Origin of the sequence: Psychroflexus curvus (genome assembly GCF_020164585.1) — a bacterium.
Lineage (GTDB): Bacteria > Bacteroidota > Bacteroidia > Flavobacteriales > Flavobacteriaceae > Psychroflexus > Psychroflexus curvus.
Map to the genome: position 1 here is coordinate 230,687 of NZ_JAIQZF010000003.1, position 115,343 is coordinate 346,029.

Annotated in this window: 112 protein-coding genes and 2 other RNA genes (2 of these 114 running past the window's edge); 61 read left to right on the plus strand and 53 right to left on the minus strand. The window is 37.3% G+C overall.

The annotated features are described in order from the left end of the window. Nucleotides 1-606: the 5' portion of an esterase-like activity of phytase family protein gene (locus LB450_RS05465; protein ID WP_224486850.1), read on the minus strand. The gene continues 426 nt to the left of window position 1, outside the view; the window shows 606 of its 1,032 coding nt (coding positions 1-606); the start codon lies at nt 604-606; its stop codon lies beyond the left edge, outside the window. A 134-nt stretch (nt 607-740) separates the two neighbouring features. Between LB450_RS05465 and LB450_RS05470 the strand changes: the two genes are divergently transcribed. Then, nucleotides 741-926, plus strand: coding sequence for a CsbD family protein (locus LB450_RS05470; protein WP_224486851.1), 186 nt, complete (start codon nt 741-743; stop codon nt 924-926). Between the two features lie 60 nt (nt 927-986). Here the strand turns inward: LB450_RS05470 and LB450_RS05475 are convergent, their stop codons facing one another. Genes LB450_RS05475 through LB450_RS05485 form a run of 3 tightly spaced genes read right to left on the minus strand, consistent with a single transcriptional unit; the run spans nt 987 to nt 3,603 of the window. Further along, a complete protein-coding gene (locus LB450_RS05475) occupies nt 987-2,036 on the minus strand; it encodes a peptidylprolyl isomerase (protein ID WP_224486852.1) in 1,050 nt (349 codons plus the stop codon). Nucleotides 2,037-2,047: 11 nt separating this feature from the next. Next, nucleotides 2,048-2,590 carry a gliding motility-associated peptidyl-prolyl isomerase GldI gene (gene gldI / locus LB450_RS05480; RefSeq protein WP_224486853.1) on the minus strand — a complete coding sequence of 181 codons (543 nt, stop codon included), beginning with the start codon at nt 2,588-2,590 and terminating at the stop codon, nt 2,048-2,050. Further along, nucleotides 2,587-3,603 (minus strand): DHH family phosphoesterase, encoded by a 1,017-nt coding sequence (locus LB450_RS05485; RefSeq protein ID WP_224486854.1) that lies wholly within the window; start codon nt 3,601-3,603, stop codon nt 2,587-2,589. Before LB450_RS05485 ends, gldI begins: the two co-directional genes overlap by 4 nt. Nucleotides 3,604-3,675: 72 nt before the next feature. On the opposite strand from LB450_RS05485, the gene LB450_RS05490 reads away from it, so the two are divergent. Both LB450_RS05490 and LB450_RS05495 read left to right on the plus strand, forming a co-directional pair. After that, a complete protein-coding gene (locus LB450_RS05490; protein ID WP_224486855.1) occupies nt 3,676-4,731 on the plus strand; it encodes an alkaline phosphatase D family protein in 1,056 nt (351 codons plus the stop codon). A gap of 65 nt (nt 4,732-4,796) precedes the next feature. Then, on the plus strand, nt 4,797-5,216 hold the full coding sequence (locus tag LB450_RS05495; protein ID WP_224486856.1) for a nucleoside-diphosphate kinase: 420 nt from the start codon (nt 4,797-4,799) through the stop codon (nt 5,214-5,216). A gap of 79 nt (nt 5,217-5,295) precedes the next feature. Here LB450_RS05495 and rny read toward each other — a convergent pair whose 3' ends face one another. From rny to LB450_RS05515, 4 genes are all read right to left on the minus strand, one after another. Continuing rightward, nucleotides 5,296-6,858, minus strand: coding sequence for a ribonuclease Y (rny, locus tag LB450_RS05500; protein ID WP_224486857.1), 1,563 nt, complete (start codon nt 6,856-6,858; stop codon nt 5,296-5,298). A 44-nt stretch (nt 6,859-6,902) separates the two neighbouring features. Next, a non-coding RNA gene (gene ssrS / locus LB450_RS05505) (6S RNA) lies at nt 6,903-7,016 on the minus strand. A 51-nt stretch (nt 7,017-7,067) separates the two neighbouring features. Further along, nucleotides 7,068-7,361, minus strand: a complete 294-nt coding sequence (locus tag LB450_RS05510) for a cell division protein ZapA (RefSeq protein ID WP_224486858.1) — start codon at nt 7,359-7,361, stop codon at nt 7,068-7,070. A gap of 1 nt (nt 7,362) precedes the next feature. Continuing rightward, nucleotides 7,363-7,653, minus strand: a complete 291-nt coding sequence (locus tag LB450_RS05515) for a hypothetical protein (protein ID WP_224486859.1) — start codon at nt 7,651-7,653, stop codon at nt 7,363-7,365. Nucleotides 7,654-7,798: 145 nt separating this feature from the next. Between LB450_RS05515 and LB450_RS05520 the strand changes: the two genes are divergently transcribed. From LB450_RS05520 to LB450_RS05535, 4 genes are read left to right on the plus strand one after another with little or no spacing between them, the layout of a single operon-like run. After that, nucleotides 7,799-9,037: a M48 family metallopeptidase gene (locus tag LB450_RS05520; RefSeq protein ID WP_224486860.1), complete on the plus strand. Its 1,239-nt coding sequence runs from the start codon at nt 7,799-7,801 to the stop codon at nt 9,035-9,037. Nucleotides 9,038-9,063: 26 nt separating this feature from the next. Then, entirely contained in the window at nt 9,064-11,283 is a 2,220-nt protein-coding gene (locus LB450_RS05525; RefSeq protein ID WP_224486861.1) for a RelA/SpoT family protein, read from the plus strand. Between the two features lie 18 nt (nt 11,284-11,301). Further along, nucleotides 11,302-11,763, plus strand: a complete 462-nt coding sequence (locus tag LB450_RS05530) for a Fur family transcriptional regulator (protein ID WP_224486862.1) — start codon at nt 11,302-11,304, stop codon at nt 11,761-11,763. Between the two features lie 3 nt (nt 11,764-11,766). Next, nucleotides 11,767-13,038 carry an adenylosuccinate synthase gene (locus LB450_RS05535; protein WP_224486863.1) on the plus strand — a complete coding sequence of 424 codons (1,272 nt, stop codon included), beginning with the start codon at nt 11,767-11,769 and terminating at the stop codon, nt 13,036-13,038. 106 nt (nt 13,039-13,144) lie between these two features. On the opposite strand, the gene LB450_RS05540 is transcribed toward LB450_RS05535, so the two are convergent. From LB450_RS05540 to LB450_RS05555, 4 genes are all read right to left on the minus strand, one after another. Beyond that, nucleotides 13,145-13,723, minus strand: coding sequence for a cytochrome b/b6 domain-containing protein (locus LB450_RS05540; protein ID WP_224486864.1), 579 nt, complete (start codon nt 13,721-13,723; stop codon nt 13,145-13,147). A gap of 403 nt (nt 13,724-14,126) precedes the next feature. After that, complete coding sequence (locus LB450_RS05545; RefSeq protein ID WP_224486865.1) at nt 14,127-15,257, minus strand: efflux RND transporter periplasmic adaptor subunit; 1,131 nt, start codon at nt 15,255-15,257, stop codon at nt 14,127-14,129. Nucleotides 15,258-15,261: 4 nt separating this feature from the next. Then, a complete protein-coding gene (locus LB450_RS05550; protein WP_224486866.1) occupies nt 15,262-19,587 on the minus strand; it encodes a CusA/CzcA family heavy metal efflux RND transporter in 4,326 nt (1,441 codons plus the stop codon). A 50-nt stretch (nt 19,588-19,637) separates the two neighbouring features. After that, nucleotides 19,638-20,018 (minus strand): hypothetical protein, encoded by a 381-nt coding sequence (locus LB450_RS05555; protein WP_224486867.1) that lies wholly within the window; start codon nt 20,016-20,018, stop codon nt 19,638-19,640. Nucleotides 20,019-20,188: 170 nt separating this feature from the next. Here LB450_RS05555 and LB450_RS05560 point away from each other — a divergent pair, with 170 nt between their 5' ends. The 4 genes from LB450_RS05560 to LB450_RS05575 all read left to right on the plus strand — a co-directional run bounded on the left by LB450_RS05560 (nt 20,189) and on the right by LB450_RS05575 (nt 26,211). Then, entirely contained in the window at nt 20,189-21,766 is a 1,578-nt protein-coding gene (locus LB450_RS05560) for an NADP-dependent glyceraldehyde-3-phosphate dehydrogenase (protein ID WP_224486868.1), read from the plus strand. 90 nt (nt 21,767-21,856) lie between these two features. Then, nucleotides 21,857-23,584: an OstA-like protein gene (locus LB450_RS05565; protein ID WP_224486869.1), complete on the plus strand. Its 1,728-nt coding sequence runs from the start codon at nt 21,857-21,859 to the stop codon at nt 23,582-23,584. Beyond that, the gene (locus tag LB450_RS05570) at nt 23,574-24,770 is read left to right on the plus strand and encodes an aspartate aminotransferase family protein (RefSeq protein WP_224486870.1); all 1,197 of its coding nucleotides are present in this window, start codon (nt 23,574-23,576) and stop codon (nt 24,768-24,770) included. The genes LB450_RS05565 and LB450_RS05570 overlap by 11 nt, the downstream gene beginning before the upstream one ends. Before the next feature lie 79 nt (nt 24,771-24,849). Then, nucleotides 24,850-26,211 (plus strand): tetratricopeptide repeat protein, encoded by a 1,362-nt coding sequence (locus LB450_RS05575; RefSeq protein ID WP_224486871.1) that lies wholly within the window; start codon nt 24,850-24,852, stop codon nt 26,209-26,211. 199 nt (nt 26,212-26,410) lie between these two features. Here the strand turns inward: LB450_RS05575 and LB450_RS13760 are convergent, their stop codons facing one another. Beyond that, nucleotides 26,411-27,079, minus strand: a complete 669-nt coding sequence (locus tag LB450_RS13760) for a class I SAM-dependent methyltransferase (protein WP_224486872.1) — start codon at nt 27,077-27,079, stop codon at nt 26,411-26,413. Further along, nucleotides 27,079-29,136: a DUF349 domain-containing protein gene (locus LB450_RS05585; protein ID WP_224486873.1), complete on the minus strand. Its 2,058-nt coding sequence runs from the start codon at nt 29,134-29,136 to the stop codon at nt 27,079-27,081. Before LB450_RS05585 ends, LB450_RS13760 begins: the two co-directional genes overlap by 1 nt. A 181-nt stretch (nt 29,137-29,317) precedes the next feature. On the opposite strand from LB450_RS05585, the gene LB450_RS05590 reads away from it, so the two are divergent. After that, a complete protein-coding gene (locus tag LB450_RS05590) occupies nt 29,318-31,762 on the plus strand; it encodes an outer membrane beta-barrel family protein (RefSeq protein WP_224486874.1) in 2,445 nt (814 codons plus the stop codon). A 75-nt stretch (nt 31,763-31,837) separates the two neighbouring features. On the opposite strand, the gene LB450_RS05595 is transcribed toward LB450_RS05590, so the two are convergent. Further along, entirely contained in the window at nt 31,838-32,008 is a 171-nt protein-coding gene (locus LB450_RS05595) for a hypothetical protein (RefSeq protein WP_224486875.1), read from the minus strand. Between the two features lie 140 nt (nt 32,009-32,148). Here LB450_RS05595 and fumC point away from each other — a divergent pair, with 140 nt between their 5' ends. Next, entirely contained in the window at nt 32,149-33,540 is a 1,392-nt protein-coding gene (gene fumC, locus LB450_RS05600; protein ID WP_224486876.1) for a class II fumarate hydratase, read from the plus strand. Between the two features lie 738 nt (nt 33,541-34,278). Here fumC and LB450_RS05605 read toward each other — a convergent pair. The 3 genes from LB450_RS05605 to prfB all read right to left on the minus strand — a co-directional run bounded on the left by LB450_RS05605 (nt 34,279) and on the right by prfB (nt 36,766). Beyond that, nucleotides 34,279-35,259 (minus strand): PCIF1 family methyltransferase, encoded by a 981-nt coding sequence (locus tag LB450_RS05605; protein WP_224486877.1) that lies wholly within the window; start codon nt 35,257-35,259, stop codon nt 34,279-34,281. A 61-nt stretch (nt 35,260-35,320) separates the two neighbouring features. Continuing rightward, on the minus strand, nt 35,321-35,662 hold the full coding sequence (arsC, locus tag LB450_RS05610) for an arsenate reductase (glutaredoxin) (RefSeq protein WP_224486878.1): 342 nt from the start codon (nt 35,660-35,662) through the stop codon (nt 35,321-35,323). After that, a protein-coding gene (prfB, locus tag LB450_RS05615; protein ID WP_224486879.1) for a peptide chain release factor 2 occupies nt 35,659-36,766 on the minus strand; the annotation gives its coding sequence in 2 pieces (ribosomal slippage) (nt 35,659-36,702 and nt 36,704-36,766; 1,107 coding nt in all). Before prfB ends, arsC begins: the two co-directional genes overlap by 4 nt. 211 nt (nt 36,767-36,977) lie before the next feature. Between prfB and LB450_RS05620 the strand changes: the two genes are divergently transcribed. Next, complete coding sequence (locus tag LB450_RS05620) at nt 36,978-37,997, plus strand: threonine aldolase family protein (protein ID WP_224486880.1); 1,020 nt, start codon at nt 36,978-36,980, stop codon at nt 37,995-37,997. Between the two features lie 200 nt (nt 37,998-38,197). On the opposite strand, the gene fsa is transcribed toward LB450_RS05620, so the two are convergent. The 3 genes from fsa to ffs all read right to left on the minus strand — a co-directional run bounded on the left by fsa (nt 38,198) and on the right by ffs (nt 39,852). Further along, complete coding sequence (fsa, locus tag LB450_RS05625) at nt 38,198-38,851, minus strand: fructose-6-phosphate aldolase (RefSeq protein WP_224486881.1); 654 nt, start codon at nt 38,849-38,851, stop codon at nt 38,198-38,200. Nucleotides 38,852-38,874: 23 nt separating this feature from the next. After that, a complete protein-coding gene (locus tag LB450_RS05630) occupies nt 38,875-39,678 on the minus strand; it encodes an SDR family oxidoreductase (RefSeq protein WP_224486882.1) in 804 nt (267 codons plus the stop codon). Nucleotides 39,679-39,753: 75 nt separating this feature from the next. Beyond that, an RNA gene (gene ffs, locus LB450_RS05635) (signal recognition particle sRNA small type) lies at nt 39,754-39,852 on the minus strand. An 88-nt stretch (nt 39,853-39,940) separates the two neighbouring features. Here ffs and LB450_RS05640 point away from each other — a divergent pair. Both LB450_RS05640 and LB450_RS05645 read left to right on the plus strand, forming a co-directional pair. Further along, nucleotides 39,941-40,984 (plus strand): glutaminyl-peptide cyclotransferase, encoded by a 1,044-nt coding sequence (locus tag LB450_RS05640; protein WP_224486883.1) that lies wholly within the window; start codon nt 39,941-39,943, stop codon nt 40,982-40,984. Between the two features lie 37 nt (nt 40,985-41,021). Continuing rightward, the gene (locus tag LB450_RS05645; RefSeq protein ID WP_224486884.1) at nt 41,022-42,569 is read left to right on the plus strand and encodes a hypothetical protein; all 1,548 of its coding nucleotides are present in this window, start codon (nt 41,022-41,024) and stop codon (nt 42,567-42,569) included. A 193-nt stretch (nt 42,570-42,762) separates the two neighbouring features. Here the strand turns inward: LB450_RS05645 and LB450_RS05650 are convergent, their stop codons facing one another. After that, nucleotides 42,763-44,046, minus strand: coding sequence for a serine hydroxymethyltransferase (locus LB450_RS05650; protein ID WP_224486885.1), 1,284 nt, complete (start codon nt 44,044-44,046; stop codon nt 42,763-42,765). 118 nt (nt 44,047-44,164) lie between these two features. On the opposite strand from LB450_RS05650, the gene fahA reads away from it, so the two are divergent. Then, the gene (fahA, locus tag LB450_RS05655) at nt 44,165-45,445 is read left to right on the plus strand and encodes a fumarylacetoacetase (RefSeq protein WP_224486886.1); all 1,281 of its coding nucleotides are present in this window, start codon (nt 44,165-44,167) and stop codon (nt 45,443-45,445) included. A gap of 93 nt (nt 45,446-45,538) precedes the next feature. Here the strand turns inward: fahA and LB450_RS05660 are convergent, their stop codons facing one another. Continuing rightward, on the minus strand, nt 45,539-45,955 hold the full coding sequence (locus LB450_RS05660; RefSeq protein ID WP_224486887.1) for a thiol-disulfide oxidoreductase DCC family protein: 417 nt from the start codon (nt 45,953-45,955) through the stop codon (nt 45,539-45,541). Then, nucleotides 45,955-48,129 carry an endonuclease MutS2 gene (locus LB450_RS05665; RefSeq protein WP_224486888.1) on the minus strand — a complete coding sequence of 725 codons (2,175 nt, stop codon included), beginning with the start codon at nt 48,127-48,129 and terminating at the stop codon, nt 45,955-45,957. Before LB450_RS05665 ends, LB450_RS05660 begins: the two co-directional genes overlap by 1 nt. A 44-nt stretch (nt 48,130-48,173) precedes the next feature. Here LB450_RS05665 and LB450_RS05670 point away from each other — a divergent pair, with 44 nt between their 5' ends. Then, nucleotides 48,174-48,839, plus strand: a complete 666-nt coding sequence (locus LB450_RS05670) for a uracil-DNA glycosylase (protein WP_224486889.1) — start codon at nt 48,174-48,176, stop codon at nt 48,837-48,839. A gap of 250 nt (nt 48,840-49,089) precedes the next feature. On the opposite strand, the gene LB450_RS05675 is transcribed toward LB450_RS05670, so the two are convergent. From LB450_RS05675 to LB450_RS05690, 4 genes are all read right to left on the minus strand, one after another. Then, nucleotides 49,090-49,935, minus strand: a complete 846-nt coding sequence (locus tag LB450_RS05675; protein ID WP_224486890.1) for a substrate-binding domain-containing protein — start codon at nt 49,933-49,935, stop codon at nt 49,090-49,092. Nucleotides 49,936-49,951: 16 nt separating this feature from the next. Continuing rightward, nucleotides 49,952-50,824, minus strand: a complete 873-nt coding sequence (locus LB450_RS05680) for a nucleoside phosphorylase (RefSeq protein WP_224486891.1) — start codon at nt 50,822-50,824, stop codon at nt 49,952-49,954. Between the two features lie 145 nt (nt 50,825-50,969). Further along, nucleotides 50,970-51,305: a translation initiation factor gene (locus tag LB450_RS05685; protein WP_224486892.1), complete on the minus strand. Its 336-nt coding sequence runs from the start codon at nt 51,303-51,305 to the stop codon at nt 50,970-50,972. 3 nt (nt 51,306-51,308) lie between these two features. Beyond that, nucleotides 51,309-52,259, minus strand: coding sequence for an isopenicillin N synthase family dioxygenase (locus LB450_RS05690; RefSeq protein ID WP_224487053.1), 951 nt, complete (start codon nt 52,257-52,259; stop codon nt 51,309-51,311). Between the two features lie 122 nt (nt 52,260-52,381). Between LB450_RS05690 and LB450_RS05695 the strand changes: the two genes are divergently transcribed. From LB450_RS05695 to LB450_RS05760, 14 genes are all read left to right on the plus strand, one after another. Continuing rightward, nucleotides 52,382-54,358 (plus strand): alpha-ketoacid dehydrogenase subunit alpha/beta, encoded by a 1,977-nt coding sequence (locus tag LB450_RS05695; RefSeq protein ID WP_224486893.1) that lies wholly within the window; start codon nt 52,382-52,384, stop codon nt 54,356-54,358. A gap of 59 nt (nt 54,359-54,417) precedes the next feature. Further along, nucleotides 54,418-54,579 carry a DUF1328 domain-containing protein gene (locus LB450_RS05700; RefSeq protein ID WP_224486894.1) on the plus strand — a complete coding sequence of 54 codons (162 nt, stop codon included), beginning with the start codon at nt 54,418-54,420 and terminating at the stop codon, nt 54,577-54,579. Between the two features lie 72 nt (nt 54,580-54,651). Then, nucleotides 54,652-55,125, plus strand: coding sequence for a lipocalin family protein (locus LB450_RS05705; RefSeq protein ID WP_224486895.1), 474 nt, complete (start codon nt 54,652-54,654; stop codon nt 55,123-55,125). A gap of 2 nt (nt 55,126-55,127) precedes the next feature. Next, entirely contained in the window at nt 55,128-55,823 is a 696-nt protein-coding gene (locus LB450_RS05710; RefSeq protein ID WP_224486896.1) for an OmpA family protein, read from the plus strand. Nucleotides 55,824-55,891: 68 nt separating this feature from the next. Further along, nucleotides 55,892-57,007, plus strand: a complete 1,116-nt coding sequence (locus tag LB450_RS05715; protein WP_224486897.1) for an NAD(P)/FAD-dependent oxidoreductase — start codon at nt 55,892-55,894, stop codon at nt 57,005-57,007. Next, nucleotides 57,004-57,714, plus strand: a complete 711-nt coding sequence (locus LB450_RS05720; RefSeq protein WP_224486898.1) for a methyltransferase domain-containing protein — start codon at nt 57,004-57,006, stop codon at nt 57,712-57,714. Before LB450_RS05715 ends, LB450_RS05720 begins: the two co-directional genes overlap by 4 nt. Next, the gene (locus tag LB450_RS05725; protein WP_224486899.1) at nt 57,711-58,763 is read left to right on the plus strand and encodes a type III polyketide synthase; all 1,053 of its coding nucleotides are present in this window, start codon (nt 57,711-57,713) and stop codon (nt 58,761-58,763) included. Before LB450_RS05720 ends, LB450_RS05725 begins: the two co-directional genes overlap by 4 nt. 79 nt (nt 58,764-58,842) lie before the next feature. Beyond that, nucleotides 58,843-59,625, plus strand: coding sequence for an SDR family oxidoreductase (locus tag LB450_RS05730; RefSeq protein WP_224486900.1), 783 nt, complete (start codon nt 58,843-58,845; stop codon nt 59,623-59,625). Between the two features lie 12 nt (nt 59,626-59,637). Continuing rightward, on the plus strand, nt 59,638-60,078 hold the full coding sequence (locus LB450_RS05735; protein ID WP_224486901.1) for a 3-hydroxyacyl-ACP dehydratase FabZ family protein: 441 nt from the start codon (nt 59,638-59,640) through the stop codon (nt 60,076-60,078). Between the two features lie 2 nt (nt 60,079-60,080). After that, nucleotides 60,081-61,355, plus strand: coding sequence for a beta-ketoacyl-[acyl-carrier-protein] synthase family protein (locus LB450_RS05740; protein WP_224486902.1), 1,275 nt, complete (start codon nt 60,081-60,083; stop codon nt 61,353-61,355). Continuing rightward, entirely contained in the window at nt 61,348-61,593 is a 246-nt protein-coding gene (locus tag LB450_RS05745; protein WP_224486903.1) for a hypothetical protein, read from the plus strand. The genes LB450_RS05740 and LB450_RS05745 overlap by 8 nt, the downstream gene beginning before the upstream one ends. 194 nt (nt 61,594-61,787) lie before the next feature. Beyond that, complete coding sequence (locus LB450_RS05750; RefSeq protein WP_224487054.1) at nt 61,788-62,042, plus strand: acyl carrier protein; 255 nt, start codon at nt 61,788-61,790, stop codon at nt 62,040-62,042. Then, nucleotides 62,039-62,560: a 4'-phosphopantetheinyl transferase family protein gene (locus tag LB450_RS05755; RefSeq protein WP_224486904.1), complete on the plus strand. Its 522-nt coding sequence runs from the start codon at nt 62,039-62,041 to the stop codon at nt 62,558-62,560. The genes LB450_RS05750 and LB450_RS05755 overlap by 4 nt, the downstream gene beginning before the upstream one ends. Before the next feature lie 62 nt (nt 62,561-62,622). Continuing rightward, nucleotides 62,623-63,270 carry a hypothetical protein gene (locus tag LB450_RS05760; protein WP_224486905.1) on the plus strand — a complete coding sequence of 216 codons (648 nt, stop codon included), beginning with the start codon at nt 62,623-62,625 and terminating at the stop codon, nt 63,268-63,270. Here the strand turns inward: LB450_RS05760 and recQ are convergent, their stop codons facing one another. After that, nucleotides 63,271-65,358 (minus strand): DNA helicase RecQ, encoded by a 2,088-nt coding sequence (gene recQ, locus LB450_RS05765; RefSeq protein ID WP_224486906.1) that lies wholly within the window; start codon nt 65,356-65,358, stop codon nt 63,271-63,273. 81 nt (nt 65,359-65,439) lie between these two features. Here recQ and LB450_RS05770 point away from each other — a divergent pair, with 81 nt between their 5' ends. Then, nucleotides 65,440-65,877 carry an RrF2 family transcriptional regulator gene (locus tag LB450_RS05770; RefSeq protein WP_224486907.1) on the plus strand — a complete coding sequence of 146 codons (438 nt, stop codon included), beginning with the start codon at nt 65,440-65,442 and terminating at the stop codon, nt 65,875-65,877. Nucleotides 65,878-65,964: 87 nt separating this feature from the next. Continuing rightward, the gene (locus LB450_RS05775; protein WP_224486908.1) at nt 65,965-67,761 is read left to right on the plus strand and encodes an SLC13 family permease; all 1,797 of its coding nucleotides are present in this window, start codon (nt 65,965-65,967) and stop codon (nt 67,759-67,761) included. Here LB450_RS05775 and LB450_RS05780 read toward each other — a convergent pair. The 6 genes from LB450_RS05780 to LB450_RS05805 form a co-directional block, all read right to left on the minus strand. Continuing rightward, nucleotides 67,758-68,117, minus strand: a complete 360-nt coding sequence (locus LB450_RS05780; protein ID WP_224486909.1) for a DoxX family protein — start codon at nt 68,115-68,117, stop codon at nt 67,758-67,760. The genes LB450_RS05775 and LB450_RS05780 overlap by 4 nt on opposite strands. Before the next feature lie 6 nt (nt 68,118-68,123). Next, nucleotides 68,124-68,531, minus strand: coding sequence for a DUF2752 domain-containing protein (locus tag LB450_RS13805; RefSeq protein WP_224487055.1), 408 nt, complete (start codon nt 68,529-68,531; stop codon nt 68,124-68,126). A 3-nt stretch (nt 68,532-68,534) separates the two neighbouring features. Further along, complete coding sequence (locus LB450_RS05790; protein ID WP_224486910.1) at nt 68,535-68,843, minus strand: CD225/dispanin family protein; 309 nt, start codon at nt 68,841-68,843, stop codon at nt 68,535-68,537. 68 nt (nt 68,844-68,911) lie between these two features. After that, a complete protein-coding gene (gene hemL, locus LB450_RS05795; protein ID WP_224486911.1) occupies nt 68,912-70,201 on the minus strand; it encodes a glutamate-1-semialdehyde 2,1-aminomutase in 1,290 nt (429 codons plus the stop codon). A 4-nt stretch (nt 70,202-70,205) separates the two neighbouring features. Beyond that, nucleotides 70,206-71,042 (minus strand): glucosaminidase domain-containing protein, encoded by an 837-nt coding sequence (locus LB450_RS05800; protein WP_224486912.1) that lies wholly within the window; start codon nt 71,040-71,042, stop codon nt 70,206-70,208. Beyond that, nucleotides 71,039-71,974, minus strand: a complete 936-nt coding sequence (locus LB450_RS05805; protein WP_224486913.1) for a 1-aminocyclopropane-1-carboxylate deaminase/D-cysteine desulfhydrase — start codon at nt 71,972-71,974, stop codon at nt 71,039-71,041. The genes LB450_RS05800 and LB450_RS05805 overlap by 4 nt, the downstream gene beginning before the upstream one ends. Nucleotides 71,975-72,049: 75 nt before the next feature. Here LB450_RS05805 and LB450_RS13810 point away from each other — a divergent pair, with 75 nt between their 5' ends. From LB450_RS13810 to LB450_RS05820, 3 genes are all read left to right on the plus strand, one after another. After that, nucleotides 72,050-72,217 (plus strand): DUF5522 domain-containing protein, encoded by a 168-nt coding sequence (locus LB450_RS13810; protein WP_224486914.1) that lies wholly within the window; start codon nt 72,050-72,052, stop codon nt 72,215-72,217. A gap of 129 nt (nt 72,218-72,346) precedes the next feature. Further along, nucleotides 72,347-72,883 (plus strand): DUF4136 domain-containing protein, encoded by a 537-nt coding sequence (locus tag LB450_RS05815; RefSeq protein ID WP_224486915.1) that lies wholly within the window; start codon nt 72,347-72,349, stop codon nt 72,881-72,883. 93 nt (nt 72,884-72,976) lie between these two features. Beyond that, nucleotides 72,977-73,471 carry a GreA/GreB family elongation factor gene (locus LB450_RS05820; RefSeq protein ID WP_224486916.1) on the plus strand — a complete coding sequence of 165 codons (495 nt, stop codon included), beginning with the start codon at nt 72,977-72,979 and terminating at the stop codon, nt 73,469-73,471. Between the two features lie 55 nt (nt 73,472-73,526). On the opposite strand, the gene LB450_RS05825 is transcribed toward LB450_RS05820, so the two are convergent. Then, nucleotides 73,527-74,174, minus strand: a complete 648-nt coding sequence (locus LB450_RS05825; protein ID WP_224486917.1) for an alpha/beta hydrolase — start codon at nt 74,172-74,174, stop codon at nt 73,527-73,529. A gap of 55 nt (nt 74,175-74,229) precedes the next feature. Here LB450_RS05825 and LB450_RS05830 point away from each other — a divergent pair, with 55 nt between their 5' ends. The 5 genes from LB450_RS05830 to LB450_RS05850 all read left to right on the plus strand — a co-directional run bounded on the left by LB450_RS05830 (nt 74,230) and on the right by LB450_RS05850 (nt 79,706). Then, nucleotides 74,230-75,264: a glycoside hydrolase family 113 gene (locus LB450_RS05830; RefSeq protein ID WP_224486918.1), complete on the plus strand. Its 1,035-nt coding sequence runs from the start codon at nt 74,230-74,232 to the stop codon at nt 75,262-75,264. A 222-nt stretch (nt 75,265-75,486) separates the two neighbouring features. Beyond that, complete coding sequence (locus LB450_RS05835) at nt 75,487-75,906, plus strand: PaaI family thioesterase (RefSeq protein ID WP_224486919.1); 420 nt, start codon at nt 75,487-75,489, stop codon at nt 75,904-75,906. Beyond that, nucleotides 75,906-77,006: a chorismate-binding protein gene (locus LB450_RS05840; RefSeq protein ID WP_224486920.1), complete on the plus strand. Its 1,101-nt coding sequence runs from the start codon at nt 75,906-75,908 to the stop codon at nt 77,004-77,006. Before LB450_RS05835 ends, LB450_RS05840 begins: the two co-directional genes overlap by 1 nt. Nucleotides 77,007-77,057: 51 nt before the next feature. Further along, a complete protein-coding gene (gene menD / locus LB450_RS05845; RefSeq protein WP_224486921.1) occupies nt 77,058-78,815 on the plus strand; it encodes a 2-succinyl-5-enolpyruvyl-6-hydroxy-3-cyclohexene-1-carboxylic-acid synthase in 1,758 nt (585 codons plus the stop codon). A gap of 51 nt (nt 78,816-78,866) precedes the next feature. Next, nucleotides 78,867-79,706: a CvfB family protein gene (locus LB450_RS05850; protein ID WP_224486922.1), complete on the plus strand. Its 840-nt coding sequence runs from the start codon at nt 78,867-78,869 to the stop codon at nt 79,704-79,706. A 1-nt stretch (nt 79,707) separates the two neighbouring features. On the opposite strand, the gene LB450_RS05855 is transcribed toward LB450_RS05850, so the two are convergent. Then, complete coding sequence (locus LB450_RS05855; RefSeq protein ID WP_224486923.1) at nt 79,708-80,214, minus strand: hypothetical protein; 507 nt, start codon at nt 80,212-80,214, stop codon at nt 79,708-79,710. A 19-nt stretch (nt 80,215-80,233) separates the two neighbouring features. Then, nucleotides 80,234-81,136: a tryptophan 2,3-dioxygenase family protein gene (locus LB450_RS05860; protein WP_224486924.1), complete on the minus strand. Its 903-nt coding sequence runs from the start codon at nt 81,134-81,136 to the stop codon at nt 80,234-80,236. A 207-nt stretch (nt 81,137-81,343) separates the two neighbouring features. Between LB450_RS05860 and trxB the strand changes: the two genes are divergently transcribed. Continuing rightward, complete coding sequence (gene trxB / locus LB450_RS05865; protein WP_224486925.1) at nt 81,344-82,327, plus strand: thioredoxin-disulfide reductase; 984 nt, start codon at nt 81,344-81,346, stop codon at nt 82,325-82,327. A 15-nt stretch (nt 82,328-82,342) separates the two neighbouring features. Here trxB and aroB read toward each other — a convergent pair whose 3' ends face one another. Beyond that, nucleotides 82,343-83,419 carry a 3-dehydroquinate synthase gene (gene aroB / locus LB450_RS05870; RefSeq protein ID WP_224486926.1) on the minus strand — a complete coding sequence of 359 codons (1,077 nt, stop codon included), beginning with the start codon at nt 83,417-83,419 and terminating at the stop codon, nt 82,343-82,345. Between the two features lie 93 nt (nt 83,420-83,512). Between aroB and LB450_RS05875 the strand changes: the two genes are divergently transcribed. Genes LB450_RS05875 through xseB form a run of 4 tightly spaced genes read left to right on the plus strand, consistent with a single transcriptional unit; the run spans nt 83,513 to nt 86,829 of the window. Next, the gene (locus LB450_RS05875; RefSeq protein ID WP_224486927.1) at nt 83,513-84,706 is read left to right on the plus strand and encodes a proline dehydrogenase family protein; all 1,194 of its coding nucleotides are present in this window, start codon (nt 83,513-83,515) and stop codon (nt 84,704-84,706) included. 4 nt (nt 84,707-84,710) lie between these two features. Then, nucleotides 84,711-85,226 carry a DinB family protein gene (locus LB450_RS05880; protein ID WP_224486928.1) on the plus strand — a complete coding sequence of 172 codons (516 nt, stop codon included), beginning with the start codon at nt 84,711-84,713 and terminating at the stop codon, nt 85,224-85,226. A gap of 9 nt (nt 85,227-85,235) precedes the next feature. After that, nucleotides 85,236-86,636 carry an exodeoxyribonuclease VII large subunit gene (gene xseA, locus LB450_RS05885; protein WP_224486929.1) on the plus strand — a complete coding sequence of 467 codons (1,401 nt, stop codon included), beginning with the start codon at nt 85,236-85,238 and terminating at the stop codon, nt 86,634-86,636. After that, nucleotides 86,623-86,829: an exodeoxyribonuclease VII small subunit gene (gene xseB, locus LB450_RS05890; RefSeq protein ID WP_224486930.1), complete on the plus strand. Its 207-nt coding sequence runs from the start codon at nt 86,623-86,625 to the stop codon at nt 86,827-86,829. Before xseA ends, xseB begins: the two co-directional genes overlap by 14 nt. A 55-nt stretch (nt 86,830-86,884) precedes the next feature. Here xseB and kdsA read toward each other — a convergent pair whose 3' ends face one another. Continuing rightward, a complete protein-coding gene (kdsA, locus tag LB450_RS05895) occupies nt 86,885-87,703 on the minus strand; it encodes a 3-deoxy-8-phosphooctulonate synthase (RefSeq protein WP_224486931.1) in 819 nt (272 codons plus the stop codon). Between the two features lie 129 nt (nt 87,704-87,832). Between kdsA and LB450_RS05900 the strand changes: the two genes are divergently transcribed. Beyond that, a complete protein-coding gene (locus LB450_RS05900; protein WP_224486932.1) occupies nt 87,833-88,675 on the plus strand; it encodes a DUF2911 domain-containing protein in 843 nt (280 codons plus the stop codon). A 24-nt stretch (nt 88,676-88,699) separates the two neighbouring features. On the opposite strand, the gene LB450_RS05905 is transcribed toward LB450_RS05900, so the two are convergent. The 8 genes from LB450_RS05905 to LB450_RS05940 form a co-directional block, all read right to left on the minus strand. After that, the gene (locus LB450_RS05905; protein ID WP_224486933.1) at nt 88,700-90,397 is read right to left on the minus strand and encodes a sodium:solute symporter; all 1,698 of its coding nucleotides are present in this window, start codon (nt 90,395-90,397) and stop codon (nt 88,700-88,702) included. 124 nt (nt 90,398-90,521) lie between these two features. Then, nucleotides 90,522-93,029 carry a PIG-L family deacetylase gene (locus LB450_RS05910; protein ID WP_224486934.1) on the minus strand — a complete coding sequence of 836 codons (2,508 nt, stop codon included), beginning with the start codon at nt 93,027-93,029 and terminating at the stop codon, nt 90,522-90,524. Between the two features lie 63 nt (nt 93,030-93,092). Further along, nucleotides 93,093-93,638, minus strand: a complete 546-nt coding sequence (locus tag LB450_RS05915; protein ID WP_224486935.1) for a mechanosensitive ion channel domain-containing protein — start codon at nt 93,636-93,638, stop codon at nt 93,093-93,095. Between the two features lie 3 nt (nt 93,639-93,641). Continuing rightward, a complete protein-coding gene (locus tag LB450_RS05920; RefSeq protein WP_224486936.1) occupies nt 93,642-94,529 on the minus strand; it encodes a septum formation inhibitor Maf in 888 nt (295 codons plus the stop codon). 5 nt (nt 94,530-94,534) lie between these two features. After that, nucleotides 94,535-95,116: a Maf family nucleotide pyrophosphatase gene (locus LB450_RS05925; protein ID WP_224486937.1), complete on the minus strand. Its 582-nt coding sequence runs from the start codon at nt 95,114-95,116 to the stop codon at nt 94,535-94,537. Then, a complete protein-coding gene (locus LB450_RS05930; protein WP_224486938.1) occupies nt 95,113-96,006 on the minus strand; it encodes a geranylgeranylglycerol-phosphate geranylgeranyltransferase in 894 nt (297 codons plus the stop codon). Before LB450_RS05930 ends, LB450_RS05925 begins: the two co-directional genes overlap by 4 nt. A 19-nt stretch (nt 96,007-96,025) precedes the next feature. Next, nucleotides 96,026-96,529 (minus strand): KdsC family phosphatase, encoded by a 504-nt coding sequence (locus tag LB450_RS05935; protein ID WP_224486939.1) that lies wholly within the window; start codon nt 96,527-96,529, stop codon nt 96,026-96,028. Beyond that, a complete protein-coding gene (locus LB450_RS05940) occupies nt 96,516-97,268 on the minus strand; it encodes a Rossmann-like and DUF2520 domain-containing protein (protein WP_224486940.1) in 753 nt (250 codons plus the stop codon). The genes LB450_RS05935 and LB450_RS05940 overlap by 14 nt, the downstream gene beginning before the upstream one ends. Before the next feature lie 275 nt (nt 97,269-97,543). Here LB450_RS05940 and ccsA point away from each other — a divergent pair, with 275 nt between their 5' ends. Continuing rightward, the gene (gene ccsA, locus LB450_RS05945; protein WP_224486941.1) at nt 97,544-100,762 is read left to right on the plus strand and encodes a cytochrome c biogenesis protein; all 3,219 of its coding nucleotides are present in this window, start codon (nt 97,544-97,546) and stop codon (nt 100,760-100,762) included. 286 nt (nt 100,763-101,048) lie between these two features. On the opposite strand, the gene LB450_RS05950 is transcribed toward ccsA, so the two are convergent. The 4 genes from LB450_RS05950 to gldA are packed head-to-tail and all read right to left on the minus strand — an operon-like array spanning nt 101,049 to nt 104,675. Further along, nucleotides 101,049-101,777 carry a shikimate dehydrogenase family protein gene (locus LB450_RS05950; protein ID WP_224486942.1) on the minus strand — a complete coding sequence of 243 codons (729 nt, stop codon included), beginning with the start codon at nt 101,775-101,777 and terminating at the stop codon, nt 101,049-101,051. After that, a complete protein-coding gene (locus LB450_RS05955; protein ID WP_224486943.1) occupies nt 101,774-102,796 on the minus strand; it encodes a DUF368 domain-containing protein in 1,023 nt (340 codons plus the stop codon). Before LB450_RS05955 ends, LB450_RS05950 begins: the two co-directional genes overlap by 4 nt. Next, a complete protein-coding gene (locus LB450_RS05960) occupies nt 102,783-103,718 on the minus strand; it encodes a DUF368 domain-containing protein (protein WP_224486944.1) in 936 nt (311 codons plus the stop codon). Before LB450_RS05960 ends, LB450_RS05955 begins: the two co-directional genes overlap by 14 nt. A gap of 57 nt (nt 103,719-103,775) precedes the next feature. Then, nucleotides 103,776-104,675 (minus strand): gliding motility-associated ABC transporter ATP-binding subunit GldA, encoded by a 900-nt coding sequence (gene gldA / locus LB450_RS05965; RefSeq protein ID WP_224486945.1) that lies wholly within the window; start codon nt 104,673-104,675, stop codon nt 103,776-103,778. A gap of 147 nt (nt 104,676-104,822) precedes the next feature. Here gldA and LB450_RS05970 point away from each other — a divergent pair, with 147 nt between their 5' ends. The 7 genes from LB450_RS05970 to queA all read left to right on the plus strand — a co-directional run bounded on the left by LB450_RS05970 (nt 104,823) and on the right by queA (nt 110,328). After that, nucleotides 104,823-105,902, plus strand: a complete 1,080-nt coding sequence (locus tag LB450_RS05970) for a bifunctional 3-deoxy-7-phosphoheptulonate synthase/chorismate mutase type II (RefSeq protein WP_224486946.1) — start codon at nt 104,823-104,825, stop codon at nt 105,900-105,902. Between the two features lie 31 nt (nt 105,903-105,933). Continuing rightward, nucleotides 105,934-106,890, plus strand: coding sequence for a ribosome small subunit-dependent GTPase A (gene rsgA, locus LB450_RS05975; RefSeq protein WP_224486947.1), 957 nt, complete (start codon nt 105,934-105,936; stop codon nt 106,888-106,890). A gap of 1 nt (nt 106,891) precedes the next feature. Continuing rightward, a complete protein-coding gene (gene dtd / locus LB450_RS05980; RefSeq protein WP_224486948.1) occupies nt 106,892-107,344 on the plus strand; it encodes a D-aminoacyl-tRNA deacylase in 453 nt (150 codons plus the stop codon). 23 nt (nt 107,345-107,367) lie between these two features. Next, nucleotides 107,368-107,694, plus strand: coding sequence for a nucleotide pyrophosphohydrolase (locus LB450_RS05985; RefSeq protein WP_224486949.1), 327 nt, complete (start codon nt 107,368-107,370; stop codon nt 107,692-107,694). Beyond that, a complete protein-coding gene (locus LB450_RS05990) occupies nt 107,695-107,952 on the plus strand; it encodes a hypothetical protein (RefSeq protein WP_224486950.1) in 258 nt (85 codons plus the stop codon). Next, entirely contained in the window at nt 107,949-109,169 is a 1,221-nt protein-coding gene (gene aroA, locus LB450_RS05995; RefSeq protein WP_224486951.1) for a 3-phosphoshikimate 1-carboxyvinyltransferase, read from the plus strand. Before LB450_RS05990 ends, aroA begins: the two co-directional genes overlap by 4 nt. 109 nt (nt 109,170-109,278) lie before the next feature. Then, nucleotides 109,279-110,328, plus strand: coding sequence for a tRNA preQ1(34) S-adenosylmethionine ribosyltransferase-isomerase QueA (queA, locus tag LB450_RS06000; RefSeq protein WP_224487056.1), 1,050 nt, complete (start codon nt 109,279-109,281; stop codon nt 110,326-110,328). Between the two features lie 56 nt (nt 110,329-110,384). On the opposite strand, the gene rlmH is transcribed toward queA, so the two are convergent. Continuing rightward, the gene (gene rlmH, locus LB450_RS06005; protein WP_224486952.1) at nt 110,385-110,858 is read right to left on the minus strand and encodes a 23S rRNA (pseudouridine(1915)-N(3))-methyltransferase RlmH; all 474 of its coding nucleotides are present in this window, start codon (nt 110,856-110,858) and stop codon (nt 110,385-110,387) included. A gap of 46 nt (nt 110,859-110,904) precedes the next feature. Here rlmH and nadC point away from each other — a divergent pair, with 46 nt between their 5' ends. The 5 genes in view from nadC to priA are tightly spaced (at most 19 nt apart) and all read left to right on the plus strand, a layout consistent with a single transcriptional unit that may run on beyond the window. Beyond that, the gene (gene nadC / locus LB450_RS06010; protein ID WP_224487057.1) at nt 110,905-111,762 is read left to right on the plus strand and encodes a carboxylating nicotinate-nucleotide diphosphorylase; all 858 of its coding nucleotides are present in this window, start codon (nt 110,905-110,907) and stop codon (nt 111,760-111,762) included. Between the two features lies 1 nt (nt 111,763). After that, entirely contained in the window at nt 111,764-112,699 is a 936-nt protein-coding gene (locus LB450_RS06015) for a YihY/virulence factor BrkB family protein (RefSeq protein WP_224486953.1), read from the plus strand. Between the two features lie 4 nt (nt 112,700-112,703). Beyond that, on the plus strand, nt 112,704-113,264 hold the full coding sequence (locus LB450_RS06020; RefSeq protein ID WP_224486954.1) for a chalcone isomerase family protein: 561 nt from the start codon (nt 112,704-112,706) through the stop codon (nt 113,262-113,264). Nucleotides 113,265-113,267: 3 nt separating this feature from the next. Beyond that, complete coding sequence (locus tag LB450_RS06025; RefSeq protein ID WP_224486955.1) at nt 113,268-113,693, plus strand: DUF2147 domain-containing protein; 426 nt, start codon at nt 113,268-113,270, stop codon at nt 113,691-113,693. Nucleotides 113,694-113,712: 19 nt separating this feature from the next. Beyond that, nucleotides 113,713-115,343, plus strand: partial view of a replication restart helicase PriA gene (gene priA, locus LB450_RS06030; protein ID WP_224486956.1) — the 5' portion only. The gene runs 832 nt beyond the window's last position; only the first 1,631 of its 2,463 coding nucleotides appear in the window; its start codon is at nt 113,713-113,715; its stop codon lies off the right edge, out of view.

The following is a 115,343-nucleotide window of genomic DNA, read 5'->3' on the forward strand; positions in this document are numbered from 1 at the left end:
CATCGCATATTGCCGGGTAATCTGATTTTGCCTTCTATCATAATGACTTATTCGAATGGGAGAATTGGTGTTGAAAAGTTTTGGAGTTTTGCCATCATTTTCCAGAGGAAGCTCGTTGGCAAACCAAAATCCATTTGAATTTAAATCCATGGAGAGTCCTTCAAAAACACCATTATGTCTGGGTTGGTTGTTTCCTTTTGGCAGGAAATAATCGGGTAGTGGATAACTAGCGAGGAACTCAGCCTTTCTATTGATTTTAAAAATTCTTGGCGCTAGGTCTTTATTGATGTTGCCTTCAGTAGAAATCAGATAGTCTTTACCGTCAAATCGAATTGACTCCATATCCAAAGCATTTTCTTGATAAAAAGCATCGGTTTTTAATTTTGTTACAGAGGTGAAAACAAGGGTATCCAGCTTGAAGTCATCGAGAATAAATTCAGCAGAAAAAAGCAAAGGATTAGAAGGAGAGTCATTGATCATGATGAGTTCTCCATTTTTGAAATCTATACCTGAAATTCCACCAAAGGTTTCATTTTGAAAATTAAAACCAGCGGGGAGTGTGCGCTCGTCAAGAAACTGAATCTCATAAGATGGATTCTTTGGCATTTTTGTGGTGCTGCATCCAAGCAGCAAGATGATAACAAAACTCAACTTTAAAAATTGAGTTAAATAGCAGCGTGTTAACATAAAAAAAGGAATTGTATAGTATCTTAGAATAATTAATTTTAAAACTAAATATTATGAACTTAGATCAATTAGAAGGAAAATTTAAAGAAGGTAAAGGAAAATTGAAGCAAAAATATGCTGAAATCACTGATGACGATTTACAATATTCTGAAGGTAAATTCGAAGAGATGATAGGTAAGCTTCAAGCCAAAACGGGTAAGACCAAAGAAGAGCTAACAGATGAAATCAGTAAATTATAACTGACTCTCATTTATATTAAAAAAGCCCCGCTGCATTTTAGCAACGGGGCTTTTTTGTGTTTACTTCTTCTCTATACTTATTAACTCTACGTCAAATTTCAGAATTGAATTAGCTGGAATAGGTCCAACTTGTCTGGGGCCATAAGCCAATTCTGAAGGAATGACAAGCTCAGCTTTTTCTCCGGTTTTCAACAGCATAATCCCTTCATCCCAACCTGGGATAACTCTGCCAGTTCCTACTGCAAATTCGATAGGTTGATTCCTTTCTATGGAAGAGTCGAATTTGGTTCCGTCTAGAAGGTACCCTGAATAATGTACCTTTACTTTATCACCAGCGGCAGGAGATGTCCCTGTAGGGTTTTCTGTTGTGATGTTGTAACGCAGACCGCTATTTGTCGATTCAAATCCTTCACTGGCTTCTTTTAGTCTTTTCTCTCTTAGAGCCTGAGCTTCTGCTTCTGCTTCTTCAGCTTTTTTTACACCTTCTTTAAAAGCCATAACAGCATCAAAATCTTTTGCATCACTGCCTTTTCTTAGAATATTGACTGTTTCAATGACCACATCTTCAACTGGTCTGTCTCCAGGTTTTTTGGTTTGTACTTTTCCAATGCTGTCAACAACAGCTTCTCCAACTACCAGTTTTCCAAAGACGGTATGCTTTCCATCCAAATGTGGTGTGGGTGCAAGGGTGATGAAAAATTGACTACCATTTGTATTTGGTCCTGCATTGGCCATGGAGAGAACTCCTTTTTCATGTCCCAATTTAGGTGTAACTTCATCTGCAAATTTATATCCAGGACCTCCTTGACCTGTTCCATCAGGATCTCCACCCTGTATCATGAAACCATCTATAACTCTATGAAAAATGATACTATCGTAAAATTTTTCATTTTGATATTTTTCGTCAACCTCAGGATGATTGCCTTCGGCTAGAGCTACAAAGTTGCCAACAGTCATAGGTACTTCCTTGTAATAGAGTTCAGTTACAAAATCTCCTTCCGAAGTTTCAAATTCAGCATAAAGACCGTCTTCTAAGTCTGGATATTGAGAGGAACAACTGAAGATAAGTAGTCCAGTTAAAGCAATAAAAGATAATTTAAGTGTTTTCATTTTGTTCATGTTTAATCGGTGTTAGATTTAATTTTATTTAATGTTACTGTTGATTTTAGGGCGACATGGGTTCCGATCTTATCGTTATCGCCATAATAACCATAAGCCTGATGAGAGGGAAAAAGAAAAGTAAGGGTTTCACCTTCCTTCATTAATTTTAGCCCCTGGCGCAAACCTGTAAAAATTTCTTCCTGATCAATGACGTAAGCTCTTTCGCCAATTTCCTTTCTGGAATAAATAGTGTCTCCCTGTAAGGTGAGCAGGTTATAATTAAACTCTACTTCATCACCAAAATGAGGTGTAAGCGTGTCCTTTTTGTTCTGATCATTATAATAGTACCAAAACCCATCAGCAGAAGTGATATAGGTGTTTGCTGAGTCTTTTTGAATAAGTTCCTGGATATAAGACTCTTCTTTTTTAACAATAGCCTTATTCATTTTTAAAGACTTATTTGTAAAACTCTTAGAAGCCCTACTTACCGGCTTCCGAGGTTCAGGAGACTTGCATCCCTGGAATAAAAAAAGGCAAAAAACTAAGTAAACTACTATTTTCATGAAAGCTTTTCTTTGTAAGTGGTCAACATATTTTCAAATTCTGCTAAAGTCGATTTGAGATCTAAATCACTTTTTCCACCAGCTGCATTTTTATGACCACCACCATTAAAATGAGATCTGGCAAAAGTATTGACGTCAAAATCACCAATAGACCTTAAGGATATTTTTATAATCTCTTCAGCTTTATTTTCAATAAAAATGACTGCAAATTTAATTCCCTTTAGAGATAAGGCATAATTTACAAAACCTTCTGTATCTCCTTTCTTGAACCCATGTGTATTGAGGTCTTCCTGAGATAAGTAAGTGTAAGCTGTGCTGAAGCCTTTCAATACTTTTAAGTTTTGAAGCGCCTTACCTAATAAATGAAGACGGCTTTCTGCATTATTATCATAAATATCCTGATGAATCTGACTGTTCTTTGCTCCTGCGTCAATTAAGTCTGCAATGATTCTATGCGTTTTACTTGTTGTGGAAGGGAATCTAAACGACCCCGTGTCTGTCATTATACCTGTGTATAAACAACTGGCAACTTCTGCGGTTAATTTTTGTTCTGAGTATTCTGTCGTTATAAATTCATATACAAGCTCACAGGTTGAAGCTATATGGGTGTCGACTAGCATGAATTCAGCATAATCTGAAGGTTCTTGATGATGATCTATCATCACAAAGCTCTTATCAAGTTTTGTGAGAAATTCACCAAGACCGCTACCTATCCTGTCTAAATGATTGAAGTCTAAAGTGAATACAAAATCAGAATCTAACAATTTCTTTTCACACTCGCTTTTATCTGTATCGTAGCAAAGAACAGTATTTATACCTGGAAGCCACTTGAGAAAATCAGGAAACCCGTTAGGCATAACGACTTGAGTAGCAATTCCAAACTGTTCCAGAAACAAAGAAAGCCCTAATGTTGATCCTAAAGCATCGCCATCGGGATTTTTATGACCTATAATAACTACTTTTGAATTCGTATTCAGTTCGCTTTTGAGCCTAGAAATTGTATTTTTTCTCATATGACCCAAATGTACGAATTCTTAATAATGCAATAACACTGGAAGTTCTAGTTTTGTCTAAAATAATTACTCATGAAAAATATACACCTGACTTTAGTTTTAGCATCCATTTTGTTTTTGTCGTGTAAGACAAATTCTGAAGAAGGAAATTCAGATAAAACTTCCAAAATTGAGCAACCAACAAATTTTAGAATTGCTCTGGGGAGTTGTAACCGCCAGGACATGCCCCAGGATTACTGGTCTGTGATTCAAAAAGATTCTGCAGATATTTTTATTTGGGGTGGAGATAATATTTATGCCGATACGCCAGATATGAATCTGATGGAGGCGAAGTACGTTAGTCTTAAGAATAACGCTTATTACCGGTCATTTGTCAATAAGCTTCCTTATGGCCCGATAGGCGTTTGGGATGATCACGATTATGGTAAAAATGATGCGGGTGCAGGCTGGGAATACAAAGATGAAGCAAAGTCACTCTTTATGGATTTTATGGACATAGATTCAACGCATGCCATGGCAAACCGAGGCGGAATTTATCATGCTGAGCTTATTAATGCCGGGGATAAACGCATTAAATTCTACATGCTGGATACACGTTACTTTAGAGAGGATTTGCTGGAAGCGGAAGCTTCTGGCAAGAGGTATCAACCACATACCTCTCAGGATTCTACCCTGCTTGGTAAGGCACAGTGGGAGTGGCTGGAGCAGGAGTTTAAAAATTCGGAAGCGGACTTCAATATCATTGTGAGCAGTATCCAGTTTCTATCCAGCGAGCACGGATTCGAAACCTGGGGTAATTTCCCTCATGAGGTAGAGAACATGCAGACGTTACTTCAAAAATATTCACTTGATAATATTTTATTTTTAAGCGGTGACAGGCATATTTCAGAATTTTCCCAAAAGAAAATCAAAGGCTTAGATTATCCTTTAACGGATTTCACTTCTAGTGGTTTAACCCATTCGTATTCATCTTATGACGGTGAGCCAAATCGATATAGAGTTGGTGAAGTTGTAGCAGAAACCAGCTATGGTATTATCGATTTGGATTTAGAAACTGAAAAAGCTTCGTTGAAAATTAAATCGACGAGAGATGGTCATGTGATCCAAAATTTAAAGCTAAGTTTCTAAAACTAAGAAGTAAGCAAAAGTCTTTAGAATTGCTTACTTTTGCCACTTAAATTAAAAATAAGATAATGGCAGGAAATAAAACATTTACCATGCTTAAGCCAGATGCAGTATCTAAAGGCTATACAGGAGAAATCCTTAAACAAATTACTGGCTCTGGTTTTAGAATTGTTGCGCTCAAGATGACGCAAATGACAGAAAATGACGCTAAAACGTTTTACGAAGTTCATAAAGAAAGACCATTTTATGGAGAGCTTGTGGAATATATGACAAGCGGACCTATCGTTGCAGCTGTTCTTGAAAAAGAAAATGCAGTAGATGATTTCAGAACTTTAATTGGTGCTACCAATCCTGAAGAGGCTGCTGAAGGTACCATTCGTAAAAAATACGCGGCTTCTATTAGTGAAAACGCTATTCATGGAAGTGACAGCGATGAAAATGCAACCATTGAAAGCAATTTTCATTTTTCAGGAAGAGAGCAGTTTTAAATTTAAAACTACTTATTAAAACTAAAAAGGGCTGTTTCGAAAGAAACAGCCCTTTTTGATTATTTAAATTTATATCAAACTACTTTGCAATATTAATCGCTCTGGTTTCTCGTATCACTGTGACTTTCACCTGACCTGGGTAAGTCATGTCTGTTTGAATTTTTTGAGAAATTTCAAAAGACAAGGCAGACGCTTTTTCATCGGTTACTTTTTCACTTTCCACGATCACCCTCAATTCTCTACCGGCCTGGATAGCATAAGCTTTTTTGACGCCTCCAAAACCAAAGGCGATTTCTTCAAGATCTTTTAGTCGTTTCACATAAGAATCAAGAACCTGTCTTCTAGCTCCTGGTCTGGCACCGCTTATGGCATCGCAAACCTGAACGAGTGGAGACAGGAGGGAAGTCATTTCTACTTCATCGTGGTGAGCCCCTATAGCATTGCAGATTTCGGGTTTTTCACCATATTTCTCTGCCCACTGCATACCTAAAATAGCATGTGGAAGTTCGGTTTCATTTTCTGGTACTTTACCGATGTCATGGAGAAGTCCAGCACGTTTGGCGAGTTTTGGATTTAAGCCAAGCTCCGAGGCCATAATACCACAAAGATTGGCGACTTCTCTGGAGTGTTGTAGAAGGTTTTGACCGTAAGAGGATCTGTATTTCATTCTGCCAACCATCTTCACCAATTCCGGGTTTAAACCATGAATTCCAAGATCAATAATGGTTCGTTTTCCAATATCTGCGATTTCTTCATCAATCGCTTTTCTGGTTTTCTTCACGACTTCTTCAATTCTTGCCGGGTGAATTCTACCGTCGGTTACCAGTTTGTGTAAGGATAATCTGGCCACTTCACGGCGTATAGAATCAAAACAAGATAAAATTATCGCTTCAGGTGTGTCATCTACAATAATTTCTACACCAGTTGCTGCTTCAATAGCCCTTATGTTTCTCCCTTCACGACCAATAATTCTGCCTTTTACATCATCGCTTTCCAGGTTGAATACAGATACACAGTTATCTATAGCTTCTTCAGTTCCAACTCTCTGGATGGTATTGATGACTATTTTTTTAGCTTCTTGCTGCGCTGTCAGCTTTGCGTCTTCTACAGTGTCCTGTATCATCTGCATAGCTTCAGCCTTAGCAGTTTCTTTTAGCGATTCCATCAGCTGAGCCTTGGCATCTTCTGCACTTAATCCGCTAAGCACTTCCAGCTGATTGATTTTACGCTGAAGAATTTTATCAATTTCTTCTTGCCTTTTCTCTAGATATTCGTTTCTATGAGAGTAATCTTTAAGTTTTTCTTCAAGTTCATTATTGAGTTTCTTGTTTTTAGAAAGCTCATTAGATACTTGAGACTCTTTGTCTTTTGTTCTTTTTTCTGCTTCGCTTATTTTTTGATCCCTGTTGAGAATGACCTTTTCATGCTCAGATTTAAGTTCAATAAACTTTTCTTTTGCCTGAAGGATTTTGTCTTTTTTGACGCTTTCTCCTTCTTTTTCAGCTTCCTTAATAATTTTCTGAGCTTCCTTCTCAGCACTTTTCAAAGTGCTTGTTGCGCTTTTGCTATCAATCGTTTTCGATATTAAAAAACCAATGACAAGTCCCGCAATTGCTGCTATTATAATGTATGTAATTTCCATAATTGTATATATAAAAAAAGCCTGTATTAGCCTAGTTTTGTATAAAACTCCGTGTAAACAGGTTTAGGGATACTCAATTGATCAAGGATCCGCTGCACCGAAGTGGCGGCTTGCTTTAGCAACTGAAACTCACCCTTTTTAAATAGTAAATGTTGAGTTTATCAAAAAGGTACGACTAATACAGGCAGTGTCGATTTATGTAATGAACGTTAGTTTAATTGGTTTTTGAGCATCTCATCCAACTCTTCAAGCTTCACTTCTACTTGCTTCAGTTCTGAAGACGAAGATAACTGATTTTGTTCGATTTCTGCAGCAAATTGTAAGGCACTCATGGCCAGTACATCTTGTTTATCTCTTACTGCATAATCCTGCTCAAATTTCTTAATCACTTCATTTATTCTTTTGGCGGCTTTTCTAAGGCCTTCTTCTTGTTCTGGTCTAATGGTTAGGGGATAAACCCTGTCTGCAATCGATAACTTTATTTTGAATTTATCTGTAGCCATTTTATTCTGCCAATTGAATAATACAAGTATCTATTTCTTTAATTAAACTATTTATTTTGAGTTTTGTTTCTCTTTTGTACTCGGTACTGCCAAGTAATGCGTTAGCTGTTTTGAGCGTTTTATTTTCATGTTGTAATCGTTCTATTTCCGAATTTAATTCTGAAACAGTTTTAGATGAAGAATCAAATTGGGACTTTAGATTTTTATGTTCAATCTTTAAAGTTTCATAATTTGAAATCAATTTTTTCAAATTGCCTTCTAAAGATTCAACGCTAATTACCAATTTACTCATTTACACCTTTCGCATTGCTTTAAAGCAAATTTAGCATCTATTAATGAATATGACAACCTACTTTTCATAAAATTCAAAATGAATAGGTATGAATATTGGTAAACAATTGAAAAACATGCTTTAGATTTGTCGAAAAAATTAAGGAATGACTTCAGAACTAGTTTTTTACCTTATCATTGGTCTTATTGCCTTCAACTTTCTTTTGGAAAGTTATTTGGATTATTTGAACTACACCAAATTCGATGCACAACCCCCTGCTCAGTTAGAAGATCTTTACGATGAATCTGAATATCAAAAGTCACAAGCTTATAAAAAGGACAAATTCAAATTTGGATTAGTCCAATCCCTCTTTTCAGTAACTTTAATTCTAGTTTTTCTCAGTTTTGATGGGTTTGAAATTGTAAACTCTATCGCCAGAGAATACGCAGAGCATTCCATTATGGTCTCTTTGCTTTTTTTCGGAATTTTGTTTTCAGGAAGTTTTTTACTCAGTTTACCATTCGATTATTACTTCACGTTTGTTATTGAAGAACGTTACGATTTTAACACGTCTTCAAAATCCTTGTTTTGGTTGGATAAATTTAAATCAATTTTATTGACGCTTGTTTTGGGGGGTGTTATTCTGGGTTTAATTTTGGTGTTTTACAGTTATGTTGGCACAGATTTTTGGTGGTATACCTGGATTTTGGTAGCTTTTATTTCTGTGTTGCTGAACATGTTTTATGCTAAACTTTTTGTCCCGTTATTCAATAAACAAACGCCGTTAAAAGAAGGTGAACTAAGGACCGAAATCGAAACGTATGCTTCCAAAATGAATTTCAATTTGAAAAATATTTTTGTAATTGATGGTTCTAAGAGAAGTAAAAAAGCCAATGCTTATTTTTCCGGGTTTGGAAGTGAGAAAAGGATTACTCTTTTTGATACATTGATCAAAGATTTAACCAACGAAGAAGTCGTTGCTGTCTTAGCCCATGAAGTAGGTCATTATAAAAAGAACCATATCCTTATCAATCTGGTGGTGTCCATCATTACGGTTGGTTTTACGTTATGGTTGCTGTCTTTATTTGTAAGTGAGCCTATGCTTGCTCAGGCTTTGGGAGTGGAGGAACCTAGCTTCCATATTGGTTTGGTTGCTTTCAGTTTTTTGTATGCTCCAATTTCTTTATTAACTGGCATTCTCACGAATATTCTTTCAAGAAAATTTGAATTTCAGGCAGATGATTTTGCGAAATCCACTTATACTGCTGAGCATTTGATTTCAGGATTAAAAAAATTAGCAAAGAATAGTTTAAGCAACTTAACCCCACATTCAGCTTATGTGTTTTTTCACTATTCTCATCCACCTTTATCAGAAAGGCTGAAAAATTTAGAAAATAATTCGTAATTTCAAATTAATAAGAGACAAGATTTATGGAGATTACAGATGCTTATTTAGAGCAAGAGAGCAAGGAGATTACCAAAGAATATAAGGAGCTTTTACGTATAAGTTACAGGACTTTAAGTGTTAAGGATAAAAAACTCATTCGCAAAGCTTTTGAAACTGCTGTAGAAGCTCATAAAGACCAACGACGCAAATCTGGAGAGGCCTACGTCTTTCATCCCATTGCAGTAGCCAAAATCGTGGCACATGAAATTGGGCTGGACGCCACATCTATAGCTTCTGCGCTTTTACACGATGTGGTAGAAGATACGCGTTACACGCTTACCGATATTGAGCAGATGTTTGGTGAAGTTGTTGCAAGAATTGTGGATGGACTTACTAAAATTTCTAGTTTAAAAAAAGACGGTGACATTTCTATGCAGGCAGAGAACTTCAGGAAAATGTTGCTCACCCTCAACGATGATATACGCGTGATTATCATCAAGATTGCAGACAGACTCCACAATATGCAAACTATGGACGCCATGCGTCCAGACAAACAAGTCAAAATCGCAAGTGAAACGCTTTATATTTATGCTCCTTTAGCTCATAGAATAGGGCTTTACAATATCAAAACAGAACTGGAAGATCTGAGTTTAAAATATACTGAGCCCGAAGTTTACAATGACATCTTAGGCAAGTTAAAGGAAAGTAAAGAAGAGCAGGATCAATATATTAAAGATTTCTCAAAAACAATTTCTGATGCGCTGGAGAAAGAAGACATCGACTTTGAAGTCAAAGGCCGGCCTAAATCTATTTACTCCATCAGAAAAAAAATTGTTAAGCAAAATATATCTTTCGATGAAATCTATGACAAGTTTGCTTTAAGGATCATTTATAAGTCCAATTCAGAAAATGAAAAATTCCTGGCCTGGAAAATCTATTCTATAGTCACCGATTATTACAGACCCAATCCTACGCGCCTTCGCGATTGGATTTCATCCCCTAAAACTACCGGGTACGAAGCTTTGCACATCACAGTGATGGGGCCGAAGGGGAAATGGGTAGAAGTGCAGATTCGCAGTGAACGCATGAATGAAATAGCAGAAAAGGGTTATGCGGCTCATTATAAATACAAGCATAAAGATGAAGCCCAGGACGAACAAGGCCTGGACTTGTGGCTGAACAGACTTCAGGAAGCTTTGGAAAATAATGAGATGAATGCTGTTGACTTTGTGGAGCAATTTAAACTGAACCTGTATTCCAAAGAGATTTTCGTGTTTACCCCACAAGGGGACTTAAAGTCTTTGCCCAAAGGCTCTACCGTCTTAGATTTTGCTTTCGCTATACATACCGATATTGGTTATCAAACCAGAGGGGCCAAAGTAAACGGAAAGATTGTGGCTTTGAGCCGGGTCCTGAAAAGTGGTGATCAGGTGGAAATTATCACCTCATCGACCGCGAAACCAACCAAAAACTGGCTGGATTATGCAACGACAGCAAGAGCTCGAACTAAAATAAAATCAGCCTTAAAAGAAAAAAGAAAACTCATAGCGGCCGAAGGAAAAGAGATTTTAAGACGTAAACTGAAATCTCAGCGCATAAGTTTGAATGAAAGAACAGTGAATGAAATGGTTGTGTTCTTCAAACTGAAAACAAGTTTGGATTTATTCTATAGAGTTGGAATTGGAAGTATAGATAACAAACAAATTAAAGATTATGCTTCTTCCAGGAGTAATGCGTTAGTTTCGTTTTTCAAAAATAAAATCAGACGTTCACCAGAAAAAGACAAAACACAGGAAGAAGAGGATGTTTCCAGTAACTACGACCAGCTTGTGTTTGGTGATGATGAACAAAAATTAGATTATAAATTAGCTCCCTGTTGTAATCCTATTCCTGGTGATGAGGTTTTTGGATTTACAACTATAAAGGATGGTATTAAGGTGCATAAAAAAAACTGTCCTAATGCGATCCAGCTTCAAAGTAACTATGCCTATAGAATTCTAAAAGCAAAGTGGATAGATTCTTCTCAGGAAGAATTTAGTGCAAGCATAGGTCTTACTGGTATTGATGATCTTGGCTTAGTAAGTGTTATCACCAATGAAATTTCCAAGAATCTTAATGTGAATATTTTAAGCATAGCCTTTTCCAGTAATGACGGTGTTTTTGAAGGGAAACTAGTTGTGAAGGTGAAAAATATATCGATATTGTCTAAACTTATGGAAAGATTGGGAAAAATCGATGGAATCGATAAGGTTAAGCGTGAATAAAAGTATATTTTTGTAACTATGGTAAATAAAGATAACGTAAAAAACGATTTAGCTGTTGTAAAAAATGTGTTTACTAAATTTTTGGAAAACAACGGGCACCGTAAAACTCCGGAAAGATTCGCTATACTTCAAGAAATTTACGAAAGTGATAATCACTTTGATATTGAGTCTTTGTACATCAAAATGAAGACCAAGAACTATAGAGTAAGTAGAGCTACTTTATACAATACTATTGACTTGCTGTTGGATTGTGGTTTAGTGAGAAAACATCAGTTTGGTAAAAACCAGGCTCAGTATGAAAAGTCTTACTTCGATAAACAACATGACCACGTCATCCTAACCGATACAGGTGAAGTTATAGAGTTTTGCGACCCTCGTATAGAATCCATCAAAAAAACAATAGAAGAGGTGTTCGATATTTCTATCGATCGCCACTCATTATATTTCTATGGAACAAAAAACCAACCAAAGACAGACTAAAACATGGCAGTAGACTTACTACTTGGACTCCAATGGGGAGATGAAGGCAAAGGGAAAATAGTTGATTACCTTACCAAAGATTATAATATTATAGCAAGATTTCAAGGTGGTCCTAATGCCGGACACACGCTTGAATTTGATGGCATAAAACACGTTTTACACACTATTCCTTCGGGGATATTTCATAAGAATGCAGTAAACGTCGTTGGAAATGGAGTGGTGATTGATCCGGTTATCTTTCAAAAAGAAATAAAAGCTTTAGCCAAGTTTAACCTTGACTTTACAGAAAGCTTATTGATTTCTAGAAAGGCGCACATCATTCTTCCAACTCATCGGCTGTTGGATGCTGCTTCAGAAACATCTAAAGGTAAAGCCAAAATCGGTTCGACCTTAAAAGGTATTGGGCCAACCTACATGGACAAAACTGGTCGTAATGGTTTGAGAATTGGAGATCTTGAATTTGACAACTGGAAAGAGAAATACAGACAGCTGGCTAATAAACATCAGGCATTGATTGAATTTTATAATGTGGATGTTCAGTACAATCTGAAAGAGCTTGAGAACGAATTTTTTGAGGCTATTGAATCCATAAAATTATTAAAATTTATCGATTCTGAAGAATATCTTCACCAGGCGCAGGTTGATAACCAAACTATTTTAGCTGAAGGTGCTCAAGGGTCTCTCCTGGATATTGATTTTGGTACCTATCCTTTTGTCACCTCTTCCAACACGACGGCTGCTGGTGCTTGTACAGGTTTAGGCATAGCTCCTAATAAAATCAAAAAGGTATTTGGAATATTTAAAGCCTATACCACAAGAGTTGGTAGCGGACCATTTCCAACTGAATTGTTTGATGAAGATGGAGCGAGAATGGCAAAAGTCGGTAATGAGTTTGGAGCCACTACTGGACGACCAAGACGTTGTGGATGGCTAGATTTAGTAGCTTTAAAATACGCTGTCCAAATCAATGGAGTAACCGAATTGATGATGATGAAATCTGATGTGTTGAGCGGGTTCAAAACTTTGAAAGTGTGTACTGCTTACAACTATAAGGGGGTAGAAATTCAGCATTTGCCTTACAATATAGAAGCAGAAAACTTGCAACCAGTTTACAAAGAATTCAAAGGCTGGAAAGAAGATATTTCAAATCATTCTAATTTTGACAACCTTCCACAGGCTTTGAAGGATTATATCAAGTTTATAGAAGACGAACTCAATGTTCCCATCAAAATTGTATCGGTCGGTCCAGATAGAAAAGAGACCATATTGAGATAGTTAAACGTTATTTCGGACCAACAAAGCCTTCAAATATTTTTTGAAGGCTTTGTTATTATTGTTCGGAATTTAAACAGTTTAATTCAAAGATTAGACCTATCGTTTTTTATTCTTTCATATTCTTTTTTCCACTCACAATTCTAGACACGATACCCTTTTGCTTGGTAAATTCGGCTAGTAAAACCCCCGATAGATGAATAACTATGAAAGCGACAAGATAATAGATGGACAGTACGTGTATTTCTTCACTTATCGCTTCCCATCCTTCTGGACCAAATTCTATAAGCAAGCCAGTGACCAGTGAAATGACAACGCATGCGTAAAAAATGACATAGATCCACTTTTGAAATCTTTCTTTAGTAGTCAGCTCATTACTCAAGGGGTTTTGAATTGGCATTTCTCCAAAAAACGGAAGTAAGAACCTCAACCCAAATAGACCAACTAATACGTAACCAGTATAAATGTGCCAATTCCACATGGGTTGTCTTATTTGTTTGGCTAAGACTATTAACTGATCCTGAGATAAAACCTGCCCGTTCTGACTGAGGTATTTTTCTATTATATCAGCCATGTGTTCCTTATTCATCCATGTTAACCTTAGGAAAATGGTACTTAATAAAAAGAAGAATGATAACGCAATGGCCCAGTGAAGGATGCGGTAAATTTTTGAATATGATTTTTCCATGGTTTTTATTTTTTAAAAGTTCTTTTTGATTAAGATTCAGTTCCTTTCTTATGATATACGTCAAGCATTGATGTATCGTAGTCAAAATGAATATCTAAACTTGTTCTTTAATTGAAAGGGGATTGTAAACTTGCCTTTATTCTTTAAAAGATGAGCCAGAAATTTAAATTCCTTTTTCGGTTAGCTTAATAAGCTCATCTCCTTTTTTGACTTCATGTCTGCTCATGTTGAGATGAATTTCTTCAGCTTCCTAAATATCATCCATTTTAAAATACATGCGAAGATGTGTTTAGAAATTAAAGAGCCTTTTGATGAAGTTATTAATACCGCTTTTTAACCTTCTTTGGTATCTTCAATGATGTCCTTGGCAATTTAAATTTTATTCCATTTTGCGACAGACTCCTTAATTTGTGATGGTCACCATATCGAAAACCCCTTTGGTCAGGTATTTTGAATCTAAATTAATGGTTTCCGTATTTAAAATCGGTTTAAAACCATTCTGTGGTGCGGTAGATTTTACTCCAACTTTTTTAAATTTATAGGTAGTGTCGCTTTGCTCTACGAGTTCTAAAATATAAGTGGTTTCATCAACTTCTGTAAATGCAGATTCTGGTAAAGCAAAACGTTTCTTCCTGTCAGTATCGAAATAAGCATTAACAAACATACCGACTGTAAATTTGTTTTCTCTGTCTGAAGGATGGGCGTGAATTCTAACTTTTCTATCCTCATTTATCTCTGCACCAATTAGACGTAAGTAGGCAAGGTAACTTTCTTCAGATATTTCTGGTATCTCAAATCGTAAACTGTCTCCTTTTTGAATTTTCATAAGGTCTTTTTCAAACACATCCAGTTCTAAATGAATATGGTCCACATCCAGGATCTCCATGATCATCTCAGATTTTCCTATGAATTTTCCCTGAGCCACGTTCAGTTTTGAAATCTTACCACTTATAGGCGCCAAAATATTTAGTTCTGAAGTGAAATTGCCTTTTTCGATTTCCTGAGGATTTAGATTCATCAACCTGATTTGTTCTTCTGCAGCTGCAAGCTGAGCCTTGGCATTGAGGTATTGATTCTTGGTAGACTGAAACACTTTTTGTGCAATAATCTGGTCTTCATACAAGGTTTTTTTACGATCAAACTCAGAGGTTAAGTAATTTAGATTACTTAGGGCTTCCACATAATTTTGCTGCATTTTTATAAAATCTGGATTTTTTAATTTTACCAGCAAATCTCCTTTTTCAACCTTATCTCCAACCAATAAATCAGTGTGACTTACATAGCCATCAAAGTAGGAAGTGACCGATGATCTGTTTTTTGGCGGAACATCTACCATCCCCGTAACTTCAAATTCTTCAGAAAAGGTGATTTTTTCTGGTTTTCCTAAGGTCAACTCATTTTTCTGAAATTGTTCCTGTGTTAATTCAATAAAATTAGTATCAGATTTTTCTTCTGTTGATTCTGTTTGTTTTTCTCCACATGAGAAGAATATCAGTGTAAAGACGAGCAGGGTAATATATGTATAGCGTTTCATGAGTTTAGTTTAATAAGAAATAATTTAAAGCAATGATGGTTTGGTTGTATTCTCTTAATTTTGAAAGGTAATCCAGTTGAATTCGCTGTGCATTTTCAATGCTTTGAGTATATCTGAAAAAGTCAATCTCTCCGGCTTTGTAACTCAATTTTGCAGACTTCAAAATCTCTTTGGCCACCTTCAGTTGATAATTTTCAAAATTATCTAAAGCCTTTTGTTGAACAGAAAGCTGATTGATTAACTGATTCTGACGTTGTTCCAAAACAATTTTTGCATCTTCAACTTCGGCTTGCTTGGCGCGTTCTATGATTTCTGCTGATTTTATTTTTGAGCGATCTCCAAAAAATAATAAAGGAATATTGATTCCGATTTGGTAAACTTCAAAATTCTTATCGATGGCAGAATTACCTCTCACAGAGTAGCTGGCGGAAATCCCTGGCAACAACTGATTTTTGGCTAAAGCAGAATTTCTTTCAGATACTTTTTGATCTAGCTCCAAAGCAGATAAACTAAGATTATCTGAATTATCAAGAGGCTTATTCAATTGTAACTTATAGAGTTGGTTACCATTCAAAACCAAGGTGTCTTCTGTTTGGAGTAAACTTTTGATAGCAACTTTACTCGCAGTCATATTCTGCTTTACCTGTAAGATTTCAAGCTGAATTTGATTCGATTTTGACTCCGCCGTAATCTTTTCTAAATAATTGGATTCACCTTCTTCAAACTTCCGCTTGGCCATATAGGCAAACTCAGAATACACCTGATAGATGCTATCGTATATCGAAAGTTGATTTACAGCCGCCAAATAATCTTGATAGTTCTGCTGCAAGGTTTTGATTTGCCGAAGTTCTGTTATGCTATACTGGGTTTCGGCTAAATCTGTTTTGACTTTATTTAGTTTCAGTTTGCTTCCGTAAACCGAAGGAAAATCGATGGCTTGTGAGATTCCCCAGGCTGTAAATAAACTCACATTATCTGGTGGAGCAAACACAGTTTCATCATAGTTTTTAAACAGTTGAGTTCTTTCAAAAGTAAAAGCCTCGCCTTCGCTTGCTTTAGCCCCTTCTGCTTGTAGCTGAGCTGATTTTAATTTATTGTTATTCTGAAGCATTTTAGTTTTCAGAGTTTCAAACTCGTTGTCTTGAGCAAAACTTGAAAAACTTGTACCCAGAAATAATAGGACTAATAATCCTAATTTACCTTTAAGTTTCACTTTAGATTTTTTTATGGTGACAGCATATAATACAGGTAGAACAATCAAAGTTAATAAAGTTGAAGTAACCAAACCACCAATAATAACGGTAGCCACAGGACGTTGAACTTCTGCGCCTGCGCCAGTCGAAATCGCCATCGGCAAAAAGCCTAAGGCAGTGGAACTTGCCGTAAGTAAAACGGCACGTAAGCGGTCCTGGGTGGCATCAATAATGTTTTTTATACTTAATTGATTGTGTTCTTTCAAAATATCTTTAAAATACTCCACCAAAATAATCCCGTTCAGGACAGCAATACCAAATAAAGCAATAAATCCAACACCAGCCGAAATACTAAATGGCATATCTCTAAGCCATAACAGGAAAACGCCTCCCACAGCAGAGAAGGGGATAGCTGAATAAATAAGCAGTGCATCTCTATGCTTTTTGAGAGCAAAATAGAGTAGAATATAAATAAGAAGTAAAGCGATAGGTACTGCTAGTTTTAAACGTGCTTTAGCGCTTCTAAGATTCTCAAATTGACCACCATAGGTGATAGTGTATCCAACAGGTAATGAAATATTTTCATCTACCAAATCTTGAATTTTTTTCACCACCGTTTCTAAATCACTATTCCTTACGTTTACACCAACGACTATGCGGCGCTTGGTGTCGTCACGGGAGATTTTTGCAGGACCTTTCTCATAACTGATATCAGCTACTTCGGATAATGGGATTTTACCTGAATTTGGCGTATCAATCATTAAATTTCTTATGTCGTTAATGTCTTTACGTTGTTCCTCCTGAAGCCTTACGACCAGGTCAAAACGTTTTTGGCCTTCAAAGACCACACCGGTTGCTTTTCCAGCAAAACCAGCTGAAACAACCGCGTTTACATCTTTGATGTTCAGGCCATATCTTGCAATTTTTTCTCTTTTGAAATTTATAGCCAGCTGAGGTAGTCCAATAATTTTTTCAACAAAAATATCTGCTGCGCCTTCTACATCAGAGATTAAATCTTTAATCTCATTTCCTTTTCTAGAAAGGATGTCGAGGTTTTCACCAAATATTTTTATAGCAATATCAGAGCGAACTCCGGTGATTAACTCATTAAAACGCATCTCGATAGGTTGGGTAAATTGTAATTCCATACCCGGAAAAACAGCTAAAGCTTTTGTGATTTCACCAGCTAGTTTTGTCTTAGTCATGTCTTCTCTCCATTCTGATTTTGATTTCAGGATGACAATAACATCCGAATCCTGCATAGACATAGGATCGGTTGGAACTTCAGCAGCTCCAATTCTAGACACGACCTGGTCTACTTCTGGAAATTCTTCAATCAGAATCTTTTCAATTTCAGTAGTGCGTTCTACAGTACTGCTTAAAGATTTACCGGTTTTTAAAATCGGTTGGATTACAAAATCTCCTTCATCTAAAGTTGGGACAAATTCCCCGCCCATTTTTGTGAAGGTAAATATGCCAAGAGCAATTAATACTACAGCTGAGACTAAGACGACTTTAGTATGATCTAAAGCCCATTTTATAGAAGGTAAGTATAAACGCTTAATGCCATCCATAAGTTTTATAGAAAATTTGAATGGTTTAGAATTTGGTTTTAAAATCAGGCTGCAAGCTACAGGAACCCAGGTGAAGCCTAAAATCATAGCACCAATGAGTGCAAAACTAAAGGTAAGTGCCATTGGTCTAAACATTTTTCCTTCCACACCACTCAAAGACAAAATAGGGATAAAGACAATTAAGATAATTATTTGTCCAAAGATGGCAGAGGTAAGCATTTTGGAAGCACCTTTAAAGGTGATTTTATCTTTCAGTTTCCTGATTTCTGAAGAGCTTTTACCACTGAAATTGTTGGCGCGTTGCCACATCCTGAAGGCTACAAACTCTACAATAATGACAGCCCCATCTACAATAATTCCAAAGTCTAAAGCTCCCATACTCATCAAGTTGACATCCACTCCGAAAACATACATTAAACTGATGGCACACAAGAAACTTAAAGGGATTATAGAAGAAATGACTAAGCCAGCTCTCCAGTCGCCTATAATGAGGATAACGATAAAGGCTACAACCAGAAAACCTAAAAAAAGGTTTTCTATAATTGTAGAAGTTGTGCGATCAATTAATTCTGATCTATCTAAGAAACCATTGATATATACGCCCTCTGGTAAAGTGTTTTCAACTTGAGCTATTCTCTCTTTTACAGCATTTATAACTTTTTGAGAATTGGCACCCTTTAACATCATAACCTGTCCAAGAACTTTTTCGCCTTCACCGTTACCAGTTATAGCTCCAAAGCGTCTGGCATGACCAAAACCCACTTCTGCGATGTCTTTGATATAAACAGGTTGATTGCTACGCGTGGTGACTACAATGTTTTTAATATCCTTGAGGTCAGAAATTAGGCCTTCTCCTCGAATAAAATAAGCCTCTCCATTTTTCTCAATATAGCTTCCACCTTCAACCGAATTATTATTTTCTAAAGCTTGAAAGACTTCAGAAAAACTAACTTCATTGGCCTGCAGGCGTTTGGTGTTGATACTTACCTCATATTGTTTTAAATAGCCGCCCCAGGAGTTAATTTCAACTACTCCGGGAATGCCAGAAAGTTGCCGTTTTACAATCCAGTCCTGAATAGTTCTTAATTCTCTGGCATCATATTCATCCTCATAACCTGGCTTAGTTTCGAGAGTGTATTGATAAATTTCTCCTAAGCCAGTGGTGATAGGCCCCATAAACGGAGAACCAAAGTTGGATGGGATTTTTTCAGCAGCGGATTTTAATTTCTCTGAAATTAATTGCCGTGGGAGATAAGTCCCATAATCGTCTTGAAATATAATGGTCACTACCGAAAGGCCAAATTTTGATACAGAGCGTATTTCTTTAACGCCCGGTAAGTTGGCCACTTCCAGTTCCACAGGATAGGTGATAAATTGTTCAACATCACTAGTTGATAAATTGCGAGAAGTGGTGATAACTTGTACCTGATTATTGGTGATGTCGGGAACTGCGCCTATGGGTACATTCATTAAGGCATACGAACCAAATCCAATGATACCGCATACAAATAGAACAATAAGGAATTTAGATTTTAAACTAAATTCAATGATTTTTGATAGCATATGTGTTTAGGTGTGTGAATAAATATTAATTCTAGATTTTAGGAAATCTATTAATATTTTGGAGGGTACAGGATGTCGGTTTCACTTAAAAAAGTGAAATCAATCTTATAATTAAAATTATGATGAATTTTTTCAATGGGTTTTGTTGACCCTAAATTTATAGATTCTGAAGATTCAAAATAAAAATTTGATGTATTGTATTGTGATTCTTGAAAAGGTAAATTTTCATGGTCTTTGTGTTGACCTGCATGAGATTCTTTTTGGCTTCCATAATGAAGTTCAATAAATTCAGTAAAAGAATTATGATATTCATTCTGGTGAAGTTGATAATGCTCAACTAAATCTGATAAATTCAAAAGATTAACCACCCCTATGCTCACTGGTTGGAAACCAATAACACTGACCAAAAAATATATTGCGAATGATTTCATAAATCACAAAAATAATAGTTTAGTTGCTCTTTAAACTTAATATTACCTAAAGATATTATTCACTGACTAATCCTATCAAAGCTTAACAAATCATTTTGTTTAGTTTTAATAAAATGGATAGTGTGTTTGTTTATATTGTAAATTATTAATAATTTAACTCTTAAAAGATTATGGCAAGTTCAGATATTTCTGTGATTGACTCCTTACTTCATCAAAAAACGTATTTAGATAATGGCCAGTTAGTCCCCTGGGAAGGAAAAATGGATGAGGTGCATTCAAGCATTTCAACAACCAAAGAATACAAACCAACTTTACTGGGAACCGTACCTCATATGGATGAGCCAACGGCTCTTGGGGTGCTAGATTCTGCAGTAAAAGCTTACGATCAGGGAAAAGGGGAGTGGCCAACTATGCGTGTAAAAGATAGATTGGCATGCATGACTTCTTTTGTGGAACTCATGAAAACCAAACGATTTGAAGTCGTCAAATTGCTGATGTGGGAAATAGGCAAAACGCTACCAGATTCAGAAAAAGAATTTGACAGAACGGTAGACTACATTTATGATACTATTGAAGATTATAAACAATTAGACCGGGATAGTTCCAGGTTCAAGAAAGTTGGTGGCATTAACGCCCATATCAGAAGAGGTCCGCTTGGGGTGGTGTTATGTTTAGGACCTTACAACTATCCGTTGAATGAGACCTTTGCTTTGCTTATTCCTGCCTTGATCATGGGAAACACAGCGGTTTTTAAACCTGCGAAACACGGCGTCTTATTATTGTCACCTTTACTGGAAGCTTTTCAGAAAAGTTTTCCGGAGGGAGTTATCAATGTGATTTATGGAAGAGGAAGAGAAGTAGCTGCTCCTATCATGAAGACAGGAAAAATAGATGTATTGGCGCTGATAGGTAATTCTACTTCAGCCATCGCCTTGCAAGACCAGCATCCTTACAAAAATAGACTGAGGCTTATTCTTGGTTTAGAAGCTAAAAATCCAGCTATCATTTTGCCAAGCGCAGATTTAGATTTAGCGATTGATGAATGTATTAACGGCACTTTGTCGTATAATGGTCAGCGGTGTACGGCGCTAAAAATTGTTTATGTTCATGAAGATATCAAAGATGAATTCAATACGCGATTTTCTAAACGAGTGGATGAGTTAAAATTTGGTCAGCCATGGGAAGAGGGTGTTAAACTAACACCGCTTCCGGAACCTGGTAAGTCAGCTTACATTCAGGAATTAATCGACGATGCCAAAGAGAAAGGTGCTGAAATCCTAAATGAAAAAGGTGGAAACACAACCGATAATTATATTTATCCAGCGGTTTTATATCCGGTGACTGAAAATATGCGGGTGTATCAGGAGGAGCAGTTTGGTCCAGTCGTCCCTATCAAACCTTTTAACGATATTCAGGTGCTTCTGGACGAAATAGCAAAATCGAACTACGGACAACAGGTGAGCTTGTTCGGTGATAATGTGGATGCGCTTGCCCCGCTTATAGATGTACTGGTCAATTTGGTATGTCGTGTGAACCTTAATAGCTCTTGTCAGCGTGGACCCGATGTGTTACCGTTTACAGGACGAAAAGATTCAGCCGTGGGGACCTTGAGTGTGCATGATGCCTTGAGATCTTTTTCTATCCGAACTTTTGTAGCTTCTAAGGACAACCCAAAAAACAACGAAATTATTCAAAAGCTTCTAAAAAGCAATTCTTCTAATTTTGTAAATACAGATTATTTGTTATAAAATTAGTAAGCATATTTAAATCTTAAAGCAGCGCATATTCGCTGCTTTTGTTTTTATAAAAGCGTAATTTTGTAATTCAATATACAAGATTTGAAGTACCTTATAGTTAGACTTTCTTTTTTCCTTTTAAGCAGTTTCCTTTATGCACAGGAAGGCAAAGAGGTTCAATTTACTAGTGATAGAAGCCGTGTGGATCAGGAAAACTATCCTGATGCGTTTATTTTGTCCAAGGTCCAAAATCAGGTCTATTTTATACATGAAGGGATAGAAGTGTGGTGTGATCGCGCCATATTTTACCAAACCGACGATTTTTTTAAGGCTTATGGTAATGTTAGGATGAAACAAGGCGATACCGTCAATATGACTAGCAAGTATGCCGAGTATAACGGAACTACCCAATTTGCATTTGCCAGTGAGGATGTGGTGTTGACTACACCAAGCAATAAGTTGACTACGGATTCCTTGTTTTTTAACAGAATTAATCAGGAAGCTTTTTATAGAAGCGGGGGGACAGTTAAAGATTCAGCATCTACCATTACAAGTGAAATAGGCAGGTATTTTATGGATCAGGAAAAACTTTCTTTCAGGCAAAATGTGAAAGTGAGGAATCCTGAATATAACATCGATTCCGATTATTTAGATTTTTATTCTGAAAAAGGACATGCTTATTTATATGGGCCTTCAACAATCACTAGCGAAACTAGCGTGGTTTACTGTGAGCGAGGTTTTTATGATACCCGAAATGATAACGGGTTTTTTGTCAAAAACTCCAAAATCGATTATGAAAACCGAAAACTCGAAGGCGATAGTATCTTTTTTGACAGGCCTTCTGGCTTTGCTTCGGCCAGCAACAACATCAAAGTTACCGACACCATCAATCAGTCGGTCATCACAGGTCATTATGCTGAACTGTTTAGAAAGAAAGATTCTCTTTTTATAGCTAAAAACCCTCTTGTAGCGATGAAGCAACAAAACGATTCTGTGTTTATCGCCAGTGATACACTTATGGTTACCGGAGAAGTTGATCAAAGACAACTCAGTGCCTTTTATGATGCAAGGATATTTAAATCAGATTTAAGTGGAAAAGCAGATTCTATTCATAGTAGCGAACGTACAGGCATTACTAAATTAATTCGTGAACCTGTATTATGGTCTGGTGAAAGTCAGATTACAGGCGATACCATTTTTCTGATCAGCAACACTGAAACTGAAGAACTAGATTCGCTAAAAGTGTTCTATAATGCTTTTATGATCAAGAAAGATTCTATTGAAGGCTTCAATCAAATCAAAGGTAAAGAGCTGTATGGTCTTTTAAAAAACAACGAGATTTACCAAGTGAATGTTATCAAAAATACGGAATCATTGTTTTATTTAAGAGATGAGACAACAGATTTGATGGGGATAAATAAGTCCCTCTCTGCACGAATAAAAATAGTACTTGAAGACCAGGAAATTGTAGATCTTTATTATTATACCAATGTAGATTCCGATACTTATCCAAGTTCTGTATTTCCGGAGAATGAAAAAAAACTGAAAGGCTTTAACTGGCGAGGAGAGGAAAGGTTAACTGCAAAATCAGATTTATTCAAAGGGCGAGATAGCCTCGTACTCCCAAAAATACAAGGAATCAAAGAACCTGAAATTTATGATGACTTCTTTGAAGGTATGCGAGATTTAAACCTGAATTCAACGTTAAAAGAATCTAGTTTAAAATCGACTACAGAGGCTGCTGAGCCTGAAGAAAAGGAAAATAAAAAGCCCAAAGCTCCTCAGAAATTACAGAAGTTAAAAGCCATACCGCCCGCCGATGAACAGTGATTTTCTAAACTATCAGGCACAGACGACCCCTCATCCTCTTGGTATGGAAGTGAGCCATGCAGAGGGTTCCTTTATTTTCACCAAAGATGGAAATCGACATTTAGATTTTGTTGCGGGAGTGTCGGCCTGTGGATTGGGGCATAGGCATCCAAAAGTGATTGAAGCCATAAAGAAGCAGCTCGATAAGTATATGCATGTCATGGTTTATGGAGAATATATCCAGACCCCAGCCGTTGAATTTACCAAATTATTAGCCAAACATTTACCTGAATCACTGTCTCAAACCTATCTTGTAAACAGTGGGACCGAGGCCATAGATGGGGCGATGAAACTGGCCAGACGAGCTACAGGCAGAAGTCAAATCATTGCTGCCAGAAATTGCTATCACGGAAATTCCTACGGTGCTTTAAGCCTGATGGATTATGAAGAGCGCATAGCACCTTTTCGGCCTTTAGTCGGAGATATTACCCACATTCTATTTAATCAGGAAACCTGCCTAGATGTCATCACCAAAAACACAGCGGCTGTCATTCTGGAAACTATACAAGGGGGCGCTGGCTTTATAATGCCGACCCATAATTATCTTAAAAAAGTAAAGCAAAGGTGTGATGAGGTTGGCGCTTTGTTGATTTTAGACGAAATTCAACCTGGATTTGGAAGAACAGGGAAACTGTTTGGATTTGAACATTTTGAGGTGGTTCCAGATATTTTAGTGATAGGTAAAGCTATGGCATCAGGCTTGCCTGTTGGGGCTTTTACAGCTTCTAAAGCACTGATGAGTCTGTTGAGTGATAAACCAAAACTGGGACATATCACAACATTTGGAGGAAATCCTGTTATTGCAGCAGCCTGTCAGGCCACTTTGGAAGTTTTGACCACATCTAAGATCATTGAAGGCGTAGAAAAGAAAGAGAACTTGTTTCGAGAATTACTTCAACACGAATTGATTTCAGAAATAAGAGGCATGGGTTTGATGCTCGCGCCTATGCTTCAGTCTGAAGATATTGCCAATCATCTGGTGTTGCAGGCTAAAGAAAAAGGACTCATTTTATTTTGGCTGCTGTATGAAAAGAAAGCTGTACGAATTTCACCACCATTAACCATTTCTGAAGAAGAAATTGCTTTGGGCTGTGGCATTATAATTGATATACTTAATGATTATCATAAGCTTACAACTACTGAATAACTTGTGGATAACATTTTTAAAAATTTAGACTTGTATTGAAAAAAGACGTTTATCTTACCCTCAAATTAAATCATTTTATATGCAGTTAGGATCCTCACATCACGATGACTTCGATTTTCCTATAGAGAAATTTGAAATGATGCTTAAGACCAATGAGGTCTTATTTTTCGATGCGGCTGAATTTGAAAACATCATAGCTCATTATATAGACAGTGGGCGTCTGGCTTTAGCTAAAAAAGCTTTGAAGCTTGCGCTTGATCAGCATCCAAAATCTGTGAATTTACTTTTGATGAAAGCTGAGCTTTACACCTTTGAAGACAAATTTGAAAAAGCTATGGATCTGCTTGACAGTCTCAAGTCTTTGGAGCCTAATAATGAAGAGATATACATTCTTATAGCCAACATATATTCTAAACAAGATTTGCATCTGGATGCGATTGAAGTCTTGAAAGAAGCGCTCAGCATTGCAGACGACCTTATAGAAATCCATAGCATCATGGGTATGGAATATTTATTCATAGAAGATTTTGAAAATGCAAAGAAAAGCTATATTCAGTGTTTAGAAAACGATGAAAATGATTACACAGCCCTCTATAATATCATTTATTGTTTCGATTTCCTAAATCAAAACGAGGAAGCTGTTGAATATATCAAGAATTTTTTGGATCGTCAACCCTACTGCGAGGTGGCTTGGCATCAACTTGGTAAATTGTATTTTGAGCAAAAACACTATGAAAAAGCTCTTGAAGCTTTTGATTTTGCCATTATTTCAGATGATTATTTTATTGGAGCTTATCTTGAAAAAGGCAAAGTTTTGGAACGTCTAAAACGCTACAAAGAAGCTATAGAATGTTATACGCTAACACTTCAAATCGATGATCCTACGGCTTTTGCATACCTTAGGATTGGTAAGTGTTTTTTGAAACTCAACGATCCCGAAAAGGCATTAAAGCACTACAAAAAAGCCTTACATGAAGATCCGCTTTTAGATAAAGTCTGGCTGGCCCTTTCAGATTACCATGTCAAAATTAAAGATTATAAAATGGCGCTTTATTACATCAATAAAGCCATCAATATAGATGAAGAAAATGTCCTGTATTGGAAACATTTTGCCATTATTAATTTGGAGTTAGATAACATTAAGGATTCAGCTTTCGGCTTCAAGAAAAGTTTGGAGTTGGGAAATTATGAGCTAGAAACCTGGATTACACGCATAGATATTCTTGTTCAATTAAAACATTTCAAGGATGCTTTGCAAACCCTGAAGCATGCAGAAGACTTCTTTCCACATTTTGCTGAACTCGAATACAGATATGCAGGGGTTTACTTTGAACTGGGAGAAACAGAAGATTCAAAAGATCACTTGGAAAAAGCTGTTTTTTTAAATCCTAATTATAGTTTTGTAATGAAAGACTTATTTCCGGATTTTAATTTGGGATAAGTAATTTTTTGTCTGTTCTGCGTAATCAACCCTACAAATAATAAGTTGCTAGAAAGGTATTTAGCCGAGGTCAAATCTGTAGGTGTTTGGTTTTGCCTGTTCATGTCAGGTCGATCGCAGCTAAGACCTGGCTTTATGTTAATGCGCTGAGTAGCCTCTCGACTGCGCTCAAGTTAACAGCGTGTAAGGATGTGTTGTTCTAACCGAAAGTAATCAGTTTTGGCTCTATTAGAACCTGCTCAAAACCAAAGGTTTTAGCAATAAACTCAAGTGTTTTTGGAGTATAAAAAAACACATGCGTAGGATCGTTATTGTACCACCAGTCTTTAAAGTGATCTTCGTCGCTGTCATCTTTCAAAATACTGGTTTTGCAGAACAGCTTTCCAGAAGGTCTTAGTAACTTTCTCAACACAGCAAATTCCTCTTTCGGATTAAAGAAATGTTCCATGACTTCACAGCAAATGATAAAATCGTAAGTTTTAGTGAGGTGTTCTGCATTAGGCTGGAAAAACGGGTCATATAAGGCAATTTCTTTAAACCCATCCGCCTCTAGCACGACTGATGCTACTGGTCCAGTTCCACATCCATAATCAAGTCCGTCTGCAGTTTTTGGAAACTGAGCTTCTATAGCATCGGTAATTGGACTAACGAATGTTTGATATCTAGGATCTTTTACATCGTTGTTGTGTTCTTCATACCTCGACTTTTCAGAAGAATAATCAATATATTTTTTAGGGTGAAGAAAAACCGAGTGGCAGATATTGCATTTGTAATAATCTCTACCTTTCTTACCAATCGAACAAAAATAATCCGCTATACTGATGCATAACGGACATTTATAGGTTGAATCTGGTGTTTGTATTTTCACTAAAGCTCTTTTATTTTCTTTAATTTAGTTTTCCACATCTCAAGATCCTCTTTCAATTTATCAATAGTATTGTAAACATCTTTCACCAGTGGGTTGTCTCTATTGGCATCAGAGAAAAACTGGAGATTGTTTTCTAGTTGTTGTATCTCCGCTTTTGTGTCATCAATTTTCTTTCTAAGGAAAGTTTGCTCTTTGTAGATGCGTTGAGTATCGTCTGATTCTTCCAGATTTTGAAGTCTATTTTGATACTTTAACAATTCAGCATCTGTTTTGCTAATATCGATTTGTTTAAAAATCTGATCCAAAGCTCTGTTGAATTTATTTTCAACATAGCGTTTATTGGCAGGAACCATTCCGATGTCATTCCACTTTGAAATATAAGATTTTACAAGTTTGATGGTGCTTTCTTTGTCATCGACAATAGTTTCATCTTTAAATTTTTGGATAAGCTCTCTTTTAAGATTGAAAGCTTTCATTTCCTCATTGCTCTCCTCATTTTTACTGGAATGAAACCTGTCAAAATAATGGTTACAAGCTGCTTTAAATTGCTTCCAGATCTTATCGGAATCCTTTCTAGGGACATGACCTATTTTCTTCCAATCGTTTTGAATTTTTTTCATAAGAGGCGTAGTGGTTTTAAAATCGTCACTATCCTTATGTTCTTCAGCAATTTTGATAAGCTCTTTCTTCTTTTCAAGATTGGCGTATTGCTCAGCTTTTAATTCCTTATAAAAATCATTCTTATTTCTGTTGAATTCTCTTGTCGCTTTTCTAAAGGCATCCCAGGTTTGATCTTGCTTCTGTCGAGGGACACTTCCCGCTCTAAAGAAAAGGTCGCGCAGTTTATTTACATTCTTGATGCGTTCCTGAGCGTCCTTGTGCTGTGTGATTTTAGTGTTTGTCAGCTTTTCAATCTGCTCAATAATATCGAGTTTCACCTTCAGGTGTTCCTCGCGTTTCTTGTCTAATTCTTCAAAGTAAGCCTGACGTCTGTCGTGAATCAATTTAGTGGCTTCACTAAATTTTTCCCAAATTTCATCTCTGAATTCTCTGGCTACTGGACCCAGCTCTTCTTTCCACATTTTGTGTAGCAACTGCAATTCTCGAAATGCTCTATTCACATCTTCCTGCTGAGCCAGTTCTTCAGCACGATTTATAATTTTGAGTTTTTGATCCAAATTATACTTAAAGTCCATGTCTCTAAACTCACGGTCTAGATGCAGAAAATCGTAAAAGCGCTCTACATGATGGTGGTAATTATTCCAAACTGTGTTATAATCACTTTTAGGAACAGAACCCGCATTTTTCCAACGCTCCTGAAGTTCTTTAAATTGTTTAAAACTGGTATTCATACTCTCACCAGAGCCGATCATATTTTTCAGCTCCTCGATAATTCCAAGTCTTGTTTTCAGATTGGTGTTGAGGTTTTTCTTAAGTTGAGTGTAGTGTTGGTCTCTCTTTTCACGATAATCAAAATATATCGTATTGAAGTTTTTCTTAACTGGAGAGGAATAGTGAAAATCTATAATGTTTCCGCCCTCAGCTATAAATTCTTCCTTTTTTTCTTCGATGACATCATTAAACTTCTTATCGAATTCAGTTTTAATATTATTGACGTGATCTTTGATAGATTGAACCTTCTCTTTCTTTACCAAACTTTCCAGTTCAAGTACAAGCTCATCCAAGGACATGGCATGGTAATCCTTCATTTCTATCTCATGTCTTCTCCCAACATCCTGGTCTTCGCTGTCTTCTGCATTAGCCTCATCAACATTTTGATCTTCAGATTTCTGATCTTCTTCATTGTCTTTTTCTTCTGATTTTTCTACAGACTCACTGGAAGCCTCCTTATCTTCAGGAGTTTCAGCAGAAGTAGTTTCAGGTGTGTCTTCAGCTGGTTTTGAGACTTTTTCCTGCTTCTTCTTTTCTTCTGATTCTGCTTTACTTGATGAGTGTTCATCTTTAGAAGTTTCAGCAGTCTTATTTTCAGAAGTGTCTTCAACTGATTCTGAGACGTTTTCTTTATTTATATCCTTTGGATCTTTCTGTTCTGACATGTCTTTCAATGTTAAGGTTCGTAAATTCGTTGAAATATAACAACTACCAAGTTACCTCACAAAAAAATGACTGAATTTCCTTGATAAATCAGTAGCTTAAAGTGTTAACTCAACTTTAACGACACCCGATTAAACTCAATTTATTTGTTTAAGTCCTAGTAATGAACTTTAAACAAAAGTAATGTACAAAAAGATATTTATTATTCTTGCGTTTCTTCCAATCGTAGGATTTGCCCAAAAATATGAATTGACCGGAAAAGTAATCGATGGCTCAATGGATTTTCCATTAGAGTATGCTTCTGTATCAGCTAAAAGCATAGAGGATGGAAGTATCGTAAATGGGGGAGTTACCAATCAAAAGGGAGTCTTCTCAATTCAACTAGAAGAAGGGACTTATGATCTAGAAATTGAGTACATTTCTTTTGGGGTTAAAGAAATCAAAAATTTTAAAATTAATAAAAATACAGATCTTGGAACCATCAAACTTGGAACTAAAGCAGATAGTCTCGATGAAGTCACTGTTGTGGCCGAAACTACCCAGGTAGAAGTAAGACTGGATAAAAAGATCTACAATGTAGGAAAAGACCTTACCACAGCAGGTGGTACTGTAAGTGATGCTTTAGGCAACGTTCCTTCTGTAACGGTAGATATTGATGGCGGCATAAGTTTAAGGGGAAATTCTAATGTCAGAATTTTGATAAACGGAAAACCTTCATCTGTTGCAGGCTTTGGAAGTCAGGATGTATTTCAACAGCTTCCTGCTGAAGCCATAGAATCTGTGGAGGTAATTACAAGTCCTTCAGCGAGATACGATGCAGAAGGAACTGGAGGTATTATTAACATTATTTTGAAGCGCGAAAAAACCCTTGGTTTTAATGGTTCTGTGAGAGGAACAGTTGGGAGTCCAAGGAATACTGGTATTTATACAGATGTAAATTTAAGAAGCGATGACTTCAATATTTTTAATAGTTTAGGGTTTTCAGATCGAAGAAGACCAGGTAATGCCATTTTTGATAACAGATATCCAAACGGACAAAACTTCGATAGGATTTTAGAAACCAGAGAATATGACCGGTCTGGTGAAAATTTCAATTTAAATACAGGAGTGGAATACTTTATAGATGATATGTCATCTGTGACGGGAAGTTTTTTCATGAGACTTGGAGATGACCAAGACATAACCACAAATGATAACAGGAGATTTGCAAGTGGAACGGAACAAAGTACAACCAGAAGGATTGAAGATGAAAGAGAAGATGACAAGCGTTTACAATACTCTTTTAATTATGAAAAGCGATTTGATAAGGAAAATAGAGATCATAAACTGACTGCAGATTTACAATATTCATCAAGTGACGAGACCAAGAACAGCTTTATTGAAGAGAATCAAATTATTCCTTCTTCAGCTGCTGTAGCCTATCAGGAGGTTTTAGAAACTGAAGACGAATCAAGTTACTTGATACAGGCAGATTATGTCAAACCTATAGGTGATGCTCAGTTTGAGGCTGGCTTCAGAGGTGATTACTCAGACCAGACACAGGGCTTTTTGGTAAGTCGTAGAAATCTCAATACTGGTAATTTGGAAATTGATGAAAACGTGTCGAGTGATTTTGATTTTAAACAAAACGTAACAGCAGTTTATACTCAGTATGGGGATAAGTTTGGTGACTTTTCTTTTTTACTAGGTTTAAGGTATGAGAATACACAGCTTAAAGGTAACACAACCCCGAGGGTTCCAGAAAATTTTGATAGAAGTTTTGATTTCGATAAAAACTTTGACGGGTTATTTCCAACCGTCAACCTGGTTTATGAATTAGGTGAAGAAGAAAATGTGACTTTAGGTTACAACAGACGAATTAACAGACCGAGAAGTTGGTATTTAAATCCATTTCCTTCTCAGTCTAGTAGAACAAATGTATTTCAAGGAAATCCAGATTTGAATCCATCTTTTGCCAATGCTTTTGACCTGGGTTACTTAAAACGCTGGGAAAAATTTACATTGACGAGTTCTGTTTATTTCCAAAAGGAAACAGACGCTTTTGAACGTGTGCAACGGGATACAGGAAGAGATACTGAAGAAGATAATATTGACATTATTGAAAACATTCCAATTAATTTATCGACAGAACAACGTTATGGAGCTGAACTAGGAATTTTATACAATCCAGCAGATTGGTTGAGAACAAACTTGAGCTTTAATTATTTTAAATTTGAAACCGATGGAAGTTTTGAAGGGATAGACTACGGTGCTTCCAATGAAAGTTATTTTGGTAGATTCAGCTCCAATGTGATTTTACCTTGGAAAATCCAATGGCAGACCAATGCCTTTTACAGAGGTCCAAGGCAAAATGCCCAAACCGAAACCGATCCTATTGCTTCTTTAGATTTAGCGTTTAGTAAAGACATCTTAAATGAAAATGCGACAATTTCATTGAATGTAAGAGACGTTTTCAACTCAAGAAGGAGAGATCAATTTACGGTGACAGATAATTTTACATCCAATAGTTCTTTTCAATGGAGAGAAAGACAAATCACTGCAACCTTAGTTTACCGATTTAATCAGCAGAAAAGAGATCAAAACCGAAGAGGTGGCGACAGTGATGATGATGGAGAGTATGGAGGTTAGTAGATATTGATTCTAACACACAAAAAAAGGCAGGAAATGAATTCCTGCCTTTTATGTTTGTAAAATATGTTTGGTTTAGTCGTCTTTCTTCTTCTTTTTATTTTCTTTCATTTCTTTCAATCTTTCCTTTAAGGATCCTCCTATCCAGTAAGGAATAATCGCCGTTAAAAATATCATTAACCAGAACCCGATAGTTAAGATGAGTAGAAAAAGTAAAAACCCTAAATATTGATCAAATTCGAACATCAGAATAAATTTTGTTTACGCAAAGATAATTAAAGAATGAAATACAAGCCTACTATTCTGCAAAATAATTCTCTTCAAATTCAATCTGAGCGATAAGTAAGTTTTATATTTCTTAAATTTGGCAAATAAAAAATCATACTATGTCCCACAGAATAGAGAAAGATACCATAGGCGATGTTCAAGTGCCAGCAGATAAATTATGGGCTGCTCAAACCGAGCGGTCGAGAAATAATTTCAAAATTGGACCCCAGGCTTCCATGCCTTTAGAAATCATTTATGGCTTTGCTTATTTGAAAAAAGCTGCGGCTTATACCAATGCAGAATTAGGCGTTCTTGAAGAAGAAAAAAGAGATTTAATAGCCAAAGTCTGTGATGAAATTCTTGAAGGCAAGCATGATGACCAGTTTCCTTTAGTCATCTGGCAGACGGGTTCAGGAACACAAAGCAATATGAATGTGAATGAAGTAATTTCTAACCGAATTCACCAGTTACAGGGACACGAACTTGGAAAAGGAGATAAATTTGTTGCTCCAAACGACGACGTCAATAAGTCCCAGTCTTCCAACGACACTTTTCCAACCGGGATGCACATAGCGATTTATAAGAAATTAGTAGATGTTACTATTCCAGGGGTTTCGCAATTGAGAGACCAATTACAAAAGAAGTCTGAAGAGTTTAAAGATGTCGTAAAAATAGGTAGAACTCATTTCATGGATGCTACGCCGTTAACCCTCGGACAAGAATTTAGCGGCTACGTCTCTCAGCTTAATCATGGTCTGAAAGCTTTGGAAAACACCCTGCCTCACTTGCAGGAACTGGCACTTGGAGGAACAGCTGTAGGAACCGGCCTCAATACTCCAAAAGGTTACGCTGATAAAGTGGCAAAGTATATTGCAGAATTCACCAGCTTGCCTTTTGTTTCTGCAGAAAATAAATTTGAAGCTCTTGCAGCACATGATTCCTTAGTTGAAACTCATGGCGCGTTGAAACAACTTGCCGTATCGCTTAACAAAATAGGAAACGATATCAGAATGCTGTCTTCCGGACCAAGAAGTGGAATAGGGGAGATCAATATCCCTGCTAACGAGCCAGGCTCGTCTATTATGCCGGGAAAAGTGAATCCAACACAATGTGAAGCTTTAACGATGGTCTGTGCTCAAGTGATGGGTAACGATGTTGCCGTTGGCGTTGGAGGTATGCAAGGTCAGTTTGAACTCAATGTTTTTAAACCTGTGATGGCTGCCAATGTGTTACAGTCGGCTCAGTTAATTGGAGACGCCTGCGTGTCTTTTGATGAAAATTGTGCTGCAGGAATCGAACCTAATCAGGAGCGAATCGATGAACTATTAAGAAATTCATTGATGCTGGTCACTGCTTTGAATACTAAAATCGGCTATTATAAAGCAGCTGAAATCGCTAATACAGCTCATAAAAATGGAACAACTTTAAAAGAAGAAGCGGTCAATCTAGGCTATACCACAGAAGAAGAATTCGACAAGTGGGTAAGACCAGAAGATATGACGAATTCTTAATAGCTAGCCATATTGAAATTAAATATAGGATAGCTGAAATAAGCCCTATAAAAAAACTGGTTTGAAAATTATTTCAAACCAGTTTTTTTATGTTGAATAGCTTTTCAGGGTTGCTTTTGCAAAAAAAACTTTTCCTTGGCGAGCTTTGCGTATTTTTCTATTGCTTTGCATGAATTAAGAGCAATCTTCAAATCCTTGCAGGTATAGAAGTTGAGAAATGAAATACACTAATTAAATGTATTTAAAAAGTTGTCTCATATGTTAGATGGCCTTTTTTATTTTGAGTAGCCTTCATGAATGGCATCAGCAAAAAAATCCTTAAGACAACTATGATCAATAGTATAGACTATAGAAAATTTTTCTTTGCGAGCTTTGCTTATTCTTCTATTGCTTTGCGTGAATTAAGAGCAATCTTCAAATCCTTGCAGGTATAACAGTTGAGCAATGAAATACACTAATTAAATGTATTTAAAAGGCTGTCTTTATCATATGTCAGGTAGCCTTTCTTTACTTTGAATACCCTTCATGAACGGCTGCAGCAGAAAAGTCCTTAAGATAACCATGATCAGAAGTATAGACTATAGAAAATTTTTCTTTGCGAGCTTTGCGTATTTTTCTATTGCTTTGCGTGAATTTAAAGCAATCTTCAAATCCTTGCAGGTATAGAAGTTGAGCAATGAAATACACTAATTAAATGTATATAAAAGGTTGTCTTTGAAATATGTCAGAGAGCCTTTTTTATTTTGAATAGCCGCTTAGAATTGCTTCAGCAGAAAAACCTTTTAGATTTCCATACCGATGAATGCAGACATTCACGGGTAAGGGTTTTAAAACGCCTTCTAAACCTTCATAATGATGTATGCCTTTTTTCAAAGTTACAGTTTCATCTGGAGCATTTGCAGGAGTGTGACTTTCAGGAATGATAAGCAGAAAGCTTAAGTCTTTATAAGTGGCCAGCCATTCTCTTAAAATCGAATCTACTTTAGTCATTAACTCCGTGGTGAAAGGTGGGTCCAAACACCAGTGGCCAGAATTTTCTGGTTGGTCTAGATTGAAAAAACTCCCCGCACTGCCAAAAATTCGGTCTGTATCTTTAAAAAGACTGTGAAATTGAGCCTCTGGTTTACCAAGTAACCTGGCATTGAATGGTGAAGCAAAGCCTTCATTTCTTATTCCCCAGTCGTAAAACATATCATACACCTTTTGTGGTGGTCCAATATGTCGGGTCTCTGCATAAATGGAAGCGTACCTCAACGCAGATCTTAAAACGGCATTTGCCGCTGTTTCTTCATTCGACTTCGACTTGACAAAATGGAAAGCTTTGTCGATATATTGATTTCGTTTGACTTTAAAATCACCTGCGTTAAATTCATTTGAATTGATGTCAATAGCTCTAGGAATATTGATACTTTCAGAGTAGTTGACGAAGGTATTTTTGATTAACTCCAGACAATCTTTCGCTTCTTTGGTGTTCAAACTCAAGTCAGCATAAGCGAAACCGGAAATAATGGCATCAGAATCAATCTTCATAAACAAATCCTCACCGGAAGTCTGCTGACTCAACAACACGTTCATAAGAGTGTTTTCCAACCCGGCTTTTACCTGAGAACGATTTCCTTTAGGAGTTAGATAAGTGAAAATTTCATTCAGAACGTTTTGGCTTAAGGCCCATTGTTTATATTCATTGACAACTTCTGGAAATGCGGTGTGGGGCTTCATTTATTACATTTTAGATGTATAAAAATACAAAGATCACTATTCAAAAGAGACTCAATAATCCCTAAAGAATTCCTTTAATATTCTCAGGAGGTCTGCCAATGACAGCTTTATCTTGATTAACTACAATTGGTCGTTCTATTAATTTAGGATATTCATGAAGAGCGTCAATTACTTCTGAATCTGATAAAGGTTTCCCTTTGAAGTTCTCTTTCCAGATTTTTTCCTGCGTTCTAACAAGATCGATAGGAGAGATTTTAAGTTTATCTAAGATAGATTCAATATCGCTTTTGGAAGGAATGTCCTCCAAATACTTGATAATTTCAAAATCTTTTCCTGATGCTTCAAGAATGGCTAAGCCTTCTCTGGATTTCTTGCATCGTGGGTTATGGTATAGTTTAATCATAAGCTATCTGTTTCTTTTTTCTGACCGCTACTCATAAGGAAGGTTTTCAAAAAGGAATCGATATGACCATTCATCACATCATCCACATTTCCGCTTTCGTGACCTGTCCTCACATCTTTCACGAGTTTATAGGGATGCATCACATAATTCCGAATTTGAGACCCCCATTCTATACTTTTCTTCTCAGATTCGATTTCGGTTCTGGCGGCTTGTTGCTTCTTCAATTCAATTTCATAAAGTTGAGATTTCAGCATTTTCATAGCTTTTTCTCTGTTTTCTAACTGAGATCGAGTTTCAGAATTATGAATAACAATGCCACTAGGATGGTGAGTAAGAATCGCTTTGGTTTCTACTTTGTTTACATTTTGACCTCCAGCACCACCAGATCTGGCAAAATCCCAGTTAATATCTGAAGGATTGATATCGATTTCTATGGTATCATCCACCAAAGGATATACATAAACTGAAGCAAAAGAGGTATGGCGTTTAGCATTACTATCAAACGGAGAGATTCTGACTAAGCGATGAACACCGTTCTCGCCTTTTAGCCAACCAAAAGCATAATCGCCTTCAATTTCTAAAGTCACTGTTTTAATACCTGCAACATCGCCAGACTGGTGATTGAGTTCTCTTACTTTAAAGCCCTTGCGCTCGGCCCACATCACATACATTCTCATGAGCATTTCTGCCCAGTCACAGCTTTCAGTACCGCCAGCACCGGCTGTAATCTGCAAAACAGCGGTTAAAGGATCGCTTTCCTCAGAAAGCATATTTTTGAATTCCAAATCTTCAATGAGGTCTAAAGCCTCATCGTGTTTTTCCTGAACTTCTTCTTCAGAAATTTCTCCATCTTCAAAAAATTCAAACAAAACGTTGAGGTCTTCTACCTTTTGCTTGGCTTCATCAAAGCTTTTGATCCATTGCTTTTCATCATTGATGGCCTGCATCAACCTCTGCGCTTCCTGAGGCTTATCCCAAAAATCTGGAGCAAATGTTTTTTCTTCTTCGTTGGTTACTTTGACGCGTTTAGCATCTAAGTCAAAGATACTGGTTTAGGGAAGTGATACGCTTGTTTATAGTCTTGATGGATTCAGAATTGATCATAATTTAAATTTTGTCAAATTTAAAAATTATCTTTTGCGTCATCCATCTAATTATGTTTATTTTCGAATAAAAGTACTTAGATGAAACCGACATGATTAAAATAGTCATTAGACTAAATATTTAAATGATTATTTTAATCATCAAAGGTCACACCTGCCCGAGTGCCTCATTCAGGCGGGTGTGACCATTAAAAAACAATAAAAATAAACACATGAAAATTGACTTAAGAAGTGATACCGTCACAAAGCCAACAAAAGAGATGTTGGAATACATGATGTCTGCTGATGTTGGCGACGATGTCTATAAAGAAGATCCGTCTGTAAATCAGCTGGAAACGTATTTGGCAGACTTATTTGGGATGGACTCAGCATTATATTTTCCGACAGGTTCCATGTCCAACCAGGCGGCCATCAAACTCCATACTCAACCAGGAGAACAACTCATCTGTGATAAATGGGCTCACGTTTACAATTACGAAGGAGGTGGAGCTTCGTTCAATAGTGGAGTCTCTTGTAAGTTGGTAGATGGAGATAAAGGTAAAATCACTGCCGATCTAGTGGAAGCAGCTATCAATCCACCAGATTTCTACCACAGTCCATTAACGTCTTTGGTATGTTTGGAAAACACGACCAACAAAGGTGGAGGCGCCTGTTATGATATGGAGACTATTCAGTCAATTAGAACTGTTTGCGATAAACATGGATTGGGTCTGCACCTCGATGGAGCCAGACTTTATAATGCTATTGTTGCTAATAATCATGATCCAAAAGACTTTGGAAAAGAATTTGATACGATTTCTCTCTGTTTATCCAAAGGCCTTGGCGCTCCAATGGGAACAGTTTTGATGGGGAATGATGACCTTATGAAACAGGCCATGCGAGTTCGTAAAGTGCTTGGGGGTGGTATGCGACAGGTGGGCTATATGGCTGCAGCAGCATATTACGCGTTGCACAATCACGTGGATAGATTGAAAGTGGATCATGAAAGAGCCAGGGATATCGAACAGGCATTAACCGATCATCCCCTAATTAAAGCGGTGGATCACGTCGAGACAAATATTGTTATTTTTTACCTTCAGCCTCACCTCGATGAAATCAAATTCATGCGGGACCTGGAAGAAAAAGGGATTAGAATCAGTAATATGGGAAATGGCAAAATGCGTTTAGTGACGCATTTGGATTATACAGAAGATCAGCATGAGTACTTCCTTAAAACTTTAAAGTCTCTTTAGAATTATAGTTTGGGGCTTACCCCTCCCCAAAGCTTTGGGGAGGGGTCGGGCTTTTCGTTGCAATGCTTCAGCCCAAAAGCATAAAACTAAAAAGTTCGGCCAGCTTCTTTGGGCGCTAGCCGGACTTAAGTTTTATAAGCTTTTAGTCTTGCAGGATTTTCACTTCAATCCCTAAGCCAAGACTAATGGTGTTGAGAATTTTAGTTATTCTTGTTATAATCTGCAAGGAATTTTTCTAATCCGCTATCGGTCAATGGGTGTTTCAAAAGTCCTTCAATAGAAGATAATGGTCCAGTCATCACATCCGCTCCTAGTTTTGCACAGTCAATGATATGCATGGTATGTCTTACAGATGCAGCCAGAATTTGGGTTTCAAACATATAGTTGTCATAGACTAACCTAATTTCTTCAATTAAATTTAAACCATCTGTTGAAATATCATCCAAACGTCCAATAAAAGGAGAGACATAAGTAGCACCGGCTTTGGCAGCTAAAAGTGCCTGCCCTACAGAAAATACCAACGTGCAATTGGTTCTGATTCCTTTTTCTGAAAAGTATTTGATAGCTTTAACCCCTTCTTTAATCATCGGAACTTTTACAACGATTTGATCATGAAGTTTAGCTAAAGCTTCCCCTTCTTTGACCATACCGTCAAAATCTGTAGAAATAACTTCGGCACTCACATCGCCATCTACAATTTCACAGATTTTGATGTAATGATTTCTGATATTTTCTTCTCCAGTGATGCCTTCTTTTGCCATCAAAGAGGGATTGGTAGTCACACCATCCAGGATTCCAAGATCCTGAGCTTCTTTGATCTGGTCAATATTTGCTGTGTCAATAAAAAATTTCATAAGTATATGTTTTAATTACAAATTTACAGTTTATAGTGTTTAAGCAGCAGTTTTTCAAAAACTTTATCTGGTAGAATGTGTTTGAGGAAAACCGATATTTTTTGTGTAAAATCACCAACTTTATAATGAATTTTTGGATTTGACTTTTGCATGATCGCATATACGCTTTTGGCCATCAGATTCGGGTCTTTACCATGATCAACATGTTCATCCATCAGTTTCAGGCTTTTTTCGTAAACGGTTTTGTAGGGAGAACTGTCTTTAATCGGTGCGTGAAATCTTCCGGCAGCAATATTAGTAGCAAAATCTCCAGGTGCCACGTTGGTCATTTTAATGCCAAAAGCTTTCAATTCCATCCGATAAGATTCTGTTGTCAATTCTAAAGCTCCTTTGGTTGCTGAATAAAATCCACGAAAGGGTAAACCCATATGCCCAGCAATAGAAGTAATATTGATAATAAAACCAGATTGTCTGGACCTCATGTGTGGTAAAACCGTGTTAATCACTTTAAGTGGTCCAAAGTAATTAGTTTCGAAAATTTTCCTTTGTTCTACGTCAGGTATTTCTTCGAGAGGACCTGTAATGCCAACGCCTGCGTTATTAATTAGAAAATCAATCTGACCCTCTTTAGAAATCAGTGTCTCAATCGCTGTTTCTATACTTTCCTGCTGAGTCACATCAAGTTGAATAAAATGAATTCCATTGAGTTCTTTGTGCTGAGGTTTTCTGCTTGTACCGTAAACTTTATAATTGAAATTGGCAAGATACTCACCTATAGATTTTCCAATTCCAGAGGAAGCTCCAGTAATCAAAACGACGTTTTGCATTGCTAGTTGAATTTCGGCAAATATCCAACTTATAGGCTTAAGAAAAAAATGAGGGAAAGGGATTGGAAATAAAAAAAAGGGCAAGCGACCTACATCACACCGCTACGACCATCTACCCTTGCTGCGTTCCCGCCCTGGGGGATTCGACAGGAGCTGGTTGTGTAGAACTTGCCCGACTGCAAATATACAATCTTATTTAAAGTCAACAAGTTGTTTTCTAGTCAAATTCCCTATTTTTACTCCGTATTTCAAATTTAGAATTATGCGAATTATTAAATCCTTGGCAGTCATATTTTTAACGCTTAATTTCTTCTCCTGTGATGAAGATTTATCTAAAGATTTTAAAGTTTTAGTAGAGGGCAAGTCTAAAACTTTTACTAATTCGGAAGTGCTTAAAGCATCTATCAAAGCATTAAAGGATCACGAGGTAAATTCAGTAGATATAAAATTTCAAGGCGAACTACTTAAAGTTCAATTGTCAGAATCCTTTTCAATAGATTTATCTCAGCTGAAATTAGGAGATCACAAGCTTGACGTTATTATAGATATAAATGGGGAAGAGGTAAAACTGTCAGAAACGATTAAAATTTTGAATGATGATAGTCCTAAATTATACACCTACGAGATTGTAAATACTTATCCTCACGATATTTCAGCTTATACGCAAGGTTTGGAGTTTCATGCCGACACCTTGTACGAAAGTACAGGTCAGCGTGGCGAGTCTTCTTTGAGAAAAGTAAATTATAAAACGGGGGAGGTACTGAAACATGTAGAATTAGATCAATTTTATTTTGGCGAAGGCTTAACGATTTTAAATGATAAAATCTATCAGTTGACTTGGCAATCCCAAGAAGGTTTGGTTTATGATCTGGAAACTATGGACCTGCTTAGTAAATTTGCTTATTCTGAAAGCAAAGAAGGTTGGGGGCTGTGCAATGATGGAGAACAATTGTACAAAAGCGATGGCACAAATAAAATTTGGATATTGGATCCAGAGAGTCTTGAAGAAGAATCTTACATTCAGCCGACTACTCATAAAGCAGTTTTGAATCAGATGAACGAACTGGAATGGGTGGAAGGTAAGATATATGCGAATACGTATCAAAAAGACGGTGTAGTCATTATCGATCCTAAAAATGGAGCAGTGGAAGGTGTGGTCGATTTTAGAGGGCTTCGGGAAAAAGTGAAACAACATTCTAATCTTGATGTCTTAAATGGAATTGCATACCATAAATCTACTCAGCGTCTTTTCGTAACTGGTAAAAACTGGAATAAGCTTTTTGAAGTAAAGCTTATCGAAAAATAAAATCGACCAAAAAGCGTTTGATCTTTTACATCATTTTATGAAACAACTTTTGTTTATCCTTTTGTTTATTGGTTTGATTTCATTTACATCTTGCAGGGATGATTTTGAGTTGGAGCCGAGTTTTGGAGCTCTGGAATTTTCTAAGGATACCGTTTACCTGGATACTGTATTTACGAATATTGGTTCAAGCACTTATAGTTTTAAAGTTTACAACAGAAGAGATCAGGATATTTCAATTCCAAGCATTCAGTTGAATCATGGAGAAAGTTCGAACTTCAGACTGAATGTTGATGGAGTTGCTGGAAAAACAATCAATGATATTAATATACTGGCTAACGACAGCATTTTTGTGTTTGTGGAAGTCACAGCAGACATTCAGGAGCTGAGTCAGGATCAACTTTCATTTTTATACACAGATCAAATCAATTTTGATACCGGAGCCAACAGGCAACAGGTAGAACTTGTGAGCTTAGTTCAGGATGCTCATTTTTTGTTTCCAGAACGATTTGAAGATGGTTCCACCGAGACTTTAAGTCTTGGTTTGGATGAGGAAGGACAGGAAATACAGATTGATGGATTTATTTTGGATGATGAGCATTTGACGTTTACCAGTGGAAAGCCTTATGTCATCTATGGATTTGCGGGAGTTCCATCTGGTGAGACTTTATCTATAGAAGCAGGAGCCAGAGTCCACTTTCACGAAAATAGTGGAATCATTGTATCCAGAGATGCGTCTATGCGTGCCTTGGGGGAGGTAAGTGCGGATCCTGAACTGATGGAAAACGAAATCATTTTTGAAGGCGATCGACTTGAGCCAGAATTTTCTGAAGTTCCTGGTCAATGGGCAGCTATTTGGTTAACGCAAGGGAGCACAAATCACAGGTTTGACCATGTAACCATAAAGAATTCCACTGTAGGCATTTTGATGGATTCCAACGATGGAACAGATCAGCCTACCTTGACTTTAAAAAACACTCAGATTTATAATTCTGCAAATGTAGGACTACTTGCCAGAACTGCATTCATTGATGCTGAAAATGTAGTCATCAACAACAGCGGTCAGGTATCGTTGAATCTTTCGCTTGGTGGTCGGTACAATTTCAGACATTGCACTTTTGCCAATTACTGGAGAAATGGCTTTAGGCAGTTTCCTGCGGTATTGATTGAAAATAATCTGGAAGCAGGAGAAGCTTTATTTGTAGCAGATCTGGTTGAAGCCAATTTCAGTAATTGTATCATTTATGGAAATGAATCTATTGAGTTGATATTCAATAAAGTGGATGAGGCTGCTTTCAATTATAAGTTTGAAAATTGTTTGCTGAGGTTTAACGATACCAGTAATCGATTTGTTGATAACGATTTATATGACTTTGAGAATACTGATTTATTTGAGAATATCATCCTTAATGACGAGCCTTTATTCTTGGATGCAGAAGTCAATCAAATGATAATTAGTAATGAATCTCCTGCTGACGCTGCAGGAAATGCAACTACAGCCAATCGAGTTCCTTTCGATATTTTGGGAAAGGACAGAACTCAGAGTCCGGATTTGGGAGCTTACCAAAGTATTCTCTTTGAGGAATGAAAAAGGACTGTGGCAAAAAATATTTTAAATACAAGTCAGTAGGGGAATTTTCCGGCAATTACTTTTATTTTTTGACCCACGACCTGCCTTTGCCAGGGAAACGCAGGCAGGCTCACGATAAGCAAATAAAAAAAATCACCCTTAAGGTTTAGGTTAAGAGTGATTTGAATTTATTCTGTAAATTGATTTTTATCTAACTTTTCACCGTTTCAGCAAACAAAGGCTTCTGACTCATCATCTCGTGTACTTGTTTTTTGATAGACTCTAGATGAGAAGTATTTTCAAAATTAGTGATGACCTCATCGATCAAGTCAACGATTTTTTCCATTTCACTTTCTTGTAAACCTCTGGTTGTGATGGCGGGGGTGCCAATTCTAATTCCCGAAGTCACAAACGGTGATTTATCATCAAAGGGCACCATGTTTTTATTCACAGTAATGCCGGCAACACCTAGTGCTTCTTCAGCTTGTTTACCTGAAATGTTTTTATTTCTAAGGTCGATAAGCATCATGTGATTATCGGTACCTCCAGATATAATTTTGTAATCCTTATCCATAAATGCTTTAGCCATTGCTGAAGCATTTTTGATCACCTGTTTTTGATACTCTACAAATTCGTCTGTAAGGGCTTCGCCGAAAGCAACAGCTTTAGCGGCGATAATATGTTCTAATGGACCTCCTTGATTTCCAGGAAATACTGAACTATCCAGCATACTCGACATTTTTTTCAAGTTTCCATTTTTTAATTTTTCACCAAATGGATTTTCAAAGTCTTTACCCATCATAATGATTCCACCACGCGGTCCGCGAATGGTTTTATGTGTTGTTGAGGTCACAATATGACAATGCTCTAGCGGGCTTTGTAGCAATCCGGCAGCAATAAGACCAGCGGGATGAGCCATATCGGCCAGTAGAATGGCTCCCACTTCATCTGCAATTTCTCTAAAGGTTTTATAATCGATTTCTCTGGAGTAGGCAGAGGCACCAGCAATAATCATTTTTGGTTTCTCTTTGTGAGCAACTTCCCTCACCATATCATAATCGATAAGACCTGTTTCTTTATCCACGCCATAAAAAACGGGATCATAAAGTTTTCCTGAAAAGTTGACTGGAGAACCATGAGTTAGATGACCTCCATGAGAAAGGTCAAAGCCTAAAATTTTATCACCGGGCTTCAAACAGATTGAAAACACAGCAGTATTGGCTTGCGAACCAGAATGTGGTTGAACGTTAGCGTATGCTGCGCCGAATAATTTTTTCAACCGTTCTCTGGCCAGATCTTCCACTTTATCTACAACTTCGCAGCCTCCATAATAACGTTTGCCAGGATAACCCTCAGCATACTTATTGGTAAGCACAGAGCCTGCAGCGTCCAAAACATCTTGACTTGTAAAGTTCTCACTGGCAATCAATTCTAAACCGTTTGTTTGTCTTTCTTTTTCTTCAAGTATTAATTCTGAAATGACTTTATCTTTCATCGAAATAGGTTAAAGTTAAATGTGATTCAAATTTAACTATTTTGAATGGTTAATACGGTTAAAATAATATATTTGAGGTAAGTTTTAAGATTAGTTTTAAATCCAAAACCCTTAACCTATGTCGCTAAAAGCTAATGATCCATCAAGAAAAACATGGTTGGATCTTCCAGAAAATACAGATTTTCCAATCCAAAATATTCCTTTCGGAGTTTTTCTAACTCGTGATGACATCATTACTATAGGAACTCGCATTGGCGATTACGCAATAGATTTAGGTGCACTTCATCAGCTTGGGTACTTCAAGGACATACCACTTACCGAGGATATTTTTCTGCAAGACAGTCTCAACGATTTTATTGCAGACGGTCGTAAAACCTGGAGAGCGGTAAGAAATAGAGTTGCAGAATTATTTGATGCAACCAATAATGAATTGAAATCAAACGAAAAGGATAAAGAAACCATCTTGTTCACTCTGGATGAAATTGAAATGCAAATGCCTGTGCAGGTAGGAGATTATACTGATTTTTACTCGAGCAAAGAACATGCAACCAATGTAGGCAAGATGTTTAGAGATCCTGAAAATGCGCTGCTGCCTAACTGGCTTCATGCGCCTATTGGTTATCACGGACGTAGTTCTTCTATAGTCCCAAGTGGGATACCACTTCACAGACCTCAAGGTCAAAAATTACCTAAAGGAGCCAGTGAACCCATTTTTGGTCCAACAAGGCATCTCGATTTTGAACTAGAAATGGCTTTTGTTACCACAGCCAGTAATCATCTTGGAGAACCGATACCTTCTGAAGATGCTGAAAATTATATTTTTGGGATGGTTCTTTTTAACGATTGGAGTGCAAGAGATTTGCAAAAGTGGGAATATCAGCCTTTAGGACCATTTTTGGGCAAAAACTTTGGTTCAGCCTTATCTCCCTGGATAGTTACTTTAGATGCTTTGGAACCTTTCCGAGTGGAAGGACCAAAACCTGTCAAGAAACTTTTACCGTATTTAGAAACCAAAGGTAAAAAGAGTTTTGACATCAGTTTGTCGGTTGCCATAACTCCTGATAGAGGAGAAGAAACAATTATTACGAAATCTAATTTCAAATATATGTACTGGAATATGAGTCAACAATTGGCTCACCATACAGTAAATGGCTGTCCGGTAAACAGCGGGGATCTGATGGCGAGTGGAACCATTTCCGGTCCTACGCCAGAGTCTTATGGATCTATGCTGGAGTTGTCTTGGAATGGTTCAAAACCTGTTAAGTTAAACGATGGACAAGAGCGACGTTTTATAGAAGACAAGGATACGGTGACTTTACGCGGGTATTGTCAAAATCACGAAGTGAGAATAGGATTTGGTGAAGTGTCAACTAGAATTCTTCCGGTTTTTAAATCTTAAGCAGTCCTGATTTTATTATCAGTTTTAGGAGAGCAAACTACAAGAAGTTTAAATAAAATTACCCCGCGGGCTTTGCTTCGGGGTAATTTCATTTTAGGTGTCTAGAAATTTTGATTGTTCCTTTTCAGAGGGCATAGGGCAGGTCTCTGATTTTCCAAACCATTGGTAGCGATGTCTAGCCACAAAATCGTAAATGAAATTTCTTAAGCCTTCAGGTAGGAACAAAAACAGACTTAAAACTGGATAAAGCCCGTTTAAATCTTTACAGATTTCTAGAGCCGCTGTTGATTTAATGTAATAGGCATTTCCTGGATCGATCAGAATAATAGAATCAACTTTCGATGTGTCGATATTGCGTTCCTTGGCTAACTTCTGCCCAAGATCGCTTTGTAAAGACGCAAATCTAAAACTATCCTTTTTATCTCTTTTGATAATGAATCTTACGGAAGCATTGCAAAAATTACAAACCCCATCAAATAAAACGATTTTTTTATTTTCAGTTAAGTCCATTATTTGGCGCGTTTTACAAGTTCAAGTTGATCATCCGAAACACTGGTGGTAAACATTCCGTAATTAACAACTGCTTTCCCTTTTTCGAATTTATCTATAGTTCCAACTGCCCTGCCGTTCTGCATTCGCACAGAATCCCCTTCTTTTAATTTCGGTTTGTCAGGAGTTTTTGAAGCTTTTTCTTCTTCCTTAATCTTTTCTTTTTTCTTTTTAGATCTTATTTTTTCAACTTTCTCCTGAGCTTCTTCTTTAACCTCTTTTTCTTTTGCTCTCTGAATTTTTTCTTCTTTTCGCGTTTGTTTGATGCGTTTTGAATTCTCACGTTCAACGATTTTCAAAATGTTGGAGTAGAGTTGTTTTTTATTTTTATTGTTGAAATACTGTAATCCTATTTTATCGACTTTCTCACCTATACCAATCATGCGTTGGTTACTATCGTATAGCTCTTGAAAACTTTCTAGTTTTTGCTGAATCTTAGAATTGATCTCGTCCAATTTTTCCTGCTCTTTGCGGGTTTCATCCGTCTTTGTTCTTAATTCTGAATTTGTCTTGGCCAGTTTAGAACGTTCCATCTGTAATTTAGCAATACTTTTATCAAACCTGATTTTGCCACGTTCTACTTTTTTCTTTGCTCTGTTGATCAAGCTGAAAGGAATCCCGTTTTTCTGAGCCACTTCGAATGTAAACGAGCTTCCGGCTTCTCCGAGCTTGAGTTCAAATAAGGGTTCCATGGTATAGCTGTCAAAAGCCATATTGGCATTGACGATCTCAGGATTTTCATTGGCCATCATTTTTAAGTTGGCATAATGCGTGGTGATAATGCCATAGGCTTTTTTCTCATGAAAAACTTCAAGAAAAGTTTCAGCCAAAGCACCACCAAGTTCGGGATCTGAGCCCGTACCAAATTCGTCGATCAAGAATAATGTTTTTTCATCGCAAGTCTTTAAAAACTTACGCATGTTCTTTAAGCGGTAGCTATAGGTACTTAGATGGTTCTCAATGCTTTGGTTGTCACCAATATCTGTAAGAATTTTATCAAAAAAACAAATCCTGGAATATTCGTGAACAGGAACCAGCATTCCTGCTTGTAGCATAATTTGCACCAGCCCGATGGTCTTGAGAGTTATACTTTTACCTCCGGCATTAGGACCAGAAATCACTATGATTTGTTGTGAACCATTTAATGTAATGTCCTGAGGGTATGTTTTTTGTCCAATTTTGTTGTGATTAATCAGCAAAAGAGGATGGTAAGCATCCTTTAGGTATATCTCTTTATCGGTTGATATTTTTGGAAGTAAACCGTTGTAAAGTTCAGCATATTTCACTTTTGCAGAAATCAAGTCAATTTCACTTAAGTAATTTTGATACTCTTTCAAAAGCTCTATATAAGGCCTCAGGAAATTAGTCAAAGCCTTCAGAATTCTAGTGACTTCTTCTTTTTCTTCATATTCAGCTTCATCCAATTCCCGTTCAGATTGCTGAGTTTCTTCAGGTTGGATATACACAATATTTCCAGATTTGGAACTTCCCAGCATACTGCCTTTTACCTTTTTCTTGTGCATGGCAGTCACCGCCAAAACGCGCACGCTATCGACGACAGATTCTCTTATTTCGTCAAGATAACCATAGCTGCTATATTTTGATAAAGCTTTAGAAAAACTTGAATTGATTTTGCCTTTAGCAACATTTATGGTTTTGCGTATCCTAAACAACTCTGGAGTTGCATCATTTCTTATATCCCCAAATTTATCGATGTTTCGTCGTATCTCATCTACAATAGCTGTTGTGTATTCTATAGGTTGCGTAGATCTGTATAAATTGGGGTATAACTCTTTGTATTTCTGAAAATAGTTGATGTGTATATTGACAGTCTCAGATAGATTTAGAATTTTTCTAAACCCATTCAATTCCAGAACTGATCCTTCAATGTTTAAAATCTTAACTGCTTCATCAATACTTTCGAAACCGTGATTTGGTATAGGTTTTTCCTGCAAGGCAGAAGATTTGTATTCTTCGGTTTGATGAAGGTGAAAATAAATGGATTTGTAGGTAGAATAGGGGGTGAGCTTTAAGGCTTTTTCCTGTCCTTTGTCTGTTATGCAGTAATGACCCAACTGTGAACAAACTGCCGGAAATTCTAAATCTATTAATGCTTTTTCGCTAATGTTTATCATACTAAAATTCTACATTCGTAGTCTCACAAAAATACGCATAATAAATGGAGGTTCAGATTGAAGCAAATTGGAAAAATATCTTAAAAGATGAGTTTAAAAAACCTTATTTTAAATCCCTTATTGATTTTGTAAAGTCAGAATACAAGAATTACACTTGTTATCCTAAAGGTGCCGACATATTTAATGCTTTTGAATTTTGCCCATTTGATAAAACAAAAGTCGTCATCTTGGGTCAGGACCCCTATCACGGACCTAAACAAGCACATGGACTTTCGTTTTCGGTACCAAAGGGAGTTCCTATGCCTCCATCACTCGTCAATATTTATAAAGAATTAAAGGACGACCTAAATATTGGTCTTCCCCTTACTGGAAATCTGGAAGCCTGGGCTCATCAAGGGGTTTTGTTATTGAATGCAACCCTTTCGGTTAGGGCTAATGAGGCTGGAAGTCATCAAAATAAAGGATGGGAAATCTTTACAGACGAAGTGATTAGAAAGCTATCCAGCGAAAAAAAAGGGATTGTATTTTTGCTTTGGGGTGGGTATGCTAAAAAGAAAGCTAAACTTATCAATGCTTCAGAGCACTATATTTTAACTTCTGGTCATCCGTCACCTTTAAGCGCTAACCGAGGCTATTGGTTTGGAAACCGACATTTTAGTAAAACGAATCAGCTTTTACAGGAACAAAATAAAACACCAATTGAATGGTGAGTTATTTATCAGCAAAAATTGGATTTGAATCCGATTTTTGCTGAGACCAAATTTCGGGTGTGTTTATTTTTAATTTCTTTTTTGAAACTTTAGGTTGTGAATTTACACAGTCACAACTAAATCTGAGTAACAGAAAGTTGATGAGGATAAGACATGCAATGATTATTAAAAAAATCATAGAACATTGACTTTAAGATAAAATTGATATCTATTACTAAGATGCAAAAAAGATTGGTAGGTTGCGTATGATTTAAGAAATAAATTCAGAATAAGGTTTTTCTTGCTGTATTAAATTCAAATCTTTTAGTCTTTTTTGTGTTTGCTGCACATCTTTTTCTGAGATTTGATGTTGACTCCATTCTGTTATTGAAAGCCAGTTTCTTACATCTTTTGTTCTTAAATTGTAGCGTTCAGAAATTCTTTCTTCAATATTTTGAAAAGACTTAATGGTCCTGCTTTTTTGATTAAGGGGTTCCAGCAAAGCAGAAACCAATTCATAATTAGTTTTCAAAAATGATTCTGTAGTTACGATTACAAAACAGGGCCAGGGTGTAGGTTCATCACCAAGTCTTCTGAATATACCATTATCCACAAATGGTTTGGTTGTAAAATGCTCCCATAAAAAATAATCTGAAGTTCCTTCTGTTAAAGATTCTTTTGCTCCAGTGAGATTTTGAGTGATTTCAAAATTTAAATGTTCTGTGTTCCAGCCATGATTTTGGGCATGTACATAAGTCATGAGATGAGATCCAGAACCAAACCGACTGATGGCTGCCGTTTTGTTTTTTAGGTCTTCAATTTTATGGAAATCAGAATCTGAATGCACGTGTATTCCCCACAACAACGGACTTTTCACATAAGCCTGTATGATTTTAAAAGGGCTGCCAGCACAGATTTCCTTAATACATCCTTCAGTGAGCATCACAGCTATATCCACCTCTCCATTTTTTAAAGCTTCACTCATTTCACCAGTGCCTCCATGAAAATCTGTCCAGGATACATCGATTTTATTTTTTTCAAAATCGCCATTTGTAATGCATAAATGCCAAGGTAAATTGAAGTGTTCTGGAACTCCACCAATTTTCAGTTTTGTCATAGAATTGATTTCTTTTCTAAAGCTTAATAAGCTTTTCTAGAGTAAATTGAATAAGTGAATCCACTAAAGCTTTTGGGTCTTTACTGAAATTACCTGTAGATCTATTGGCTATAATTGCATTCATGGATAAAGCTCCATGGCCCAGAAGTTTTGCCAACGAATAAATAGCACTGGTTTCCATCTCTAAGTTGGTAATTGATTTGTCTTGAAATCTAAAATCAACCAACTGATCAATAAAATCAGGATCTTGGGTTTCCAGCCTGAGCGTTCTTCCCTGAGGTCCGTAAAAACCAAGATTTGTCCCTGTAAAACCAGGAATTACCTTTTTATCGGTGCTGAAAAGAGTCATCAATTCAGGATCTGCATCTACTATATAAGCATCAGGTTTATTTGGAGATACTTTTAAATGGGTATTAAGTGCTTTTGTCGCTTCTTTATTGGTGATATCGTTTTTGTAATAATGCAGTAAGCCGTCAAAACCAACACCAGCTTCACTCATGACGAATTTATCCAGCTCAGCATGAGGTTGGATTCCGCCTGAAGTACCAATTCTTACAATGTTCAGTTTATGGTGTTTAGTTTTGATCTCTCTTGTTTCAAGATCAATATTGACAAGGGCATCCAGTTCGTTCAGGACAATGTCAATATTATCTATCCCAATTCCGGAAGAAATCACCGTCATTTTTTTTCCCTTGTAGAAACCTGTCTGTGTTTTGAATTCCCGTTTTTGAGTTTCGAAAATGATTTCGTCGAAATAAGAAGTCACTTTAGCCACTCTATCCTGATCGCCAACGGTTATAATTATATCGGCAATATTCTCAGGCTTTAAGTTGAGGTGATAAATACTGCCATCTGGATTTAAAATTAATTCTGAAGATGCTATAGGCATGCTTTATGTTTTAAACGATTGAATTTGGGTATTCAATCTCGTGTTATAGTTTATGAAAATTGCCGAGAACCTGGTTAAGATTAGCTTTTGCGATGATTGAAAAAAATGATTCATTTGCTAGACTGATTTTCTGAAATAATCAATTTTAACCCCCAACGCGTTTTACGTTAAAGCCTAGATCTTTTAATAACTCCATGATCTGGTCTCGATAGTCCCCTTGAATGATGATTTCTTCATTTTTATGACTACCGCCAACACCAATCTCTTTTTTAAGGTATTTGGTAAGGTTTTGAAAATCCTTTTTAGCTCCAGAATAGCCTTTTATCAACGTGTTCGCTTTGCCTTTGCGTTTCGAAAATTCGCAGATCAGCGGGTCGGATTGAAGCCAGATATTGAGTTCATCACTTTTTGAAGTCGTTTTTTCTTCTTCCTGGGGCTCGTGTTCGGGAAACAAATCTTTCAATTGATCTTTAAGATCCATAAGTTATTCTTTTATCAGTCCAATTTCAACCAATCGCTGATGAAGAAACTCTCCTGCAGTAATATCTTCGTATTGTTTTGGATTATTCTCATCGATACATTCTTCAAGGCAGTCTAAGCGCATATCGCTTCTGGGATGCAGGAAAAAAGGAATAGAATATCTGGGTTTGTCCCACTCCTCTTTAGGTGGATTCACAACTCTATGAATGGTGGATCTCAACTTATTATTGGTATGTCTTTCCAGCATATCCCCAACATTGATTACAAGTTCGTTTTCTTTAGGTTTAGCATCGATCCACTCTCCATCCTTACGTTTGACCTGTAAACCACCGGCTGAGGCGCCCATAAGTAAGGTGATAAGGTTGATATCTCCATGAGCACCGGCTCTCACTGCTCCCTTTGGCTCTGATTCTATAGGTGGATAGTGAATTGGTCGTAAAATAGAATTTCCATTACTTGCCCAATAATCAAAATAATATTCATTGAGTCCTATATAAAGCGCCAAAGCTCTTAAGACATAAATGCCTGTTTTCTCCAGCATTTTGTAGGCTTCCATTCCTGCTTCATTGAACTGTGGCAATTCTTCTACTTTGATGTTTTCTGGATAATCTTCTTTTAAATCAGCATCCTCGTCAGGCTCCTGACCAAAATGCCAAAACTCCTTTAGATCTCCTTCTTTCTTGCCTTTGGCATGTTCTTTACCAAAGGAAATATAACCACGTTGACCTCCTAAATCTTCTCTTTCGTACTTCTTTTTAATCTCTTCTGGAAGATCAAAAAAGGCTTTGACCTGAGTATATAATTGGTCTATCAATTTTTCGTCTAAAAAATGATGGTTTAACGCAACAAAACCTATTTCTTCGTAAGCTGAACCGATTTCGTTAACGAACTTTTGTTTTCTTTTTGGATCTTCAGATAAAAAATCTGCAAGATTCACACTTGGAATATTTGTCATTGACATGAGGCTGTGTTTTAAAAAACAAATTTAATGAATTTAATTCAACAAGAATTTTTGCTTTCCTATTAATTATAAGTTTTCATTATGATACATTTGAATAGTGAGTTAATATACAACCTATGAATTTTGAGCACCATTCTTTAACTAAAGAGCAACACATAGATCTATTCAAAAGTATTTTGAAGCCTCGGCTTATCGAAGAGAAAATGCTGGTGCTTTTACGGCAAGGAAAAATATCAAAATGGTTTTCTGGTATTGGACAGGAAGCTATAGCGGTAGGGGTAGCAAAAGCTTTAAATTCAGATGAATACATCTTGCCGATGCATAGAAACTTAGGAGTGTTTACCGAAAGAAATATTCCTTTGTATCGCTTGTTCTCCCAGTGGCAAGGCAAACTGAATGGGTTTACTAAAGGTCGGGACCGAAGCTTTCATTTTGGGACTCAGGAGTACAAAATTATCGGAATGATTTCACATTTGGGCCCACAATTGGGAGTTGCAGATGGTATTGGTTTAGCGCATAAGCTAAAAAATGAAAAAGCTGTAACTGCAGTTTTTACAGGAGAAGGAGGCACTAGTGAAGGTGATTTTCACGAAGCTTTAAATGTAGCTTCAGTATGGCAACTTCCCGTGTTGTTTTGTGTTGAAAACAACGGCTACGGACTGTCAACTCCCACCGATGAACAGTTTAATTGTGAACATATTGCAGACAAAGCCTTAGGCTACGGAATGGAATCTCACATCATTCAAGGTAATGATATCGTTGAGGTTTATACTAAAGTCAGTGAGATTGCAGAAAGTGTAAGGCAGAATCCGAGACCCATACTTCTTGAATTCAAAACCTTTAGAAGAAGAGGGCACGAAGAAGCAAGCGGTACCAAATACGTGCCGGAGGAGTTGATGAAACACTGGGAAAAATTAGACCCTGTCGATAATTATGAGTTATTTATTCTGGAATCAAAATTTTTGACCAGAAAAGAAATCTCTTCACTAAAATCAGAACTAAAATCAGAAATCGATGAACATCTCAAGTTAGCTAACGAAGAAGCAGAAGTCGAAGCTGATGAAGCTACAGAGTTACAGGATATTTATAAACGTCATGAGTTTGATAACCAAATGCCTTCTTCTCAAAAGACCGAATTGCGTTTTATCGATGCCATTTCTGATGGCTTGAAACAAAGCATGGAAAAATTTGAGGATTTGGTCATCATGGGGCAGGACGTTGCAGAATACGGAGGCGTTTTTAAAATTACTGAAGGTTTTGTAAAAAAGTTTGGAAAAGACAGAGTTAGAAATACACCTATTTGTGAGTCGGCCATCATATCTGCAGCCATGGGACTTTCCATTAAAGGAATAAAGTCGGTGGTAGAGATGCAGTTTGGAGATTTTGTGACATCTGGATTTAACCCCCTTGTAAACTATCTGGCTAAAGTACATTATAGATGGGGTCAAAATGCCGATGTGGTGATACGCATGCCTTGTGGAGCCGGCGTAGGCGCAGGGCCCTTTCATAGCCAAACTAATGAGGCCTGGTTTACCAAAACCCCGGGTCTGAAAGTGGTGTACCCTTCAAGTCCTCAGGATGCAAAAGGCTTGCTGGCAGCCTCTATAGAAGATCCTAATCCGGTTTTGTTCTTTGAGCATAAGGCTTTATACAGAAGTATCAGAGAAGAGGTTTCAGAGGACTACTTTACGCTGGAACTGGGAAAGGCTAATCTGATACAGGAGGGGAATGACATTTCGATTATTACTTATGGAGCTGCTGTTCACTGGGCCAGGGAGGTTTTAGATGAACTCCCATCAATTTCAGCTGATCTTATTGATTTACGAACTTTATCTCCTTTGGATGAAGAAGCGATTTTTAAATCTGTCAAGAAAACAGGAAAAGTGATTATCCTTCAGGAAGATTCTATATTTGGTGGAATAGCTTCAGATATTTCAGCCCTTATTTCAGAACACTGTTTTGAATATTTGGATGCTCCGATTAAACGTGTGGCAAGTTTATCGACGCCTATCCCTTTCGCTAAAAACCTGGAAAACCAATATTTGGGGAAATTAAAATTTGAAGAGGCTTTGATAACATTAAATAAATACTAAAAAAGACTTAATACCGAAGTATTGATGTAACTTAGAAATCAAACCAAAAACACATTAGTATGATACGCTGGATAATTACATTTCTTGTTATTGCCTTAATTGCAGCCGTTTTAGGCTTTGGAGGCGTTGCTGAAGGCGCCGCAGACATTGCCAAAATCATTTTTTATATTTTTGTTGTTTTATTCGTCATTTCACTTATCGGAAAATTATTCAGACGATAGACGATTATATACGTCAGTTTATTTGTAGAATAGATTTACGGATTTTTTTATTATAACCCTATTAAATTACTTATGAAATATATTTTAACGATTGTAGTAGCATTTTTAATCACTTCGTGTGGTCCTGCTTATTTAGCCAATCAAGTAGAGAAAGACTTTAAAGGTGATTGGATTTTAGAATCCATTTCCTACCCAGATGCTTCCGGCTTATTTGATGTAGAACTGTTCAACCTGGCCAGTGCTTCCTGTTTTGAGAATTCAGTCTGGGAGTTTATTCCCAATAATAGCACCGGGAATTTTGTCTTAGATGGAAATAGCTGCTCTAAAACTCAGGAACAGTTCACCTGGTTTGTAGACAAGACCACAGCCGAAAGTTTCAACCCTGAGATGCTGCTAAAGGTTACCACTGGACAAAAAGCCCGAAAAGTTGACCAGGGAACACGAGTAAAAATTAAATCTTTGTTAGCAAACCAAATGGTATGGGAACAAAACGCTATGTTTAAAGGTGAAGAAATTACAATACAAATGACATTTTCAAAATTATAATTATGAAACATTATCAAAATAAACTATTCGGAGTTTTAATAGCTATGGCTTTTTTATTTAGCTCATGCGAAGCGACGAAAAATACTAACAAAACACAGCGAGGCGGAGCAATAGGAGCTGCAAGTGGTGCAGTTATTGGCGGAGTCATCGGCAACAATACAGGCGATGGAGACAACACTGTTCTTGGTGCTATTATTGGAGGTGTCGTTGGAGGTGCTGCTGGTGCTTATATCGGTAACCGAATGGATAAGCAGGCCAAAGAAATAGAACAGGAAATTCCTGGTGCAGAGGTAACCAGAGTTGGGGAAGGCATCAATGTAACGTTTGATGAAAATTCAGGTGTGTATTTTGCAACCAACAAAGCAGATATCGGTGGAAAATCTGAAATTTCATTATTGAAATTGATTAATATTTTTCAAAAATACCCTAAAACCAATATCATCGTTGAAGGGCACACCGATTCTACAGGTAGTGAAAGTTACAATATGCAATTATCGAAAGAGCGTGCTCAAGCCGTTACTGATTATTTAACCAGTAATGGAATTGATGCTTCAAGAATTAAAACCAGTTGGTTTGGTGAGGAGCAGCCTAAGTATGACAATTCAACTGAAGTTGGACGTTCCAAAAACAGAAGAGTTGAACTCGCAATAGTTGCCAGTGAAGAACTGAAGGAAGAAGCTCGACAGAAAGCTCAATAATCCTTAAAATAATTGACAAGAAAATCCTAATGCTACATTAGGATTTTTTTTATGCCTAAATTTCAGCAATGAAAATCTATGATGTCATAATTATTGGTGGAGGCCTTGCCGGATTAACATCTGCTATAGATTTGTCTTTGTATGGTTTTGAAGTTTTGTTGATTGAGAAGGATGAATATCCCAAACATAAAGTCTGTGGGGAATACGTTTCCAATGAAGTTTTACCTTACTTAAAAAGGCTTGGTGTCGACATAAGTCAGACCAATTCAGATCAAATTACTCAATTAGTTTTAAGCAGTCGTAGCGGTAATTCAGTTAAGGTAGAACTTCCTCTTGGCGGATTTGGAATGTCCAGATATGCTTTGGATGAGCTTTTATATAAAAAAGCAAAATCCAATGGCGTTGAATTTAAATTTGAAACCGTTGTTGATGTCACGTTCGAAACTCAACAGTTTACTGTCAAAACCACTAAAAATGAATTTTACTCAGAATTAGCTATCGGCAGTTTTGGAAAGCGCTCCACTTTAGATAAGAAATTGAACAGGAATTTTATCTACAACAAAACACCCTGGATTGGGATTAAAGCGCATTATAAAAACGATGATTTTCCTGATGGAGAAGTACAGCTTCATAATTTTGAAGGCGGGTACTGCGGGCTATCCAAAACTGAAACCGGTGCGGTCAATTTTTGTTATTTAGCACATTACGATAGCTTCAAACAGGAAAGGTCTGTTGAAGATTTCAATAGAAATATCATAACTCAAAATCCTAAATTGAATTTGTTTCTTAGTCATGCTGAGTTGCTTTTTGAGAAACATTTAGCGATTTCACAGGTGTCTTTTCAGAATAAAGATGCTGTAGAAAATCACATGTTGATGGCCGGGGATTCTGCCGGGCTCATACATCCGCTGTGTGGAAACGGAATGGCCATGGCGATACATTCGGCTAAATTGCTTTCAGAAGAAATCAAAAATTACAGATATCATAAGGATCGAAGTCAATTGGAAGCAAATTATTCGAAAATCTGGAAGCAGACTTTTCGCAAAAGACTTATTTTCGGTTCTTTGTTTCAAAATATACTTTTACAACCAAAACTCACAAATATTGGCATGTTAGCGGTTTCCAAATCCCCTTATTTACTCAAAAAAATGATTCAACAAACCCACGGTAAGCCTATTTTATGAAACGTATTTCTACCAAAACCCGTAGCAAAGAGGCAGAAATCATGGATGAGTTTGACTTCAAGGGAGATGAACTTAAACATGTGCTTAAAACGATCGATAAAATCAATACCAAACTTGGCGGACACCGTGTTACCATTAAAGGTATACAGAAATTACTGGAAAATCATTCCAAAAACCACCTGGTCATCGCCGATCTGGGTTGCGGCAGTGGAGACGCCTTAAGACAGGTCTCCCGATGGGCTAAAACACAGGGTATCAACGTCCAGCTCATAGGAATAGATGCCAATCCGTACACCATTGAGATTGCAAGAGAATGGTCCATGGACTACAAGAATATCTCCTACCGGGTCATCGATGTGTTTAGCGAAGATTTTGATGATTTTGAGGCCGATATTATTACCTGCTGTCTGACGCTTCATCATTTTGACAATGATTTTATAAAAAAATTAGTACCTGTTCTTTCAGATAAAGCTGGCTTTGGTCTTGTTATCAACGATTTACAAAGAAGTAAAATAGCTTACAGATTATTCGAGTTATATTGTTCAGTCTTTGTAAATTCAGACATTGCAAGAAAAGACGGACTAACCTCCATTTTGAGAGGTTTTACATCGGATGACTTAGAAGATTTCGCAACACAATTAAATTTAAAGCACCACATCACATGGTATTGGGCATTCCGTTACCAGTGGATTATTTATAGCTCATGAGTGTAAAAATAGATACAGTAGCCACAGAAACTCCTCAGTATTACAAAGAAACCAAAGATATAATCCCTTTTGTGGAGATGTGGCTGGCCAATGAAGACGAGAGGTTCAGGAGGAAGGTGATCAAAATTTATGAAGGTGCCCAAGTCGACAAACGCTATTCGATCATGGATCCGGAGGAGGTTTTTTCGGCTACTTCCTTTGAAGATAAAAACCGAATTTACACCCGGGAGGCTAAAATCCTGGGAAAAAAGGTTTTAAAAAAGGCCTTGCATCAGGCGGGATGGGTAGGACAAAGCCTGGATTACATCATCACGGTAAGTTGTACGGGAATTATGATTCCATCTCTGGATGCGTTTCTTATCAACGATTTGGACCTGAGACAGGATATCGTCAGGCTCCCGGTGACCGAAATGGGTTGTGCGGCAGGAATATCTGGAATGATCTACGCGAAGCAGTTTCTTCAGGCCGATCCCGGTAAGCGTGCAGCAATAGTCTCTTTTGAAGCCCCCACGGCTACCTTTCAGCTCAACGATAAATCCATGGCAAACATGGTGAGTTCCGCCATTTTTGGGGATGGTGCTGCCTGTGTGCTGATGAGTTCTGAAGAAGAATGCAAAGGCCCTAAAATCTTGGGTGAATCCATGTATCATTTTTATGAAAACACCCACATGATGGGCTTCGATTTGACCAATTCCGGTCTGAAAATGGTACTCGACATCGATGTGCCTGAGAAAATAAGTGAGCATTTCCCGCAGATCATTCATCCTTTTTTGGAAAACCATCAGCTCAACATTGAAGATATAGATCATCTTATCTTTCATCCCGGAGGCAAGAAAATTATTAATACCGTGGAAGCTCTATTTGGAGCTATGGGTAAAAACATAGACGACACCAAGGAAGTGCTTCGTCTTTTTGGAAACATGAGTAGCGCAACCGTGCTGTATGTGCTCGAGCGCATGATGAATAAACCAATTGAGAAAGGAGAAAAAGGATTGATGCTGAGTTTCGGACCCGGATTTTCAGCTCAGCGTATTCTTTTAGAATGGTAAGTTGCCGGCGTGATGCAATTAGGCGGGTTTCTTCTGATTTTAATAAAAGTAAGATTTAATTGTATAAGATATTTAGCTTATGACCAACCCATCACTTAAACATTACGCCCTGGTTTTAGGAGGGAGTCAGGGTCTTGGATATGCTTCAGCTTTGAAGTTAGCTCAAAAAGGGTGGAATTTGCTCATCATCCACAGAGATAGAAGAAGCGATTTACCTGACATTGAAGCCAAATTTGAAGGGATTGAGCAATACGGAGTAAATCTCAAAACCTTTAATCTGGACGCCACAAATTCAGAAAAAAGAAAAGAATTTATAAGTCAGCTTCCAGAACTTCTTGGCGAATCCGGGAAAATTAAGCTGTTGCTTCACAGCATCGCCAAAGGAAACCTGAAAGCTATGACCGGCGATTCCCCACTGAATCAAACCGATTTACAAATTACAGCCAATGCGATGGCGTATAGTTTTTACGACTGGTCGAAGGCTATTCTGGAAGCTGATGGCTTCGCCAAAAATACCAGGCTGTTAGCGTTCACAAGTGAGGGAAATCAACGGGTCTGGAAGCATTATGCCGCTGTGTCGGTGGCCAAAACAAGTCTGGAAACTTTGATGAAATACATGGCTACAGAGTTTGCGGCGTATGATATCACGGCCAATTGTATTCAAGCCGGAATGGTGGAGACGCAGTCTTTCCATAGGATTCCCGGTCATGAACAATTGAAAGCAGCTGCTGAAAAGCGCAATCCCTTTCAGCGTCTGACGAAGCCAGAAGATATTGCCAATGTGGTTTATTTAATGAGCTTAGACGAAGCGAATTGGATCAATGGAAGCATCATCAAAGCTGACGGTGGCGAAAGTCTTTAAAATATAATGCTGATGAAATCCTCCGAAATCATTTCGAAATTACCCTATCAGGAGCCTTTTCTGTATGTGAAAACCATAGATGAGGTGTCCGATAAGTTCATAAAAGGAAGTTATACGTTTAAGGCGTCTTCCTGGTTTTACAAAGGGCATTTCAAAAATAACCCCATCACTCCAGGGGTTATTCTTACCGAATGTGCTGCTCAGATTGGCCTGGCCAGTTTTGGGCTGTATCTTTTATCTCAGCAGGAAAATATAAATTTGGAGCAGGTAAAACTGGCCATGACATCCACAACTGTTGAGTTTCTTAAACCGGTTTTGCCAGACGAAAAAGTAATTGTGGAAGCTGAAAAAATGTACTTTAGATTTAATAAATTGAAATCTTCTGTCAAAATGTTTAATATGTCGGGAGATTTGGTGCTTCGTGGTGAACTTGCAGGCGTTATTTTACCCTAATTATGGATAAAAAAAGAGTGGTTATAACAGGAATGGGCGTAGTCGCGCCAAATGCAACAGGACTTTCTCAGTTTGAGGAGGCTATCAAGTCGGGTAAAAGCGGGATTGAATTTCATAAAGAGTTAGAAGAATTAAAATTTAGCTGTCAGATTGGAGGTGTGCCAAAGGTCTCTCAGGATCTCATGGATCATTACTTTACCGCTTTGGAGCAGCGAGGCCTTTTGGCCACGGGTTTGATTTACGGCGGGATCGCCGGACAGGAAGCCTGGGAAGATGCTCAACTGGAAATCAGCGACCAACTCGATACCGATTCTGGAATTATCTTTGGAACCGGTGTTCTTGGTGTTGAAAAACTGAGAGAAGCCTTCAATAAAATAGACGCTAAGCAAGTTAGAAGACTGGGAAGCACCAGTGTTTTACAAACCATGGCCAGTGGAATTAGTGCCTTCCTGGGTGGTAAATTGGGTTGTGGAAATCAGGTCACCTCCAATTCTTCTGCCTGTTCCACAGGAACGGAGGCTTTATTGATGGGGTATGAACGCATCCACTATGGAAAAGCCAAACGTATGCTGGTGGGGAGTTGTAGTGATTCCGGACCTTATGTTTGGGGTGGTTTTGATGCCTTACGGATTTTACCACATCAGTACAATGATCGACCGGAATCAGCTTCTCAGCCTTTGTCTGCTGGTGCTGCAGGTTTTGTGCCGTCAAGTGGGGCTGGAGCTTTGGTTTTGGAAAGTCTGGAGTCTGCTTTGGTAAGGGACGCCAATATTTATGCAGAAGTTTTAGGAGGACACCTCAACTCTGGAGGTCAACGCGAACAGGGGAGCATGACGGCCCCCAACTCTACGGCGGTCATAAGCTGTATATCTGAAGCCTTAAAGCAGACTGGTGTTAATTCAGAAGAAATTGACCTTATCAACGGCCACCTCACGGCAACCGCTATGGATGCTACTGAAATCGAAAACTGGTCTAAGGCTTTGGGTTTAGAAAGAGAAGATTTCCCCTATATCAACTCGCTAAAAAGTCATGTTGGTCATGCTTTGGCAGCAGCAGGGAGTATTGAACTGGTGAGCTCTGTTTTGCAGATTTCTCGCGGATTTATTTTTCCAAACCTAAATTGTGAAACCATACATCCGGAAATTTTGAAACACGTCAGGGAAGATAAAATACCAAGAGAAGTACTCAGAACAAAATTAAACTTTCTGGCCAAGGCAAGTTTTGGATTTGGGGATGTCAACGCCTGTGTCATATTAAAATCTTATAACGATGAATAAACAACAACTTAAAAAACGCTACTGGTTTTTCGGTGGATTAGGAACTGGCCTTTTGGGATTCGGACTTTCTGCTTTGGTAGAAAGCGGATTTTTAAAACATAGCAGTGCTCCGGAATGGCAATGGATTCTGGCTGGAACTTTATCTTTAATGCTTGTTATGGCTGGGGTTAATTTCTTGTTTGAGAGCTTCAGGTGTAAGCAAAAGCTAGGTCTCGACGGAGCCTGTCCTGATGAATAGAAAGGCTCGATCTGACAAAGACTGACATGGTTTTGGAATGTCACCCTGTTCTGCCGGCAGGCAGTCGAGAGGTTAACAGGTAAGAAGCGACAATTTTAAAAACTTGATAAGTCATTTTAGGAAGCTTCTCGATTAAGAGTCTTTATATATATTTAAAATTATTAAAACTAATTAGTAAATTGCTCAAAAAACCTATGACTTCTGAAGCTATACAGGCACGTTTAAAGCAAATCGTAAAACCTTACGTCAATAATCAGCAAAACTTTGAAAATCTGACGTCTGAATCTAACTTTATCAATGACCTCGAAATCAATTCAGCTAATTTGGTGGATATCGTGCTAGATGTTGAGGATGAATTCGATATTCGCATTGAAAATGACGATATGGAAAAAATGATGGATGTAGAAGCTACCGTCGGAGTGATTCAAAAGAAACTCACGACCAAGTGATTGGGAACGACATCGTCGATTTGGCAAAAGCTAAACAAGAGTCTGGTATTTTTCGGCCTCGCTATCTTGAAAAAATCTGTTCAACTGAAGAAATTAATCTCATTTTATCTGCTGCCGAACCTATCAGGTGTTTCTGGAGAATCTGGACGATGAAAGAAAGCGCTTACAAAGCGGTTCAGAGACAGTTCAATTTAAAACCGGCATTTAATCCCTTTGCTTTTGCTTGTCTTTTTCAAGATTCTGAATTTGGAACAGTGGATTTTAGAGTTCATCAGCTTTCTACAAAAACCATTAAAACCGATGATTATGTCTATTCTGAAATCATAGATAATGAAATAAAACAACAGTTTTTTGGTGCGAGTTCCGATTTTCTTTTGATGTTAAAAAACGAGCTGAATTTGCAATCCTTACCAGAATTTTCTAAAACAAAACAGGGTTTACCTATTTTAAATTTGGCGGACAAAACTTTATCTGTTTCAAAAACCCATCATGGAAGATTTCAAGCCTTTCAGTATTAAGAATTTTATAAAGAACTTGCTTCTGGTATAATTCATGCGTATAGTTTGATATATTTGTTATTATGAAAGGTTTCAACTACATATTTTTAATTTTTCTATTAAGTTCAGTAGGACTTGTGAGTGCCCAAAACCGAGATTTTCCAACCCGAGGATCGGAAGTGAATACCAATCCGAAATTCAAATCGTCAGGTTCAAGTTCAGGGATGAATCGTCTTGGTGTTCCCAATCGAAGTAAGGTTAAGGATTTTTTCGCAAAAGATGAAAAAGGGGTTGATTTTAAGCCTAAAACTCAGTTTACCAACCCCAGTGATTTATGGACAGATAAGCTCAACAAAAACCCGGAAGACGAGAATAAAGGAATGAGAGCAGAATGGTCGGAAAACATGAGCCTTGGTGATTTTGTGACTTCTTCAGACCAGATGACTTTTATATGCAGAGACCACATGTTGTTTGATGGAGACCGTGTGCAGATAAGAGTCAACGATAAAGTGGTTGTGGAAAACTTACTTTTGGAAAATGCTTACAAAGAAATCACAATTCCTCTTGAAATTGGATTCAATAAAATTGAATTTATAGCGCTCAATCAGGGAGACTCTGGACCAAATACAGCAGAGCTTAAGATCATTGATGGGTCTAAATTACTATCGAGAAACGTCTGGAATTTATTAACTGGCGTTAAAGCCAGTGCCGTCATTGTTAAAAACGAGTAACTACTTCTCTAGAATAGCAATGGCTATTCGAATTTTTCCATAACTCATTTTTTCATCCATAGCTTCAAAAATTGGTTTTAAGGCACCTTCGTAGTCTACATTTTTAAGCACATTCTCAACCTCTTTTATTTCTGAATCTGAAATGTACTCGCCTAATTTTATAGGTTTTCCTTCAGCATAAAGCTTACATAAATGAGAGATGATGGTCGTTGTCTTCAGATGTCGAGCCTGAGCAATGTCTTCAATACTTTTACCATTCTTGTAAAACCTGTAAGTGTCTTCATAAGTTGAGGTTTTCTTTTTTCTTTTTTTGGTATTGAATAATTTGATGACATCAATAAATTCATCGGCATATTTTTCAGCTTTTAAACTATTCACACCGCTGATGGATTTGAACTCATCCTCGCTTTGTGGTCTTTCTTTTTCTATTTTTTTAAGCGTGGCGTCGTTGAAGACCAGGTAAGGCGGAATGTTTTCTTCAACAGAAATTTGCATTCTCAGTTGTTTTAACTGATTGAATAGATTTGATGTTTTCGAAACCTTTTTAGTTTCTGTGCCGCCGGTTTGTTCTGTTTTCGGTTTTGTCAACCACACCTGTTCACCTTCAAAAAGGACCTGCTTTGCTAAAGGAGTGAATTCTAAAGCATTTTTTCTGTGGAAAGCAATTTCGATATAACCCAGGTTGATGAGCTGTAAAATGTAGTGCTGCCAATCCTTCCAGCTTATATCACTTCCAATGCCATAAGTTTTAAGTTCCTGATAGCCTTTGTCATAAATTCCCGCATTTTTGGCTCCTCTTAAGATGTCAATAATGATACCTATAGGTTCTTCCTGCTTAACCCTTGCGACTGCGGAAAGCGCTTTTTGAGCAATAACTTTGGCATCAATAAATCGCGGTGGATTTTTGCATACATCGCAAAACCCACAGTTCTCGGTGAGGTGTTCACCAAAATAACCAAGTAAAATTCGTCTTCTGCAGGAAGTGGCTTCGGCAAATTGCTTCATCCGTTCCAGTTTGGCATCCTGAACGTCCTGGTTATTACTGTTTTCGTTGAAACGTTTATACTGAATGACATCGGCATAGGAATGAAACATCAGGGCATTAGCTGTAAGACCGTCTCTTCCAGATCTACCTATTTCCTGGTAGTAGCCTTCGATATTTTTGGGCATATTATAATGAATGACCCAACGCACATTGGACTTATCAATACCCATCCCAAAAGCTACTGTAGCACAGATGATCTGAGTTTTATCGTACACGAACTCTTCCTGTATTTTCGTTCTTTTGTCAGCATCCAGACCTGCATGATAGGCTTTGGCTTTAAACCCTTTCTGAGTGAGGTCTTTCGCCAGCTTTTCAGTTGATTTTCGGCTCAAACTATAAATAATTCCAGCTTCATCTTTTCTTCTCAATAAAAAGTTTTCAATCTGCTTTAAACGCTGATTGGCTGTTCTGACTTCCAAAAAGATATTTTCCCTGTCAAATGACGACAGAAACACTTTAGCTTTTGGAATGCTGAGTTGTTTTAGAATATCTTTTCTGGTGGTTTTATCAGCCGTAGCTGTTAAGGCTAAAACAGGTGTATTGGGTAAGGATTTTTTTAAGAAGCCGAGCTGTTGGTAGGAAGGTCTGAAATCATGACCCCAGGATGAAATACAGTGGGCTTCATCTACAGCTACACAGCTGATATAGTTCTCGTTTAAAATCTCCTGAAGACCCGAAAGGCTCTCTGGTGCTGTATAAAGCAATTTCAGGTCTTTTTTAGCGACTCTGGATTTGATGTCCTGCTGGGTTTCAGGTGTCTGAGTCGAATTGAAAAATTCAGCTTCAATGCCGTTGCTTCTCAGCCCGTCTACCTGATCTTTCATCAGGGCAATTAGCGGAGAAATGACCAATGTTACCCCTTCAAATTCCAAAGCTGGTAACTGAAAACACATAGATTTTCCACCTCCAGTAGGCATGACGACTAAAGCGTCATTTTTATTTAAAACATGCTCAATAATTTCAGATTGATTTTTTCTGAAACTATCATATCCAAAATAGGTTTTTAGATGTGAAAGGCTATTCTGAATCAGTTGAGAGGTCATGTAAGTGTTTTCCGAATTGAAGCTGCAAATTACAATTTCAGTTTTAGTTTTTTAAAGTTGAATAATGATATATTTGTAGAAATGATATCAAAAAAGACAAAATACGCCATCAACGCCCTGGTTTTTCTTGCCAAAAGAGAAGGACAGGGTCCAATAGTGATAAGCGAAATCGCTGAGAAAGAACATATTCCACGAAAATTTTTAGAATCAATTCTGCTGAACCTCAAAAAAGCAGGAATTTTAGCCAGTAAAAAAGGGAAAGGAGGTGGCTACTATCTTTTGCAAAACCCAGACGAAATCAACTTAGCTGATGTGATGCGACTCTTTGATGGTCCCATAGCTTTTTTGCCTTGTGTGACTTACAAGTACTACGAGCGTTGCGAAGAATGTAAGGATGAAGAAACCTGCGGTATTCGAGATGTTTTTTTTGAAGTGAAAAAGAAAACCGTTGAGCTTTTGAAAAAAGCCAGCTTAAGCGAAATTATAAAGCGTGAAAACCGTTTGATTAGTCTGCTCTAATTCTTAGAACAATGCAAAAAAATATTTTATTCAGATAAAGTCTATAGATTTGGTAGACTATTATATATTTGGAGAAAATATTTTTGAATGACTACAGCAGCCATTATTACCATTTGTGTCATTATTCTTGCCATTATCTTATTTGCGACTGAAGCTTTGCCAATTGATTTGGTAGCTATTACCATAATGATCATTTTGATATTAACGGGTGTTATAACTCCTCAAGAAGGTGTTGAAGGCTTTAGTAACAAGGCGACGATAACAGTTGCCTTCATGTTTGTATTGAGTGCTGCCCTGCTTAAAACAGGAGCTCTTCAGGTTTTGGCTCATCGCCTGTCCACTATATTTCGATACAATTTTAACAGTGGCATTTTGATGATGATGTTTATGATAGCTATTATATCCGCATTTGTCAACAATACTCCTGTGGTTGCTGTTTTTATACCTGTGGTCATTCAACTGGCGCATACCTCTGGTCAAAGTCCTTCCAAGATGTTGATTCCGCTTTCTTTTGCTTCTATTTTTGGAGGGATGTGTACTCTTATTGGTACATCTACAAATATCCTGGTGAGCGGCATTGCCGAAAAAGAAGGCGTAAAGGCAGTGGAAATGTTTCAAATGACACCTGTAGCCGGAATACTTTTAGTGGTAGGTGTCGTTTATATGTCAATTTTAGGCATTAAACTACTTCCTAAATCCAGACGTTCCAAAGATTTAAAGGAAAAGTTTGAAGTTAACAATTACATCACTTTAGTGGAGTTGTTATCAAATTCAACTTCAATAGGGAAAAAAATTATGGAATCTGAGTTGGTGACAGAATTCAAGATGGATATCATTGAGGTGAGACGAAATGGAAGTCAGTTTACCCTTCCGCCCGGAGATTTTGAATTGAATGAGGGAGATATTCTCAAGGTGCGGTGTGATGTGGAAAAGCTGAAATCACTCAAAGGTAAGACCAAAACTTTATCGGTTTCTCCGGTAAAAATTGGTGATAATGACCTTTCTGGAAAAAATTCTGCTTTGGTGGAAATGGTGATCACCTCTTCATCAGAAATTCATGGTAAGACGCTTAAGGAATTAGATTTCAGAAGGCGATTTAGAGCAATTCCTTTGGCTATAAAGCACAGGGAAGACATCAGACATGCCGATTTATACGACATTAAACTAAAGGCTGGAGACGTTATTCTTGCCGAGGTGAAGTCACATTATGTGAAAGAACTCAGCAAGTTGGAATCTGGTCAAAACACACCCTTTGTATTGCTGTCTGAAAATCATATCACAGATTTTGATAAGAAGAAGTTTAGTATTGTCATTTCATTGATTGGAATCATGGTGCTCTTAGCGAGTATTGGATTTTTAGACATTATGGTTGGGGCCATTTGTGCCGTGGTAGTTTTGGTTTTTGCCAGGATACTCACTATGAAAGAAATTTACGAAGCCATCAATTGGAAGATTATTTTTTTACTGGTCGGGGCTTTAAGTTTAGGCCTGGCCATTAGCAAGACGGGTCTGGATACGCTTATCGCTCAGACTATGCTTGGTCAGCTTCAACCGCTCGGCATCATCGCTGTGATTTCTGGGTTATATTTAGTGACTTCTCTGCTGACAGAAGTGATGTCCAATAATGCTTCAGCAGCCTTAATGACGCCTATTGCTATTGCCATCGCTCACAACTCTGGTGTGGAAGTTTTACCATTTCTGGTCACTGTTATGATTGCGGCTTCAGCCACATTTATGACACCTATTGGCTATCAAACCAATACCATGGTATATAGCGCGGGCAATTATAAGTTTAGGGATTTCTTTAAAGTAGGTTTTCTTCTGAATATGGTATTCTGGATCATCTCCAGCTTTACTATACCCTGGTATTTTGATCTGATTTAAAATAAATCAAATACCTCTAAAAATCTAAAGGCTACATATAAGTTTAGTAGCGCAAAAAAAAGGGAAGGGAAGGATTGAACAAAGTTATCTTTAATCTTTAGTCGAACTCCAAAACCAAGACTCATCAAAAGTGTGAGTCCGATGGCTGCAAAGACACCTATAAGAGGGATGAAATAATAACCGGCTACCAAACCTAATGCTCCCAAAACCTGAAAGAACCCTGTGAGCTGTCTTTGAATAGGGCTCAGGCCAAATCTTTTGAATTCCTCATACATCTTTGGGCTATAAAAACAACCAAGTCCGTAAAAGAAGAATGAAATACTTATGAAGAGAACCAGAATTTGCAGAACAATCATATCAGTTTAGGGTGCCAGGATTAGAAACGGTTCCAAAGGTATGTTTCTAAGAATCCAAAACCCCAATACGAATGCTAAAATTATCCACGGAGCTGCATTATGATGTAATAAATTATGAGTTACCTTAGATTTAGACTTTTTGGTATAAGATATATAAGCTTTGTAGCCTATAATGACTCCAGCGAGTAAAATTAAAAAGTTGTGCTGTAAGCCACCCCAGATATTCCCATGTAACATTTCATGAAAAGCACGCTGAGAGCCACATCCCGGGCAGTGCAATCCCGTTAGAGAATGAAAAGGGCATTGTGGTGTGTAGGCAAATGTAGTTGGATTTATAGAGTAATAAAATATACCCAACGTTAGAATGACGAAGGGTATACCTACTTTTAACAGTAAAGAATTAGTTCTAAGCACCAATTAATAAGTATTTTTTTGCATTTCAGCATTATAAGCTTCCCAGAATGTCTCGCCACCAACGATGGCAATAAAAGCAATGTACCCTATTATAATTACAAGGCCAGCTACTAATGCGACAATCCACCATGTTTTAGCATTTTTAGAAGCTCTTAAAGCGCCTTCATAATCCCCGGCATTGTATTTTGTGTTGACTTGCGAGGCATAGATGATACTAACTATGCCAGCCGGTAAACAGCATAAAATTGTAGTGATGATAGCTAATGCCAAATGATTTGGCGGCATTGGCGGTTGAGTTTGATTTGTTTCCATTGATTAAGTTTTTTAGGTTTAGATAAAATTAACAATTCATACGAAATAACCTAAAAAACTAATATTAATTATTTCAACTCATCAACAAATTCAGAAAGCGCTTTGATGGTGTGGTCTATGTCCTCATAGGATAAGGCATCATTTAAGAAATAACTTTCAAAAGCACTTGGAGGCATATACACACCTCGGATTAACATCCCGTGAAAGTAAATCTTGAATTTATCATTATTGCCATGGGCTGCAGATTTAAAATCAGTGACAGGTTTTTCGCAAAAGTGAATCGATATCATAGAACCAATCCTGTTGATTTGGTGAGCAACTCCTGCATCATCAAGCACCTTCTTCATGCCTGTGTGTAAATATTTCGTTTTCTCATTTAAACTTTCAAAAATGGCTTTGTTGGAGTTCAGTTCAGTCAGCATGGCAAAACCGGCGGCCATGGCTAATGGATTTCCACTTAATGTGCCAGCCTGGTAAACGGGGCCGTCCGGAGCCAGATAGTTCATGATTTCTGCTTTTCCAGCAAAAGCGCCGACGGGAAGCCCGCCACCAACAACTTTTCCAAAGGTGACAAGATCTGCTTTCACTCCCAGTAATTCTTGAACACCACCTGGGGCTAATCTAAAACCAGTCATCACTTCATCAAAAATTAAGAGGATATTGTTTTCATCGCACAGCTCTCTCAAACCTTCCAAAAACCCTTGTCTGGGGATGATGCAACCCATGTTTCCTGCAACAGGTTCCAGTATGATGCAGGCAATGTCTCCTTTATTTTCTTTGAAGAGTGTTTTTACACTTTCCAAATCGTTATACTCCGCTAAAAGTGTATCTTTTGCTGTGCCTTTGGTAACGCCGGGTGAATTAGGCTCTCCAAATGTAACAGCGCCGCTTCCGGCTTGTATCAGAAACGAATCGCTATGGCCGTGATAGCAACCTGCAAATTTGATAATTTTGTCCTTATTGGTGTAACCTCTGGCTAGCCTAACTGCACTCATGCAGGCTTCGGTTCCGCTGTTAACAAAACGAATTTTGTCGATATTGGGCACCATTTCCACAGCAAGTTTCGCGATGTTAGTCTCAAGCTCTGTAGGAATCCCGTAAGAAGTTCCAAGTTTGGTGCGTTCTATAACAGCATTCACAACAGGAGGGAAAGCATGGCCCAAAATCATTGGACCCCAGGAAGAAATATAATCGATCAATTTGTTACCGTCTTCATCATGCAAATAAGCACCCTCTGCTTTTTTAACGAAAATAGGATCTCCTCCAACTGCATTAAAAGCTCTTACTGGAGAATTTACTCCTCCAGGAATGTATTTCTTAGCTTCATCAAATAGGTCACTACTTCGTTTGTATATCATAATTTCATTTTTTTATTTTCAATTCCTGACCAGCTTGAATATGGTCATTTTTCAATTTATTTATCGATTTCAATTCTTCAACTGTAAGGTTAAATTTTTGAGAGAGATTATAAAGGGTATCTCCTCTTTTAACACTGTAATAGTCAGAATTACTGGACGTATATCTTTGGGGTTTTGGCAGAGGTAAATCAGCATTTTTCTCTAAAACTTCTTTGTCATACTGGTAAAGGTGATAACGCTCTATCAAGCTGATTAATTTCTCGGGATATCTCGGGTCGGTCGCATATCCTGCTTTTTTTAGGCCTTTCGCCCACGACTTATAATCATCACTTTTATAGTCAAATAATAAACCATACCGGTTTCGTTCAAATAAAAACAAGGAATGATCCCTAAACGAGTACCTGGCATCTGTATATTTTCGAAAGCATTCTTGTGCTTCATCATCATCATGGTATACCTTTTCACCCTGCCATCCGTTACATTTAATACCGAAATGATTATTGGATTTTCGTGTAAGGTTTCCGCTTCCGGATCCAGATTCCAGAATCCCTTGTGCAATCGTAATACTGGCGGGAATGCCGTAAAGTCTCATTTCTTCCTGAGCAATACCAGCAAAATTATAAATGTAAAGTTCAACCGGGCTCAAACCACTCAAATCTGTTTTTTCAAATTTTTCGTAAACTCGTCCTTCCAGATCAGAATAACGTTTAGACTCTTCAACTCTTGGCATCGATTGCTGAGTGTGAGTTCTTACTGTTGAAGCCGATTTCGTTTTCTTAGATGTTCCGCAGGACATCATCATAAGAAAAAACACAAAACTAAATGCTAACGTATATTTCATGACCTATCGATGGTTTGTAAACCTTTTTGTTCTAAAACCTGGTTCATGCCTTCAATTCCTTGAAGACCGCCAGTATGGACTGCTAAAATACGAGTATTTTTGGGAAAATACCCAGCTTCTATCATTTCAAAAATGCCATAAAATAGCTTTCCAGTGTAGATGGGGTCGAGAGGAATGCTGTATTTTTTTTGAAAACTATTTATAAATGCTATCAATTCTGAATATACCTTGGCATAGCCTCCAAAGTGGTAATCCGTTTGAAGCGTCCAGTTAGCTTTGGGTGTCCAGCTGGCTATCTCTTTCTCTAAAAAATTTCCCTTCAACGCACTAAAACCTATACAATGCTGAGAAGCGTTTGAGGCTTCTATGAGTCCGGCTAAGGTTCCGCCAGTACCCACTGAAGAACAAATGAAATCGAAATTATCTCCTTTTTGCATAATTTCTTGGCAGCCTTTTATAGCAAGTGCATTAGTCCCCCCTTCAGGAATTATAAAAGTTGAAGGTTTTTGATCGACTATAGTTTTTACAATTGGCATGTCTTCTTTGAGCCTAAAGTCAGTTCTGGAAACAAAGTGGAGCTGCATTCCTTTTTGATGAGCCAATTTTAATGTGGGGTTGTTTGTTAATGTGTTATCTAAATTACGGCCAAGTTCATCACCACGAATGATACCTGTGCTTGGAATCCCTAATAAATGACAGGCCTCTGCTGTCGCCGCTATATGATTGGAGTAAGCACCGCCAAAAGTCAGGATGTTTGCATTTTCCCTCTTTTGTGCTTCCAGTAGGTTATACTTAAGTTTTCTGAATTTGTTTCCAGAAATGATGGGATGGATTAGATCTTCCCGTTTGACAAACAGGTCCACCTCATTAAACCTTCCAACATATTCAGTGACGGAATTATAATTTTGTTCAAAAAAGGAAACGGATATCATATCATTAACTAAAATCAAACTCAAAATTAAAGCCTTATCTTCGATTTCAAAGAAAGGTTTATTTAAATTTTACGAATGAATTATTTTAAAAAGCATATTCCACTGGAGGAGGGAGATTTTTACACGACCAAAGAAGGATATAGGTGCTTTACCGAGCAATACCATCTCAAAAGGGGGTACTGCTGCAAGAGTGGGTGTAGACACTGTCCTTATGGATACGATGTAAAAAAAGATAAAAATTAGGTATTGAATAATCACTTTTTAGTTTCTTTAAAATAAGCATCAAAAATTATGAATTATGGCATACTACTTGATTATATTTGAGTAATTCTGTAAAGACTTAATATATTTTTAATACATTAAATCAAAACTATGAAAACAATAAAAGCGATAATGCTGCTTGCTGGGGTTTTCTTTTTAACCTCGTGTTCATCTGTTAAAGTTGCAACTGACTATGATAAAAAAATAGATTTCACAGCTTATGATTCTTTTGCCTTTTATAAGCCAGGAATCGATGCTGCAGAAATTTCAGATTTAGATAAAAAAAGAATTTTAAGAGCTATAGAAAGAGAACTTGTAGCTAAAGGAATGGTTAAAAAGACCAGTCCGGATTTGCTGGTCAGTATTTTCACAGAAACTACAGAAAACGTAAATATTTACCAAAATAACTTCGGTTATGGCTGGGGATGGAATCCTTATTTCTGGGGTCCGGGCGGATATAATACCGTGTCCACCAATGTGGAAGGAACACTATATATTGATCTGATAGATGCCGAGAAAAACGAATTGGTTTGGCAAGGTCTAGGAACTGGTATATTAAGCTTGAATATGGATAAGAAAGAAGAAAAAATTAATGAAATCGTAAATAAAATCATGGAGAAATATCCTCCAGAGAGAAACCAAGACTAAGTTCATGGTTGTTTATTTAGTTTGTTAGGTAAGGCTGTACAAAAATGTTTCATTACATTTTGTACAGCTTTATTTTTTAAAATAATTAGAAATATGAGTAGAGGATTTGTAAAAGAAAGCGATCAGGAAGAACCTATTGTAGTTCCGCCAAGGGCTTCATTGCCAGAGAAGGAAACCAATTATGTGACTCCTTATGGTAAAAACCAGCTGGAGAAAGAAAAAAATACTTTAGAAAAGCAGCGTACTGAACTAGACACCAAAGATGAAACTCAGCGAAGACGTGAGTTATCCTTGATTGACGGTAAGCTGAAGTTGCTTTCTGAGCGTTTAAAAACGGCTCAGGTGATTCAGCCAAAAGATCAAAATCAAAGTGAAGTACGTTTTGGCGCTAAAGTCAAATTCAAGATGAATGGGAATGTTCAGGAATTTCAAATCGTTGGAGTAGATGAGGCCAATGTAAAGGAAAAAAAGATTGCCTTTATTTCGCCATTGGCCAAAGCTATGACCTCCAAAAAAGAAGGAGATAAATTTGAATTTCATTTAGGAGAGGAAAGTCGGCCTATCGAAATTTTAGGAATTAACTATTAAAGCGTTTTTATTGACCTTTACCAGGTAAAAGTTGCGGATCAATTGATTAGAATTCTTAAGCTAATTGTTTAGAAATTTTTTTCAAACTGGCTTTATGCATCACATGTTTCCCCTTAAATTTTAAAATTTCTGGTGGGTTAGGGAAAATGGTTTTTGCCAGCTCTAGCTGACTTTGAATTCTTTCTTCTGTTAAATATTCATCTTGAGTTCCGTAGATGATTGATGTTTTTAAATCAGGAAGATATGCAAAGCTGCTGGAATCAAATTCATAGGGAATACTTCCGGAGTGGATCACCAAATGATCACATTGAATCTTGCGCTGCGCCATCCAGCGGGTCACCACCGAAACGCCCTGAGAAAAGCCAAAAAGAATGATTTTCTTATCGGTTGGCAATTCTTGCATTTCCAGAAGGGCGTCCAGATAGTTGAGTACATTTTCGGTTTCCAATTCTCTATTTTCCTTGGTTAACCAGGAAGCACCCACATATTTGTAAGCCTTGGTTTGGTAATATTTGGAAGGTGCCTGCGGAGCGATGATATAATTGAGTTTTGGATCGAGATCCTCAAAATAGCTGATAAAAAATTTACTCAAATAACCAATGCCATGACAGGCAATCCAAATGTTTTGAGTGTCTTCGGTTAAAGAATTGAGTATAGAATAGGTGTTTGTGGATTGGTAACTGACTTGTTTTTTGTGGCTCACTTTGGTGATGAATTTTAAAAATTTAGGTCAAAGTAAATGTTTAATTTTGTTGCGCATGAAGATATCGAGATTTTATCTGTTTTTATTTTTCTTTCTGAACACTTTGCTGTCTGCTATTGCTCAAGATGAGGTTTCACAAAAGATAAATGGCATCAGCATGGTCGCTTCCAGAAATTCTATTGATATGGGGAAAGCTGAAGACCTGAAGCAACTAGGGAGCAATTATATCGCTGTTATGCCTTATGCCTTCATGCCAGAAAATGAAAACCCTAAGCTAATTTTTGATACGAAACGCCAGTGGTCTGGAGAAACAGTAAAAGGGATTGGAACCGATGTACGAATTCTGAAATCTCAGGGTTTACAAGTCATGATCAAACCACATATCTGGGTAGGAAATGGAGTTTTTACTGGAGACATTTCTATGCTTTCTGATAAAGACTGGAAACAATTTGAAGAGAATTATAGGACTTATATTCTAACGTTTGCAAGGTTGGCTGAACAACACAGAGTTTCACTTTTGTGTATAGGAACAGAGTTGCATGAGTTTGTTTCACAAAGACCAGAGTTTTGGTGTAGACTCATCGATGAAGTGCGAAGCATTTATACTGGGAAATTGACTTATGCAGAAAACTGGGATAAACACAATAACCTTATGCTTTGGGATAGTTTAGATTTTATAGGCATTGATGCCTATTTCCCTATTTCTGAATCTAAAACACCAAGTTTAGAGCAGGTCAATATGGTCTGGAAAGACTTGGCTAAAGAGCTGAACTCTTTTTCAAAATTTCACAATACCAAAATTCTTTTTACTGAATACGGATACAGAAGTATCGACTATGCGGGTAGAGAACCCTGGAATTCTTCTAGAAATCAACATCCAGCTAATGAAACTGCTCAGCTCAATTTAATCAAAGGTTTGCATCAAAGTTTATGGGATGAAGATTGGTTTGCCGGTGGCTTTTTATGGAAATGGTTTCCAAATTATGACCCTAATTCTAAAAGATATAAAAATCGGTTTGCGGTCCAGGGTAAGGTATCCGAAATTTATTTAAAGTCTTTTTTTAGCAGACCCACGATTATTGAATATTAAATATGAAACACCGAATACTGAATACCGAATACTGAATATCGAATAGTGAATACGAATAATTACTCATTTCTCTTTGTTCCTTTTTCTTTGTTCCTGAGTCATGACTCTTTTCTCTTTGTTCTTCTCAGCTTCAAACAAATTCCATAAAACTCTTTTAAAATACAGGTGATAAATAGTACGAATAGCTTTGCTTTCGTAATTTTGTTAATTCAATCTCCGATAATGAATAAACAAAAAGTTTTAGAGCAATGCAATGCTTATACGAAGAATACTCTGATGGAAACTCTGGATATTTCTTATGTCGATGTAGGTGATGATTTCCTGGTGGCTAAAATGCCGGTTACGCCAAAAGTTCATCAACCCGATGGTGTTTTGCACGGTGGGGCAATGGTAGCTTTGGCCGAGAGTGTGGGAAGTGCTGCCTGTTTTGTTTTTCTGGATACCGAGAATTTCATGATACGGGGATTGGAAATCTCTGCTAACCATGTAAGAAGTTTGAGTGAAGGCGATGTATTTGCGACTGCAAAATTTATTCATAAAGGACGAACGACTCAAGTGTGGGATATTAAATTGACAGATAGTGAAGACAGATTGATTTCTGCTGTAAAGTTAACTACCATTGCTTTGCCAAAAGCCAAGTAATGCAAGAGTTGATTCAATATATCGAAGAGGCCTGGGCTTCACAAATGCCATTTGTAGCTTATCATTTTCCTGATGCTAAAGGTGTCAATTGTTTGTTTCCAAAAGATTCAGAATTACGTCACCTTCAGCGTTACGACGAGGCTGGTTTCATATTTTCACCTTTTGAAACTACATCCCAACCCATCGTGTTCCCTGAAGTTTCTTCTGAGGTTTTGAAGTTTGAACTCATCGATCATGAATTTGAATCGCCGGGCAAATTCAGAATAAAAGAAAATCCAGAAGAAAAAGAGAATTACCTGAAGTTACTTTCGCAGGCGATTGACCAAATTAAAGCTGAAGAGTTTAGAAAAATAGTAGTCTCCAGGAGGATTTCTGCCGATTATGAGTTGGAACATCCCGCTGAATTGCTGCTAAAATTGATACAGTCTTACCCAGAGGCCTTCACTTATGTGTGGTTTCATCCCAAAGTTGGATTCTGGGCTGGGGCCTCTCCAGAGGTGTTTGCAAAAACGTACAGAACACAGTTTAAAACCATGGCGCTTGCAGGGACTAAACAAGTTGATGAAGATCGAGATTGGACTGAAAAAGAGCTAGACGAGCAGCAGATAGTAACCGATGAAATTGTGGAAGCGCTTAAAAATCACACAGAGAATCTTCAGATTTCTGAACGAAAAACAGATAGAGCTGGTGAGCTTTTGCATTTAAGAACAGATATAACGGCGACTTTGGAAAGCTCAAAATTAGGTGATGTGCTCAGTGAACTGCATCCCACCCCTGCGGTTTGTGGTTTGCCAAAAGATAAAGCTTATAAATTCTTGAAAGTCAATGAAAGCTATGATAGACAGTTCTACACTGGTTTTTTTGGCGAATTGAATATGCCACAGCACAACCAAAGATCTGGTCGTACTCGAAATCAGGAGAACCAGGCTTATAAGTCGGTGGTGAGAGCTTCCGGTTTATATGTCAATTTGAGATGTCTGAGTTATGCGGCCGGAAAAATAAATATTTATGTGGGTGGAGGCCTTACAAAAGATAGCATTCCTGAAGAAGAGTGGGCCGAAACCGTTAATAAATCTAGGACGATGTTAAAAGTCCTATAAGAATTCAACTAACTTTGACTTTAACGAAGTTCTCCCCTTTATTTTTGTAATATGAATCAGATTTATTCTTCGATACCAACTGCTCAATTGATTACAGTACTTTGTGTTCAAAACGGCATTGAGCATGTGGTGATTTCTCCTGGTTCCAGAAATGCACCGTTGACGATTACACTCGCCAATCACCCCAAAATAAAAGCCTACAGCATTGTGGATGAGCGCTGTGCAGCATTTTTCGCGCTGGGTATGACGCAGCGTTTTAATGCGCCTGTGGCCGTGGTCTGCACGTCTGGGTCTGCACTTTTGAATTATTATCCTGCCGTTTCAGAAGCCTTTTACAGCAATTTACCTCTGGTTGTCATATCAGCAGACCGGCCTCCACATTTGATAGATATTGGTGACGGGCAAACCATAAGACAGGCTAATGTGTTTGAAAATCACATTTTGTATTCAGCCAATTTAAAAGGAGATTTTCATCAGTCTGAGGATGAATCAATTTTAGATTTTAATGCTCAGCAAGTACATAAAGCTTTACAAGCCGCCATCTGGAATCAAGGACCTGTGCACATAAATGCACCGTTTGATGAACCTCTCTATCACAAAACCGACAGGTTGAGCATTGACGTTCCTCAACTCGATTCTTTAAAACCTGAGCACGTTGAATATGATGCTTCAGAGTTTATTAAATCCTGGAATTCTTCAGCAAAAAAGCTGGTTTTGGCAGGGGTGAATTTAGACGAAGACATAGATGAAGAGGTTTTGAAATTAATATCTGAAGACCCTTCTGTGATTGTAATGACAGAGATCACCTCTAATATTTCAAATAAAAATTTCTTTACCAATATAGATTCTATTCTGGCACCAATAGAATCTGAAGAAAATTCAGAAGCATTATTTGAAGCGCTTGAGCCAGACCTGCTGATTACGTTTGGCGGTCTGATTGTATCTAAAAAGATAAAAAAATTCCTGAGACAATTTCAGCCTCAAAAGCATTTCCATATAGACCCCAGAGAAGCCAACGATACCTTTTTTTGCTTATCTAAGCATTTTGAAACTACGGTGAATTCTTTTTTTGAATCTGTGAATTCATCATTAGACAGGGTTGAGTCTCCCTATTTTGAAACCTGGAATGCGATCAGATTAAAAACCCTTGACTACAGGAAGCAGTATAAAAATGAAATTGGGTTCTCTGATTTTGCTTTTTACTATAGCTTATTCGACAACTTGCCACAGGATGAAACGGTCCATTTCGCCAACAGTTCCAGTATTCGGTATGCGAATTTATTTGACTCCAGGAGAGAAATTAAAGCCTTTGCCAACCGAGGCACAAGCGGGATAGATGGAAGCACCTCTACAGCTATAGGTTATGGAGTGGCCAGCCAAGAGCCAACTACCCTGGTGACTGGAGACCTGAGTTTCTTTTACGATTCCAATGCCCTCTGGAACACTTATATTCCAAAAAACTTTAAAATTATTCTTCTCAATAATGCTGGTGGTGGAATTTTTAGAATTCTTCCAGGGAATAAAGAAGAAGCCTATTTTGCCAATTATTTTGAAACGACACATGATCTCAATGCAAAACATTTATGTGACATGTATAAAATTCAATATACAGAAGCGCATGATCTTTCTGAAGTTGATAAAGAATTGCCTTTGTTTTTTGAAAGAAATGAAACACCACAACTCATCGAAATCTTCACGCCCAGGCTGGAAAATGATAAAGTCCTTTTGGCCTATTTTGAGTATTTAAAAACGCATATCGATTTTCAATCGGTCTTAATAAAAAGAGCAACAGAGTCTAATCAAAACTAAAGCAGTTTCAATTTTAAAATTCATTACTTTTGCAGTCTAAATAATTTTTGAATGTTAGACTTAGGCGTAAAGCATACCTTAACAATAGATAGAGATACTCCACCTGGATTGTTTTTAAGAAATGAAGCTGATGAAGACGTTTTGCTTCCAAACAAATACAAGCCAAGTCAGTTTGAGATCGGAGATGAACTTGAGGTTTTTGTCTATCTGGATTTTGATGAGCGTCCGGTGGCGACAACACTTGAGCCAAAAGTGATGCTGGATGAGTTTGCTTATTTAACCTGTGTGGATAGCAATGATTTTGGTGCATTTTTAGACTGGGGGCTCGAGAAGCATCTCTTTGTACCGCACATGGAGCAGGCCTACAAAATGATAAAAGGTGAGCAATATCTTATTTTTTGCTACCTAGATGAGCAAACCAATCGATTGGTAGCATCAAGCCGGGTCAACAAATTTGTAGATAACACCATTTTAACCGTTGAGCATTTTGATGAGGTAGATCTGATTGTTACCAATCCTACCGAAATGGGTTACAATGTGATTATCAATGAAATTCATATTGGATTGCTTTATAAAGATGAGGTTTTTCAGGATTTGAAAACCGGTGATCGACTAAAGGGTATCGTTAAGAAGATAAGACCTGATAACAAGATTGATGTTTCCTTACAGCGTCCTGGCTACAGAGGTATAGAGCCTAATGCAGCTAAAGTTATGGAAATTTTGGAAGCTACTGAAGATGGCTTTTTACCACTCCATGATAAATCGAAACCTGAAATGATATATGATACCGTTCACCTTAGCAAAAAAGCTTTCAAAAAGGCAATAGGGACGTTATATAAAGAGCGTCAAATTACTATTGAAAATGGGGTAGGGATATTCTTGAAGCAGTAATTTATCTGCTGATATAAAATACGGGCCTTGAACTTCTTCTATAGGGAGAGAGTTGATAAAACGGAGACATCCGATTGAACTTATCTCCCAAATCTTCGTAAGCAGAATTCTTTACGCGGTTAAGTTCAGAATAGATTGGCTGCTGATGATAAGAAGGAGCATAAGGTGAAGCTGATGAATTATCAAATTTTGGTTTGAATTTACTAAACATGGCTGATTGTCTTTCTACAAAAGAAAACTTTCGTTCTTGCCCCTGTTCTGCTCTGTATGCTTTTTTGTTAGCCGCTTCCACCATATTAATTTCAGCTCGCTCTGCAAATCTATCCTTGAAAATATCAACTTCCGGGAGGTTAAATTCTCTTCCAAGTGCTGTTGTACTAAATGGATCCATATTGAAACTTAAGGACACAACTGGTCTAGCCTCAAACCTATCGAAATCGGTCTGGGCGGTCAATACAACACTATTGAAAACTAAAATAAAAACTATAAGAAGTTGAAATGATTTCATACGGTTAAACTAACAAATATTATACCCAATCCAGAATTTCCTGATCTTTCCATAATTTTGGGAAGAAACTTCGCTGTTGATGTTTGGGATGCAAATATTTTTTCCAGGGCGAACCTCCTGTTGCTTCTTTGGTTTCACCTTTTTTATCAAGGTATTTTTCAGCGGTTTTTAAATGAGTTTTAGGCCATTCGACATTGTATTGATGATCAAAATCTTTCATTCTGAAAATTAAATTGTCAGATGGATTTTCAAACTTTTGAAATTGTTCCCATAATGTATGATCTTTTATAGCAATGCTTAGGTCTTTAAAAGACTGTAGATATTTTTCTTCAAAAGCCTTTAAAGTATATGACGTTTTTCCTGTTTCCCTGTTGTAGCCAGCATCTCTCCAGTAGATGTTTTCAAAAATTTCATCAAGTGTTGGCTTTTTCGAAATTCTTTTTTGCCCTTCATTATTGACCAGGTTAAGCACTGGTGTGCACATCAGCTCTAAATATCGAAATTGTGCACTCTGGAAACCACTGGCAGGGGTTAAGGCCATTCGAAATTTATTGTAATCGTCGTAGTTCAAACCTTCAGTCATGACTTCAAAAGAGGTGATGAGCATATCGGTATATCTGATGAGTCGTTTAAGTTTTTCAGCAAACTTTTTTTCTGAATTAAAATCTTTTAGTTCAACAAGCTGCTTTATCTCGTGAATCATGAGTTTTAACGTCAGTTCTGTAATCTGATGATAAATGATAAATACAGTCTCATCTTTGAAGTTGGTTTTTGGCTTTTGCAAAGCTAAGAGGGTATCCACTTCAATATAGTCCCAGTAGTTAAGTGGTTTTGTATAAAGAAGTCCTTTCAGATAGTTGTCAGCGTTCTCCCCCAGAGCTTCATACTTTTCTTCAAGTTGCTTCAAAAGCTCTTTGTTCATTACTTAGAATTTTAGTCAAATTTATTAAAATAAGTTAAGTTCACGATAATAATAGTCGATTAATGAGACAATGACTTCTAACTTTTATCAACTTCAGAAGAAAAATAAATTCAAATATAAATTGAAGTTATAGTGATATGTTAATAAGGAATTTAATCGCTGATTGAAACCCCAAAAACTTATTACCTTTGTAGAAATTTTAAAATTATGTCAGATAGTATTGAACGTATAAAATGTCTTATCATAGGTTCTGGTCCAGCTGGTTACACAGCTGCCATTTATGCCGCGAGAGCAGATATGAACCCAGTAGTTTATACAGGTATGGAACCAGGTGGGCAACTTACGACGACTACAGAAGTCGATAATTTCCCCGGTTATCCAAATGGAATCGATGGACCACAAATGATGGTAGAGCTTCAGCAACAGGCAGAGCGTTTTGGGACCGATGTCCGTATAGGTATGGTGACCAAAGTGGAATTGTCTGATAAATTAGGTGGTATTCATAAAGCACAAATCGATAATAAAACGTGGGTAGAAGCCAGAACAGTGATTATTTCTACAGGCGCTTCTGCAAAATATCTTGGAATTCCTAGTGAACAAAAATTAAGAGGTGGAGGTGTTTCTGCCTGTGCCGTTTGCGACGGTTTTTTCTACAAAGGACAAGATGTAGCAATCGTTGGTGGTGGAGACACGGCCTGTGAAGAGGCTACCTACCTTGCTAATATTTGTACAAAAGTAACGATGCTGGTAAGAAAAGGCGAGATGAAAGCTTCTAAAGCTATGCAGCGCCGTGTAGAAAATACCAAAAATATCGATCTGCGTTATCACAGTGAAGTAGATGAAGTTTTAGGTGAACAAGTTGTTGAAGGCTTAAGGATAATAAATAATCAGACTGGCGAAAAAGAAGAAATTAAAATTACGGGTTTGTTTATAGCCATCGGGCATAAGCCTAATACAGATATCTTCAAACCGTATTTAGATATGGATGAGGTGGGCTATATCATCACTAAACCAAAAACAACAAATACCAACTATCCAGGCGTTTTTGCGTGTGGGGATTCTCAAGACAAAGTTTATCGCCAAGCAATCACCGCAGCAGGAACAGGATGTATGTCAGCTTTGGATGCCGAGCGTTACTTAGCAAGTTTAGAGACGACAGAGCGATCTGAACCTCAGGCTGCATTAAACTAGCTTAAACAATTTAACTTACTTACTAAGGCTTTTGTAATACGCAAAAGCCTTTTTTATTTGCTCATCGCTCACTTTACAATTTATTTTTGGCTGTCCAAAATCCTCTAAAAGCACAAAATTAATATTACCAGAAGAATTCTTTTTATCATGCTTCAGATAAGTTTTGAGGTTTGTAATATCCTCTTTTGAGAAGTCTACAGATTTGAAATAGGTGCTTATAATCTGACTTGCTTCATCGCATTTATCCTCTTTAAACTGAAGCACTTCAACTGAAAGTTTTAAGGCTAGAATCATGCCTATAGCCACGGCCTCTCCATGGAGTAATTTGGTTTTGGTTGCAGATTCCATATGGTAAGATTCTATGGCATGACCTAAAGTGTGCCCGAAATTAAGCGCCATCCTTAATCCTTCTTCAAACGGATCTTCTTCAGCTATTTTTGTTTTGATTTGAATAGAATCACGAATCAGTTCCGGCAACTTATCGACTTGAAACTGAGATAAATCCTCGAAAGCAAAGAAGTTGTTTACGTTGGCGATAAGTCCGTGTTTCAACATTTCGGCTAGTCCACTTCTCATCTCTTCAGGAGGTAAGGTAGAGAGGTAACCCACATCAACTAAGACCAGTTTAGGTGGTCTTATCACACCAATCTGATTTTTCAGACTATCTAAATTCACTCCATTTTTTCCTCCAATTGCAGCATCAACCATTCCTAAAAGGGTAGTGGGGACGTGAACAAAATCGATTCCTCTTTTAAAACATGAGGCTGCATAGCCGCCAATATCGGTTACAATACCACCACCAAGATTAATCAACAGAGACTTTCTATCGGCACCAGTTTCGGAAAGTGTTTTCCAGATTGCATTACAGGTTGAGATGGTTTTGTGCTCCTCGCCAGGTTCAATTTCAATCCATTCAATTCTGACTTCAGCTTCAATTTTTTCTGAAAGAAATCTGGAACAAAATTCCTGAGTATTGGAATCCACCAAAATGTAGATGGAAGAATAAGATTTATTTTTTATCAGTTCATTGAGTTCCAGATAAGCTTGTTCCTGAAATGCAATTTTATAGGTATTCAGTTCTATGCTGTTCATCTTTAAAAGCTTTGTTAATATTATTAAAATTGGTTGTAAAACAAGAGCAAAAATAAGGCATCAATACCTATATTTAGCCACAATTTCCAAACTATGATCGATACTAAAATATTTAATGATACCAAGCACGCTTTTGTCTTAAAATCTGAAAAAGATCTTAAACGATCTTTATTTCTTTTTTCTATGATGAATATCCCTTATTTTGTTCCTGTTTCAACTGCAGCTACCAATCTGGCTCTCAATTTGAAACTACCCATAGAACCTATAGTGAGGGAAACAATTTTTAAGCAATTTTGTGGAGGAGAAACTCAGGATGATTGTATGCCTCTGGTAAAAAAAATGCATAAAGAAAATGTTTACAGCGTTTTAGATTACTCTGTAGAGGGCAAGGAAAATGAGAAAGAATTCGACAAAGCGGCTGATACTAAAATCGAAATTATAAAGTATGCAGCAAGTGCAAAAGAAATCCCGTTTGCTGTCGCTAAACCAACAGGTTTGGGACGTTTTGACATTTGGGAGAAAGTCACTGCCAACGATACCTTAACCGATGAAGAACAGGAAGAGTGGGAAAGAATTAAAGTTAGATTTGAAAGAGTTTGTCAGGTAGCCTATGACTATGATATTAGATTGCTCATAGATGCTGAAGAAACCTGGATGCAGGACGCTGCAGACAACTTTATCGAAGACATGATGAGAAAATTCAATAAAGAAAAGGCCATCATCTTCAATACTTTACAATGCTATCGATGGGATAGATTGTCTTATGTGAAAGCAATTCACGAAAGAGCTAAAAAAGAAGGTTTTAAACTTGGTTTTAAGACTGTACGTGGAGCTTATATGGAAAAGGAAAATGCCAGAGCAAAAAGGCATGGATATCAAACGCCTATTTGCGAAGATAAAGAAGCGACAGATGTGAATTTCAACGCTGTTATGTGTTACATCATAGATAATATCGACGATATTTCTCAATTTATTGGAACACATAATGAGGTAAGTACGTATATGGCTTTACAATTGATGAGTCAAAAGGACTTGTATTTATCGGATGATAGAATTTGGTTTGGACAACTGTATGGAATGAGTGATCATATCAGTTTTAATTTAGGAAGAGTAAATTCTAATGCCATCAAACTTTTACCCTTTGGCCCAATTAAAGATGTTATACCCTATCTCATAAGAAGGGCTCAGGAAAATTCTTCGGTACAGGGTCAAACAGGTAGAGAATTAGCCTTGCTGAGAGAAGAAAAGCAAAGAAGAGACGGACAGTATGTAAAACGTGTTGAGTAACAGGATGACAAAAGCTGAGATTACACCGAAAGAATTTAAAGAGTATTACAAGCTATATCTTGATAGGGTACCGTCTACGACAACCCTTTTTGAAGCTCTTGAGCAACAAGATGAACTGATACGGTTTTTCAAATCTATTCCGAAGGAAAAGCATGATTTTCGTTATGCTCCAGAGAAATGGACACCAAGACAGATTTTGCAACACCTTTTAGATACCGAACGTATTTTTATGAATCGGGCTTTGAGATTTGCACGTGAAGATTATACTGAATTGCCTGGATATGATGAAAATCATTATGCAGAGCATTGCTATTCCAACTCGCGTACTATTGCAGATATGTTGGAAGAATTTAAAGTTATAAGAACTTCTAGCATATACCTTTACAAAAGTTTTGATGCGCGAGTTTTACTCAATGTAGGCATCGCAAGTGGAGGTCCGTTTTCTGTAAGAGTGATTCCTTTTATAGTAAGCGGGCATCAAAAACACCACATACACATCATCAAGGAACGTTACCTTTAAAATTTAAAAATGTCTTCATCTAAGGCAACTTCTGTATTTACACTTTTGGACATTGGCAGAAGTCTGCAGAGGATGATTTCTACGCATTACAACAAGCCGTATTGGATCAAAACTGAGATTGCCAAACTCAATGCATATACCAAAAGCGGACATTGCTATCCAGATCTTGTCGAAAAGCAAAATGGACAAGTTTTAGCTCAAATGCGAGCCATTATTTGGTCAGATACCTTTAAAACCATTTCCAAACAGTTTGAAGATATGACCAAAAAGCCCATTTCCGAGGGCATGACGGTTTTGCTTCTCGCCAAAGTCAACTACCATCCCAACTATGGATTTTCTTTAACCATTCTAGATATCGATGCCAGTTTTACGCTTGGTGAAATGGCAAAAGAGAAATTGGAAAACCTGAAGCGACTCAAAGCAGAAGGAATTTTCGATCTGAATAAATCCCTCACTCTTCCAAAAGTCCCACAACGCCTAGCTGTTATTTCTGTCAATACCAGTAAAGGCTATCAGGACTTTATGAATATTATTGCCAAAAGTCATTCGCAATTCAACTTTAAAATTGAACTATTTCCTGCTTTGTTACAGGGCGACAAAGCCATAACTTCCATAGCGGAAGCTTTGGAAAATATTGAAAATAGACGAAAAGAATTTGATGCGGTTACCATCATCAGAGGAGGGGGAGGAGATGTTGGTCTCAGTTGCTACGATAGCTTCGTGCTTGCGTCTAAAGTGGCGAGATTTCCTTTGCCAGTGGTTTCTGGAATTGGCCATTCTACCAACGAAACCCTGGTAGAAATGGTCACTTTTACCAATAAAATCACACCTACAGATGTGGCTTATTTTTTCATAAAAGCATTTCAGGACTGCCTGGACGAGCTTCATAACCTCGATACAAAATTTTCAAGTTTAGTGAAATTAAAACTGAAAGAAGAGCAGCAAGAATTAAAACATATTCATCATGATTTCAAAACTCAGGTAAATGCTCTCCTTCAAAATCACAATTATCAGCTGAAAGAACAGCGGCAACGCATAAAATCAACAATGCCCTCATTAATAAGAAGCAGATTTGATTATTTGCAGAATGCCAGCCAACGCTTAGGATGGCTGACACAACAGCATTTTCAAAATCAGAGACAAGATTTACTTCAATTATCTAAGATTTTAAAGAAAGTAGGAAAAAGTAAAATCGAACACCAGCATCAGCACCTCAGCTACTTATCATCCACACTCAATTTGCTCTCGCCAGAACGACTACTTAAGCGTGGTTATACATTGAATTTGGTTAACGATAGAATTATAAAATCGGCGACAGAACTTAAGCCAGGTGATCGATTAAAGACGGTGTTTAGCGATGGATATGCTGAAAGTAACGTTGTCAAAATAGAACCCGATGAAGAAAACTGAAAGCTACGAAAGCGCCCTGCAAGAGCTCAAAACCATAGTATCAGACATAGAAAACGATTCTGTTTCTGTAGATGAACTGACCTTAAAAGTAAAAAGAGCTTCAGAATTAATCAAATTTTGTAAAACCATCTTAACCAAAACCGAGACAGATGTGAACTCAGCTTTGGACGATATGGTAGACCTTAATGAATAAAATCAATAAGGTCTTAAAAGTTATCGTTATTTAACCCATGATTTAAATCCTGAGTTTAAAACTGATTAATGGTTTTTCTAATACTCACCAGGCGCGTTAAAAGCCCTTCCAGTAATTCCAAATCCAGCATATTGGCAGCATCGCTTTTGGCTTCGCTGGGGTTGAAGTGTGTTTCTATAAACAACCCATCTACATTATTCACAATACCTGCTCTGGCAATGGTTTCTATCATTTCTGGTCGACCACCAGTTACACCGGAAGACTGGTTGGGTTGTTGTAATGAATGTGTGACGTCTAGAACAGTAGACCCATAACGTCTCATAGTAGGAATTCCTCTAAAATCGACTATCAAATCCTGGTAGCCAAACATGGTGCCTCGATCTGTGATCATAACCTTATCGTTTCCGGAATCTTTTATTTTCTGGGCAGCATGCTGCATGCTCTCAGGACTCATAAATTGCCCTTTTTTAAGATTGACAACCTTTCCTGTTTCTGCAGCAGCAACGAGTAAATCGGTTTGTCTTACCAGGAATGCCGGAATTTGAAGCACATCCACATAAGCTGCAGCCATCGCAGCATCGCTTTCCTGGTGAATATCTGTGACCGTTGGAACATCAAAGGTTTCACTAACTTTCCTGAGTATCTTCAAAGCTTTTTCATCACCTATTCCTGTAAAACTGTCGATTCTACTTCGGTTAGCTTTTTTGAAAGAGCCTTTAAACACGAAAGGAATTTCGAGTTTATCAGTGATTTTCAAAATGCGCTCAGCAATTTTTAAAGCCATGTCTTCACTTTCTATGGCGCACGGACCAGCCAAAAGAAAGAAGTTAGAAGAATCGGTATGTTTTAGTTTTGGAATATGTTTTAAATCCATTTTGTTTTTTTTTTCAAAGATAAGGATTTCGGAGAGGTTTCTTAACGCGTATTTTTTAAGATGAAGTATTTTAGAAGTGCTTATTTCATTACCTTTAAGAAATAAAAATTAATTTTAAATAAATTCATCATGAAAACAATTTTAACCGGATTAGCGTTAGCGATTTCAGTTTTTACTTATGCACAAGTAGAAACACCACAGCCTAGCCCTAATTCTACATTTACGCAAGTCGTTGGACTTTCTGAAGTCAGTGTCGCTTACTCAAGGCCCTCTGCAAACGGAAGGACTATTTTCGGTGATCTTGTGCCTTATGACAAAAAATGGAGAACAGGAGCTAACGAAAACACCATTATCACCTTTTCTGATGATGTAATGCTTGAAGGTCAGTCTCTTTCAGCAGGTAGTTACGCGATCTATACCATTCCAAAAAAAGAGAGTTGGAATGTTTTCTTCTATGAAGAAATTCAAAACTGGGGTTTGCCTAAACTTTGGAATGAAGATGCTGTAGCAGCCATGGTCAATGTTCCTGTGAAAGAGTTAAATCACCATGTAGAGACATTTACCATAGGCATGGATAATATCAATCTCGATAAAGCTCATCTTAAAATATCCTGGGCAAAATCAATGGTGGAAGTGCCAATTTCATTTCCTACAGATGTACTGGTGATGGAAAATATTAATGCTGTCATGAGTGGACCAACGGCTACTGATTATTTTAGTTCTGCAGTTTATTATCTGAATGCCGGTAAAGACCTTGAAAAAGCTGAAGAGTGGATTGAAAAAGCTATGGCAATGTCAGAAAATAAACCCTATTGGATGTTAAGACAACAATCTTTAATTTATGCTGCCAATGCTAAAAAGGACAAAGCTATTGAAGCTGCAAAAGCCTCTTTAGCTGCTGCAAAAAAAGCAGGAAACGCAGATTACGTCAAGATGAATAAAGATTCCTTAAAAGAATGGAACGCAATGTAATTTATAACAATAGCATTACCTTTTTTAGACCGACTCCATGTGCTGAGTCGGTTTTTTTGTGAAAAACTGTATCAGAATGGCAATACCAGTTACGAGTGCACAGCCAAATAAATTCAACCATAAATAAGGCATCCAGTCTTCCGAATAGCCAATGATGACGATGATTTGGGTGAGTATAGCAGCAATAAACACAGCCCTGCTTTTTACGAAAGTGATAAAAAAGGCTAATAGAAAAATACCTAATACATTACCATAGAATATCGAACCAATAATGTTTACCAGCTGAATTAAATTATCAAATAAACTAGCTGTACAGGCAAAGATGATGGCGAAAATCCCCCAGCCTAAGGTGAATAACTTAGTAGAATTGACATAGTGTTTTTCGCTAATGTTGCCTTTTTTGTTTCTTTTATAAAGATCTATAGTAGTTGTAGAAGCCAAAGCATTGAGCTCTGAAGCCGTAGAGGACATCGCCGCAGAGAGGATGACGGCCAGCAATAACCCAACCAGGCCTTTTGGCAAATTATTGAGGATGAAGTGGATAAAGACATAATCTTTATCGTTGGTTTCAATTTTTTCATCTACCACAGAAATAATGGCTTTAGCTTTATCTCTTAACTGAAATTCTGCAGTATTCAACTCACTTAGTTGAGATTGTAAATTAGTGCTTTCTGAAGCAGAGGTTTCATCCGCAAATTTATTGGCCAGAACTTGTTTCTTGTCCTGAATGCTTTTGAGTTGGTCTTCTAAAGTTTCAAATTGGGAACTATATTTTGATTCCAAAACAGCTTCCTTCGCTGCTGGATTAAAGTTGATAGGCGAGTAGTTGAATTGGTAAAACACAAAAACCATTACGCCAATGAGCAATATGAAAAATTGTAAAGGCACTTTTAAGATGGCATTAAAAATCAACCCCATTTGACTTTCTTTCAAACTTTTTCCGGAAAGGTAGCGTTGTACCTGACTTTGGTCGGTGCCAAAATAGGATAGGGCTAAAAAGCTACCTCCTATAATTCCACTCCAGAAGGTATAACGATTATCGAAACTGAAAGAGAAATCCAATACATCTAATTTGTCATTGGCTCCAGCGATTTTCATGGCTTTGTTGAAGGTGATATCGTCTGGAAGAAAGGAGAAAATCAAAACAAAGGTGGTGATTAAACCTAAAAATATAACAGCCATTTGCTGTTTTTGAGTCACATTCACTGCTTTTGTACCACCTGTGACCGTATAAATAATCACTAAAATCCCTATAATGATATTCAGGTAAAATAAATTCCAGCCTAAAACTGCTGACAGGATAATGGATGGGGCATAAATGGTAATTCCAGCAGCCAGACTCCTTTGAACTAAAAATAAACTAGCGGTAAGACTTCGGGTTTTTAAATCGAATCGAGATTCTAAATATTCGTAGGCCGTATAAACTTTGAGCCTGTGGTAAATCGGTAGGAAAACCAGGCAAATAATAATGATGGCAATTGGCAATCCAAAGTAAAATTGGACAAAGCCCATCCCATCGTGAAAGGCCTGACCGGGAGTGGATAAAAAGGTAATAGCGCTGGCTTGTGTAGCCATGACGGATAGTCCAACAGTCCACCAGCGCGATTGGTTGCCTCCTTTTATATAATCATCAACATTTGCGTTTTTTCTGGACTTTAAAGTGCCGTAGATAACGATAAAAGCAAGTGTTGCAAAAAGTATAATAAAGTCTATTGTCTCCATGAAATCGCTTTAGTTTTGGAACCAATTCATGAATATATAAAACCCTAATATGTAAATCACATTACAAATGAGTATCCAGGTGTAAGCAGATTTCCAAACGTATTTTTGAGGTTTCTCAGACATATTACTCTATAGAAATTAAGTTGGCCATCAGTTTATAGGCTCCAGCAACTCCGGCAGGCAGCTCTCTAAAAAAGCTCAAACCTGTATAGATATAATGTCCTTTTCCGTAGTTACCTATTAAAATACTACTGTCTTTTGGAGTTTCATTTTTATCATTCATAGATAAAATTGGGGTCAGTTCTTTAGACCATTGGTCAGGGAAGTAAAGGCCGCGTTCCTGAACCCAACCTTCAAAATCTTCTTTTACAATTTTATTTGGTGAATTGAGAACCGGATGTTCCGGGTTGATGAATCTTACTTCTGCTTTTTCTTCAGTCACTCGGTCTCGAGAAATTCGCATGCCGAAAGGAGCTATGTTTTCAGTTTTTAAGCCGCGGTTGGTGTTGTATTGAACTAACATGGTTCCTCCGTTCTCAACAAAATCAAACAATACATCTTGCTTATAAGACAAGACATCGTAGATATTATAAACTCGAATTCCCATAATAGCCACATCGAAATTTGCGAGCAATTCTTTAGTAATTGACTCTGCGGTAAATTCCTCAACATCAAACCCAAGATCTCTTAGATTGTCGGGTACACTTGAACCCGCGCCGTTAATGTAGGCTACTTTTTTATCGCTAATTTGGATATTGAGATTCACCAGTTTGGCTGTAGAGTTTTCTATAAGATTATGAGTGCCAATATGGTCGTAGTCGATGGTTGACACTTTTTTACGGAGGGTTTTGTCAGCCAATTTCAATTCTGGAGTAACTTTCACTTCTCCAAATGCAGTAGGTGTGACTTCAAAAGCAAAGGTTTTGCTTTCTCCCTTATTTTTCAAATTCACCTGTTGAACTCTGGGGGAGACGTTCCAGCCTTTAGGAATATTGAGTTCAAGTTGTCCGGATAAGTTTTTTGTAAAAGCTTTGACATTAACTTCGATTGTTTTTTTGTTGGAATTTTTGAACATATAAACCTCCTCTTCCATACTTAAAGAGGCTTCCGGTAAGATTCCAAAGTCCTGATAAACTTCCCCTTTCACCGGATCATTATATTTGTAAATGAGTGGTTTTGTGATTTTAAAGGGTGTTCCATCAATATCAAATTCAAAAGTAAACAACAAAGGCTTTGGCGATTCAGGTAAGCCTATCAGTTTTCTATCGTTTACAGTGTAGAGTCCCAGTTTTGGCTGCTTTTCAAGCCAATAAGGTGTTGTGTAATTTTCTTCGGAACCTGTCTGCGTCACGCTGTCTGACAGGTTTAATTCGAACTGGCTTGAAAATTTGTAGTCCTTATTATTTTCAAGTAAAGTTGAGTTGATGTCCAGACTTCGACCAGACTGAGAAATTGACTTCAGATGAATTTCTTCAGGGCTTCTGTTGATCACTTCAAGTTCAATTTCAACTGCATCCCCTGGATTGGCATAAGGATTATCACTTCTTGCTTCTGTGAAAAGTCCCAAGGAAGCGGTTATGATAGATATGATTTGTTGACTCTTTTGAGTTCTCCAAAACTCATCTTCAATGTTATCGATTAGGGTTTTGGCTTTAAGCAATTCCGGAACAGATTTCCAGGGCTGTCTAAAATCAAAATCGTCTTCTACCTGGTTTAGAATTTTTCCAATGGCTTTTCCTTCTGGAATACGATTCCAAGAGGTGTCAGTGCCTGCAAACGGATTATTCCCCTCAAGCTTATCGCCTTTGATAAGCTCGATATATTCAATTTTATCTCCTCGAAAGCCAGTATTGCCAAAGCCCTGAGATTTGTGCTGACTTCTACTTAGAGCAGAAATTTCATTGTTGGATAAGCCTTCTAAAGGGTAGTAGGTATTGATTTCCAACTCGATTAAATTGGTTTTGTCAGCTTTTTCAAATGCCTCCTGACTGCCGTAAAACCACCAGGACGTATTAAAAAAAGCACGTTTTGGCGACCAGGGTTTTACGAATTCTAACTGATCAGTAAATTTATCTTTTTGGCCAGCAAGCTCAAAAGCTTCTGTACTTAAAATAGCCGATGACGTGTGATGCCCATGAGTGCTTCCTGAAGTTCTATGGTCGAACCTATTGATGATGACATCGGGTCTGTGTTTACGAATGGCCCATACCACATCTGAAAGAATTTTTTCTTTATCCCATAGTTCTAAAGTTTCCTCAGGTGTTTTAGAATACCCAAAATCAATAGCTCTGGAAAACCACTGCTGTCCGCCGTCAATTCTCCTGGCGTTAAGCAATTCCTGTGTTCGAATTATGCCCAGCTTTTCACTTAGCTCAGATCCGATGAGATTTTGTCCGCCATCTCCTCTGGTAAGCGATAGGTAGGTGGTTTTGGCATTGATGTCTTTGGAAAAATAAGTGATTAAGCTCGTGTTTTCATCATCGGGATGAGCTGCGATGTAAAGAACGTTTCCTAAGAAATTGAGGGCTTTGAGTTGCTGATATGTTTCAGAAGAGGATGGTTTTTTAGGTTCTTGAGCTGTACTGATAATGCTTATTACTAAAAAAAAACTACAAACAATACTTTTTATCATTTTTAAAAATTTAAATTAAAGATACAAGCCCAAATGTCTTAAGTATAGGAGTTTTTAATGCTTTTAACGGTCGATGTTTTCATTCCGTTCCATAATAGCGTCCTTTTTGAGCAAACTAATCGATTTTTGTAAAAAAAGATTATTAGGATAAGTGACTAATTCACCTTTTTCTGTCCTTAAGTGGAGTTGAAACGCTTTTATATCTTCAATAATAGCTGCAATAGGAAAATCTTTATCATGAATCTGTATCTTATCTCCAATTTTGTACGGAAAATAAAAAAACATGATTATTCCGGATGTGATATTACTGAGTATGGACCAAATGGCGAAAAGGCCAATACCAATGACAGCGAAGATTGAAGAAAATATAACGGTTAATTCTCTTACTTCCACACCCCAGATAAGAAGCAAGGAAAAAATTGCAATAAATGACACCAGGACATTGATATATTTATAGATAAGTCTTGTTCTGGCAAAGTTGAGTTCATCTCTCCTTGCAGTACGCTTAGCGGACTGCTTAAGCGCAAATCTCAGGAGCAATAATCCGAATACGACTATTGCAGTCCAGATGATTTGGTACTCGTATGTAAAAAAAATGTCTTCTATCATGTTTTATAAACCTAAACTGTCCCGTAAATGTAGGTATTTACTTGAATTTTGTTGCCAATATTTCGTCTTCAAAGTTTTGATTTTTGTTGCTGAAGAAATCAGCGTGTCTTTTGAATTGAATTCTATTTCTTTCCACTTTTCAATGGCATAAGGAAAGTTTTTTTCCTGGGAAATAGTCACAATCCTACCTAAATCCTTGTAAATAATATTGGTTTCGATAAATTTTCCTTCAGATTGTTTTAACTCTGCCTTATAACTTTTGAACTTTTTATGATTGAGTTGAAGGTAAGAAAAGTCAGGAAGAATTTCGTGCTCTCCAAGTTCTAGTTGCTTTGGGTTTATTCTTATTTGTATCCATATTTCGTTTTCTGATTGTGTGGGTTGGATTTCTAAAGCTGAATCTGCTTCCCCTTCAAAATAAGAATGGGCTTCTATTTCAAAGTTTTTCCTATGATTGAGCTGAGCGTAAGATTGCCCGCACCATTCCTGAACGCTTGAAGTTAATTTTAAAACAGGTGTTTTTTGTTCTAAAGGCAAAAAGACACTTTGCATAATGCTGTATGGATAAATTCCTGTGTTGAATTTCTTTAGTGAATTCAATTTCATGACTGAAATGCTGCTTTCAGATGGAGAATCGGCTTTCACCTGAGCGTCTTTTAAAAAATCTTCGGTAACGAAAATCATCATGGCTTTTCCCTTTCTTTTTTCCCCGTAGCGGTAAAACTCCAAGTCATAACTCGTCAATTCAGCTTTGCCATCGAACCAATAGGATTTGAATTCTGAAGCTAAATTTCTTTTGTTTTTAGTCTCTTCTTTTGATTTTAGTTCTGATTTTACTCCCATTTCGCAACTTGTAAAGAAAGCAATTAACAGAATTAATGCATATTTCATAGGTTTTAGTTTAAGAGTGAAAGTTCAGTGTAAACCTTATGAATCGGAAACCCCATTACGGTGTAAAACGACCCTTTTATTTCTGAAATGCCTACCTGTCCAATCCATTCTTGAATGCCGTAAGCTCCAGCTTTATCAAAAGGCTGGTAAGTGTGAATGTAATGCCAGATTTCATCTTCAGTAAGCGATTTGAATCTTACTTGAGTAGTGTCATAAAAAGTTTCAGTTTTTTCTGTTGTCTTTATGCAGAATGATGAAATGACTTCGTGAGTGGTATTGGAAAGGGATTGCAGCATTTCAAAAGCTTCCTCACTATCACTAGGCTTGTTGAGGGCCTTGTCCTGGTGCCAAACGATAGTGTCACCTGTAATAAGAACGTCATTTGGTTTCAAATCATCAAACTGCTCAGCTTTTAGTTGGGCCAAATAATCACTGATTTCGTGATGTTTCAATTTATGGCTAAAGACTTCATCTACAGACCGGAGTTCAACTTCAAAATCCACGCCTATGGATTTCAGAATTTCCTGACGTCTTGGCGAACCCGAAGCTAAAATAACGCGCTTGTTTTTTAAATTGTTTAAATTCATAGAATTAAAAATGTCAGCATGGAACAAATTCCGGTTAAAAATACGAGTTTCAAATGGAAACTGATTTTTTTATAATCCTTTTCGGAAGTTGCTTCCAAAACTTTTTTTGAAATGAGGATTAAAGGTAAGATAACAAGTGTGAAGACATAAAATATGACCACGTTCAAATTCAGGAAATAGCTTAAAACAATGGATAGTAAAACCAGAATGATGGAGGTTATCAATCCAAATATGACATAATTGGTTCGTTTTTTTCCAATTAGAATGGGTAAAGTTTTCATTTTACAGAAATAATCTCCTTTCATATCTTCTATGTCTTTAATCAATTCCCTGCTTAAATTCAGAAGAAAAGCAAGGAAAGCATAAACGCCAAGGGTAAAGAAAACCACTGGATTTTGGTGTTCATCTACCAAGGCTGTTCCGAGACAAAATATACTTGAACCTACAAGTAAGCTTACGAGGATATTTCCAATAACTGCTAATCTTTTTAGCCAGATAGAATAGGCGGCAAGCGCAAGTGGAGAAAAAACGATAATGTAAAACACAAGTCCGATATGCTCAAAAGAATGCGTTAAAAAAAGATAAAATGCCAGACTAAGACCTAGCGCATTGGTGAAAAAATAAAGCAGTAAAGCACTTTGTCTTGTAATCACTTTATCAATTATAAGTTGTTTGGGTTTGTTGATACTGTCTGTCGTAACATCGAAAAAGTCATTGATGATATTTCCGCCTGCAGCGATGCAGAGAATTGACACGACAAGTACACTGTAAGGAACTAAACCCATTTGGACAATAGCGCCAAACCCAGTGACCAAAGCAAATCTTATAAGTAGAGCCGAAAAAACAAGAATCAGTAAATTTTTCCATCTTATAAGATTGAGAATGCGCATAAAACTTAGAGATCTAGGCTTAATACTTCCATTTTCCCTGAGTTTTCATCACTTGCTCGATGAGGTCTCTCACGCAGCCCTCGCCGCCTTTTTTGTGAGAAACATATCCAGAAATAGCTTTTACTTCAGGAACTGCATCTTGTGGACAGGTAGGCAGTCCTACCATTTTCATAGGATAAATGTCTGGAATATCGTCTCCCATATAAGTGACGTGTTCAGGTTTGATGTCATAAACATCCAGAAATTCTTCCAGACATTCCACTTTATCCGCAACTCCCAAACGAATATTGGTTATGCCCAGATCTTTGAGTCTTGTTTTAACCATTTCATTGGTGCCACCAGATATGACGATGATTTCGTATCCGGCTTTTAAAGCTTCTTTGACTACAAACCCGTCCTTAACATTCATGGTTCTTATGAGTTCACCAGTAGAAGAAACTTGAAGTGAGCCGTTGGTGAATACGCCGTCAACATCAAAGGCAAAGGTTGTAATTTGGTTAAGCAGTTCTTTATAATTTGTCATGTTTTTGTAGGATTGATTGTGTGATTAATTGATAAATATCTTTCTGGTTTTGGTTTTGAAGCTGACTCAAATGTCTTTTAATAGTGCTTTCGTCATTTCTTATGGCAGGACCGGTTTGAACTTTAGAAGGCGAATTGGTTTGAACCTTTGCAGAGGTTTCTCGAATCAAAGCTTTCAAAATATCAAAAGGCATGTCATCATCCTTGCAAATACTTTCACCAATTGCATACAGATGGTTGGTAAAATTGCAAACAAAAACAGCCGCAAGGTGTAAAGTTTGACGCTGAGCTGAACTAATCTCAAAAACTTCAGAAGAAATACAGCTGGCGATTGTTTTTAAAATCTTTAAATTTTCCTCTGAATTTGCCTCCAGACAGAAGGGGATTTTAGAATAGTTGAGTTTAGACTCTTTAGAAAAAGTTTGAAGCGGATAAAACACTGCTGAATTTAATGCTTTTAAAATAGATTGACTACCGGAGGTATGTGCAATGATACCTGACTTAGTTTGAATTTGCTCAGCGATAGATTCGATCACATCATCCTTTAAGCAGAGCAGATACATGTCAGCTTCAATCAATTCAGATAAATCTGTGGTAGTTGCGGCCGACTTTTCAAAAGCTTTTAAAGATTCAGGTTGATGATTATAAACCTGAACCACAGAACATTTTTCCGATGCTTGAAAGGCTTGAAACATATGACTAGCTACATTACCTGCACCTAGAATAACTATTGAATACATCCATAAAAATTTAAACTCTACTGTACAAAGGTAAGGTTCATTTTTAAGAATAGACTAAGAGGTCAGGTTATCCAAAGTTTAAAAACTATTAAAGTTCTTAAAAATTAAAATATCAATTAAGAAACTATATTCCTCAAAATCAATCTTCAAAATATTAAGAACAAAAGCTAGAATAACTCAGGTTTTAATTAACACAACTTCAACGTTCGTAACCTAAGCTAAGCTTTACTAATCCTCCTATATTGAGTATCTTTGCGAAAGTTATAAAAGAAATTATGTTAGAGAAAAAAATCAAAGATATATTGTTTTCTACAAGGCTCATGGCGGTCTTATTTATCGTGTATGCTGTCGCTATGGCTGTGGGAACTTTTGTTGAGAATTCTTATACTACAGTCACTGCTAGAGAATGGATTTATAATGCGTGGTGGTTTGAGGTGATTATGGTGTTCTTTGTGATCAACTTTATTGGAAACATTTTCAGATATAAGCTTTTACGAAAGAAAAAATGGACAACACTTTTGCTTCACTTGTCGTTTATTTTAATATTAGTGGGAGCATGGGTGACCAGGTATATTGGTGAGGAAGGCATTATGCCTATTCGTGAAGGTGAAGTTGAAAACACTATGCTGTCAGAAAAAACCTATTTGTCAACTTATATTGATGGGGAAATTGATGGTGAACCTTTGAGGAAAAAACAAGATTTTCAAATCAATTTAGGTCCCTCAATTACCTTAGGTAAAAGCATTAAGACAGATTATAATGGAAATTCAATAAAAATTGAATTTTTAGAATTTATACAAGGTGCTGAAGAAGGTGTCGTCGAAGCTGAAACAGGTGAATATTTTTTAAAAATAGTAGAGGCGGGCGATGGTGAACGTCATGAGCATTATTTGAAAGCAGGTGAAGTCGCTAATGTCCACAACGTGTTGTTTGCTTTCAATAAACAAACTGATGGAGCGATAAATATTGTTGGGAACAATGAAGTAGGATTCACTGTTAATTCACCTTTTGAAGGAGACTGGGTGCGAATGGCAGACCAGGCTAAAGGTCAGTTGGTTAAAGATTCCATACAGGAGTTACAAATGCGCTCGTTATACAATCTTGGAGGAATGCAATTTGTAATTCCAGATCCGGCGATAAAAGGACGTTATGACTTGGTTCAAAAAGAAATGGTCAACAAAAATGATCCTGATGGAATTTTTGTTCAGGTTACAGCTAATGGAGAAACGGAAAAAGTTGGATTGCTTGGAGGTAAAGGTTTTCAGATGGACATGAAAAAACTGAGTGTTGGTGGTTATGAAGTCTATATGAACTATGGAAGTAAAGATGTCGAACTCCCCTTTGCCTTAAAATTGAATGACTTTATCGCTGAAAAACATCCTGGGACTGAAGACAGAAGGCAGCCGAGTTACGAATCCTTCATGAGTAAGGTGGAAGTTGTAGATGGAAGTAATTCTTATCCTTATGACATCTACATGAATCATGTGTTGGACCATAAGGGTTATCGTTTTTTTCAATCTTCTTTTGATCCAGATGAAGGCGGTACAGTGTTGTCTGTTAACAACGACTGGTGGGGTACCTGGATCACTTACATCGGTTACTTTTTACTTTATTTAGGATTAATGCTGATTTTGGTTGACAAAGGATCAAGATTTGGTGATTTAAGGAAAAAATTGGAAAAAATTAAACAGAAAAAAGCAAAACTGACCAGCATTTTGATTTTCCTATTTGGTATGTCTGGTTTCGCTCAAACTGAAAATGGAAATGTTGTTGAGCAACCAAGTCAGGCTCAGGATAGTGTAGTTAATGCCAATCACGGTCATGACATGATTCCTGAAGTTAATTACGATAAGGTTATTAAAATGATTCAGGCCAATAAGGTGGATAAAAAACATGCTGCCAATTTTGGCGAGTTAATTATCCAGGATTATGGGGGGAGAATGAAACCTATCAATACCTATTCTTCAGAATTACTCAGAAAACTTGGTAAAAAGGATAATTATAATGACTTGAACAGCGATCAGGTTTTGCTTTCCATGATCGAAAACCCGCAAATTTGGTATTCAGCACCACTCATCTCCATCAAAACCAAAAATGATAGTATTCATCATGTATTAGGTGTTGAGGAAAATAAAAAATATGTTGCCTTAACTGACTTTTTTAGTATGGATGGTCAGTATAAATTGGGGAAATACCTGGATGACGCTTATAAGGCTTCAGTACCCAATCAATTTCAAAAGGATTTTATAAAAGCTGACGAGAAAGTTAACTTGATCTATAACACCCTGCAGGGCAAGCAGTTCAAAATATTTCCAATTCCAGATCACCCTAACAACAAGTGGGTCGCTTATCCAGAACTGGATGATGAAAAATATTTTACAGGTGTAGATACGCTTTATACAAAGCAAATCCTTCCGCTTTATATGCAATCTCTGAGGAGTGCCAGGCAATCTGGAGATTATGAACAATCAGAAGAATTACTTCTCAGTTTAAAATCTTTTCAAAAGAAATATGGGGAAGAAGTTATGCCAGCGGAGGAAAAAGTAAAAGCTGAAATTTTATACAATAGGATTGATATTTTTAATCTCTTGTTTCAACTTTACCTCTATGTGAGTTTGATTATGATTGTTTTCGTGATTTTGAGGATTTTCAAAGAAAACAAACTCAACACATACACCATTAACTTAAGTAAAGTTCTGCTTGTCATTTTATTTACAGTTCATACTGCGGGGCTTGCAGCGCGTTGGTATATTTCTGGTCATGCACCCTGGAGTAATGCTTACGAAAGTATGATTTATGTGGCATGGGCCACTATGTTTTTTGGTCTGGCCTTTGGTCGTAAAAGTGATCTAACCATGGGGTCCACAGCTTTCGTGACTTCCATTATTCTAATGGTAGCTCACTGGAACTGGTTAGATCCCACTATAGGAAACCTACAGCCTGTTTTAGATTCCTATTGGTTAATGATTCACGTCGCTGTGATTGTAGGTAGTTATGGCCCTTTTGCTTTGGGAGCCATCATAGGTCTGGTATCACTTATCCTGATCATTGCCACCACTAAGTCGAACTTTAAGAAAATGAAACTCAACATACAGGAGTTGACAATCATAAATGAATTGGCTCTGACTGTTGGTTTAGTCATGTTGACTATTGGTAACTTCCTTGGTGGTCAATGGGCTAACGAAAGCTGGGGTAGATACTGGGGCTGGGATCCAAAAGAGACCTGGGCCCTGATAAGTATTTTTATCTATGCCTTTGTCATACACATGCGACTCGTGCCTGGTTTAAGAGGATTGTTTGCTTTTAACTGGGCTGCGGTTCTGGCTTTTGGCTCAATTTTAATGACGTATTTTGGAGTGAATTTTTACTTAACAGGTTTACATTCCTATGCCAGCGGTGATCAAATTATCAGTTATCAATTTATTATCATAGCGCTTGTGGTTTGGATAGTTTTGGGAGTTGCCGCCAAGTATAAGTATAAGAAGTATTATTAGTCATCTGTGTGATGTGGCGATATGGTAATATCGTGAAGCGGTGATGTAGTAAAATGGATATCAGAAGTTAGACATCAGAAATAAGAGCAAAGAAAAATGAAAAAAGAGTCACTGGGTTAAAATCTGAAATTCAATATTCGGTATTCAGTATTCAGTTGTTTGTGAGTTTTGAGTAATGGAGGTGATAGGTATTAGGTTGAAGGAAATATAAATTTGAAATAACAGATTTAAAATTTTACGTCCAAGAATTCCCCCTTTGGGGGCTAGGGGGATTTAGGGTTCCTTTTTACTCGTTCCAGATTTCCCAGGCCTTTTCAGCTTGAGCTATAAGCATTTGTTCTCCGTTGATGATTTGCGCTCCATTTTCTCTTCCCTGAGCCAAAAAGCTTGTGATTGACGGGTTGTAAATAAGGTCATAGAGCAAATGTCCTTCGTTGATGAACTCATAAGGAATAGGAGGAAATTGATTGACATCCGGATGCGTGCCAAGGGGCGTACAGTTGACAATAAGCTGATGACGTTTTATAATTTCTGAATTTAATTCGTCATAGGTGAAATCACCTTTCTCCTTATCCCTAGACACAAAATTGATTTGATAACCCATGGAGACTAAGGCATGTCTTATAGCTTTTGCAGCTCCGCCAGTTCCCAAAATTAATGCGGAGTCATGATTAGGTGCAATTAGGGAAAAAATAGATTTGGTAAATCCAAACACATCAGTGTTGTATCCAATCATTTTCTTGTTTTCAATCTTTATCGTATTTACAGCACCAATTCGTTCTGCCTGAGAATCGATTTCATCTAAGAAAGGAATAACTGCTTCTTTATAAGGTGTTGTCACATTAAGTCCGGCCAACTCTATCGAGTTGTCGACAATTTGTTTTATTTCCCTGATGTCTTTAATATCATAATTAATGTATTTAGCTTTGATTGCTTCATTGTTGAATTTGGTATTGAAATATGATTTTGAAAAAGAATAATCTATATTTTTTCCAATAAGTCCGTAGGTTGTCATATGTTTTTTGTTTTTCTTAAATTGCCGTACCAGGCAAGGCTTAAAACTATTAAAATTCCTAGTATAATAAAAGAGAAAGCCATCCAAGTATTTAATGAAGTTAGATCTGGCCAGTATCTTACATAATTATCTAAAACAGGATCTCCACTCGAATCTTTTGCAATTGCCCCTGCCTCATTTATTTTGAACACTTTTTCTTTCCATGGCCATACTACGCCCAAACTTCCAGTTATGAAACCAATGATGATGGAAAAGGTGATTTTTTTATAATATTTCAACACATAATTCAAGAGGTGAGATAAGGTGACTAAACCAAAGAGGGAGCCCGCAGTGAACGAACCTAAAACTTGTAAAAGTCTTATTCTTTCTGGGTTGTCAGTAAAGGAGAAATCAAGTTTAGCAACTTCAGCTAATGTGTCGTAAAGGGCGTTGACAGAATCTACTAGCAACAAAACATAATTGCCAAGTAAAATCAGAATAAATGAGCCGGAAAGACCCGGCAGAGTCATACCTGAAACGCTTATGATGCCACAGAAAAACACAAAAAGTAAGTGATCGTTTTCTGTAGCGGGTTTTAAGAAACTTATGCTCAGCCCTGCCACAACACCTATTCCAATAAACAAAATAGTTCGAATAGTTCTGATTTTAAAATCTTTGCCTATGTAATAAATCGAGCCCAATATCATACCAAAAAAAGTTGACCATACATATAACTCGTAATGCTGAATGAGGTAATCCAATAATTTGGATACACTGAAATAACTAAACACCATCCCCAGAATGAGAATGGCCAGGAATCTTGCATTGATGTACTGAAAAAAGCTTTTGAATCTGGCATTGAACAATAGCTTGAGCGACTTCAAGTTTATTTTTTGAAGCGAGTATATGAACTCTTCATAAAAACCAGCAACAAAGGCAACCACTCCACCTGAAACACCAGGCACCTTATTGGCAGCTCCCATGGCAAGCCCCTTCAAAAACAGGAAAATTTTATCACTAAATGTCCTAGTGCTTTGCATTGGAAAGGGGTTGTTTTTCAGCTACTTTTTCTAAAAGCAATATGAGTAAAAATCCTAAAATAGCAGCAATGATTGCAAATAATAGTTGTGGATCCCCCTCAAAATTTTGAGGTAAAACAGAAGTTTCGTCCAAAATGACAACTTTATCTTTTATGATTTCAGAATCCATTATATTTTTCCAGGGCCATATTTTATTTAATGAACCAGCTATAAAGCCTGTTAAGATAGCCAAAGTAATCAATCTAAAATGATTGAAAAGCCATTTCAGTACCCTGGAAAAGCTTAATATCCCAATTATAGCACCGAGCCCCACAAGTCCAATCACTTGAAAATTAAATTCTGAAACGGCTTCCGTAATTGTTTTGTAACCTCCCATCAATACAAGGATAAAAGCCCCAGAGATACCAGGTAGAATCATAGCACAGATGGCAATGGCCCCGCATAACAAAAAGTAAAGTGGATGGTCTATGCCTTGAGCAGGTGTCATTAATGTAATTCCAAAAGCGATGAAAAAGCCTATAAGCGCAAAGACGGTCAACTTTAGAGTCCAACGATCAATTTGTTTACCAACATACCAAACACTAGCCATGACCAGACCAAAAAAGAAAGACCAGACCACAACTGGATAGGTTTCGAGCAAAAAATTGGTTAGCCTCATCAAGGTAAATACACTGATAAAAATACCAGTGAGTAAAGCCAAAATAAAATTCCCATTCAATTGCTTCCACATGTTTCCAAAACCTTCTTTTCTCCAGGTTTTGATGAGGCTTAAGTCTACATTGGCAATAGTGGTGACCAGTTCTTCGTAAATACCAGTAATAAAAGCAATGGTGCCGCCAGAAACACCTGGTACAACATCGGCTGCGCCCATGCCTATACCTTTTAAGCTAATAGTAATGTAGGATTTTAGAGTTCTTTTCATAAGAGAGATGACGTTTTTATGAGTGGATTGGTAGGATATGTAAAGTTCATTTTCAACCTAGGATTCCTTTGTTAAATCGATAAACAAACTTTCGAGATTCTTGTTTTTTTTGTGAAGCTCAATTATTTTTAAGCCTTTATCATGGGCAAAATCAAAGACGTCTGAACGCTTATCCACACTTGTGTTAAAAATGATTTCATACTTAAAGCCTGTTGTGTTTTTGATGTCGATTACCTTGCCTATTTCCTTCAGCGCAACTTCTTCAATTCTGTAATTAAATTCAACTTCAATGACTTGTTGAGAGGGGTCGTTGAGGTCTTCTAGTTTTTTATCAGAAACAATTTTACCTTTGTTAATAATGATGACTCTGTCACAAATCGCTTCCACCTCCTGCATGATGTGAGTTGACAAAAGGATGGTTTTATTTTTGCTTATAGATTTTATCAATTCCCGTATTTCGATAAGCTGGTTAGGATCCAGGCCGGTAGTAGGTTCGTCGAGAATTAAGATATCCGGATCGTGAAGCAAGGCAGCTGCCAGGCCAACCCGTTGCCTGTAGCCTTTGGATAATTGATAAATTCGCTTGTCGATTTCCTTGGTGAGCTTGGTTTGCTTTATAACCGTATCTATTCTTTCTTTTGGACTTTTAAAAATCTTAGCGTGAAAGTTAAGGTATTCTTTAATGTACATCTCCAGATAGATTGGATTGTGCTCTGGTAAATAGCCGATTTGTTTTTGAATATCGGTTTTGGCTTCTGTCAATTTCAATCCGTTGATGCTGGCTTCACCAGAATTTTGGCTAATAAAACCCGTCAGAATTTTCATTAGGGTAGATTTGCCGGCGCCATTTGGTCCCAGCAAGCCCACAACTTCACCTTTTGACATCTTGAAATTAATATCATTCAGGACAAGTTGGTTTTTATATGACTTTGAAATGGACTTAACTTCAATCGACATCTTGAAACTTTTGCTCAAAAATACAAATTATATCTCTTTACAAATTCAGAATAGATTTGTATTAATTTTTTTTTTAATGTCTGTTTCATCTTTAAAAGCAAGTGAAATGGCTTTTTTTATCTGACATTAAAAGTTAATTTTGTAGCCATGGAAAATGATAAAACACTAAGAAATTGGTTAACGGAGATGAATCTGGATCATCCCTTGGTTATTGCTGGCCCTTGCAGTGCTGAAACTGAAGAGCAAGTACTCGATATAGCTCATCAACTTAAAGACTCCGACGCTACGGTTATGCGTGCAGGAATCTGGAAACCAAGAACCCGACCTGGAAATTTTGAAGGCGTTGGAGCTATCGGGCTTGAGTGGCTCAAAAAAGCTAAAAAAGAAACCGGACTGATGATCGCTACTGAAGTTGCCAATAAAACTCATGTAGATCTTGCGCTTAAGGCAGATGTGGATGTCTTGTGGATAGGCGCCAGAAGTACTGTAAGCCCGTTTATAGTACAAGAGATTGCAGATGCTCTGAAAGGAACCGATAAAATTGTTTTGGTGAAGAATCCCGTAAATCCAGATCTGGCTCTATGGCTCGGAGGTGTTGAGCGGCTCTATGCTGCTGGCATCAAAAATCTCGGAGTTATTCATAGAGGGTTTTCAACTTATGAGAAAATAAAATACAGAAATAATCCAGAATGGCAAATCGCTATCGATTTACAAAACCGATTCCCTGATTTACCTATTTTGGTGGACCCTTCTCATATCGCAGGGGCCAGAAATTTAATTTTTGATATTTGCCAAACCGCTTTGGATCTCAATTATGATGGTATGATCGTGGAAACGCATCATACGCCAGACAAAGCTTGGAGCGATGCAGCACAGCAAATCACTCCGGAGTATTTGAAGCAGATGACTATTGACCTGCGAATCAGAAAAAAACATGGAGCCGGAGAGTTCAACGAGAAGCTGAACGTCTTAAGGTCTAAAATCGATATTATCGATAATCAAATCATCGACTTTTTAGGGAAACGCATGAGTGTTGCCGATGAGATTGGTGAGTTGAAAAAAGAAAACAATGTAGCTATTCTTCAGCCTGAACGCTGGAATAATGTATTGAACAAGCTAACCCTGGAAGGAGAAAAACAGCAGTTGTCCAAAGATTTTGTAGAACGTCTTACCAAAGCCATACACGAAGAATCTATTGCGCATCAGCATAAAATTATAAGTCAATAATGAAAACTCTAACCCCTTCAAAACCTAACTTATGAAAGCTGTTGTTTATAAATCTACAGGAAGTTGGTATTACGTAAAAGCTGAGGATGGAGAGATTTATAATTCCAGGATAAAAGGTAAATTTAGGCTAAAGGGTATTAAAAGCACGAATCCCGTGGCAGTAGGGGATCATGTGGAAATTGACACCGAGAAAAAAGGGGACGAGACAATCGGCATCATCAAGGAGATTTACGACAGAAAGAACTACATCATCCGGAAATCGGTGAATTTATCTAAGCAAACTCACATTATTGCCGCAAATATTGATTTAGCTTTTTTACTCATTACACACAATAATCCACCTACAAGTACCACCTTTATCGATAGGTTCCTGGTCACTGCAGAAGCATATCACATTCCAACCGTTTTATTGATTAATAAAGTTGACGCTTACAGCCTTGAAGAATTTGGAGAGATGAAATTTCTCGCAGAATTGTATAGAAATATTGGTTATACCTGTATTGGTATTTCTGCAGAAACAGGCGAAAATATCGATAAGGTAAAAGAACTGATGAAGGATAAAGTAAGTGTTTTTGCTGGCCACAGTGGTGTGGGAAAATCTACTTTGGTGAATTCAATCGAACCTAGTTTGAATATCAAGACTTCAGAAATTTCCGAGCAACATCGGCAAGGGCAGCATACTACAACTTTTGCAGAAATGCACGAATTGCATTTTGGAGGTCAGATTATAGATACACCAGGCATACGTGGATTTGGGGTTGTCGATATCGATAAATATTCGCTTGACAATTACTTTCCAGAATTTTTTGAACTCAAAACACACTGCAAATTCAATAACTGCATTCACATAGATGAACCTAAATGTGCTGTAAAAGCTGCTCTTGCTGAAGATGAGATAGCTTATTCAAGATATAAAAGTTATTTACAGATTTTAGAAGGTGAGGAGGATGAAAGTTTCAGAAAGGACCCTTATCAAGATTTAAGATAAAATGAGAATAATACTACAAAGAGTAAAAAAAGCTTCAGTTGAAATCGATACCCAAATTGCTGGAAGTATTCATCAGGGACTTTTGATTTATTTAGGCGTTGAAGATGAAGACAAACAAGAGGATATCGATTGGTTGGTCAAAAAAGTGACACACTTAAGAATTTTTTCTGATGAAGAGGGGAAGATGAATCTGAACATCAGGGATATAGAGGGTGAATTTCTAATAGTGAGTCAATTCACACTTTACGCCTCCACCAAAAAAGGAAATCGCCCAAGCTTTACAAATGCTGCCAAGCCTGAGTTAGCCAAAAAGCTTTATCAGGATTTTATAGAGACTTTAAAAAGTACTTTGGTAGCCAATATTCAGACCGGAAGATTTGGAGCCAATATGCAAGTAGCTTCTGTAAATGACGGGCCACTCACTTTTATCTTAGATTCAAAGCAAAAGGTATAACACAGTATATAAAATCATAACACATGAATATAAAAGACGCTCAGCTTGCAGTAGATGACTGGATAAAAGAACATGGTGTACGCTATTTCGATGAGCTTACCAATATGGCTCAACTTACAGAAGAAGTAGGGGAAGTGGCAAGGATTATTGCCAGACGCTACGGGGAGCAGAGCGAAAAAGAAAGCGATAAGTCTAAAGATCTGGGCGAGGAACTTGCAGATGTAGTCTTTGTTGTTTTATGTTTGGCAAACCAAACAAGTATCGATTTGCAACAAGCATTCGATAAGAAACTGGACATAAAAACAAAACGCGATCACGATCGTCATCAAAATAATAAAAAACTCAACTAAATGTTTCAACGCGTAATTTCTACTAAAGGCTTCTGGCGATCTGTTACTATTTTAGCCATTGGGTTTATTTTCATATACAACATCGTCGACCTTTGGTTTGCCTATGATTTTGAATGGTCAGCGTACTTTGAAAACAGATTATCTCAAGAAAATCTGCTGAGATTTTTTGTCGCTAACATAATGAGTGGTTTTGTTTATGGTTTTGTAGTGACTTATTTAAAATTTAGAGGCAACATCAAAAAAAATGATGCTCAATGAAACTAAGATTTTCACTTCCTAAAACAGAGTATTTTCAATTTGATATTACGGGTTCCAAAAGTATTTCCAATAGATATCTTATTTTGGCAGCTTTATTTTCAAATTTAGAGTTGAAGGGATTGTCGAATAGCGATGACACTCAGGTTCTTCAAAAAGCGCTGTCAAAACCACTTGAAGAAACCAAAGAAATCGATATTCATCACGCAGGTACAGCTATGCGATTTTTAACGGCCTACTTATCCACTCTTCCTCAGGTTGAACTTGTGCTTACGGGAAGTCAGCGTATGCAGGAACGACCAATTGGTATTTTGGTGGAAGCCCTTAGAAATTTGGGTGCAACAATTGAATTCGTAAAAAATGAAGGGTTTCCACCTCTGAAAATTTCAGGAAGATCCTTTCAGAAAGAACACATATCCATTTCAGCAGACGTGAGCAGTCAGTACATTACAGCTTTGATGCTTATCGCTCCATCGTTAAAAAACGGATTGACTATAAATTTAGAATCCAAAGTCACTTCTAAGCCTTATTTGAAGATGACCGCTCAGGCTCTTGAATCTGTAGGAGTTCAGGTTGATTTTGAAGTTAACTCTATCAAGGTTTTTCCCAAAAGACAGATTCAGCCCACTCAAATTTCTGTAGAATCTGACTGGAGTTCGGTATCTTATTTTTATAGCTGTTTAGCACTAATGGAGTCTGGAACAATGGAGATCTCTACTTTTTATAAGGATAGTCTTCAGGGCGATTCTAAGGTCGCAGAGTTTTATAAGCTTTTTGGAATTGAAACTCAGTTCAAAAAAGAATTGATTCAACTTTCAAAAGTTGAAAATTTTAAACTTCCGCAAAAAATCGAATTGGATCTCAATGACACCCCGGATTTGGCACAGACGATTGCAGTAAGCTGTTTGGGACTAGGTGTTGAGTGTTTTTTAACTGGCCTTCATACCCTAAAAGTTAAGGAAACCGACAGATTGGTTGCCCTTAAAACCGAAATTGAAAAATTTGGTGCTGAGGTAATTATAACCGATGAATCTTTACATTTAAAACCAGGTTCGGGATTAAATTCAGAAGTAAAGATAGAAACCTATCAGGATCACAGGATGGCTATGGCCTTTGCGCCTTTAGCTATAAAAACCGATTTGGAAATCTTGAATCCTGAAGTGGTGTCCAAGTCTTTTCCAGACTTTTGGGAGAAAATGAATGTGCTGGGTATCCAGTAAAGACAGCGATTGACCTGTCATAAAGGTAAATAAACTATAAATTACTTGACAACGCCTATCTCGCGGTCGTATATTTGCACACTTTTAAAAAAACAAGACTATTATGGGAATGAAACTTTCACAATTCGAATTTACTTTACCTGATGACCTTTTGGCAGAATTTCCGTCGGAGCACAGAGATGAAGCCAAATTAATGGTAGTAAATCGTAAAGATGGTTCTATTGAGCACAAAATGTTTAAAGACGTTATTAATTATTTTGACGAAAAAGACGTCATGGTGTTCAATAATACCAAAGTTTTCCCAGCAAGATTATACGGTAACAAAGAAAAAACGGGAGCGAAAATTGAAGTTTTCTTATTGAGAGAACTCAATCCTGAAACACGTCTTTGGGATGTACTTGTAGACCCTGCACGAAAAATAAGAATTGGAAACAAACTCTATTTTGGAGAAGACGAAAGCCTGGTCGCCGAAGTTATTGACAATACGACCAACAGAGGGAGAACATTGCGTTTTCTTTATGATGGGTCTTACCAGGATTTCAGAGATAAATTGACAGAGCTAGGTCAGACGCCTCTTCCTAAATACATCAAACGGGATGTAGTCCCGGAAGATGCTGAGCGTTACCAAACGATTTATGCCAAAAATGAGGGTGCTGTTGCTGCGCCTACGGCAGGACTTCACTTCTCAAAACACCTTTTGAAGCGCCTTGAAATTAAAGGGGTTGATTTTGCAGAAGTGACTTTGCACATTGGTTTAGGTACTTTTAACCCGGTAGAAGTTGAAGATTTGTCTAAACACAAAATGGACAGTGAAGAAATAATGATTGACAGCAAAGCGACCAGCATTATCAACAAAGCGAAATCTGAAAAACGAAGAATTTGTGCTGTAGGGACTACAGTGATGAGAACGTTGGAAAGTGCTGTAAGCTCCAATCACAGATTGAATGAATACAATGGATGGACTAATAAATTCATTTTTCCTCCTCACGATTTTAGCATAGCCAACTGCATGATTACCAATTTCCACATGCCAAAATCTACTTTATTGATGATGATCTCCGCATTTGCAGGCCATGATTTGATGGAAAAAGCCTACAAAGAAGCGATAAAAGAAAATTATAAGTTTTACTCTTACGGCGATGCTATGCTGATTTTGTAGTCATTGAATTTAAAATTAAGGGAGAAGCTGGCTTATGTGATGTAAGTCAGCTTTTTTTATTCGTGGTGGTAAGGAAGATTCCCTAAAATGGTGAAGGCTCTATACAATTGTTCGGTAAAAAACAACCGAATCATTTGATGAGAAAATGTCATTTTGGAAAGCGATAATTTTTGATCGCCTCTGGCATAGACCTCCGGGGAAAACCCATAAGGGCCGCCAACGACAAAGACAAGATTTTTAAGACCAGAATTCATGCGTTTTTGTAGCCAGTTCGCCAACTTGGTTGAGGTGTATTCATCGCCATTTTCATCAAGAAGTACAACAAAATCCGAGGTTGAAATCTGTTTTAAGATAAGGTCTCCTTCTTTTTCTTTTTGCAGCTCAAACTCCATATTTTTTCTTTTCTTGAGATCAGGAATAATGGAGATTTTAAAATTCACAAAATGCGACAGTCGCTTTTTGTAATCATGGATTAAGACATCCAAATGGCGATTATCTGTTTTGCCAACGAGGATTAAGGTGATGGTCATCTGTATAAAAAGTTTAACTTTGTTTGAGACAAAAATAGAGAACCAAATGATTAGCGAAAAGCGATTGGCAGAAGAAATACAAATCATTATTCAGAATGCGATAAGAGAAGATGTAGGCGAAGGAGATCATTCTAGTTTAGCTTGTATTCCAAAGGAGGCCACAGGCAAAGCTAAATTACTTGTAAAAGACGAAGGGGTTTTGGCTGGTGTCGACTTTGCGAAGCAGGTTTTTGATTATGTGGATTCCTCTTTGAAAGTGGAAGTACTTATGAAAGACGGGGATATCATGACTCACGATGATATTGCTTTTTATGTGTCCGGTTCTAGCCAGTCTATATTAAAAGCAGAGCGAGTGGTGCTAAATGCCATGCAACGCATGAGTGCTATTGCCACAAAAACTCATCAGTTTTCCAGCTTGCTTGAAGGATTTAAAACTCAAATTTTGGACACGCGTAAAACAACACCAGGTTTTAGAGCTTTGGAAAAACAGGCAGTTGAAATTGGAGGGGGTGAAAACCACAGATTCGCCTTGTATGACATGGTCATGCTAAAAGATAACCACATTGATTTTGCAGGAGGCATATCAAAAGCCATACAAAAAACAGTAAGTTATCTTGCAGACAATAGATTAGATTTGAAGATTGTAGTGGAAGCAAGATCACTTTCAGAGGTCAAAGAAATCTTACAATCTGATGGGGTTTATAGAATTTTACTTGATAACTTTAGTTTTGAAGATACCAAAGCCGCTGTAGAGCTTATCAGCAGGAAATGTTATACAGAATCCAGTGGTGGCATTACTTTGAATAATGCCAAGAACTATGCCGAATGCGGAGTCGATTTTATCTCCAGCGGAGCGCTCACGCATTCGGTTTATAATTTCGACCTAAGCCTAAAAGCTGTATAAGATGGCTGCTGAAATTAGCGACACACTCAAAAAAATCCCGGTAATTTCTAGAATTGCTTTTTGGTTAAATCAGAAAGACCTGCCTGGTTGCGAGGGATTTACGCTTTACGATTTGTTCAGTTTATATACACGGGGTATTATAAAAGGAACGTTTTCTACCAGAGCAAGCGCCATAGCTTTTAGTTTTTTCATGGCTATTTTCCCCTTTTTACTTTTTATTCTGAATTTGATTCCATTCGTTTGGTTTATCGATAATTTTCAGCAAGAATTACTCAATTATCTCGAAGACCTGCTCCCCCCGCAGACTTCTGGCATGTTTCAGGATATTTTTTATGACATTGCAAACAACCCTAGAGCTGGATTGCTTTCTTTTGTTTTTTTACTCTCTATTTTTTTGATGTCCAATGGGGTAAACGCTATTTTCACAAGCTTTGAATTTTCCTATCACACCCAAATCAACAGAACGATTATAAGACAGTATATGGTTGCTGTAGGAGTCGCTATTATTGTTGCCGTTTTATTACTAATAGCAGTTATAGCAACGGTTTACTTGAGTTTTCTTATTGACCAATTTAAGAGTATAGGCGTTGTTGGAGATTCCCTTTTGCTTGCTAAATATGGCCGTTTTGCGATTTTAATTCTTGTACTGGTATTTGGAATTTCTACCTTGTATTACTTCGGCACTAAAGAAGGTAAGAAAACCCGGTTTTTCTCCTTAGGTTCATTTTTTACAACAATATTAATTATACTAACCACCTATCTGTTTTCCATTTACGTAGAAAATTTTAGTGCTTATAATAAACTATATGGTTCTATTGGTGCCTTATTAATACTCATGTTATATATTTGGTTGAACTCAAATATCCTTTTACTGGGTTTTGAATTAAATGGGTCACTTTATAATCTTAAACAAAAATCTCAAACTTTAAAAAATTAAACTTATGAAAACAACCTTTTTTATGATTGTAGCTTTATTTGTGGCTACGACCTCTTTTGCCCAAACTGAAATTGCAGGAGTTCAACTTCCAACTACTTATGAAATTGGTGAAACCCAATTAAGCCTTAATGGAGCTGGAGTGAGAGAGAAATTTTGGATGGACATGTATGCTGGAGGGCTTTACACTGCCAAGGAAATGAATGATGCTGAAAAAGTTATGAATGCAGATGCTCCAATGGTCATTAAACTTCATATCGTGTCCGGGTTAATTTCCAGTGACAAAATGAGTTCTGCTGTAGAAGATGGCTTTGAGAATTCTACAGAAGGCAATATGAAAGCTTTTAGAGTAAAAATCGATAAATTTAAATCCTTCTTTTCTGAAGAAATTACCAAAAATGATGTCTTTGATATCACTTATATACCTGCAAGAGGCGTGGTTGTTTTCAAAAATAAAAAAGAATTAGGTACTATCGAGGGTTTAGATTTTAAAAAAGTATTATTCGGGATATGGTTCTGTGATAAGCCGGCAGATAAGAACCTGATGAAAGGCATGTTAAATATATAAATCATGAGATTTTTAGTCTTTTTTATAGGTTTCCTTTATGGAAACCTTGTTTATTCTCAGGAAGTTTTTTCAGAATGGAAAACGATAGATGATGATTCAGGAGTTGCTAAATCTATTGTTGAAATTTATAAGAAAGACGGAGAGGTATTCGGGAAAATTAAAAGAATTCTAAGAGAAGATAAAAGAGATATACGTTGTACAGAATGTAAAGGTGATTTAAAAAACCAAAAAGTAGAAGGAATGGTTATTTTGAAAAATCTTACAAAAGATGGTGATGAATACATTGGAGGTAAAATAACAGATCCCGAAAACGGCAAAACCTACGATGCCAAGATTTGGGTTGAAGAGGATAAACCCAATACCTTGATGGTGAGAGGTTATGTAGCCTTTTTTTACAGAACTCAGGAATGGAAGAGAATTGAGGATTAAATCATAATACATTATTTTCATGCCTTTCTATATCGATGTCATTGTCCCCTTAGCCTTAGACCAAAGGTTTACCTATTCAATTACAGATGAAGAACGTGAACTTATAGAAGCAGGTATGAGAGTGGCTGTTCCCTTTGGCAAAAGAAAGGTGTATACAGGCATTGTTGCTCATATTCACGCCAAACCCCCGCTGCGATACGAAGCTAAGCCTATAGAGGAAATACTGGATAAAACACCAACAGTTTCAGCACATCAACTCAAACTCTGGAGGTGGATGGCAGGCTATTATCTTTGCACAGAAGGAGAAATTTTAAGGTCTGCATTGCCAAGTGCGCTTTTGATTGAAAGCGAAACTGTTATTGAACCTCATCCCGATTTTGACCTTACCTTAATAGATGAGGATCAAAATTTAAATGATAGCGAATACCTAATTCTTCAGGCACTTCAGAAACAAAGCTTGTTGAAAATAAGCGAAATCACTCTCATTCTGGATAAAAAGGCTATTTTTCCAGTCATCAATGCTATGGCTGAAAAAAGATTGATTCTTATCAATCAGGAGCTCAACAGACAGTATAAGCCTAAACTACAAAAATATATTAAACTTGCCGATCACTATAGTTCTGAAATGGAACTCCCACATCTTTTAGAAGGTCTTGAAAGAGCCAAAAAGCAAAAACAGGCTTTATTGAAATTGCTTAGTCTCAAAGCTCAGACTCAAAAACCAATTTCTGCTAAAGTTCTTAAAGAAGAAGCCGGTGTTTCTGATGCGGTGGTCAAAGCATTGGTAGATAAATCGATTTTTGAAGAGTATTACATAAAGAAAGATAGAATTCAATACGACGGAGACTCATCTCCACATACAATCACTCTTAACGCATATCAAACCAAGGCTTTAGAAGAAATTGAAGAAGGCTTTGAGGAGCTTCCTGTTTGCTTGTTGCAGGGTGTTACCTCATCTGGAAAAACTGAAATTTATATCAAGTTGATTGAAAAGGCAGTCCAGGAAGGTAAACAAGTTCTTTATTTATTACCAGAAATTGCACTTACCACGCAGCTTATTCAGCGTCTGCAAGATTATTTTGGGGATGAGGTTTTGGTATATCATAGCAAATACTCCGTTAATGAAAGAGTTGAGGTTTACAGGCACATCCTCGAGGATACAAAAGGGAAAATTGTAATCGGCGCGAGATCTTCAATTTTTTTACCGTTTCAAAATCTTGGATTGGTTGTGATAGATGAGTCTCATGAGAGCAGTTTTAAACAATTTGATCCTGCTCCTCGTTATCATGCCAGAGATACGGCTATTGTGTTAGCTTCACTTTTCGATTCGAAAACTTTATTGGGAACAGCGACTCCAAGTATCGAAAGCTTCTATAACGTAAAACAAGGTAAATATGCTTATGCGCAACTCAGCAGGCGGTTTGGGGATGTTGTTCCTCCAAAAGTAGAATTAGTCGACTTGAAAGATCAGCAGAGAAAACATAAGATGACAGGTCATTTTTCTGAAACCCTCATCAATGCTATAGAGGAGACCCTGAAGGAAGGTCAGCAGGTCATCCTTTTTCAAAATAGAAGGGGATATTCACCAATTTTAGAATGTAATACCTGCGGATATGCTCCCCAATGTCCCAATTGTGATGTGAGTTTAAC

What these genes read in the sequence shown, in the direction of transcription:
- aroA (WP_224486951.1), top strand. Translation starts at nt 107,949, where the DNA reads ATGAAACTAAGATTTTCACTTCCTAAAACAGAGTATTTTCAATTTGAT.
- LB450_RS05675 (WP_224486890.1), bottom strand. Translation starts at nt 49,935, where the DNA reads ATGACAAAACTGAAAATTGGTGGAGTTCCAGAACACTTCAATTTACCT.
- fumC (WP_224486876.1), top strand. Translation starts at nt 32,149, where the DNA reads ATGTCCCACAGAATAGAGAAAGATACCATAGGCGATGTTCAAGTGCCA.
- LB450_RS05470 (WP_224486851.1), top strand. Translation starts at nt 741, where the DNA reads ATGAACTTAGATCAATTAGAAGGAAAATTTAAAGAAGGTAAAGGAAAA.
- LB450_RS05700 (WP_224486894.1), top strand. Translation starts at nt 54,418, where the DNA reads ATGATACGCTGGATAATTACATTTCTTGTTATTGCCTTAATTGCAGCC.
- LB450_RS05860 (WP_224486924.1), bottom strand. Translation starts at nt 81,136, where the DNA reads ATGAACAAAGAGCTTTTGAAGCAACTTGAAGAAAAGTATGAAGCTCTG.
- LB450_RS05690 (WP_224487053.1), bottom strand. Translation starts at nt 52,259, where the DNA reads ATGACAAATATTCCAAGTGTGAATCTTGCAGATTTTTTATCTGAAGAT.
- LB450_RS05960 (WP_224486944.1), bottom strand. Translation starts at nt 103,718, where the DNA reads ATGAAAAGAACTCTAAAATCCTACATTACTATTAGCTTAAAAGGTATA.
- LB450_RS05990 (WP_224486950.1), top strand. Translation starts at nt 107,695, where the DNA reads ATGTTTCAACGCGTAATTTCTACTAAAGGCTTCTGGCGATCTGTTACT.
- LB450_RS05925 (WP_224486937.1), bottom strand. Translation starts at nt 95,116, where the DNA reads ATGAATTTAAACAATTTAAAAAACAAGCGCGTTATTTTAGCTTCGGGT.
- LB450_RS05805 (WP_224486913.1), bottom strand. Translation starts at nt 71,974, where the DNA reads ATGATATCCGTTTCCTTTTTTGAACAAAATTATAATTCCGTCACTGAA.
- LB450_RS05485 (WP_224486854.1), bottom strand. Translation starts at nt 3,603, where the DNA reads ATGAGAAAAAATACAATTTCTAGGCTCAAAAGCGAACTGAATACGAAT.
- LB450_RS05670 (WP_224486889.1), top strand. Translation starts at nt 48,174, where the DNA reads ATGGAGGTTCAGATTGAAGCAAATTGGAAAAATATCTTAAAAGATGAG.
- LB450_RS05555 (WP_224486867.1), bottom strand. Translation starts at nt 20,018, where the DNA reads ATGAAATCATTCGCAATATATTTTTTGGTCAGTGTTATTGGTTTCCAA.
- LB450_RS05660 (WP_224486887.1), bottom strand. Translation starts at nt 45,955, where the DNA reads ATGGACTTAACTGAAAATAAAAAAATCGTTTTATTTGATGGGGTTTGT.
- menD (WP_224486921.1), top strand. Translation starts at nt 77,058, where the DNA reads ATGAATCAGATTTATTCTTCGATACCAACTGCTCAATTGATTACAGTA.
- LB450_RS05970 (WP_224486946.1), top strand. Translation starts at nt 104,823, where the DNA reads ATGGAAAATGATAAAACACTAAGAAATTGGTTAACGGAGATGAATCTG.
- LB450_RS05855 (WP_224486923.1), bottom strand. Translation starts at nt 80,214, where the DNA reads ATGAAATCATTTCAACTTCTTATAGTTTTTATTTTAGTTTTCAATAGT.
- LB450_RS05740 (WP_224486902.1), top strand. Translation starts at nt 60,081, where the DNA reads ATGGATAAAAAAAGAGTGGTTATAACAGGAATGGGCGTAGTCGCGCCA.
- dtd (WP_224486948.1), top strand. Translation starts at nt 106,892, where the DNA reads ATGAGAATAATACTACAAAGAGTAAAAAAAGCTTCAGTTGAAATCGAT.
- fsa (WP_224486881.1), bottom strand. Translation starts at nt 38,851, where the DNA reads ATGAAATTTTTTATTGACACAGCAAATATTGACCAGATCAAAGAAGCT.
- LB450_RS05780 (WP_224486909.1), bottom strand. Translation starts at nt 68,117, where the DNA reads ATGATTGTTCTGCAAATTCTGGTTCTCTTCATAAGTATTTCATTCTTC.
- LB450_RS05720 (WP_224486898.1), top strand. Translation starts at nt 57,004, where the DNA reads ATGAAACGTATTTCTACCAAAACCCGTAGCAAAGAGGCAGAAATCATG.
- LB450_RS05935 (WP_224486939.1), bottom strand. Translation starts at nt 96,529, where the DNA reads ATGACAAATTATAAAGAACTGCTTAACCAAATTACAACCTTTGCCTTT.
- ccsA (WP_224486941.1), top strand. Translation starts at nt 97,544, where the DNA reads ATGTTAGAGAAAAAAATCAAAGATATATTGTTTTCTACAAGGCTCATG.
- LB450_RS05830 (WP_224486918.1), top strand. Translation starts at nt 74,230, where the DNA reads ATGAAGATATCGAGATTTTATCTGTTTTTATTTTTCTTTCTGAACACT.
- LB450_RS05620 (WP_224486880.1), top strand. Translation starts at nt 36,978, where the DNA reads ATGAAAATTGACTTAAGAAGTGATACCGTCACAAAGCCAACAAAAGAG.
- LB450_RS05640 (WP_224486883.1), top strand. Translation starts at nt 39,941, where the DNA reads ATGCGAATTATTAAATCCTTGGCAGTCATATTTTTAACGCTTAATTTC.
- LB450_RS05880 (WP_224486928.1), top strand. Translation starts at nt 84,711, where the DNA reads ATGACAAAAGCTGAGATTACACCGAAAGAATTTAAAGAGTATTACAAG.
- LB450_RS05590 (WP_224486874.1), top strand. Translation starts at nt 29,318, where the DNA reads ATGTACAAAAAGATATTTATTATTCTTGCGTTTCTTCCAATCGTAGGA.
- aroB (WP_224486926.1), bottom strand. Translation starts at nt 83,419, where the DNA reads ATGAACAGCATAGAACTGAATACCTATAAAATTGCATTTCAGGAACAA.
- LB450_RS05550 (WP_224486866.1), bottom strand. Translation starts at nt 19,587, where the DNA reads ATGCTATCAAAAATCATTGAATTTAGTTTAAAATCTAAATTCCTTATT.
- LB450_RS05525 (WP_224486861.1), top strand. Translation starts at nt 9,064, where the DNA reads ATGGAGATTACAGATGCTTATTTAGAGCAAGAGAGCAAGGAGATTACC.
- LB450_RS05520 (WP_224486860.1), top strand. Translation starts at nt 7,799, where the DNA reads ATGACTTCAGAACTAGTTTTTTACCTTATCATTGGTCTTATTGCCTTC.
- LB450_RS05840 (WP_224486920.1), top strand. Translation starts at nt 75,906, where the DNA reads ATGCAAGAGTTGATTCAATATATCGAAGAGGCCTGGGCTTCACAAATG.
- recQ (WP_224486906.1), bottom strand. Translation starts at nt 65,358, where the DNA reads ATGACCTCTCAACTGATTCAGAATAGCCTTTCACATCTAAAAACCTAT.
- LB450_RS05815 (WP_224486915.1), top strand. Translation starts at nt 72,347, where the DNA reads ATGAAAACAATAAAAGCGATAATGCTGCTTGCTGGGGTTTTCTTTTTA.
- LB450_RS05705 (WP_224486895.1), top strand. Translation starts at nt 54,652, where the DNA reads ATGAAATATATTTTAACGATTGTAGTAGCATTTTTAATCACTTCGTGT.
- LB450_RS05820 (WP_224486916.1), top strand. Translation starts at nt 72,977, where the DNA reads ATGAGTAGAGGATTTGTAAAAGAAAGCGATCAGGAAGAACCTATTGTA.
- LB450_RS05910 (WP_224486934.1), bottom strand. Translation starts at nt 93,029, where the DNA reads ATGATAAAAAGTATTGTTTGTAGTTTTTTTTTAGTAATAAGCATTATC.
- trxB (WP_224486925.1), top strand. Translation starts at nt 81,344, where the DNA reads ATGTCAGATAGTATTGAACGTATAAAATGTCTTATCATAGGTTCTGGT.
- LB450_RS05930 (WP_224486938.1), bottom strand. Translation starts at nt 96,006, where the DNA reads ATGCGCATTCTCAATCTTATAAGATGGAAAAATTTACTGATTCTTGTT.
- LB450_RS06020 (WP_224486954.1), top strand. Translation starts at nt 112,704, where the DNA reads ATGAAAACAACCTTTTTTATGATTGTAGCTTTATTTGTGGCTACGACC.
- LB450_RS05790 (WP_224486910.1), bottom strand. Translation starts at nt 68,843, where the DNA reads ATGGAAACAAATCAAACTCAACCGCCAATGCCGCCAAATCATTTGGCA.
- LB450_RS05900 (WP_224486932.1), top strand. Translation starts at nt 87,833, where the DNA reads ATGAAAACAATTTTAACCGGATTAGCGTTAGCGATTTCAGTTTTTACT.
- nadC (WP_224487057.1), top strand. Translation starts at nt 110,905, where the DNA reads ATGATTAGCGAAAAGCGATTGGCAGAAGAAATACAAATCATTATTCAG.
- LB450_RS05715 (WP_224486897.1), top strand. Translation starts at nt 55,892, where the DNA reads ATGAAAATCTATGATGTCATAATTATTGGTGGAGGCCTTGCCGGATTA.
- LB450_RS05495 (WP_224486856.1), top strand. Translation starts at nt 4,797, where the DNA reads ATGGCAGGAAATAAAACATTTACCATGCTTAAGCCAGATGCAGTATCT.
- LB450_RS05750 (WP_224487054.1), top strand. Translation starts at nt 61,788, where the DNA reads ATGACTTCTGAAGCTATACAGGCACGTTTAAAGCAAATCGTAAAACCT.
- LB450_RS05985 (WP_224486949.1), top strand. Translation starts at nt 107,368, where the DNA reads ATGAATATAAAAGACGCTCAGCTTGCAGTAGATGACTGGATAAAAGAA.
- rsgA (WP_224486947.1), top strand. Translation starts at nt 105,934, where the DNA reads ATGAAAGCTGTTGTTTATAAATCTACAGGAAGTTGGTATTACGTAAAA.
- queA (WP_224487056.1), top strand. Translation starts at nt 109,279, where the DNA reads ATGAAACTTTCACAATTCGAATTTACTTTACCTGATGACCTTTTGGCA.
- gldI (WP_224486853.1), bottom strand. Translation starts at nt 2,590, where the DNA reads ATGAAAATAGTAGTTTACTTAGTTTTTTGCCTTTTTTTATTCCAGGGA.
- LB450_RS05800 (WP_224486912.1), bottom strand. Translation starts at nt 71,042, where the DNA reads ATGAAATATACGTTAGCATTTAGTTTTGTGTTTTTTCTTATGATGATG.
- LB450_RS05735 (WP_224486901.1), top strand. Translation starts at nt 59,638, where the DNA reads ATGAAATCCTCCGAAATCATTTCGAAATTACCCTATCAGGAGCCTTTT.
- LB450_RS05515 (WP_224486859.1), bottom strand. Translation starts at nt 7,653, where the DNA reads ATGAGTAAATTGGTAATTAGCGTTGAATCTTTAGAAGGCAATTTGAAA.
- kdsA (WP_224486931.1), bottom strand. Translation starts at nt 87,703, where the DNA reads ATGGATTTAAAACATATTCCAAAACTAAAACATACCGATTCTTCTAAC.
- LB450_RS06025 (WP_224486955.1), top strand. Translation starts at nt 113,268, where the DNA reads ATGAGATTTTTAGTCTTTTTTATAGGTTTCCTTTATGGAAACCTTGTT.
- hemL (WP_224486911.1), bottom strand. Translation starts at nt 70,201, where the DNA reads ATGATATACAAACGAAGTAGTGACCTATTTGATGAAGCTAAGAAATAC.
- LB450_RS05475 (WP_224486852.1), bottom strand. Translation starts at nt 2,036, where the DNA reads ATGAAAACACTTAAATTATCTTTTATTGCTTTAACTGGACTACTTATC.
- LB450_RS05770 (WP_224486907.1), top strand. Translation starts at nt 65,440, where the DNA reads ATGATATCAAAAAAGACAAAATACGCCATCAACGCCCTGGTTTTTCTT.
- gldA (WP_224486945.1), bottom strand. Translation starts at nt 104,675, where the DNA reads ATGTCGATTGAAGTTAAGTCCATTTCAAAGTCATATAAAAACCAACTT.
- LB450_RS05645 (WP_224486884.1), top strand. Translation starts at nt 41,022, where the DNA reads ATGAAACAACTTTTGTTTATCCTTTTGTTTATTGGTTTGATTTCATTT.
- LB450_RS05835 (WP_224486919.1), top strand. Translation starts at nt 75,487, where the DNA reads ATGAATAAACAAAAAGTTTTAGAGCAATGCAATGCTTATACGAAGAAT.
- LB450_RS06015 (WP_224486953.1), top strand. Translation starts at nt 111,764, where the DNA reads ATGGCTGCTGAAATTAGCGACACACTCAAAAAAATCCCGGTAATTTCT.
- LB450_RS05875 (WP_224486927.1), top strand. Translation starts at nt 83,513, where the DNA reads ATGATCGATACTAAAATATTTAATGATACCAAGCACGCTTTTGTCTTA.
- LB450_RS05570 (WP_224486870.1), top strand. Translation starts at nt 23,574, where the DNA reads ATGAACAGTGATTTTCTAAACTATCAGGCACAGACGACCCCTCATCCT.
- LB450_RS05560 (WP_224486868.1), top strand. Translation starts at nt 20,189, where the DNA reads ATGGCAAGTTCAGATATTTCTGTGATTGACTCCTTACTTCATCAAAAA.
- LB450_RS05545 (WP_224486865.1), bottom strand. Translation starts at nt 15,257, where the DNA reads ATGAAACGCTATACATATATTACCCTGCTCGTCTTTACACTGATATTC.
- LB450_RS05710 (WP_224486896.1), top strand. Translation starts at nt 55,128, where the DNA reads ATGAAACATTATCAAAATAAACTATTCGGAGTTTTAATAGCTATGGCT.
- LB450_RS05680 (WP_224486891.1), bottom strand. Translation starts at nt 50,824, where the DNA reads ATGCCTATAGCATCTTCAGAATTAATTTTAAATCCAGATGGCAGTATT.
- LB450_RS05745 (WP_224486903.1), top strand. Translation starts at nt 61,348, where the DNA reads ATGAATAAACAACAACTTAAAAAACGCTACTGGTTTTTCGGTGGATTA.
- LB450_RS05540 (WP_224486864.1), bottom strand. Translation starts at nt 13,723, where the DNA reads ATGGAAAAATCATATTCAAAAATTTACCGCATCCTTCACTGGGCCATT.
- LB450_RS05730 (WP_224486900.1), top strand. Translation starts at nt 58,843, where the DNA reads ATGACCAACCCATCACTTAAACATTACGCCCTGGTTTTAGGAGGGAGT.
- LB450_RS05920 (WP_224486936.1), bottom strand. Translation starts at nt 94,529, where the DNA reads ATGAAATATGCATTAATTCTGTTAATTGCTTTCTTTACAAGTTGCGAA.
- LB450_RS13810 (WP_224486914.1), top strand. Translation starts at nt 72,050, where the DNA reads ATGAATTATTTTAAAAAGCATATTCCACTGGAGGAGGGAGATTTTTAC.
- LB450_RS05775 (WP_224486908.1), top strand. Translation starts at nt 65,965, where the DNA reads ATGACTACAGCAGCCATTATTACCATTTGTGTCATTATTCTTGCCATT.
- LB450_RS05490 (WP_224486855.1), top strand. Translation starts at nt 3,676, where the DNA reads ATGAAAAATATACACCTGACTTTAGTTTTAGCATCCATTTTGTTTTTG.
- LB450_RS05535 (WP_224486863.1), top strand. Translation starts at nt 11,767, where the DNA reads ATGGCAGTAGACTTACTACTTGGACTCCAATGGGGAGATGAAGGCAAA.
- LB450_RS05585 (WP_224486873.1), bottom strand. Translation starts at nt 29,136, where the DNA reads ATGTCAGAACAGAAAGATCCAAAGGATATAAATAAAGAAAACGTCTCA.
- LB450_RS05905 (WP_224486933.1), bottom strand. Translation starts at nt 90,397, where the DNA reads ATGGAGACAATAGACTTTATTATACTTTTTGCAACACTTGCTTTTATC.
- LB450_RS05760 (WP_224486905.1), top strand. Translation starts at nt 62,623, where the DNA reads ATGAAAGGTTTCAACTACATATTTTTAATTTTTCTATTAAGTTCAGTA.
- rlmH (WP_224486952.1), bottom strand. Translation starts at nt 110,858, where the DNA reads ATGACCATCACCTTAATCCTCGTTGGCAAAACAGATAATCGCCATTTG.
- LB450_RS05940 (WP_224486940.1), bottom strand. Translation starts at nt 97,268, where the DNA reads ATGTATTCAATAGTTATTCTAGGTGCAGGTAATGTAGCTAGTCATATG.
- LB450_RS05915 (WP_224486935.1), bottom strand. Translation starts at nt 93,638, where the DNA reads ATGATAGAAGACATTTTTTTTACATACGAGTACCAAATCATCTGGACT.
- xseA (WP_224486929.1), top strand. Translation starts at nt 85,236, where the DNA reads ATGTCTTCATCTAAGGCAACTTCTGTATTTACACTTTTGGACATTGGC.
- LB450_RS05695 (WP_224486893.1), top strand. Translation starts at nt 52,382, where the DNA reads ATGAATTTTGAGCACCATTCTTTAACTAAAGAGCAACACATAGATCTA.
- LB450_RS05725 (WP_224486899.1), top strand. Translation starts at nt 57,711, where the DNA reads ATGAGTGTAAAAATAGATACAGTAGCCACAGAAACTCCTCAGTATTAC.
- LB450_RS05850 (WP_224486922.1), top strand. Translation starts at nt 78,867, where the DNA reads ATGTTAGACTTAGGCGTAAAGCATACCTTAACAATAGATAGAGATACT.
- LB450_RS05630 (WP_224486882.1), bottom strand. Translation starts at nt 39,678, where the DNA reads ATGCAAAACGTCGTTTTGATTACTGGAGCTTCCTCTGGAATTGGAAAA.
- LB450_RS05575 (WP_224486871.1), top strand. Translation starts at nt 24,850, where the DNA reads ATGCAGTTAGGATCCTCACATCACGATGACTTCGATTTTCCTATAGAG.
- fahA (WP_224486886.1), top strand. Translation starts at nt 44,165, where the DNA reads ATGTCGCTAAAAGCTAATGATCCATCAAGAAAAACATGGTTGGATCTT.
- LB450_RS05510 (WP_224486858.1), bottom strand. Translation starts at nt 7,361, where the DNA reads ATGGCTACAGATAAATTCAAAATAAAGTTATCGATTGCAGACAGGGTT.
- xseB (WP_224486930.1), top strand. Translation starts at nt 86,623, where the DNA reads ATGAAGAAAACTGAAAGCTACGAAAGCGCCCTGCAAGAGCTCAAAACC.
- LB450_RS05665 (WP_224486888.1), bottom strand. Translation starts at nt 48,129, where the DNA reads ATGATAAACATTAGCGAAAAAGCATTAATAGATTTAGAATTTCCGGCA.
- LB450_RS05605 (WP_224486877.1), bottom strand. Translation starts at nt 35,259, where the DNA reads ATGAAGCCCCACACCGCATTTCCAGAAGTTGTCAATGAATATAAACAA.
- LB450_RS05530 (WP_224486862.1), top strand. Translation starts at nt 11,302, where the DNA reads ATGGTAAATAAAGATAACGTAAAAAACGATTTAGCTGTTGTAAAAAAT.
- LB450_RS05950 (WP_224486942.1), bottom strand. Translation starts at nt 101,777, where the DNA reads ATGACAACCTACGGACTTATTGGAAAAAATATAGATTATTCTTTTTCA.
- arsC (WP_224486878.1), bottom strand. Translation starts at nt 35,662, where the DNA reads ATGATTAAACTATACCATAACCCACGATGCAAGAAATCCAGAGAAGGC.
- LB450_RS05650 (WP_224486885.1), bottom strand. Translation starts at nt 44,046, where the DNA reads ATGAAAGATAAAGTCATTTCAGAATTAATACTTGAAGAAAAAGAAAGA.
- rny (WP_224486857.1), bottom strand. Translation starts at nt 6,858, where the DNA reads ATGGAAATTACATACATTATAATAGCAGCAATTGCGGGACTTGTCATT.
- LB450_RS05685 (WP_224486892.1), bottom strand. Translation starts at nt 51,305, where the DNA reads ATGGATCTTAAAGATCAATTGAAAGATTTGTTTCCCGAACACGAGCCC.
- LB450_RS05595 (WP_224486875.1), bottom strand. Translation starts at nt 32,008, where the DNA reads ATGTTCGAATTTGATCAATATTTAGGGTTTTTACTTTTTCTACTCATC.
- LB450_RS05955 (WP_224486943.1), bottom strand. Translation starts at nt 102,796, where the DNA reads ATGCAAAGCACTAGGACATTTAGTGATAAAATTTTCCTGTTTTTGAAG.